This is a genomic window from Vibrio sp. R11-SG3-ISO9, from assembly GCF_059834255.1.
Genome location: NZ_JCBDGU010000052.1, coordinates 1 through 115,343, shown reverse-complemented (window position 1 = coordinate 115,343; position 115,343 = coordinate 1). Strand labels below are relative to the sequence as shown.

The window sequence follows — 115,343 nt, the reverse complement described above, 5'->3', positions numbered from 1 at the left end:
GGCAGCAGAAGACGCAAACGGCGTAAGCATGCGAGATGCTTTGGTGTCTTTTGGTTGTAACCCAGACCTCATTAGTGAAGACGCTTATGAGAAAGACAATGTGCTTGGTTTTGTTGAACTGCACATTGAGCAAGGTCCGCAGTTAGAGCAAGCCAACCTGCCTGTAGGGGTAGTGACGGCAATGACTGGGATTGAGCGCCATACCTTGTCGATCATTGGCAAAGCGAGCCATGCGGGCACAGTACCGATGAACCTACGCCAAGATGCGTTGGTAGGTGCAGCTCAAGTGATCCACATGTTTGATCAGCTTTGTAAGCGAGAAGAAGACCTAGTCGGTGTTGTGGGCAAAATTGCTAACTATCCGAATGGCGTCAACGTTATCCCTCAACAAACAGACATTACCATTGAGCTTCGTTCACCAAATGACGCTTCTCGTGTTAAAGCGCGAGAAGAGATGTTGGCAGATATCGATAGCCTGATGAATCAATACAACTTGGCTTACCGTCATGAACAGACTTATGAGCAATCAGCTGTGACTTGTGCTGATTCATTATCGTCAGTTTTAAGCAACGCGGTAAGTTTGTCGGGTATCACACCGAAACACCTATACAGCGGTGCAGGCCATGACGGCTTGGCGGTGAGTAAGCTCACCGATATCGCAATGCTGTTTATGCGTTGTACTGATGGCATTAGCCACCACCCAGACGAAGCCATTCTTCAGCAAGATTTGGTTGCTGCAGTCGAAGTGTTAAACCACTTCTGTCTATTGATGAAAGCAGAGCAAGAATAAACGATTCGAGATTTTGGTAGCAGTCTTTAACGGTATCTGAACAAAGTTCTGGTTATTGCCTGCTACAAATACCACAGAGCGCAGCTCTCAGGCGCTCCCTATACTAAGGAGAGATTTGGTTATGGATATGACAGAGAAAATGGAAACAGCAGAGAAGAGGGCATGGTATAAAAACGTACCAGACCCGATGGTTCTTATCTTTTTTATACTGGTAGCCACTTACCTTCTTACTTTTATCGTGCCAGCTGGTGAGTTTGAGCGCGTTGTCGTTGATGGTAGAACAACGGTTGTTGCTGATTCATTCACTTATATTGAAGGTGTTCCATCGGTACATTTCTTCGATATCTTCGTCTCTATTCCTAAAGGATTGATTAGCGCAGCACCTTACTTGTTTATTGTGTTTATCGCGGGCGGTCTATTCCATATTTTGCAACGCACTGGCGCATTAGAAAATGCCATCGGTGTTGCCGTAAACAAAGCTGGAATTAAAAACCGTAACCTAATCATTACGATAGGCACGTTCATCTATGGTTTCTTTGGTGTAGCGGTTGGCTTTGAAAACAACATCGCCTTAGTGCCAGTTGCGGTCCTGATCTCTGCGGCGGTTGGATACTCGAGCTTAGTGGGCACGGTGATGGCCGTAGGTGGTATCGGCGTGGGTTTTGCTCTGTCACCGATTAACCCGTACACGGTTGGTGTTGCACAAGGTATCGCGGAGCTTCCAATCTTCTCTGGTGCTTGGTTACGTACCGTTATGGTGCTTTCTTCTTTGGCATTACTGTCTTACTACATTTGTTCTCGTGTGACTAAAATGGAGTTCAAAGAGCCTGAAACAGCTGGTGGCCTGAGCAAAGACATCTCTGAATACCAACTCAATAAGAAAGACAAAATGACCTTGGGCGTTTTTCTTATTGGCTTAGGTATCATGCTTTACGGTGTGTTCGCTAATGGTTGGTACATCAACGAGATCGCAGGTCTTTTCTTATTGATGGCGATTGCGATTGGTATCGTGAACGGCTTGGGTGCAAACGCTATTGTGAAACAGATGATGGAAGGTGCGTCGGGCGTTACCTCTGGTGCCTTGGTGATCGGTGTTGCTGCCTCTATTCAAGTGATCCTTAACCAAGCGTCAATTATCGATACCATCGTTAATGCACTGAGTTCACTGATTCAAGATATGCCAATCGCGTTAGCTGCTATTGTGGCGAGTGTGGTTCAAGGCATCATCAACTTATTCATTCCTGGTGGTTCTGGTCAGGCGATGGTGACCATGCCGATCATGATCCCGGTTGCTGACTTAGCAGGTATGAGTCGCCAGCTGATGGTTACTGCATTCCAAGTAGGTGATGGCCTAACAAACCTTATTGTACCAACCTCTGGCGGCACGCTAGCGATGCTTGCGCTGGGTCGAGTCTCTTACGAGCAGTGGTTGAAAGCGATTGTGCCATTTATGTTGGTGGTTTATACCCTATGTTGGGTGGCGCTGTTCATTGGACAAATGATTGGTTACTAGTTTTTTTGGTGTTGAACATCTATGACAATTTCACTTATTCACGTTAATCCCAATACTGGTTTATCGGCTTCTATCTCTGCGACAGGAGGTGTGTCAGTCGGAGGCTATGTGAACCATAGCTGGCGAGGTGTCGGGGCGTGTGCAACTCAAGGGTTATTTACTAACCCTTGGTATGCAGACAAAGCGCGTGAGTTATTTATTCTCGGTAAGACGGCTGCTCAGGTGGTCGAATCTTTAAAAGCGGGCGATGCCGAATATTCAAAACGCCAATGCATGGTGATGGATAAAAATGGCGACAGCGCTTTTATTCATGGTGATGACAACATCCCTTATGTCGGCTCGATTGCTTACCCTACGATTGCCGTTGCTGGAAACATGCTAGAAAGTGACAAGGTTTTACAGGCCTTTTCAGACAGCTTTATCGCTCAAACGACGCAGAATCCAAGCTCAATCTTAGAAGATGGAGCGCCTGTTTATATAGATGACTATGAAGCAGAGCTACCAGAAATATTGATCACAGCATTGGAAGCCGCGTTGCAAGCGGGAGGAGACAAGCGAGGAACCTTTTCCGCATCACTCCGAGTAGAAAGCCTGACTAAAGCGCCGATTGATATTCGTGTTGATTGGGCTGATGGGTGCTTAATTAGTGAATTGCGAAAAGTACTGGGGCGTGTCCGCGAGGCGGGTTTTCAAGATTTTCTAAACAATCTACCAAACCAGTAAGGATGAAGGTTTAATCGAAATAAAAGCCAAGTGAGTTTCAAATCACTTGGCTTTTTTGTTTTCAATCATTGGGCGACTAAGCGTTAGTGCTTCGAAAAGAAGATCTCAGGCTTGTAAGTAGGCCCTTGATTACCCTCTAGCTGAGTCAGTTCCAAACCTCGCTTGCCCACCAAAGATTCAACCATATGGCGGTTGAACGGGAAGTTGCTCATATCGTTGATAAACTCTTGGATATCGACCCATTTGGCTTCTGCGATTTCATCCGTGTCTTGAATCGCAATCTCTTGAGTCTGAGCAATAAGGTGGCAAACAAAGTAGAGGTTTGATTTGCCAAACTGATATGGGTGGCGCGTTGCCATACCCACAACTGAAACGAACTTGGCTTCGATGCCCGTCTCTTCAAATGTTTCTCGAACCACAGACTCTTCAATACCCTCGCCAAGCTCAATGTGGCCACCTGGTAGTTTGTAGCCCTTCATACCGTGCTCTTTGATCATCAGCACTTGGTTATGCTCATTGGTGATTAACGCACCAGCACCCAAAGTATGGGTTGGGATGAAAGGTACAAACTCAACGATTTCGGATTTGTGGATCAGCGTAATCTCATCTTCTAGACAGTTATGGAACACAAAGCCTAATTCAGTTGCGACTGGGATAAGATGCGACAGGGAAATAGGCAGACTAATCCAAATAATGCCTTTGTCATTTTGCTTTGAAAATTCAGTGATCTGGTTCAGTTCGGCATTGAATGTGTTCGCATCATGAGGGACGCTTGCTGGGTCGATGATGATGCCGTTAAATTTGTCGAGCGTAAATTCCACGGGTGATCCTCTATTGTTTTGATTTATTGAGAGTCTTTATAGAGGGAGCTTATAACAGATGTAGAGCTTATGACACCCGAAAAGCTGGTGACATGGAGATTGCTTTGGAAAGCGGTAGGTAAGAAACAAAAACTGCGCTTGGAAACCAGAGCGCAGTCTTAAAGCGGGAGTTACTTGAGTTCGTATCTAACGAAAGTAGTTCGCATCAACGCTGACATACCAGTGTTGAAACTTACCGTCAGATTTTTCAATCCACAAATCGTTGGTGTAGCTCTCTATTTTGCCGTTTACCGTTAACTTGAATGTGTTCTCGTCGAAGTCGCCAAGCTTAACAAATTGATCGGTTGTAATTAGGAACGGGTCCATGTCGTCGACGTCACTGATGTCTGAAACCACATAGTAGTGATAGGTAAATGGCTTGGTCGCGTCATTTGGGTTGCTGCGATAGGCGACCAACTTGAACGGTTCTGTCAGTGGAAGGTCGAGCGTTTGCTTATCAATGGTGGCTGGAATTGGAATAAATAGCCAAGCGGTAAACAGGCCACTGAGCAGCACCATTAAAAAGAAAAGGGTTTTAATTGCTTTCATAGCAACCTTCAAAAATAGGGTGGATATAAGTGGGCTATGGTAGCCCGCGGCGCTGAAGATGCAAGTCCTCAAGCAGCGTATCGACCCGTTGCTTAACCTAGCTCAAACGCGAGCGACTCAATCGCCTCTTCGATGGTAACAAAATGTATTTTGGTCAGGCACACTTGAACTTTGTGAAACTCATGGGCACGAATCAGCTGGGTTACATCTTCTAAAGAGTATATACCTTGTTGGCGTTCGAGAAGTTCAGTCGTGGTGTAGGTGAGGAGGGAATAAGCATGCCCTTTGGCATCGATAATGCAATCTTGTTCACCGACGATGAGATCATGACTTTCTGATTGCAGTTGTTCGAACGACGCGATGTAAAACAGTTCGTGATCGCCATCTAGTTTGATAAATGCAGGCCAATTAATCATAGAGCAAGTATTCTATTTGATATCGAAGAAATCATCCTAATCCAACATTGGCGATACAGCAAACCTTTGATAGTGGTTCACCGTGTATTTGAAAAGACTCCAAAGAGGGGCAGGCAGTAGCCCCTCACTGAAGTTTAAGGTTAAGCGACGTCTTTAACCTCTTCTTGCAATGGCTGTTGCTCTAGTTTTGGTAGAGGGTTGCGTGACCCTACCGCCTCTTCAATAGAATTAAATCCATCCGCTTCCAATAGCTTAACAAGACCACGGTTGATTTCATTGATGCTCTGAGGACCGTCAAAGATCATGGTCGTAATCATGTGCAGCAAGCTAGCGCCAGAGGTGATTTTCTCGTATGCATCTTTGGCGGTGAATACGCCACCCACACCGATAATCGTCAGTTCGCCTCGGGTTCGGCGGTAGACATGACGAATCACATTGGTAGAGATACGCTGAAGCGGTAAACCACTCATTGCGCCTTTGTGATAAGGCAATTCATCTTTAACGTACTCTTGGTTATGAGATGGTTTTGCAAGGTTAGTGAGAACGACACCATCAATCTTGTATTCAACACAAGTGTCAACAATCACATTGATCTCATCCAGCTCTAAATCTGCTGCAAGCTTGACGTAAACTGGTCGCCCTTCAACACGGTTTTCATTCACAGCTGCTAGCAGTGCCCCGAGTTTTTCAGGATCTACAAAAGGTTCGCCATCTTGAGTATTTGGGCAACTGATATTGATCGTGAAGTAGTCGCCGATATCTTTGAACGCACGCAGTGTTTTCACGTAATCATCGATAGAATCTTGCAGGTCAAACTCAGGTGTGATGTTTGACTTCGCCGCGTTAATACCGACACGTAGTGGTCCAAAGTCTGTGCCTCGCAGGCGTGAAGAGATCTTCTCTGCGCCTTGGTTATTAAGGCCGTACCATACTAAGATGGACTTAGATTTCACCATTCGGAACAGTCGTTTACCTGGGTTACCCGGACAAACTTCGCCTGTAAATGATCCCAGTTCAGCTAAACCAAAGCCGATAGATGGGTAGATGCTGGTTAATTCCCCGTCCTTGTCAAAGCCGGCAGATAAACCAACTGGGTTTCTATATTCAATGCCATCTACTGTCGTATTAAGACTTTTGTGGTCGTAATTGAAAAATAGAGATGTGAGGGATCGGGTCAGGGAATATTTGCCTAAAAATACACCGACACGCTTAAACATGTAGTGTGCATCCTCTGGATCCATTAGAAATATAATAGGGCGGGCAATGCGGTACACAACTTTGAGCAAAAGGTTACGTATTCCTACGAGGGTACTCATTTCTTCTCTCTCCTAGATATTGGTTATTATAAAAATGAGGGGCTATTTTTCGTGCCGTTATAAATCTTAATGGTAATCATTCTCATTATCATCTATATTCTACCCAATGTGTGATGAGAGGCGACAATGAGAAAGATATTTGACCAGTTAGTGCAGAGGAAGCCGGCGCAGAGTAAAGCACCTGAAAAGTCTGAGCCACGAGCGCATTGGCAGCGCAGTGGCCATATCTACTATTTGCTTGATACTTTGAAACTCAGTTATGAGAGTCATTGTGGGCGAGTCACTTATGAGAAAATCAGTGTAGACTCGTTGCATGATCTTTGTGATGAGCTTGTTCGAGGGCGTCAGATAGCGCCACGAGAGACGGCTCATGTTCCAGAGCTTTTTAGTCTTTCTGTATGCGGAGTTTGCTGGGAAGAACTGGGAACTCAAATACGCACTAAAGCGATTCCTGAGGCGGCTTGTCTACGTTTTGAAAACATTGAACACAGCGCATCTGAAGCTAAGTTTCAAATGGTTGATCGCATGACAGATGACGGCGTCACTCCACTCGCACATCAATTTGGCTTTGATAAAGCGATACGCCGCGTGAACAACATTTCAGTGGATGAATTCATCCAGTTTCTGAAAAAATGCAATACGCACATTCCAGGTCACTTAGTGAATAAACTGGCCATACGCAGTGAAAACTTCGATTCAGTTTTTACATTGACGGAATCACACCTTCTTGAGCAAGTCTTGGAACAAGGGCCATTGCTCAATGTTAAATAGATTTTGATTATATGCGCAGTTTTAACCCTCATGTCGATAACACTATCAACATGAGGGTGTAGCCTTATGTCTAAGCTTTAGCTTTTGAAAAACACAGTGCATACATGGCAGGAATCACCAGAAGGACGACCGGCAGTGAGAACAGCAAGCCGTAGCCTAGCGTGAGTGACATTGGCCCCATGAACACATCAGTGCCGCCCAGACCATAAGCTAGAGGTAACAACCCTGCGACAGTCGTCAATGATGTCATCACAATTGGGCGCAGACGGCTGGTGGCAGCTTGTACTACAGCATCGATAGCCGCCAGACCTTGGTCTCTTAGCTCGTTGATGCGATTAATCAAAACCAGTGAGTTATTGACCACAACTCCAGTCATTCCCAATACTCCAATCAATCCAAATAGCGACATTGGCTGCATGTGAACTACCAGTGCCATTAGCGAAGCCATGATCGCAAATGGAATCACCACCATGATCAGCAGTGGTTGCAGTAGTGAGTTGAACATCACTGCAAGCACACAATAGATTGCCAGCATAGCGGCTGGGAACACCACCATAAATCCACTCATGGTTTCGTTGGTGCTTTCAGCCTCACCACCTACATCGATGGTGACGCTCGCTGGGTACTGCCCTGCCAATTCAGCAAGCAGTTCTGAAGAGAGAGCGACTGGGCTGATATTCTCATCGGATAGCGCCGCCGATACCGTCACTTCACGCTCACCGTTATAGTGCTTGATTAATCGAGGTATCTGAATCTGCTCGACCTTGGCTAAGCGGCTTAGTGGGACTTGCTCACCGTCCGATGTGTAGATCTTGGTTGTCTTGAGTTTTTCGATATCTCGGAACTTTTCGTCAAGTACCACGCGGATATCCACCTCTTGATCACCAAGCCACGTCGATGTTACTCGGTTGCCGTCAAAGCCTACGCGTAGGGCATTAGACAGATCAGTCACAGTTAGATTGTATTTCGCCAACCAGTGGTATTGCGGTACGATGTTCAGCTGTGGATCTTTCAGTGATTCACTGTGGTTAATACTGGTAACACCTTGATAGTTCTTTAGCCAATCCATTACTAATTCAACGGTTTGATTACGTTCAGGTTCTGTCCCACCTAGCACTCGCACCTCGACAGGGTCGCCCGGAGGTGGACCGCCCGCGTCGATTGAGAACTTGATAAACATCTCTTCGGAGAGGGCGCTCAGCTGCTCATTTAATGACGCAATGATCTGCTCGGCAGAGCGATCGCGTTGGTCAAAATTGGTCAGATTAATCACACCACTTGATACTGGAGAAGAGTAGGTAATTTCATAGCTGACCAATTCGCTTTCTGGTAGAGCTTCGATCGCTTGCTCAATTTTCTGGTGCGCCTGACGAACTTTATCAAGCGGTGTTCCAGCCTGAACTTCGGTATACACCTCAATGTATTTGCCTGCTTCGGTTGGGAAGATATCGACTTTCAATGTCGAGACTAAAACACCGGACAGCGCGCAGGTTGTGAATGCCGCGAGAATGACCGTTTTTTTGTATTTGAGAGCCATATTGAGCATGGCTTGATATTGATTGGTCACCCACTCTAAGCGGTCTTTCTCTTGTACTTTTGTGTTGCTGGCTTTCGCGGTCGCAAGGTGTGCAGGCAGGGTTAAGGTACATTCAATGAAAGAGAACACCAACGCCGCGATCACTGTCATCGGAATTACCGCGACGGCCTTACCCATGGTGCCGGGAATGAACAGCATAGGAATAAACACCAGTGCGGTGGTGACTAAGCTCGCCATCAAGGGCTTGATGACCTTAATCGTGCCCGAAACAGCGGCTTCAATACCCTGTTTACCCGCTTCTTTTTCTTGGAAGATGCTTTCAGCAATGATCACCGAGTCATCAACAATAATACCGATAACAAGCAGCAGCGCCGCTAAGGTAATACTGTCTAAATTAAGCCCCATGATCGGCAGCACGATCATCACACCCAGTACGCAGAACGGAATTGAAACTGACACCCAGAACGCCATACGACGTTGCAGAATTAAGCTCAGAATCAAAAGCACTAAGACTAAGCCGATGGCACCATTGGTTGCGACAATCGAAAATTTCTCGTCCATGTCTTTGCCAAGGTCGAGACCCGTTTGGAAGATAAAATCACCGCCGATGCGTTCACGCTCTTTATCCAGTACAGCCTCAATGTTAGCGATGGTTGAGATGACATCGGCACTGCCACTGTTGGTCACCGAGAAAATGATCGCTGGTTTACCGTTCATTACAGGATCTTCGGTTGGGCGTGCAAAGGTATCAAACACGGTCGCGACATCGGATACTCGAATCACTTGTCCTGAATCGAGCGCTTTGATGACGATGTTTTCCACGTCGCCCGTTGACTCAACCTTAGTCATGGTGACGATCTTCTGCTCTTGGCTCCAAGACTCAACAAAGCCGCCTGATTGCGATAGGTTGTGTTGCTCAATTGCGTTGCTGACTTGGTCAAAACTCAGTTGGTAGCGACGCGCTTTCTCTGGATCAACCTCGACCCAAAACTCGCGGTCATTGAAGCCTGACATTGTAATCGAGCCGACACCACTTAGGTTGTTGATCTTCTTTTCCAGTTGATACGCATAGTGCTGGAGTGAAGCCTCATCAAGATTGCTCTCAGATAGGCTAACACCAAAATGATACACATCTAGCGAAGAGGTTTTTTGCTGAGTCACAACAGGTGGCGCATCGATGTCTTTTGGCAGATTGCCTACGCGGTCAACGGCTTGTTGGATATCACGCAAAATGACAGTCGCGTCTTCACCGGGTTGGTACTCGACCTCGATGTAAGAGCGCCCTTCAGACGATTCCGATATGAAATAGGCGATACCATCAACAGAGCGTAGCTCTTTCTCTATTGGATTGGTGATGTTGAGCTCGACATCTTGCGCGGTCGCACCAGGATAGAAGGTCTCTATCTCGGCGGTATCCATAGCGACATCAGGATACTCTTGCAGGTTAAGCTGAGTGAGCGATACCGCCCCCGTAAATAGCACCATCACGGTGATGATGCGCGCTAAGAACTGGCGATTAGCAAAATATGCTAAGAAGTTCATGGTTACATGCCTTTGCTTAAACTAGGGTTAATGAAAGCGGTGTTCTGTTCGCTCAAAGAGAGGTCGGTCGATGCATACACAGACATGCCTGGCTTGAAGCTGTGAGCTTGGTTATCCACTTCAACAAACACTGGATAGGTGAGATTGTTCATCTCGACACCGATACGCTTCACTTGGGCTTCAGTCTTTTGCTGTGGGTTGGTTTCTGACCATACGAGAATGGTTTGGCCTACTGAAAAGTCTTTTAGGTCGTATTCGCTGGCCATGAAAGATAGGGTAACCGTGTCGATATTGACCACTTCATACAATAACTCACCTTCATTGACCCAAGCGCCTGACTGTGTCGCTTTGTTGGAGATATAGCCTGACAGCTGGGCGTTTATTTGGGTGCTTTCGAGATCGATTTTTGACTGTTGGTAATCTATTTCAGCAACAGAAACCGAAGCACTGGCACTGAGGAACTCGGCGCGTGCCGTGTCCAGTTCACCGACAGATAGACTGTTCTTCTTGAGCAGTTTTTGGTATCGCTGGTAAGTGGCTTCACGCAGAGCGAGGTCAGCTTTGGCAAGGGCAAGGTTGGCTTTTGCTTTGTTGACAAAGTTTTGAAAGTCATCGGCTTTTATGTGTGCCAGTTGCTGATTTTGGCTGACGGTATCGCCGACCTCTAGGTCTGACATTTCAACCACACCGGGTACTTCTGCAACCACACTTTGCTTGTTTAATCCCTGAACATGGCCAATCAATTCTGTTGCTTGGGCTGTCGCTGCACTCATCAATACAAGTAGCGTCATTAATTCAGTTTTCATGCTTTTACTCCACATTTCGTTAACACCATTGTGAAACGAGAACTGTCAAATTTAAGTCGAAAAGATGGCCAGTTTGGTGGTAAAGAAAGCAATAAATTGTAGAGAACTATGTTGAGTTATTTTATTGAGGAATATGGACAAATAGACATAATTTCGACTTTTTTTGGATTAAGCTTTAGCTTTGAATAGGAGTAAACAGATGCTAAAGCGAAGCCGTATCCTCGTCGTAGAGGACAATATAGAACTGCAAGGTATTATTGCTGATTTTCTTGAAGTGAAGGATGCGGTGGCTGATTTTGCTTCTGATGGAGATCAGGGCTTTGAGCTGGCTCTGAATCATGACTTCGATGCCATTATTCTGGATGTGATGCTGCCGAAACTCGATGGTATGCAGGTCGCTACCAAGCTTCGCCAAAATGGTGTGAGTACACCCATCCTGATGCTAACAGCCCTAAATGGACAACAAGATCTACTGAGCAGCTTTGATTCTGGTGCGGATGATTTTGTGAGTAAGCCTTTTCAGTTTCCTGAGCTAGAAGCGAGGCTTTGTGCCTTGATTAAACGCAATAGAGGCTTAGTCGCGCAAAAGACCTTGAGTTTTGCTGGCGTGACGATTGATGAGAAAGCTCATACTGCATCGCGACAAGGGCAGCTACTCTCCCTAACTCCAATTATGTTTCAGATCCTACGAGAGTTGGTTAAAGCCCAAGGTGATGTGGTAACGCGTGAGGCCCTAATCCATCTGCTTTGGGGAGATGATATCCCTGATAAAGATGTGCTGCGTAGCCACATTTACCTTCTGCGTAATGCGTTAGATAAACCGTTTGAAACTCCAATACTCAAGACAATCCCAAAGCATGGCTTTCAACTTGTTCTAACCAAATCTTAAGATATTGAGCGAACGGTGTAATGAAGATTAGAACCAAACTTGGAAACTCAATTGAAGATGTAAGAATCCGCGCGATGCGGACCTTTGCGCTGATCGCTTTTGTCTCTTCTTTTGCTGTGTTTTTAGTGTTCTCGCTCCGATTAGTGTGGCAGGAAGAGGCGCAAATTGAACGTCATCTGAGGTCATTTAAAGGTGTGGCAGAGCAGTTTTATGCAGTTTCACCCACCACTACATTAAAACTGTCGGAGTATGTGACGGTATATTATGGTGAAGAGGGGCTCACTGATCAGTTAAAGCAGCTCATGCCTATGCAGCTCGATACGGTCGATAGGCTTCATTTTGAGGTTCGTCCTTCCCAAGATGAGGCGATAGTGCCGGGCGTAATCGCCTATTATTTTGCTTTTCAGCATCAAGGTGACACGATTCCAACTTACATTGCGATCAGTTCATTCGAAATGGATCTTTGGGATGATAACTGGGGCGTCCTGATGGTGATCGCGACGTTACTGATGCTGTTTCTGATTATCGTACTGCGCATTACTCTAAAGCGCGTGTTTGATAGATTAGCCATGCCGATCACTAATCTCAGTCAACAGCTATTGAGTCATGACCAAGGATTCTCCGTATCAAAGAATTCGGTCGATGAATTGCAGCAGCTCACCGAGCACCTTAATAGCTACTCTGAAATGAAAGACCGCTTAGCTAAGCAGGAGCTGATGTTTGCCAAGTATGCCAGTCATGAGCTTAAAACGCCCATCGCGATCGTACTAGGTGCAGCAGAACTGCAGGCGATGAAGCCTAATGACAGCGAATTTCAAGCCAAACAGCGTGAACGCATATTAAGTGCTGCCAATGGTATGAGTGCAACCGTTGAGGTGCTGTTGAATATTGTGAAGCAGGAAAATGCCTCAATGGATTCGACACTGACTCCAGTCACTCAAGCGAATATCGACTTGTCAAAGTATCAAGCAATGTTGCCAGAAACAGTAGCATTGAACCTTGATGTTGCATCGAATACTCAGCTCAACATGCCTTTGCCAATTATCAATATGGTGCTCAAGAACTACATTGAAAATGCGATTCGATTTACTCAGCAGGGCAGTATTGATGTGACGATCAGTTCGAATGAAATTTCTGTGTCGGATACAGGCATAGGCTTGCAGAACAACGCCAAAGTTGAGCATGGATTAGGGCTTGTGATCGTCAGCCGAATTGGTGAAAGTTACGGCTGGACGTCAAGCATAGCCAATAATCGGGACATGTCTGAAGCGGCTCAATCAACTGGTTGCAAAGCCACTTTTACAAAGAAAATCAAACAGCCTGAATAAAAAATGCCAGTCGGGATATGACTGGCATTTAGATAGTTTACAGCGCTGGTTTGGAAGCTTGCGTGCAAGAGTTCTTAGAACAAGAAGCTGATGTTTAAGCCGAAACCGCCACTGTCTACAGTGTAGTCAACGCCTTTAACGGTATAGTCAATGTGAGTATAGCGAGCCCCTAATGCTAGACGGTTGTCAGCGCCGACATTAAATTGGTATTCATACTGTGCAATGAAGCCAAGGCTATCATCAAACTCAATAGTGTGATTACACGAGTTGCTAATATCGCACTTGTATTCCACGCCAGTATGGTAAGTAAGACCTAGGCCTAGGTTGTGATTATCGATGTTGTACAATCCAAGAAGCTCGAACGGGACACGCTCAAATGTCACTTCACCGTTTGAACCATCGACAGATGTACCTTTGTAGCCAACCGTTGCACGAACACGCCATGATTCAGCAACAGGTACGTCGACACCACCATAAATAAGGAGGCCTTCGTTAGACTCAATTTTGTCTGAGTCGCCATTTGTAAACTGCACGGTACTCATTGTCTCGCCGCCGAAGTCATAGCCTGCACCAATGACAAAGTCGAAAGGTGCTGCGTGAGCTTGAGATGCCAAAGCCATTAAAATTAAGCCAGAAGAAACACGACGTGTGTGTTTGAAGGTATTAGCCATTCCGTTACCACTTGATTTATAAGTATATAATTATGATTTCAATCGTTATAAAACTATTCTGAATTCGAATAGGTGGCGGACGGTATCATTTCAGATTTAATTTATAAAATACAAATGTGTAGATAGATTTTATAATGCAACATGACGCACAAAATAAACATAAACTGGTCAGATATTTGTATCAAAATCTATATTTATTGATATCTAACTCATTAATAAATAAGGTTATTGTTGGTTTTTAGCTAATTCGGTTTAGACGCTTCAGTTAGCGTCATCTAAGAGAGTTGGAGACAGGCGGGAACACTCAGGTACAAAAAAGCCCAAACCTCTATGAACGAGACTTGGGCGATAGAATGTTTGGCTACTGTTTCAGATAAGCGGCATGGAACTCAATATGCTCATCAATGAAGCTTGAGATGAAGTAGTAGCTGTGGTCGTAACCAGGCTGCATACGCAGATCTAAATCCGAGTTTGTTACTTTCGCTGCTTCAATTAGTTGCTCTGGTTTTAGCTGCTCAACCAAGAAATTATCGGCTTCGCCTTGATCAACCAACATTGGCAAAACTGTGCCCTTGGTTTTTAGAAGCTCAGACGCATCGTATTGTCGCCACTCTTCAATATCTAAACCTAAGTACTGGCTAAATGCCTTTTGTCCCCAAGGGCATTGCATTGGGTTGCTAATCGGGCTAAATGCAGAGATAGAGCGGTAGTTTTCTTGGTTTTTAATGCCAATGGTTAAGGCTCCATGACCGCCCATGCTGTGACCCGAGATAGACTTAACGGTCGTCACAGGGAAGAAAGACTCGATAAGCGCTGGAAGCTCAGTCACCACATAATCGTACATGTGGTAGTGTGCGTCCCACGGTGCATTAGTTGCATTCAGGTAAAAACCCGCACCTTGACCCATGTCGTACGCTTCGTCATCAGCAACTCCTTCGCCACGAGGGCTAGTATCAGGAGCTACTATCGCAATTCCTTGTTCTGCTGCCGCTTTAAATGCGCCCGCTTTCTGCATGAAATTTTCGTCAGTACAAGTTAGGCCTGATAGCCAGTATAGAACGGGCACTGGGTTCTCTTTGCTTGCGTTTGGCGGTAGGAAAATAGCGAAACGCATATTGCAGTTTAGCGTTGCAGAGAAATGTGTGTATTGCTTGTGCCAACCACCGGCAACCTTGGCTTGGCTAATATTTTCGATAGTCATTAAATTGTGCTCCGTTCGGTTGTTGGTCTGGAGAATCATTAAGATAAAGCTAAAATTTTGCTCTTTGTTAAAGGACGTCTTGATTCGCGAATTAAGCTCATAAATCGACTCTTAACAAAGGTAATTCACCACTTCCCGGGCGAAAAGTGGTGAAGGCAATGTGTTGGCTCTCAAGCGAGAGCCAAGCTAGGTATTATCTATCCATGTGTAGAACAGTACGGATAGACTCACCTTTGTGCATTAGGTCGAATGCGTCGTTTACTTCGTCAAGGCTCATTGTGTGAGTGATGAATTCTTGAAGACCAAACTCACCCGCCATGTAACGGTTTACGATTTCTGGAAGCTCAGAGCGGCCTTTAACGCCACCGAAAGCAGAACCACGCCATACACGACCTGTTACTAGTTGGAATGGACGAGTAGAGATCTCTTGGCCAGCACCAGCAACACCGATGATTACCGATTCGCCCCAACCTTTGTGACAACACTCAAGAGCTTGACGCATCACGTTTACGTTACCGATACACTCGAAAGAGTACTCAACACCACCGTCTGTCATTTCAACGATAACGTCTTGAATTGGCTTGTCAAAGTTCATTGGGTTGATGCAGTCAGTCGCGCCAAGCTGTTTTGCTAGCTCGAATTTGCTCTCGTTGATATCAACACCGATGATGCGATTAGCACCAGCCATGCGAGCACCAATGATTGCAGAAAGACCGATACCACCTAGGCCGAATACAGCAACGTTGTCGCCTTTTTCAACTTTCGCAGTGTTCAGTACCGCACCCATACCTGTTGTTACACCACAACCTAGAAGACAAACTTCTTCAAGTGGCGCTTCTTTGTTTACTTTCGCTAGTGAGATTTCAGGAAGAACCGTGTACTCAGAGAAAGTAGAACAACCCATGTAGTGGTAGATAGTCTCACCGTTGATAGAGAAACGGCTTGTACCATCTGGCATTAGACCTTTACCTTGAGTTTCACGAACTGCTTGGCAAAGGTTGGTTTTACCAGACTTACAGAACTTACACTCGCCACATTCTGCTGTATAAAGTGGGATAACGTGGTCGCCAACTTCAACGCTTGTTACGCCTTCGCCAACCATTTCAACGATACCGCCACCTTCGTGACCAAGGATAGAAGGGAAGATACCTTCTGGATCGTCACCTGATAGTGTGAATGCGTCAGTGTGACAAACACCAGTAGCAACGATACGAACAAGAACTTCGCCTGCCTTTGGCAGTTCAACATCAACAGTTTCGCGCTTTAGAGGCTCACCTGCTTTCCAAGCGACCATAGCTTTAGATTGAATATGAGTTTGACCCGGTTTGATTTCGATAGTCATTGGATGCTTCCTATTTATGTCATTACAGCGGACTTTTTGATTCTCAATATGCTCAACGTATTAAGCGTAGTTGAGCATGTTTGTTTCCGCTCTCTCGTTTTGTTGAGCCTAGTATAGGTGTGGCCCCTTGTTTTGATAATCCCACTAAATTGAAAATGATTATTACAAATAAGTAATAATCATGGTTTTGAACAGAACCATCTTGTGGAAAATTAACATCTTACGGAAAGGGACTTCTGAGTCTCTTTGAGGCGAAACAGTTGTCGTCACCTATTGTCATGGCTGAATAGATAGAAGGATAGAGCCGAAGCTGGTGGTAGCTATCTATGCGCAAATGGTTAAGTGAAAAAATGAGGGAAAATAGATTATTTAAGGATTAGTAGGCTCTATGCCGTTTTTACTTGATGTAAGGACTTAAGATTTTTTAAGGGACACCATAATAATTGCTTACTGAAAATCACATGAATCGGAAATAAAACTACAATATTCTGAGCGCCGTATTTTATGTTGTAGGTTTAATCATGCTGTTATCTCTTCCTCCCGCCATTATGCTTTCACTTGCGATTGTCCTTGAAGTCATCGCTACCTCGCTTCTTCCGAAAACCAATCAATTCACCTCAATTCCTACTTCAATCGCAGTTCTGGTTGGTTACGGCTGTGCTTTCTACCTTCTATCACTCACGGTACAAACCATGTCACTTGGTGTCGCCTACGCCATTTGGTGTGGCGCCGGCATCGTACTCGTCGCAGCTCTGTCTTGGCTGGTCTACGGGCAAAAGCTAGATATCTTCGCAGTCATCGGTATCGCCTTAATCCTGGCTGGCGTAGTGATCATCAACCTGTTTTCTAGCTCGGTGAGTCATTAGTTCGTTTTGATGCTTTGATTGACGATTGCATGTCTTTGGTACCGCAGTATTAAATCTATCTAGTCAAAAACCGACACAAATGAGTTCACACTCTGCTGAATGTTTTCTGCGAACAATTTAGCTAACTCAGACATCGGTTTGTGTGCTGGCGTAAGAATAGCATGATCGAATGTCACGACAGGGGAGAAAGGGCGAAAGACAACTTTCCCTTGATCACCTTTATAGAGTTTGTAACTAGCGGCACTTATTGGATCACAGATACAAGCACATAATTGTTGTTCAACAAACTCAAAACCAGAAATGTAGTTTTGCAGCTCGAACCTAGGGCGATAGGCGGCATTATGCTCTTCAAACAAAGCGCGTAAGTGCTCACTTGCAGCGTGACGGGTAAAAAGAGTCGCGAGTGGGAAGTCGTCTAGGTCGTTCGGGGTAATTGTCTCTTTCTTGGCAAGAGGATGATCAACGTGCAAGGCACAGACGCCTTGTAAGTGAATCGGTTCTACATGGAATGAGTCTCTATCTTTGGGTAACTCTGAGTAGCCGATATCGTATTGTTGGGAAGCAATCCAATCTTGAACCATGGTTGAGCTACGCATCATCATGGATACCTCAACCTCAGGCCTGTCTTTTACAAACTCCGCAATAACGTGAGGCATAAAGAATAATGCGGCGGCTGGCATGCAGGCGATCCTCAATTTGCCTCGCGTTAGGTTTTTCACTTCTGCCATTAACTGAGTCGCGCGTGAAAGCCGCTCTAGAATCGCATCGCTCTCTTCAAGTAAAAAATATGCCTCTGGATTTGGCACTAGTCGACCTTTATGTCGTTCGAATAATGCAAAGCCAAGTTCTTTCTCTAATCCGACCAGCATTGCGCTGATCGCCGGCTGTGTTCGGCACAACGTTTTAGCCGCTAAGGTCACGGATCCAGAGCGCATCACGGTGCGAAAGGTTTCTAGCTGTTTTATAGAAAGGTTATTCATACGAGCCTATAAGAAAAAGTTATCAGATTAGAGAAATTTTAAATTTGTTTTTATTGCTTGTCATCATTAAATTAACGAGGTGTTTACAAATAAAACAATAAGGAAATAACAACGTGGAGCAAAAGTTTAGATATCTACTCACTTTCCTGATTGCATCTGTGGCATTGATGCAGTTTGTTCAGGTAGTGACACGATATGTCTTTGAAGTCCCAATTATGGGGCTTGAAGAGTCGATGGTTATTCCGACCTTATGGCTCTACATGCTTGGTGCGGTGAATGCGTCTAGGGAAGATACGCAAATCCGTGCAAATGTACTGGAAATATTTATCAAGACAGAGCGAGGTCATCAAATATTAGCCCTTATCAGTGAAACGATCAGCTTGGTGATTTCGAGTTGGTTGACCTACTGGGCTTGGGACTACGTCAAGTATGCGTGGAGGGTTTGGAAAGAGAGCCCAACGCTTTATATCCCAACTTTTTATCACGAGTGCTCGGTCTTTATCGGCTTACTCCTGATTACCCTCTTTATCGCAATGCATGTGGTCAAGTTGATTCGTCAACTGATGTCCCCTTCCTATCAAGTAAATAAGGTCTAATTATGGTTGAAGTAGCTCTGTTGGCAGTAGCCGTTTTGGTCATACTGCTGACCTTTGGTGTCCCGTTACCGTTCTGTTTTGGTGGCGCGTTAATGGTGATGGTTTTTATCGGTGATATGTCGATGAAAGGCAATATGATGTGGGGAGCGGGTCAGCTGATGAACCCTGTTCTGCTAGCTATTCCGCTATTTGTTCTGGCAGGAACTATCATGAGCAGGAGCGGCATTGCCGCCAGTTTACTCGGATTTGTGAACGTGTTCGTAGGTCATATTCGTGGCGGTCTAGGGATTGTTGCATCCTTTAGTTGTGCAATCATTGGTGCCATTTCTGGTAGTGGGTTAACCGGTGTCGCGGCTATTGGTCCTTTGTTAATCCCTGAGATGGAAAAGCGCGGGTATCCAAGAGCGTATGCGACCGCACTGATTGCAAACTCGTCCATTTTGGGACTGTTGATTCCGCCAAGCGTAACCATGATTGTCTACGGTTGGGTAACGGATACCTCTATTCTAGCCTGTTTCCTAGCAACGCTTGGCCCTGGTTTATTAGTGACCTTCAACTTCGCATTAATCAATATGTACAAAGCGCGCAAGTTTCCATTGATATTGGATGATAAGCCGTCGATGTCAGAGTTGATTAAGCAAACCTCTAGCAAGACATTTAATGCCGTACCTGCTTTATTAATGCCGGTAATCATCTTAGGTGGAATCTATGGTGGCGTGATGACGCCGACTGAGGCCGCAGCTGTAGCCGTTATCTATGCTGTTCCAGTGGGTTTTCTTATCTACAAAGGTTTGAGCTGGAAAACACTGCTTATCTCGGGGAAAGAATCAGCAACGGCGGTCGGGTCAATCATGTTCATGATTCTGTTCAGCTTGATTCTTAGCCAGATGTTCGTGGTTGAGGATATTCCTCAGCAACTGGTCGAAGCGATTTTCGGGATCACCGAAAACAAAGTCCTGCTGCTTATTTTTATCAACATTTTGTTGTTCTTGGTAGGAATGGTGGTCAATGACCTGACTGCAATCATTCTTATCGCTCCGCTATTACTACCTCTGATGACCGCTATTGGCATCAGCCCGATTCAGTTTGCAGCAATCATGGGTGTGAATACAGCAATGGGTGGTGTTACTCCACCTTACGCGTCGATTCTATACCTAGGTGCACGTATCGGTAACGTTAAATTCTCCGAAGTAGTTGGCCCTGCAATGTCGCTGATACTACTTGGTTATCTACCTGTAGTGATTCTTACCTCTTTCTGGTCAGAACTATCACTCTTCCTCCCTACTGTGTTTGGTTACTAAAAGGAAATTACCAATGACAAAAACAAGTAAGTTTGCTCCTACTAAAGCACTGAAAAAATACACGTTGCTTGCTTCTCTTATCGCAGCTGCAGCGACGGTTATCCCTGCACAAGCGACGACGCTGAAAATCAGCCATGTTCGCCCACAAGGTACTGTCGTTGATAACGATATCAAACAACTCAGCGATGAACTGAAAGCGGCAACGGATGGTGATCTTAAGCTTCGAGTTTATGCAGCAAACGCTTTAGGTGACTACACCTTAGTTCAGGAACGTATCTCTGTTGGTGCGATTGACATGGCACTACAGCCTGCATCGACTTCAACGGATCGTAAAATGCAGATTGGCTTGCTACCTTTCCTTGCCAACAACTGGGAAGAAGCACAAAACATCTACGGTAGCGGAGCACCAGTCAGAACCGCAATGGAAGAGTTATTTGCTAAACAAGACATCACGCTACTTGCCGCTTACCCAGTTTATTTTGGTGGTATTTCACTGAATCGTAATGCGGTTGAAGCGGGTAACCCTGATGTGAGCAAAGGCATCAAGCTTCGCGTTCCGCCAATCAAGAGCTTCCAGCTACTTGCTGACAATGTAGGTTACATCGGCTCGCCACTACCGTTTTCAGAAGCCTTTACTGCAGTACAAACTGGGGTGGTAGATGGAGTGATTGGCTCTGGAGCTGAAGGTTATTATGCCTCGTTCCGTGATGTAACTAAAACGTACATTCCGCTCAATACTCACTTTGAGATCTGGTATCTGATGATTAACTCAGAGCGTTTGGATGACCTAGATGAAAACGAGAAAAACGCCTTGGTGTCGGCGGCGGCTGAGTTTGAATCTCGACGCTGGGGAGCGGCACAAATAGACCAGAAAGCTAACGAGCAAAAACTAGTTGATGCCGGCGCGACAATCGTCGAAATGACTCCGGTACAGCTGAAATTGACGGCGGATAAGGTTCGTACAACCGTATGGCCTCAAATCATTAATGATATTGGTTCTGACTGGAGCCAACCAATTCTAGACAAAGCGCTTAATTAAACTAAGCGCACCTCCAAGTAGGGGCGTTGTTGTGCCCCTTATTACAAAAGTCTGAAGAGAACGATATGAAACCGGATTACATAATTGTCGGTGGAGGCGTCGTGGGCTGCGCAGTGGCTTACGGACTGCTCAAAGCTGGCCACAAGGTAACAGTACTCGATGGTGGAGATAAGGCTCATCGTGCATCACGAGGGAATTTTGGCTTGGTGTGGCTATCGAGTAAAGGTTTAGGTGCCCCTCATTATGCCGCGTGGACACGTCGCTCAGTGGGGCTATGGCGCAAGCTGGCTGATGAGCTTGAAGAGACGACGGGTGAAGAACTCAATCTTGTTCAAAACGGGGGGTACGACTTTCATTTTTGCCAGCAAGAGATGGCTGAGAAAGCCAAGCAATATGAGGTGCTTCGACAACAACTGGGTACGGATCATCCCTACGAAGTCTGGGATAGAGATCGTCTTATTGCTGAAGAACCAGACATTGGTGAAGAAGTTGTTGGTGCTATTTATGGCCCGGAAGATGGGCATGTGAATCCGTTAAATCTGCTTCGTGCTTACACTAAAGCAATCAATGAGTTAGGCGCAAATGTTGTCACTGGCGTTACTGTGTCAGAGATAAGCAAAAACGATTCACAGCGATTCGACGTCGTACTGCAAGATGGAACGCGTTACAACAGCGCTAAAGTGGTTTTGTCGGCAGGTTTAGGATCGGCGGAACTGGGTCCTAAGCTTGGCTTTGTTGCACCAATTAGCGCACAAAAAGGTCAAGTTCTTATTACCGAAAAGCTACCTCCAAGATTGAAGCGTGCTTCAGGAATCATCAGACAGGTTAATGAAGGCGGTATTCAGATTGGAGACTCTAAGGAGAACGCTGGTTTTGATGATAGCGATACCTTAGACGTGACGGCGGCGATAGCTGAACGCGCGATTGCGGTTTATCCGTTTTTAGCCCAGACAAAGTTGGTTCGTAGCTGGGGAGCAATTCGCATTATATCTCCCGATGGCTTACCGATATATCAACAGTCGAAAACCAATTCAGGCGCTTATCTCATTAGTTGTCATAGTGGTATTACATTAGCCGCAGCGCACAGTTTTTTGCTCCCAGCTTGGCTAGAAGAAGCAGCGGATGCACCAACTTTGGAGTTATTCAGTGAAGACAGGTTCTAAGTTTCAACGAATGGTTGCGACAGAAAGGTCGCAACAGACGGTGGAGTTTTTTTGGGAAGGCAAGCCATACACAGCCCATGTTGGTGACACCATTGCGGCTGCATTGTTGGCTGCAGGTGTTGACCATACTCGAGAGTCTCCACAGTCGGGAGCCCCCCGCGCCCCGTTTTGCATGATGGGTAGTTGCTTTGAGTGTCGTGTTCAAGTCAATGGTGAGCACAATGTTCAAGCATGTATGAATGTAATAGAAGATGGCATGACGATTTGCCGTCAGACAAATTAGTGGTGAGTTCATGCAAGACGAAATAAAAAAACAAGTCGATGTATGTGTCATTGGTGCTGGCCCAGCGGGAATGAGTGCTGCAGTGAGATGCGCAGAAGCAGGTGCCAGTGTGGTTGTGATTGATGAACAGCCGATCCCGGGAGGTCAGATATATCGAGCGCAGAAAGAACAAGGGCATCCTAACGGCTCTATCTTTGGGCCCGACTATCAACATGGTGCAAGCATAATCAAGGCGTTTAATCGAGCGCCGCTGACCCATATTACCAGGGCGACACTGTGGCGAATCGACAGTGAAAACTGCGTCTACTGGAGTCAAAATGGTGTAGCCAATAAAACCGTAGCGAAACAAATCATCATTGCGACTGGGGCAACGGAACGGCCATTTCCCTTCGTCGGTTGGACTTTACCGGGAGCGATGACCGCGGGTGCGTGTCAGATTATGATGAAAACCTCGGGCTTAGTTCCAACCAATGCTGTGCTTGTCGGTACTGGGCCACTCATCTATTTGCTCGCGGCACAGATGGTCGATGCGGGCTCGCCTCCTAAAGCGATTGTGGATACCCAACAACCTAGCAGTTACGTCGAAGCGATTCGCTATGCGGGCGGAGCTTTAAAAGGTCGCAAGGTACTTTTCAAAGGCCTTAAGCTATTGGCTAAAATCCGTCGTGCTGGAGTCAAACGCTATACCGGTGCCACCGACATAGCCGCTTATGGAGATCAAGCTGTCGAGCGACTCACTTTCACCGCTCAAGGACAGCCACACGCCTTAAATACCGACACTTTGCTCTCTCATATTGGCGTTGTTCCTAATGTTCAGCTCACGAGAGCAATGGGCTTAGAGCACGAATGGGATCCGCTACAGATCTGTTGGCGACCAAGGGTTGATCAATACCACCAAAGCTCTCGCCAAGGTGTTTTTGTTGCTGGAGATGGCAGCGGCATTGGTGGAGCAATGGCTGCGCAATACCAAGGTCAGCTTGCTGCAGTTAGTGCTTTAATGTCGCTTGAAAGTGATGGAGAAATGTCACTGACTGAAGAACGAGACAAGCTTAGAGCATTGATTCATAAAGAGATTGGAGTGCGACCGTTTTTGGACGCACTGTACACACCACCTAAGCAGGCACTAACACCAAGCGATCAGACTATTGTTTGTCGTTGTGAGGAAGTCACAGCAGGACAAATTCGTCGTCAGGTAGAGAGAGGTGCGCACGGGATCAATCAAATCAAAACCTACACGCGTTGCGGTATGGGGCCTTGTCAGGGACGCTATTGCGGTACCACGGTGGCTCATATTATCCAAGAGGAAGCAGGGATTCCTATGGAGAAGGTGGGCTATTACCGCCTGAGAAATCCGATTAAACCACTCAAACTGGGTGAGTTGGCTAGTTTGACCCCAATCGGCGAATCATTCATGTACAAATATAGAAATAAAGGAACACAAAATGACTCACATCCAGCGTAATCACACCAATCAAAGAATGAGCAAAATCGTTGTCCATAATGATACTGTCTATCTTTGTGGTCAGGTCGGTGTGAAAGGCACCAGCGTTGCTGAACAAACCGCAGAGGCGTTATCCCGAGTTGAAAGCCTGCTAATTGAAGCGGGTAGTGATAAAGAGCATGTGTTACAAACCACGGTTTGGTTGGCAGACATGCAGGACTTTGCGGAAATGAACCATGTTTGGGACGAGTGGTTTAAACCTGGTTGTGCTCCTGCGAGAGCGTGTGGTGAAGCCAAGTTGGCAAGCCCTGAACTAAAAGTAGAGCTATTAGTTACAGCTGCCGTAAAACAGACTAACTAAAGATACCTAAGTAATAGTACATCGCTCTAAAGGATTGTCTCTTAGGGCGATGTTTTGTCCTTTAACATTCATATAGAATCCATCTTTAACACCGCCACAAACGCATCCAAATACGCTTCTTTAGCGAAGTCTGCTGAAACAGTTGGTAGCTCTACGGTAATACACGGTAGGTTTCTCTCTTCGCACCATGTGCCGAATGACCCCGGGGTTTCATAATCGACATCTTCGACGACTGGTAGGTTGAACTGCTTTCCTAACCAAGAGGCGAGTGGTTTGTAGCCCAGAGTTTAAAGAGCGCTACCAAGAACAGCTCGACGCTCGCGACTTCGCTTTTACCGAAAACCAATCAGTTCACCTCAATACCTACTTCAATTGCAGTGCTAGTTGGTTACGGTTGCGCTTTCTATCTTCTATCACTCACAGTACAAACCATGTCACTTGGCGTCGCATACGCCATTTGGTGTGGCGCAGGCATCGTGCTCGTCGCAGCCTTATCTTGGCTGGTTTATGGACAAAAGCTCGATATCTACACAGCTTACCAAGTTTGAATGTAGTTTGCGCATGGAAAGTGGCGTGTTTTTATGTGAGGGTAGAGTACGTATTTTGATATATTTTCTATAATTTTTAGCGTCTTATGATAAGTTAATCAAAAGTCAGTCAGACAGAAAAACAAGCCTGCCTGTGATTAAGAATTCTAAATGGCAGAACTTATGTCAAATATATCGATAGTTATGGCTCTGTATGTAGAGAAATTAATAAGCGAAGAAAAAGTGATAGCTTGGGCTGACAAACAAATTCTTGCGAATGCCGAACCATTTGAGCCATTGTGTCAGCTATCAGTTGAAGGCCCTAAATCATGCTTACGCTTACCTGAAAGTGAATTTCCGCGATACAACGAATTTACATTTATGGAAAAATTTGCACTTCGTACCCACGATTTAGATATTGAAAATGGTGACGAACTAACAGATTTTTTAATATGGCTAGCTTCTGCAAGTTTAGGTTACGACATTCAAGACCCTGAAGTTCACCTTGGCTACCTGATTGATCATTACTGGTTTGAATGTGGTGACAAAGAATATGCATTGAGTTTTGCTCGCCAAGAACTACCTCCATTGATTGTAAAACACAAGAGTGTTGCGAAGGGGATCTGGAAGCAAGCGGTTTAACATAGTTTCAAGATGACGCGTTACACTTGGCGGTTTTGGCATGGAATTCGATGTGCTTGGTTGGTTCGCCGTGGTGCACCTTGTGCAAAGGCGTTAGCTGTTTAGGTATTTAAGGATATTATGAGTTTTAAAAAGCGATTTTTAGAAGCTTTACCAGAGGTTCCTGCTGGGATAGATATAGGCTTAGGTGAGTTTGTTACTTATGATAAATCGACCCTTGCAGTATTAGAGCGTGAGAGTTCCGACTTTCTTCATGAAGTTGGCATGCCCGTTTGTGCTTCCCCATTCTTAAATTTCAACTCTTACTCGTCCTACGAAATATCTGAACTATATGAATTAGGGGTATTAACCGAATCATATTACCCAATTGGTTCAAACGGTTCTGGTGATATTCTAGCTATAGATATAAAAAGTAACGAAATAGTCTATTTTAATCATGATTGTAATAATGAGAGAGTATTCATTAATTCTTCGCTAGATAAGTTATCAGAAAGCCTATGTATATTTCAGCTGTGCCTTACAAACTCAAGTATGAACCAATGTAGTGAGCTCATTCGGAAAGTGGATCCTAGTGCGATTCAAGTCAATACAATGTGGTTTGATGAAATTCAGTCTGAAATGGAAAGCAGCTAACAAATTGTTCATTAGTGATTCGGCATGCGCGGCACTTTTACTATGCGTCAGGAGGAAGGGTTGGGTAATCAGTTTATGGATTTAGCGAATGAGTATCCGGAAACAGGTAGCAAACTAGGAATTGCGCTTTCTACCTTAGGTCAGATACCTATTAATGGTATGAGAGTCGCGCCTGAAAATGGTACCAATGGTTAGTATATATGGTGCGGTGAAAAGCTGTCTTCAAACGCAGACTTCTTTGACCCGATACATGTTGAGCATATAGTTAAACACTTACCGCAACTGCAAGCTTATCTTGGTTTACCTCCTGGCTATCGTTTCCGAATAGATAACAATGGTTACGAAGATATCTGGTATGACAGCAGCTTGTTGGAAGAAAACGTATCACAACCATTTAAGGTTTCAATATACTAGTTCTAACTATATCGAGGGCGTTAGACCTTAAATTCTAACGCGCTTCTGTTTAATAATGAGCGCACTAACTTCCCTTAAGTCCCAACACCGCCACAAACGCATCCAAATACTCTTCTATAGCGAAGTCTGCCGAAACGGGCGGCAGTTCCACCGTTATACACGGTAGGTTTCTTTCTTCGCACCATGTACCAAATGAACCTGGGGTTTCGTAATTGACATCTTCGACGACTGGTAGGTTGAACTGCTTTCCTAACCAAGAGGCGAGTTGTGATTGGGCTGGGTCGTCAATGAGTGCGAGTGGTTCGTGGAAAGAGATCACGAACTTTGGCTTACGCTCTTCGATAAGGTTTATCAGCGATTGTACTTCTGGTTCAAGTTGGTCTGGCTGCCCGGTGCTCACTTTTACATCTCTAACTGGAGTGTTTGAACTCCAGCGATATACAGTACCATCTTTTTTCCAGTTTTTAGTTGGGAAGGCGCGGTTTAAGTCTACTTGATTGGCGTTAGCGCGAGTGCCCAATTGATTGCCGTCTGGGTTCATCGACAAGATCACGTCGTGCCTTAGGTTAGCGGCTGGCAAGCTTCTTAACGCGCACGACAAGCCTGCGATAGACGCGGTTTCATCGCCGTGGGTGCCCGCTAAAATGAGCCCGCGAGCGTCGCTTTTGATTTGGGCAGGGAAATAGAGCAAAGGAGCCCCTAATACAGAACTTCCATACGTCAGCGGCTTTATTGAAAACGCAGCTCTTTCCGTTCTTGGAATTAAACTCACCTTAATCTCCCGATTGATCAAGTACTATCAAGTATTAACTATTAGATAAATACAACTGTCAAAACTCGTCAACTGTCGCATGGTTAGTTTTATTACTCTGCTTCAAAGATAGGCTAGGAGAGCAAAAACATATGGATTTTAAAAAACAGTCAACGGCTTTACTCATCTCATCTTTATTGACCCCTTTTATCTCAGTAACAGCCGCCGCAGATACTCTGCCTGCAGGAACCACTCTGGCTAAGGAACAACATTTAGTCCGTGCTAATGATGCCGAAGCAGCGACGCTCGACCCTGCCAAAGCTGAAGGCTTGCCGGAAATGCATATCTTACGAGACTTGTTTGAAGGTTTAGTGATTCAAGACCGCGATGGTAATATTACTCCGGGCGTTGCTGAGTCTTGGGAAACCGAGGACAACAAAACCTTTGTGTTCCATCTGCGTAAAGATGCCAAGTGGTCGAACGGCGATCCAGTCACGGCAGACGATTTTGTATATGCACTAAGACGTGCTGTCGATCCTAAGACGGCATCACCGAACGTGTGGTATCTGAAGCTCACCAAAATCAACAATATTGCTGATGTAGCAGAAGGCAAAAAGCCGTTAGATGCATTGGGTGTGACCGCTATTGATAAGCACACGCTTCGCTTCGAACTTGATAGTAAAGTCCCTTACTTTGTGGCGATGACAGGCCACACTTCGATGATGCCTGTTCACAAGGCCAATCTAGAAAGCAGTGATAAACCCTGGAGCGATCCGAAGCAGTTTGTGGGTAATGGTGCTTTCCTTCTGGATGAATGGGTGGTCAATGAGCGTGTGGAATTGAAGAAGAACCCAAATTACTGGGATAGTGATGATACGCACCTAAATCAGTTGACTTACATTCCGTTTGAAAACCAGAATGCATCGATTAATCGCTATGCGGTGGGTGAGGTCGACATCACTTCCGATGTACCAACGCATATGGCGCAAAAGCTACAGAAAGAGTATCAGGAAGCTTATACCGCAGTCCCTCTGTTGTGTACTTATTACTATGCGTTTAACACCACCCGTGCGCCGTTTGATGACGTGCGAGTCCGTCAAGCTGTCTCCTATTCGATCATGCGTGATGTTGTCACAAATGGTGTCACACAAGTGGGCAACTTGCCTGCCTATACCTTTGCTCACGAATACACTGCAGGCTTCGATGCCACTCAGCCGGAATACAGCCAGTGGACGCAAGATCAGCGTGATGAAAAAGCGCAACAGCTGCTGAAAGAAGCGGGGTATGATGCGTCTAACCCATTGGATTTCAAGTTACTCTACAACACCAGTGAGTCTAACAAGTCGATTGCGGTGGCGATTGCATCAATGTTGAAAAATAACTTGGGTGCCAAGGTTGAGTTAGAAAACCAAGAGTGGAAATCTTACTTGGTGTCTCGGAGGCAGGGTGACTTTGATGTGATGCGTGCTTCTTGGTGTGGTGACTATAACGAAGCCTCTACGTTCCTTAGCCTGCTGCGTTCTGGTTCATCGGGTAACTTTGCGCGTTACAGCAGTGAAGCTTATGACCAAGCGATGGAGAGTGCGCTATCGGCAACTACTGAACAAGAGCGTCAAACTTTTTATGACCAAGCAGAACAGGCGCTAGCGGTCGATATGCCAATTGCTCCAATCTACTACTACATGCAAGCACGCTTGGTTCGCCCAACCGTAGGTGGCTTTGCCAAGAATAATGTAGAAGGGCGCATTTACTCCAAAGATCTCTACATTAAGCAGTAAGTTCGTGCTCGTTTAAATAACACACAAACGCATTATTATTAGAAAAGGGACGGTGATCATAAATCTTTGATCAACGTCCCTTCGTCATTATTCTGTAACGCTAACCGCAAAAAACTGAAACCTGATTGAAGTAATTTTCACTTTTATTTCAATTAGGTGAAGCCATGTTACCCCCTCTACGCGCCCTCGTGGCATTCGAAGCGGTTGCCCGCCTTGGCTCAATAGGAGCGGCGGCGCGCGAGCTGTGTGTTACCCAAGCAGCGGTAAGCCAACAGCTCAAAAGCCTAGAGACCTTTTTCGATACGACACTGTTTGAACGCAGCTCAAAGGGCGTGCGTTTAACCTCTGCTGCGCAGCAGTATCAACCGATTGTTTCGGGCTCACTTGCTCACCTCAAGCTACAAACGCAAATCCTATTTGGTGAGAAAGAGACCGACGTATTGAGCCTGCGCGTCAATCACACCTTCTGCCATAACTGGCTATTGCCACGGCTCGCCTCTTTTTATCAAAAATATCCCTTTATTCGCTTGGATATTCAGCTGGTGGACTGGCCATCGACCACGCCTTGTCAAAATGTAGATATCGAACTGACCAACGGCAAAGTCGAGAGCGAAGACACCCATTTTGAACGACTTTTTCAAGAGCATTGGCAACTGGTTTGCAGCCCAGATTTTAAAGAGCGCTACCAAGAACAGCTCGATGCTCTTGACTTTGCTTCATTGCCAACAGTGCAAGTGAAAGGCTACCGCGAGAACTGGTTGCAATGGCTGAGCCATAACCAGTTTGAGATGTCACTGCCGCAAGTTCAGCTAGAAATTAGTAACTCACTACACGCGCTAGAGGCGGTTAAGCAGGGCGTTGGTGTGCTGCTGGTGAGGTCGTTGGCGGTTACTGAACTGCTTAAGAAAGGGGAGGTAGTGCTCGCCAGTGACGCCTTTATGCCTGCTGAATCTGCCCACTACCTGATTACTAAACATAGTCGAAGTGCCAAGGTGAATTTCTTCTGTGATTGGCTCTATCACCAAATTGAAAGTGCAGAGCCTGAGTAAAGGTTTTCTTATGAGTGGCCATAAAAAAAATGAGGGGCGCTCTTACTAACCTGTCACATAAAACGCTTAGCTTAAGCACATACAAACAAGGATGAGGTCACCATGAGTGCTTTCTCACAACACATGACAAATCGACTAAAAGTGCTGCTGTTTACTGCGCCACTATTAGTTCCACTGTTTACTTTTTGGTTAGTGCCGTTTGGCTACTCCATTTATATCAGCTTCACCGATTGGGATTACATTTCGCCAGATTACGACTTTGTCGGGCTTGAAAATTACCAATACATGGTCGAAGACTTTGAGTTTCTGCAAGCGGCGATGAACACCTTCTGGTTTTCACTCGGTGTTGTGGTTCCGACCATTCTGCTTGGCCTTCTGTTCGCGATGTTGCTGCACAAAAACTTCAAAGGCAGTCAGTTTTACCGCGCGGTGATTTTCTCCCCTTGGATCACGCCAACGGTCGCGGTGTCGATTGTTTGGTCTTGGGTATTTGAGACTAAATCAGGCCTAGCAAACCACCTGTTACAGTCGATGGGCTTTAACGCGATCCCTTGGCTAGAGAGCGGAAATACTGCGCTAGTTGCGGTGATTATTGTAACGGTGTGGCAGGCAATCGGCTGGACGATGCTGTTCTACATTAGCGCGCTCAACAAGATCCCTGAGTCACTCTATGAAGCGTCTTTGATTGATGGTTGTAGCAGCCTGACGCGCTTTTTAAAAATTACCTTACCGCTTATCTCGCCAACCACGTTCTTCTTAGTGGTGGTCAATATTATTACCGCGATGCAGGCGTTCGATCAGTTCCAAATCTTGACTCAAGGCGGACCGGGCGGCGAAACACGCACCTTGCTTTACCTCTTCTATCAACAAGCGTTTGAGCGCTATGAGATGGGGCCAGCTGCTGCGACTTCTTTGGTGATTTTCCTCATCACAGGCCTGCTCGCACTGCTTAATACCTATATGGGCAAACGCTGGGTGTATTACTAAACCGGATTTGAAAAGGACAACATCATGACCACGCAAACATTAGATGCGAATTCGGTGATTCGCACAACCAGACCACTAAAAGGCAACAGTGCCAGAGCGCAGCGTTCTTCAGTGGCAATCAAAACTGAGAAACAACAATCGAGCACAGCGTTTGCAACTCGAGTTAATGCGCAGTCTCTGGCTGCATTGAGTAAGCACCTGTTCTTGATGGTGTGCGGCACCATCATGGTATTCCCATTCTTGTGGATGCTATCAGGCTCGCTGAAAAGCAATGATGAGATCTTCGCGAACCCATTAGATCTTATACCTTCGCAGTTCCGTTGGGAGACATTCATTGAGACGTTCCAGAGTGCCCCTTTTGGTTTGTACATCTTCAATAGCTTCAGTGTGGCTCTGTTCACCACGCTATTGGTCATCATCAATTCGGCGATGTTTGCTTACGCACTGACTCAATTGAAGTTTCGCTCTAAAACCTTGCTCTATTTTGTGGTGATGGGGTGTTACATGCTGCCGGGTGCTGTGACATACATTCCTTCTTACATCACCTTAGCCAAGCTAGGACTTTTGGATTCTCACATGGGTTTGATTGCTTCTAATGCAGCTTCGGTATTTGGAGTGTTCTACCTGCGCCAAGTGTTTATCAAGGTTCACCCATCCTTGGTTGAAGCGGCGCGTATTGATGGCGCAGGCGAGCTAAAAATTCTTTGGGCGATAGTGCTACCCCAGTGCCGAGCGGCAGTGGCAACACTATTCCTTATCACCTTTATCACTAACTACAACAGCTACATGTGGCCGAGTCTGGTTATCACCACTCAGGAATTGAACCTGATTGCGACTGGTATTCGTCACTACTTTATCGCTGAAGGCAACTACGGTTTGAACTGGTCGCAGATCATGGCGGCGAGCACCATTGCTGTAATGCCTTTGTTGATTCTATTCGTCATCTGTCAAAAGACGATTCTTTCAGGTATCGCCGATAACGGCGTAAAAGAGTAAACGGAAATGAAACTAAAAACTCTCGCACTAGTGTGTGCTGGCGCAGCAAGCGCTTCTATGTTCTCTAGCAGTGTTCTTGCAGCAACAGAGGTTAACTTCTGGTATTCCGGTGGTACTAAGCCTCAACAAATGATGACTAAGCTTATTGAAGAGTTCAATGCGAGCCAAGATGAGTACGTTGTTAAGCCAGCTCTACAAGGTAACTACACGGAAACCTACCAAAAGCTGCAAGCAGGTTTGGCGTCTCGAACGGCTCCTGAACTGGTTCTTCTTGATTCAGGTCGTGCAGAAGCGATGCACGGGCGTGGTCTGAGCCGTGACCTAACGCCATTTATGGATGAAGAGTTTAACTTCTCTGATTTCATCGGTGCGTTCAAAGATCAAGTGACAGCAGACGATGGCACCGTGATTGGTTTGCCAGCTTACGGCACCACTCAGGTGTTCTACTACAACAAGCAAGTGCTGGCTGAGCATGGCTTTACTGAGCAAGACCTAGCGACTTGGCAAGGTGTAGCAAAAGTGGCTGAGAAAGTGACGCAGCGTGATGACAAAGGCAACACCACTTTCTATGGCTGGGAGCCGATGTGGGGTCAGGACAACATGATCGATGCGGCATTCTCTAATGGCGCCAAGATCATCAGTGATGACGGTAAGAAAGTGCTGATCGACTCTCCAGAGTGGGTTGAGGTATGGGACAGCTTCCGTCAATGGATTCACGATGATCAGATCATGCGTATTCACTACGGCGGTCAAGGCTGGGAATACTGGTACAAGACTATCGATGACGTGATGAAAGACAATGCGCTTGGCTACACTGGCTCTTCTGGTGACCAAGGTGACTTGGACTTCACTAAGCTAGCAGCGACCACTCAACCGGGCTGGGGCAGCCACCCATCAGCGCCACAAGCGGGTGCGCTGGTTTACGTGATGCCAAAAGGCACAGACGACAAAGCAGCGAAGGGTGCATTTGAGTTTGTTGAGTTCTACACCAATGCCAAGAACACAGCAGCTTGGTCAATGTTCACAGGCTACATCCCAGTACGTAACAGCGTATCTGAGGTGCCAGAGTATCAAGCATTCACTCAAGACAACCCACAAGCTCTGATTCCTTTGAAGCAGGCGAACACGGCAACTAAAGACTTCCTTGACCCAACCAACGGCAAAATCATGGATGCTCTGAAAGTAGCGGCGGATCAAATCCAAATTCAGAACGTGCCAGCAGAAAAAGCGCTAAAACAGGCGGCGAAAAAGGCGCAACGTGCTTTGGATAGAGCGAATCGCTCATAACTTCGGGATCAAGACATCCCGTATCTAAAACAGTAGCCCATCAATGTGGTGGGCTATCATCTCATCGCTCTTTGTGATGTTTAATGTAGAGCAACTTGGTGAAAGCAATGAACCAATTTCAAGGTGAACTCTCTTTTGGCAGAGTGCGAATTCCCTTTCATGTCCCTGCGGACGTTGATGCAGTTAAGATTACCGGAACGACGGTAACCAAAGGCTTCTTGTACGCAGCCGCTTACGATGCCAGTCAAAACTTTCGTGGCAAGGTACTGTTTGAAAAAGACTACAAGTCTCTGGTGATTCAACGACAGGCATCAGGTTTAGGCGCGATTGACGGCCCACTAGAGTCCGGTGAGTGGTTTGTCGAGCTGTACAATCTTGAAGGTGAGTTTCGTCGTGAGCGAGCGATGCAATATCAGGTCGATATCGCCTTTCCTGAATCATCGAACGGTGAAGAACTGGATCTTCAATCGGTGGTGACTTCGTCACACCAGATCGAGTTTGATTACAGCCAGATGCTGAGTGCAGAGTCGCGTTGGTATCGTGGTGATCTTCATGCCCACACTCAGCTTTCTGATGGGCATAACACGCTAAGTGCCGCGAAAGAGATTGTTGAGTCGCAAGGCTTAGATTTTTTCTTTATTACCGAACACAACATATGCCAGCCGAAACTGCCACTTTCAAAGCAGTGCCTGTTTCTGCCTGCATTAGAAGTCACAACCGATCTTGGGCATTTCAATGTTCATGGTCCAAGCCATTCTTTGGATCTAACAAAGGTTGAACATACGAGTCGAGCCACTATGGAAGCGGGGCTACAACTTGCTAAAAGTGGACACAGTTCCCTTGGCATTAATCACCCGATGATGAAGCCGTGGCATTGGCATTACGATCAAGTAGATCTTAGCCAAGTTTCGACCTTCGAAGTGTGCTGCGACCCAACTTGGTCAACGTCGCCGAAAGCGACCGAAGATGCCTTAATGGTACTTAATGAGATGTGGAACTGCGGCCAGCGTATTACCGCGATTGGTGGCAGCGATTCACACCTAGAACCTCACGAGCGCAACCCAAAAGCGACCGAACCTTCCATTTACGGCGACCCTTCAACTTTCGTGTATAGCCACGGCTTGAGTGGAGAAGGGATTTTGGCAGGTCTGCGCAATGGACAAGTGTACCTAGAGCGCCGTTGCGGTCTGAAATTCGATATAAATCTCGGCGATCTGCTGCCTGGTGAAGACAGCAAAGGCCAAGCGCTGACCTATCGATTATCTGTTCGCGACATGGAACATGACTATTATGCAGAGTGCGTGGTCGATGGAAAAGTGATTGAAATCATTGACCTAACAGAAGAGAAGCAAAGCCTTTCTGTTGAAGCGGGCTACCATTGGTGTCGCATTGATATTCGACGCGGCTTATCTTCTCAATACGACTCAGCATCGCCAAATAAAGGCGAGTTTGAGGGCTGCATTAATGCTGTCTTTGATGGCACCCAACCACAATTTAACCAACCTCTTGTCGACACTTGGGGTGAACTTATGGAGCGAGTAAATAGTGATGAAGTTTAAAGCACTATTGTTTGATAAAGACGGCACCCTATTGGAATTCCACAAGATGTGGCTCAACGTTTCTCGTGGTGCAAGTGAGCAAGTAAAAGCCTTCAGTGATAACCATCAAGGTAATCAAACTGTCACGGTTACTGAGTTACTCTTGGCTATCGGAGTTGAGGGCGATGTGGTTGATAACTATGGACTATTGGCTTCTAACCCAGTTGAAGATACCGCGATTGCATGGTTCAAAATGCTAGAACCTTCGGTATCTCTGTCTGAGTTCACCCAAATCACTAAAGCGGCTTTCAACACTCAAGTGGAAGAGAATCCAGAGTGGGTTGAAGCACTGCCGGGTGTAACGGAAAAGCTGACATCGCTTAAGCAGCAAGGCATGTATTTGGGCGTGGCAACGGCTGACACCAAAGACTCTACAGTTTATACGTTAGAGCAGTCGGGACTGAGCGAACTGTTTGATTACGTTGGTTATTCTGATGGCGATATTGAGCCTAAGCCAGCGCCTGCATTGTTGAATGCGTTCTGCGAGCAGTGTGGTATCGAGCCGCATGAAGTGATCATGTTTGGTGACACGGTATCGGACATGGAATTTGGTCGAAATGCTGGTGCTAAGAACGTGGGTGTACTCACTGGCACGGCAAATCACGCCGAACTAGAGCCAATGGCTGACTTGGTGATTCATTCGGTTGCCAACTTCGATCCTCAAGAATTTAACGAATTGATTTAAGGACTGGTTATGGCTGAAGTAACCTTGAGAGGCGTTGAGAAAACCTACCCAAACGGCTTTAAAGCGGTACATGGTGTCGACCTCAATATTCAAGAAGGCGAGTTTATGGTGTTTGTTGGGCCGTCTGGCTGCGCCAAGTCCACCACACTGCGCATGATCGCTGGGTTGGAAGATATCTCAGAGGGTGATGTTTACATCGGGGATAAGCGCGTTAACGATCTTCCTCCTAAAGATCGTGGTATCTCGATGGTATTCCAAAACTACGCGCTTTACCCGCACATGTCTGTCTACGACAACATGGCCTTTGGATTAAAGCAGCAAAAACTGCCAAAGCACGAGATCGACGAGCGTATTTCAGAGGCGGCGAAAACGTTGGATATCGAGCATCTATTGAATAACAAACCGGGTGAGATGTCGGGTGGTCAGCGTCAACGTGTGGCACTCGGCCGTGCCATGGTGCGCAAACCAGACGTGTTTTTGTTCGACGAGCCGCTCTCTAATCTGGACGCTAAGCTGCGAGTTTCGACGCGAGTGAGTATTGCTCAGCTGCACGATAACCTAAAGCAAGAAGGGCAAAACGCGACCATGATCTACGTGACGCACGATCAGGTTGAAGCGATGACTTTGGGCGATCGCATCTGCGTTCTGAATCAAGGTGAGATCATGCAGGTTGATACGCCAATGAATCTTTATCATCACCCTGCAAACAAGTTTGTAGCGGGTTTCATTGGCTCGCCAGCGATGAACATCATTAAAGCTCGTATTGATGAGATTGATGGCGTGATGAATGTATTGTCGGAGAGCGGGGTTCGTTGGGAACTACCTCAAGATAAACAAGCCATTGCTCGTGCTAAGCAAGGTGAGTGGGTTTGGTTTGGCGTTCGTCCTGAACACATCAGCTTTGCGAATCACGATGCGCCGCTGTCTGAGGTGAATACCCAAAACCATCGTCTAGGTGTGGTGGAGTCTATGGGTAACGAGCTGTATCTCTACTTCCAACTCGGTCACGATAAAATGGTGGCAAGGGTGCCTTTTGATGCTGACCGCACAGCGGAAAGCGGACAAGAGACATTGCTTCATTTCAATACCTCACAGTGTCACCTGTTTGATTTAGAGACAGAAGAAGCACTGACTGAATAAGTCGATGTGTCCGAAGAGTCAAAATAAAGAAATCCCCGCTCAGATGAGTGGGGATTTTTCTTAGGAGGAGTATCAACAGGAGCTCGGGACTGTGCTCGAGGCTTTTTTGTTGGAGATAGCTAAACACTCTTGAGGGTTAGAACCATTTAATGGCTCGGAATCGTAATCCTTTTTTCTAGCCAACGAACTGCTTGTGATACGACCAAAATAAGAACAAGGTACTCCAAAACCAGAAACGTATAGATCTCTAAAGGTAAATATTCGTTCACCACCAGCTCATTTGCTCGCCTTGTTAAATCACTCAAACCAATCACACTCACTAGCGAACTCATCTTGAGGATATAAACAAACTGATTGCCCAAGGGCGGCAGTATCTGACGGAATGCCTGCGGTAGGATAACCAATCGCATTTTTTGCCAATAGGTCAATCCCAAGGATTCGGCCGCTTCATGTTGGCCACGATTAATCGCTTGAATCCCCCCACGGAACACTTCGGCCATAAAGGCGCTCTCGGCAACGGTCAATGCGATTACCCCTGCCCAGAAGTGGTTCAAAGAGACATCGAGTAATGTCGGCATTCCGTAATATACCCACAATAGCAATACCAATACAGGGATAGAACGCATCACCTCTACGTAAAGTCGATTAATCCCCCTGAGTATTGGAGAACTAGAAAGCGCTGGAAAGGCGACCAATAGACCCAGAGCCATAGCAAAAAACATACTCAACAACGAAACCTGAATAGTCTCGCTAAAACCAGCTACCAAAAACTGAATGTTAGTTCGCCCCTGCTCCGTTGACGGGTCGAGTACATACCATCCCCATTGGTAGTCTGAACATCCTGTCAGAAACAGCAGAGAAACTAGCGATAAGTGACGATAGTTCACATTTACTCCCAAAAACTCCATTTGTTATTGCTATGTTAACAACCAAATCTGTTTAATGGTTAATAATTAAGAAGAATATCTCATCACTTAGAAATCAGCATTCTTTGAAGGAATAAAAAATGAAGAAAAGCTTAATTGCATTAGGAATGTGCTTACTTGCTTTTACACAAATTGCACATGCACAAAGTCGTTTGCAGGAGATACTCGATGCCGGAGTTCTTCGCGTCGGTACAACGGGGGATTGGAACCCAATGACAATGAAGGATCCTGCAACCAACAGTTACCGCGGTTTTGATATCGACGTCACGACTGAGTTGGCTAAAGATCTAGGCGTAAAAGTGGAATACGTCGCAACAGACTGGAAAACCTTGGTGAATGGCATCACAGCCAACAAATACGACGTGACTGGCAGCGCATCGCTCAACATGTCTCGAGCAAAAGTCGCTGGGTACAGCCAACCCTATTTCTATCTGGCTTTTGTCCCTGTTGTGCAAAAGAAAGACCTAGGGAAGTTCTCCGACTGGAGTGACTTTGACAAAGCAGAAATCAAAGTTGCCGCCACACTCGGCACAGTACAAGAAAAAATGGTAAAGGACTTCTTCCCATCGGCACAACACATCGTGATTGAAGCGCCGGCACGGGATTTCCAAGAGCTTTTAGCTCGCCGCGCCGATGTCTCCGTGACTTCAAACGTAGAGGCTGCAACCTTAGTCGAGAAGTTTAAACAACTCGCGATAGTTCCGGTGAAAGAGCCACGTAAACCAACTCCAATTGCGATGCTACTACCACAAGATGATCAGGTTTGGATTAACTACATTAACCACTGGGTTGAATTGAAAAAGACGCAAGGTTTCTTCAAGCAAACCGCTGAGAAGTGGGGACTGAAGAGCATGTAACGAGCTCATAGAGAAGAGAAAAATAGAGCCCTTAGGGGGAAAGGGCTCTTGAGTTAGGAGCTTGCTTTAATTTGAGTTACGCGACCACTAACGTCGATGCTTTTTTCATTGCCTCTTTGGTTGAGCACTCAATCACGTTCGCATTGGCAAAGCGGTGAGCGTCTTTCACTTGAATATCGTGAGCCAAGATAACCAGTTTCGCGTTTGCGACATCTAGGTCGGTGATGCGGTTCTGAATACCGTTTTGACCTTGTGTTTCTACCTTGATTTTCAGACCTGCTGCCGCACCAGCCTTCTCTAGTGCTTTCGCAGCCATGAAGGTGTGTGCAACACCTGAAGGGCAACAAGTTACAGCTACGATGTCGTATTCGCCTTCGCCTGCTACTGGAGCGGCTTGAGCTTGTACTGGTGCTGCTTCAACTGTCTCTTCTTCGGTTTCAACTGCGACTGGTTTCCAGAAGCCAACGATAACCGCTGTGGTTAGTGAGCCAAGTGCAATGCCAACTACGTACATTGGGATGTTGCTTGAAACTGGCGCTGTGATTAGGCCGCCCCAAGGTGCGTGAAGTAGGATGTCTGTCATGAAGCCGAACACACAGCCAACGATACCACCTGCAACGATTGAAGGAGGAACGCGCATTGGGTCGTTTGCAGCGAATGGGATTGCACCTTCAGAGATACCGATAGAGCCCATGATTGCCGCCGCTTTACCTGCTTCTTGTTCTTGTTTAGAGAACTTGTTTTTGAATAGGAACGTTGCCAGTGCCATACCTAGAGGTGGTGTACAAATCGCGATGCCTACGCCGCCCATCAACCATGGTTGTGTATCTACTTGAGTTTGAGCAAATAGGGTTGCCACTTTGTTGATAGGACCGCCCATGTCGAACGCTGTCATACCACCAAGAATTGTGCCCAGAACCATCTTAGATGCACCCGCCATTGACGCTAGGAACTCGTTCATTGAAGCCATGAACAGTTTGATTGGCTCACCGATGCCCCACATTACAATACCTGCAGAGATTAGCGTACCAACAAGCGGGTAGATGAAGTATGCACCTAATGCTGTCATGTTGGTAGAAAGTGGGATCTTCTTAAGTTGAAGCACTACGCCACCGGCAATAAAGCCGGCCACGATACAACCAAGGAAGCCGCCGCCCATGTCCGCCATGATGCCAGAAGAGATCATCGCTGGTGCCAGTGCTGGTTTGTCTGCAATTGAGTAACCAATAAAGCCGCCAAGAATGATTGGGAAAAGAACAAGGCCTTTGATACCGATGTTAGAGATGTCTGCCAGCAAACCGTCTGCTGGAACAGCACCTTTACCTGATGCCATGACGGCTAACGCCAACAAAACACCACCGGCTACAATGAAAGGTAGCATGTGAGATGTACCAAAAAGCAGGTGGCCTTTCATGGTACTAAGGAGTTTTTTATAGTCGCTATTTTTATTATTAGAATTACTACTAGTATTCGTAGTTTGGTTTGCTAGGGTACTCATAATTGTCTACGCCTTATGAATTAATTAAAATATTAAGGATTTGATGTTCATCTTTTGCGTTATGGATATCTTGAATAAATTCATCGCTGAATTTTCCAAATAGTTCTTGTAGTACATAAATATGATGGTCAGCACCGTTATCTGGTGAAGCAATCATAAAAAATACGGTTGGGTTAATACCGTCTTCATCGCCATAATCAATGCCTTCGCGCTTAACACCGACCGCAATTGCTGGCTCAGTTACTGCCTTGCTTTTTGAGTGTGGGTAAGCGATGCCGTCCATTGAGGTGATGCTTTGAGATTCACGAATTTCAATGTCTGCCAAAAAGGCTTCTTTACTGCTGATTCGGTTATTCTCAAATAACATGCCTGCTAATTCTTCAAACAGTTCTCTTTTATTATTCGCTTGAAGGTTGTTATTAATTAAGTTGACGTTAGTTAGTTGTGTGATCATTTATTAACTCATTCACTATTGAAGTTCTTGAATTAAAATTAATGGATTAACCTGATTCGCGAAATAGCAAATAAAAGCCCTTCACTGCACATTTGTACCAAGCAAAATTAAGTGTGATTTGCATCATTCATCCAGTGTGAGATGGGGCATATTTGATGACGTATTTTTTATGTTTTTGACACGTAGACTGGCCTCTTCAGAAACAAAAAATGCCCCGCAAAAGCAGGGCATGAAGAGTGTGTTGTGAGTTGTTAGAAAGCTAGCTGTAAGCGCGCGCTACTCGGCCAACGCAGTCCAGTTTGTAACTCTCAGCATAAGCAGGAATGAACACCGATTGGCCTTTCTCTATCACGCAGGTTTCGCCGCATTGGTGAGTGAGCACCATGGACTCGTCGAGTGGCAATAGGATCTCGGCACCTTCGGTCGTGATCTGTCGTTGCTGTGAGTTTTGCACGATAGAGAACTTAAAGTCTTCGACTGGAATTTCGTATTCCATCACGTCACCTTGCTCAATCGGGCTCAGCAGTAATCTATCCGCAGGTTTCTCATTAAATCGAGTACAAGAAACCAGTTCATTTACGTCCATGTACTTAGGTGTCAGCCCTGCACGCAACACATTATCGGAGTTCGCCATGATCTCTAGACCTGTGCCCTTGATGTAAGCGTGAGGTGTTTCGGCATCAAGGTACATGGCTTGCCCTGGTTTTAGGGTAATCACATTTAGTAGCAGTGGAGCGAATAAGCCGACATCACCAGGGTATTGAGCTTCAAGCTCTGAAATCAATTGGAATACACGTTTATCTGATAGCTTAGCCTTCATCAGCAGCATGGTTAACGCCATGCCTTTTTGCTCGCCTTCCAGAGACAACAAGCTTGCAAAGAAGCAGGCTAATCCATTGGGAGTTTGGTCGCCCGCGAGATCGTTAACCATCGAATGCAACTCTGGAATATCGAGATAATGAAAGTGCTCAAGGATCTCGCTTATCGATCTAAAGCCATTCATCGCTGTGTAGTCGGTTAGGGCATACACCAATTCTGGCTTGTGGTTAGGATCCTTGTAGTTACGGTTGCCCGCTGTCATCGGAATGCCTTGCTGCTCTTCTAGTGCATATCCAGATTCCGCTTGTTGCTTGTTTGGATGAACTTGAACAGAGAGTGCTTTCTCCGCTGCCAACACTTTGAAAAGATATGGCAATTCACCAAATCGATTCGCCACTTTCTCGCTCAAAAACAGGTTTAGGTTCTTAGAGATCAAGCTCGATAATGTGGTTTGCTGCCCGTTGTCGTTCACCATTGAGCAGCCATTTGGGTGAGCCCCCATCCAGATCTCGGCTTGTGGCTCACCAGACTGGTTATCAATACCAAACAGTTGGTTGAATGAAGAAGGGCTACCCCATGCGTAGTTCTGAATCACGTTGGTCATAGGATAGAAAAAGCGTTGTACGAACGAATCGTTCGCTAAAGAAAAATCAGACATCGAAATCACCATGAAAGGAAACATGGCTTGAGATCTACTCGGCCTAATGAAATGCGAGAGTAGAGTGGGCTCAAGCCATTGGAGTTGAAATGGCTTAAGCCGCTGCTGTTGTTAGCTTGGCTTTGCGTAAATTTTTAAGCGCGATACAAGTAACCGCAGTTACGCCCGCACCAGACGCCATGCACACAAGTGCTAGTAGTGGGTAGTTCATTGCGCCAAGTAGAGCAACCACAGGACCACCGTGAGCAACGCTGTTGGTGATACCAAACGAGAACGCCATAACCGCAGCTGTCATTGAGCCAAGTACGTTGGCAGGGATAACTGACATTGGGTCTTGAGCGGCGAAAGGAATCGCACCTTCAGAGATACCCACTAAGCCCATCGCGCCTGCAGCTTTGCCTGCTTCAATTTCAGAAGATTCGAACAGGTCAAACTTACGGCCGATTCTGGTTGCGATAGCCATACCAAGTGGAGCAACAGGGATTGCACACGCCATCGCACCCATGAATTGAGTTTGACCGCTGGCAATCATGCCAACCGAGAATAGGAACGCCACCTTGTTGAATGGGCCACCCATATCAAAGCCAGCCATGCCACCCAGTACGATGCCAAGTAGAACCACATTACCTGTGCTCATGCTGGTTAGCAGCGCAGTAAGCGCATCCATTAGCCCCGCGATAGGTGCGCCAATGACGAAGATGAACAGACCTGCGATGAATAACGAACCAGTGATCGGAGCGATCATAATAGGCACAAGCGGCTGAACAAATTTGTGGTAGTTAAACGAAGTAATCCACTTAACGAAGTAGCCGACCAATAGACCGGCGATGATTGCGCCAATGAAACCTGTGCCCGCTTCAGCACCGTAGAAAGAACCGTTGTTCGCAATCCAGCCGCCAATTAAGCCAGGAGCTAGAGCTGGGCGGTCAGCGATCGCGTAAGCGATGTAGCCAGCCAGGATCGGGATCATTAGGGTGAAGGCCACCACACCCACTTCTAGGATTTGGTTCCACATGCTGCCTGCAGGGATCGCCATGCCAGATTCACTTGGCTCACCACCAATCGCTAGCGCTAGGGCAATCAAAAGGCCGCCCGTCACAACGAATGGGATCATGTGAGATACGCCATTCATCAAGTAACGATAAAGGTCTGAACGCGCTTGCGAGGCTTTCTCGGCAACAGATTGGTTCGTCGGTGTTTGTTCTGCTTGGTAGTTTGGTGCGTGTAGCGCTTCTTGGATCAAGCCCTGCGCGTTTTTGATTGGCGCTTTTACATTGGTGCAGATAACACGTTTGCCAGCAAAACGAGCCATGTCGACCTGTTTATCACAAGCCACGACAATCGCGTCGGCACGTTCTATCTCTTCTTGAGTTGGGCTGTTCTTAACACCGATAGAACCGTTAGTTTCAACCTTAACATCATAGCCAAGTGCTGCTGCGCCGTTCTCTAGTGCTTCCGCTGCCAAGTAAGTGTGTGCCACGCCTGCTGGGCAACCTGTCACACCAATGATGAAGCCTTGGGTTTCTGTCATTTCTTCGGTTGGAACTGGCTCTGGTTTAGTCAGCAGTAATTCCAATGCCGTTTGTTCGGAGTCGGCATTCATGAAGTTCTCAATGAAACCTTCTTCAATCAATTTTGAAGAAAGCTCTGCCAGTACTTCAATGTGGTGATTGTCGCCACCATCGGGAGAGGCAATCATAAAGAACAGTTTTGAAGGCTGGCCATCATCGGCTCCGTAGTCGATGCCTTGCTTGTGCACGCCGATAACAACCGCAGGTTTGATTACCGCGCTACTCTTCGCGTGTGGTAGGGCAATGCCTTCTTCAAAACCAGTGTTGCCTTGTTCTTCTCGAGCTTTAATGTCGGCAAGGAACTGTGCTTTGTCTGAAATTCGACCTTGTGTGTAAAGCACGTCGATCAGCTCTTTAAATACGTCTTCTTTGGAATTGGCGCTAAGCGAAAGCTTAATCAAATCTTGATTGATCAATGTCGTGATCATAATGAACCCCTACTCTGTTTTTATTTTGTTAGGGATATTCTGAAATTGATTACTTGCCTTCTGTAGTGAAGAAAAAACGCATTTACTGGATGATTGTTGCCTTCTGGGTGGAGTGTGATTTTGATCGTTCAGTAGGGTAGTTTAGGGGGTGTGTTGACAGCTTTTATGAGGCGTTAAGGCTTTTATTGATAAGGGTTCAGGATGATTGTCATATTGTGATTCTGGTGTTCAAAATCTGGAATTAGACTGGATATTTATTTCCATTACTGGATTTTTGTAACCTAGATCTCAAGTTGTGATTTTGCTCAATAGCACTATGTTTCACTAAGGAGTATATCTATTCCTGTAGCGTTATTGCTGCCTATAAGAGTTCGAAACAATGATATTTCATGACCTAATCTCGTCTGTTCTGAATGAACGAGAGCCATTTCATAACATCTGGTTTGCGGGAGATTTTCACACGCCTTCTGCATTCAGCTATCAGGTGAACTTTCCGCGCTTAGAGCTGGTGCTCGACGGGGAGTATATTAATGAAATGGAGAGTCATGATCGCAAGATCACTAACGTTGTCGCGAAAGCGGGGGATGCGATTTTCATCCCGCCTAACTGTTGGAACAAGCCGAACTGGGATACTGATTGCTCAGTGCTGAGTATGTTGTTTGGACGCCGTCAGCTGGGTTTAAGCTTGGTGAGTAAGCGCAAAGGCGAAGAGAGTTTCTACGATATTCAAAAGCACAGTATTCAGACTCGTTCTGGCTTTGCGATTGATAACATTTTGGAGGCGCTTAGTTCACTTGCGAGGGAAAGTAACAAGCAACCTATGGATGAGTTATTACTGCAAGCCCTGCTGCAATACAGTAAGACGATGTTAGATGCGCCTGTCGAGAAGTCTCACAGCCGAGTACAAGATGTGTATCAGGGCATTTGTATCTATATTCAAGAGAACTTCCACCGTCAGATCACCCGTGACAGCATCGCCTCGCGCTTTAGTATTTCCTCTAACCATTTGTCGCGAATGTTCCGCCAGCAAGGCCACATGACGTTGGCCGAGTACATCACGCGAGTGCGAGTCGACCGGGCCAAGTTCATGCTTAAGAAGTATAACTTTAAGCTCAATGAAGTCTCGGTACGTTGTGGTTTTAAAGATGTGAACTATTTCTGCCGAGTTTTTAAAAACCGTACAGGAAGAACGCCGAGTGAATATCGTAGCTCTATCTAATCTGGGGATTGAGTGCTTACAGTAAACGAGAAGTGAGGTACATCAGCAAGGCTTGCAGGTCGATGCTGCTTTTGGTTTTTTGCAAACGTTCGGTGATCTGATCATTGAGTAGGTTGCGTGTCAGATTGGTCGCTGCAATGATCTGCTCTCTCTGTGGTTTGGTCGGCATGACCAGTGCTATCGCGACGTACACTTGTCCAATCTTGGACGCCCAATCAATCTGATCTTCGCTAACAATCACAGCTATCGACATTCTCTCGCAGTGCTCAAACATTACATGAGGCAGTGCAATTCCCGGTGCTACACAGGTCGAAGAACGTTCTTCCCGTCGAATGAATGACAGAATCAGTTCATCCGGATTCTCAGGGTAGATAAGATGGGCTAGGCCTTTCAAACACTCGAACTTGGTGAGCTGAGTTTGCGCTTTGGCGTGGTGCCAATCCACCTCACATGGCGGACTTATCTGAGGGAAACGCTGCATCAAGTCAGTAGAGAACTCATGATTGACCTGTGACCCAACCAAGACATAATGCTCGGCAATCACATCTTTGAGAACAAAGCACGCCAACTCCGCATCAAGTCCGACTGCAGTAATCTGAACCAGATCGCCTTTAAGCAGCCCCACTTGTAGTAGAGCCACAGACTTAGAGAGATCCGCTGCACGACCCTGAGTGATGTTGATGATACGAATAGAGCTTTTGAACTTGCGAGCAAGGCGGCACAGAGGTTGGGCTGCGTGCGCACTGGCAGAGGCGTTGTCGACAAAAAACGTCAGTTGATATTCTGGGATCATGAACAGCTGCGACAGTATTTGATGAAGATCTTCTCTACGCTGAGCAACACGTCTTCCATCGCAATGCGCACGGTTTTATTGGCATCGAAGCGATTCGGTTGTTCTATTTCGATATCAGAGACGATCAGCACACGGTCTGCTTGGGCAATATCATGCGCGCTGAGTTGGTTTTCAACGCCCATTGCTCCTTGTGTCTCGACCTTGATCGAAACATTAAACTTAGGCGCTGTTTTAGTTAGTGCATCTGCAGCCATGTAAGTATGGGCAATGCCTGTAGGGCACGCAGTTACCGCTACAATTCTCATGATGGTTCTCTGTGTAGATGAAGAAAGCCCTTAAATATTAGAGGGAGTTGTTTGGAATTCAAAAGTCTCACTTCACACTCTGATTTCTTGGTTACAAAAATCCAGTTAATGCATGTTTAGTGCTATATGATTGGGTGGTTTTGACCGCTAACCTAACCTTATATATTCAGTAATATCGAGCCGCTATGGACATCACACATTTCATTGAATCTGATACGATCTGCTTGGATCTCAAGGCAACGACCAAACAGCAAGTGTTTGAAGAGCTGGTGGAGATGCTCGATAGCGCCGGTAAGCTTTCGAATAAACAACTTTTCCTTGAAGAACTGTGGGCGCGAGAATCAATAGGCAATACAGGGTTTGATGATGGTATCGCGATTCCTCATGCCAAGAGCAGCTCGGTATCTAAACCTGCGATTGCGATTGGTATCAGCCGTCAAGGGATCGATTACGGAGCAGAAACAGGGGAGTGTTCAGACGTCTTCTTTATGCTCGCCTCTCCAGATAACAACGACGAACATCATATTGAGGTTCTGGCACAAGTCTCGACCAAGTTTATCGAGGATGGCTTTGTTACAAAATTGAAGGCGGTAGAGTCAGCTGAAGATGTCATCATGCTGTTTTCAGATATCGATATGAATTCCTCTTCTTCAAATACTGCGAATCAATCTATCGACGAACAACTCCTTGTCAGCCGTCCTTACACTCAAGCTCTCAATCGCGTTAAAGAGCACTTGCTTTACGGCACTTCGCATATGATTCCGTTTGTGGTGGCGGGCGGGGTGTTGCTGTCGCTGTCAGTCATGCTGACTGGGCAAGCTGCGTTACCTCAATCTGGCTTCCTGGCCGATGTCGCGCAAATGGGTGTTGCAGGTTTGACTCTGTTTACCGTCGTGCTCGGCGGATACATCGCCTATTCGATGGCTGACAAACCAGGCTTGGCTCCAGGCATGATCGGATCCTGGGTGGCGGTAGAGCAATATCAAACCGGCTTTCTAGGCGCGATTATCGTAGGCTTTGTAGCGGGGTATATCGTTCAATTGCTAAAACGGATAAAGTTGCCTGAAAGCATGACCGCGCTGAGTGCTATCTTTATCTATCCGCTCGTCGGAACCTTTGTGACCTGCGGTGTTGTGATGTGGGGCATCGGTTCGCATATCGCCTCGTTTATGACGGAGATGAACCTGATGCTGACCGAAATGGCAGGGTCTGGAAAAGTTTTGCTGGGCGCAGTACTCGGCGGAATGACAGCCTTCGATATGGGGGGGCCGATCAATAAGGTCGCCACTCTGTTTGCCCAAACGCAAGTCAACACTCAGCCTTGGTTGATGGGTGGTGTTGGTATCGCAATTTGTACCCCGCCATTGGGCATGGCGTTGGCGACTTTCCTTTCGCCGAAAAAATTCAAACGTGATGAGCGTGAAGCAGGAAAAGCGGCAGGTATCATGGGCATGATTGGTATTAGCGAAGGGGCGATACCATTCGCTGCAGCAGACCCTGCTCGTGTGCTTCCGGCAGTTATTGCGGGGGGCATTGTGGGGAATGTGATTGGCTTTATGTTCCATGTGGTCAACCACGCGCCGTGGGGCGGTTGGATTGTTCTGCCAGTCGTTGATGGTAAAATTGCTTATATTGCGGGCACTTTAGCGGGTTCTCTTACAACTGCTCTGGTTGTGATCTTATTGAAGAAAACCGTCGATGAACACGAGCAAGGTTATAGTCATCAGGAGCTTGGTGGCTCTGTCACGGAAGAGGGAGTAGCCAATGTTCTGGCTGTTACTTCTTGCCCTTCTGGTGTTGCTCATACCTTCCTTGCTGCTAAGTCTTTAGAGAAAGCCGCTCAGCAACTAGGCGTTCGAATTAAGGTAGAGACACAAGGTGCAAATGGGATTGGCAACCGAATTACGCAAAAGGACATCGACCACGCGCGATTAGTGATTTTCGCTCATGATGTGGCGATTAAAGAAGTCGAAAGATTCCGAGGTAAGAAGATTGTCGATGTTGGCACCAAGGATGCGATGCTCAACGGACAAGGGCTGATTCTTCGTAAGGTGTGATTGACTGGCAGATTGGCTCTTTGGTATTAGAGCCAATCCCACCGACGTTATCAAATCACTCTATTTGAAAGGGTGGTACTTAAAGATATCTTCAACCATGGTATTGAGCAGATCTAAGTCATCGCAAGTTTTTGCGTAAGTACGCAAGCCTGCGATTTGTACCTGTACATGGCGAGCAAGCTGCTTGGCATCACGGCTCTGGTCTACTTCACCAAGTTGCTGCGCTTCAACAACCAGTTTGGCAAACTCACCTTCCATAACCACTAGGCACTTCTTCGCTTCATCCAGTAGCTCTTGGTGTTCGTTGGTCAGTTCAGCAACCGTTTTGGAAAGCATACACATCCCATTGGGTGCGCTCTGTTTTGACTCAACGACCGCGCGTCGAACAAAGCTCTCAAGTGCTTTTAGTGGCGAGCTGTTTTCTTCACGAGCACGCTTTAAGTTCGCTTTACCTAATTCGGTATAGCGAGCTAATGTCTCTTTAAACAGACCCTCTTTACTACCGAAGGTGGCGTAGATGCTGCCCGGTCGCATGTCGATCACGTCTTGCAGGTTACGCATTGACGTGGCGTGAAAGCCTTTTTCCCAATAGAGATTGGTGGCTTTGTCGATCACATCTTGTCTATCGAATTTCGCTGTATTTGCCATTGGGTAACCTTAAAGACTTTGAACACATGTTCAACATTTTAAGCATGGTCGGCGTGAGAGTAAAGGATCTCACGATCTGTAGCAGTGGCTATTAGCTATCAACCACTTCAACGGTTTTGTGTTCGGCTCCGTAATAGGTGCCTTCATCGATGGTGTACATCAAGGTTTCGCTGCACTCCGGGCATTCGAACTCTTCATTGGGTTCAATAGCTTCATCTTCAATCCAGTCCCAACCAACATGCTCTTCACAAGAAGGACACTTCATACATTTGCCTCATTAATAGTTCATCTATTTTGTCAGCGGCGCATTATACCCATTCGGATCTCCACCGCAATACGCACCAATATAATGCAACTTGTTGTTTATTTGGGCATGTGCGTATTGTGTTGTATGTCACTTATAGACTTATTAGGTAGTGTCGAGCCTCTAGAAACCAATTAAAGCCCTATATTTTATAAGCTTAGCTGTTATTTTGACCGGGTGATATCTCAGGATGGCACATTTATTGATTAATTTGATAATTAAATGATCTCGGTAAAGGTGTACCAAGTAAGAAGTGTGCCACAGTCGGGATATAGAGATTTGTCAGCTGCTAGGAAAGGTTTATGAAACTAACGGACATGTCGTTCAAGCAAAAAATATTTGCCCTACTTATTCTACCCATACTTGGGTTTCTGTGGCTCAGTGCTTCAGCTATATCGCAAAGCGTCAACACATCACAAGAGATGCAGACCCTTAATCAATTAACTCGCCTTTCTGTGGTGTACAGTGAACTGGTACACGAGCTTCAGAAAGAACGCGGTATGACGGCTGGTTTCTTGGGGGCTAAAGGCACCAAGTTTGGTAAAGAGCTTAGCGATCAACGCAATCTAACGAACCAAAAGCGTTCTGCTCGTAACGACTTTTGGCAATCACAAAATGTGGAATTGCCAGAGATTACACAACTTAATCAAACAATTTCTCAAGGCCTCAACCAAATAACAGACATTCGTCGTCAGGTTGATGCACAAACTATCCCTTTAGGGAAGGCGCTTGCTTATTACACCCAGCTTAACGCTAAGTTATTGAGTGTGTCTTCTTTGATTGCTGATTTAAGCAGTGATTCGGTGATCACTCGTGAGACCATCGCTTACTACAACTTCCTGCAAGGTAAAGAGAGAGCGGGTATCGAGCGTGCCGTTTTAAGCAATACCTTCTCTAAAGATGAGTTTGGTGATGGCATGTTGGTGAAGTTCATCTCACTGGTGACGCAGCAAGATACTTATTTCTCTAACTTTAGAGAGCTGAGCACACCACAAAATGTGGCGTTTTTTGAGCAGCAACTTAATGATAAAGCGGTTGATGAAGTAAAACGCTTAAGAGAAGTCGCTAAATCGACCATGAGTGGGTTTGATACAGACCCAGTGTACTGGTTTGCTCAATCAACAGGACGCATCGTTAAACTGAAACAGACAGAAAATCATCTTGCAGATTCATTGATTAACCTCACCGAACATAAAGCTCAGCAGGCGCAAACTCAGATGCTGTTTAGCATTGCGTTGTTCGCGGTTGTGTCCTTGGTTGCTCTGTTCGTGGGCATCAAAGTGGTGAGAGACCTAACAACACGAGTCAGTAATTTAACGTCGGTGATGGCTAGTGTTCGCGATAGCAATGATCTAACAGTGCGTGCTAAATACGAAGGGAGCAGCGAGCTTGGTCAAATTGCAGCGTCTTTGAATTCGACCTTAGAGAAGTTTAAAGACGTGATGGATCAGTTGTCTCACTCAAGCATGTCGTTGGCTTCTGCGGCAGAAGAGACGTCGCAGACTTGTGATTACAATTCTCATGCATTGGTCGAGCAACAAGATCAAATTGGCTTAATCGCAACGGCAACCGAAGAGCTATCAGCGACGGTTAACGAGGTGGCAGATAAGACTCAGCAAACGGCGGCTTCAGCGCAAACGGCTGACCAGCAATCTAAGGTTGGATTAGAAACGGTTCAAAATTCTTACCACTCAATCGAGCATCTGGCTAATGAGATTAATGGCTTAGCAGATAAGATCGCACACCTTAATGAGAGTAGCAGTAACATCAACAGTGTTATTGATGTGATTAAATCGGTCGCTGAGCAAACTAACCTATTGGCACTGAATGCAGCAATTGAGGCGGCTCGTGCTGGCGAGCAAGGTCGTGGTTTTGCGGTTGTTGCGGATGAAGTAAGAACATTGGCGCAGCGCACTCAAGAGTCGACGGCTGAGATCGAAGGCTTTGTAACAGCCCTGCAAACCGATGTTCAAAGTGCATTTGACGTCATTGATAACAGCCAAAAAATGTCGCAAAAAGCGGTAGAAGATTCTCGTGATGTTGAGCAAAGCCTGCAGAGTATCTCTGATTCTGTCGGTGAGATATTCAGCATGGCAGAGCAGATTGCAACGGCTACTGAAGAGCAAGCGGTTGTGACGCAAGATATCGCCAAGAATGTTATCTCTGTGGAACAGAAATCGACAGAATCAACCACAGGTGCCACTCAGATTGCTGTCACGGCTCGCGATCAGGCTGAGCTTGCGTCCTCACTGAAAACGTTGTCTAACGTGTTTAAGCGATAAAGATTGCTAGAAATATAGAGCAAAAAATAAAGAAAAGGCCCGTGATTCGTTAAGTCTCACGGGCCTTTTTCTATTTTGGATTAGGTTAGTCTTCGCTCACAAATACATACATGTCACCACGACAATGGTTGATGCTGTACTCGATCGGCACGCCCTGTTTGTCGTAAGCGGTCTGCTCGATGAGGAGTACTGGGACATTATTGTCGATCGCCAACTTTTCTAGCGACTCTTGAGTTGGCATTTGCGCCGATACGCGACTCTGAGTTTTAGTTGGAGAGATGTCTTGGCTACGGAAATAGTCGTATAGCGAAAGCTGAATCTCATCTGGGTTCTTAATCAAGTGAGCAGGGACGTAAGACTCTTCAATCGAGACGGCTTGCTCGTCAATGTAACGAACGCGCTTAAGTAAAAAGACCTGTTCATTCTCTTTAATGGAAAGCTTGCTCGCAATCTCTGACGAACACTCAATGACATCTTTCTTGATCCACAAAGTGTCTGGTTTTTTGCCTTTTAAAACAGCCTGCTGCGAGAAGCCCGTCGCTTCTTTACCTGAGTATTCAACGGTTTCACTGATCATTGTCCCTAAGCCGCGCGAACGAACTATCACGCCCTCTTTGTCCAATACATCGAGTGCTTTTCTTACCGTAATACGAGATACGCCCAATCTGTCGCTGAACTCACGTTCGGTCGGAATAAAGTCTCCACCTTTCAGAAGTTTTTGCTCAGTCGCTAGTTTGACTGATTCCGCAATCTTCAGGTAAAGCGGTGATTTATCTTTTTGCTCGATTCGGTTTTGAATGAGAGTTAGCAAAGGCTGGTAGGTGCTCATAAAGGTCTGTTTTCGCTTTTATATTTGATAGAAGTATACCTGATTTGCGAAGCGCAGAAAAAGAAATGAACAATCTAAGGTGAAACCTGGATTCACCCTAGATTGTGAGTGCGAGAGATATTCTCGTTGCCGATTACACTGTTGCATTCAGTGCCTTGGGTGTAAGGCTGTTAGCGGATATCGGCTTAACCTGAAAAGTGAGAACTACAGCGACAGAGACGAGCACCGCGCAAATGCCAAACGCTAAAGTGTAGCTGCCATACCAGTCAACAGAGATAGCCGCGAGCATTGGGCCGATAAAGCCGCCAATCCCCCATGCTGTGTAAAGCACGCCATAGTTTGCACCGAAGTTCTTTAAGCCATAGAGATCCGCCATGATCGATGGAAATACCGCTAACAAAGTGCCGTAACCGATGCCCGCTAAAGCAGCGCCGAACATCAGTGTCTGGCTTGAAACGAATTGGCTGAAAGCGAGCATATTGATGCTTTGCAGAGCCAAGGCAATTGCGAGCGTTTTGAGACCACCAATTCTGTCACTGAGTACACCAGAGACAAACCTGCCTGCAGAATTGAAGATGGAAAGGGTCACCACCAAATACGCTCCTTGCATGATGTTTGCTTGCTGCGCCGCAATAGAGGTGATGTGAGCGATGATCATTAACCCCGCTGCTGCTCCAAATGCATAGGTTAGCCATAGTAAGTAAAACTGCTTGGTAGCGAGCATTTCACGCCAAGCGAAATTGTTTTGACTAGTCGCTTGGTTCTTTTGAACCGTTTTTCCTTGTGCTTGATAGTCGGCTGGTGGATTGGTAATCGAGCAAGCCAACGGGAAGGCAATTATAATCAGCCCCATACCGAGATATCTAAGGCTGAGTTCCAAGCCATAAGTGTCTATCAAATAACTGGTGAGTGGTGCCAAATAGATCGCTGCCAATCCGAAAGCGGTGGCGAGCAGGCCATTGACCATCCCTTTCTGAGACGAGTGGAACCATTTCATCGCCGTTGGGTTTAGGCAGGCGTATGCGAAACCGATACCGCCGCCAGTGATTACACCAAAGCTTAAGTTAAGATTAATGGGTGTTAATGAAAGACTGGCCAATACCATGCCAAGGCCAGCCAATAAGATACCCGTCATTAACACTCGCTTGGGACCTATTTTGTCCTGAATACGTCCGGCGATGAGTAAGGCAATCGACAACGTAATGATGGTGATAGTGTAGGGCATTGAGGCTTGGGTGTTGTTCCAGCCTTGTTCAACCAACGCATTCTTGAACACGCTCCATGTATAGAGCACACCAATACAGAGATTGATCCCGCAGCTAGCGAGTAAGATCTTTTTTGCTTTATTGTTCATGTTAATGACCAGAAGGGTATAAAAAAGGCTCAGCGAAACTGAGCCTTGTGAGTTGGATTTAGGCTTAATACTGCTCGAGGTATTGGGTGATTTGATTGACGTTAGGGGCACAGTCACCACCAACATGGCTCACCACATATGAAGCGACCGCGTTGCCGAGTAGAATGGCATCGGCCAGTTCCCAACCAGAGGCTAGCCCTGCAAGTACACCACCTGCGTGAGTGTCACCTGCACCGATTGTGTCGACGACTGTCGCTCTAAATGGCGCTACGTTGCCATAACCTTCGGCTGTCGCGAATAGCGCACCATCACTATCGATACGTAAAATCAGTGGGCAGGCGTAGTTGCGGTACCACTCCTCTACAAAGGTATTAACCTCTTGCATACCGAGTATTTCGGCTTCTTGGCGATTTAATGACACAATCGGTTTGAGTGCGATGAGTCGTTTAAACAGTGTTGGAGGTACGTCGCCAAGACGCGGACCGAAATCGATGAATAGGTCGATAGTGCTTGGTAGCGTTTCAAGCCATGAGATGAGCTGTTCGCCACATGCTGAAGAGAGCTGATACCCAGAGAGATAGATAATGGCATCATCTTCAAGGGATAGCTGATTGAGTGTTTCAGCGCTCCAGTTATTCTCTACGCCACTTACCGACAAGAAGGTTCTTTCACCATCAGGTTCGACAAGAGCCAGACACCAACCATTGTCTCCAGAGCTGTCTTTTAGGCTACTGTGAATGCCCTTTTCAGCCATGGATGCTGTGATGATGTCTGCCCATTGACCCTGACCGATCGGCAGCGCATTGGTTGATTCAACATCGAGTTGTTTCAGCGCAATTGCGATGTTCAATGCACAGCCGCCAACATGGATGCCTTTTTCTGTGAGTTCTACGTCGGTTCCGCGCTCTGGTAGGGCGGGGGTTTCGGTTACGATGTCGACCACTGCCGCGCCAACCAAACACAGTTGACGCATATTTTTAAGTGTTGGAATAAGCGAAATAAGTGCGTTATGAGGCATACTCTTTCTCCTTAATTTCTCTTAGTCGCAAGAAGGTTGCAGCGTAGCCAGCAAAGTCGAGCTGGTTTTCGTCATCGAGTTGTTGTTTGAGTTCAGTGTCAATCGCTTGAATACCATTCAACGCACCACAGATCGCTGTTGCCATTGCTCCGATAGTATCGGTATCCCCACCTAGGTTGGCACATAAGATGGCACAGCGGTTAGGATCAGTTTGCGCCAGTTCAACCATGGCAATAGCTGCAGGAACGGACTCAATCGTGCTCACGCCAGCACCTACCAAGTTGTAAATCTTCTCCATACGCTCTTCAATACCACTATTCTCAGAAGACACCATAAGTGCGAGTTCAATTCGAGCGCCCATCGAAGCACTGAATGTGGTGACATTCTTAGTTTGAGCAGCGTTGGCAATGGCAGGCAACTGGTCTTTAATCGCATTCCAGCTATGGCCTTCAATTGCTTTCGATACCGCCCAAGCTATAGCAACTGCACCAGCAATCGCGACATCCGATTTGTGTGTTGGGCTTGAAGCTAATGCTACTTGATCAATGAAAGTGTCCAAGCTGGTGGTTGGGACTAAACAACCCATTGGTGATACACGCATGGCAGCACCATTGGTCACGCCATTGTTTTCTAGCTCTTCAATGGATGTGCCCTCTTTGATAGCGCGCATTGCAGCTTTTGAACTTGGACCAAAGATGTTCTTATTGAAAGCATCAAACCCTTCTGCCCAGCTTAGAACGTTACGGGCAATAATGTCTGGGTTGATCTCGCCATCACACTCAATGATCGCATCTGCTAGAGCAAGCGCCATAGAGGTGTCATCGGTAAATTGGCAAGCATCAAAATAACAAGCGGCGTTGTTTTCTGCTGGGCCCGGTAAGAAGCGGTCAATCCAACCGAAGTGTGCTTTCACTCGGCTGCGTGGCCATAGCTCAGAAGGCATTCCCATCGAGTCGCCCAGTGCCTGACCATAAAAAGTACCCAAAATTCTGTCTTGTTTTGAAATGTTCATCTTACTTTACCAAAAAATAGGTTATCTAAAAGCTACTCAGCCTCTAGCGATAATGAAGGCTAGGATAGAGGCTGAGCAGGTATAAAATTATGCTTGAGCTTTTTCCGCTTGGGTCTGCTCGGATGGGTTATTACCCGCTTGATTGTCTATCTCGATCTCTTTGATCTCGCCGTTTGGTTCACGGAAGAAGTACATGAAGATGACCAAGATGATGGCGATCATGATGGCACCGAAGCCCCACATACCTGCCCAGTCAAACGTGAGCCCATTTTGTGGTTCGTCGTAGGCAAACATTTTCTCCATCAGCACACCACCTAAGCGATAACCCAATAGACTACCGATACCTTGGCAACCCAAAGTGATAAGACCTTGTGCCGCGGTACGCATGTGAGCAGGTGCTTTTTTGTCTACGTAAATGTAAGCGGTCACGAAGTAGAAGTCATAGCTCACACCGTGTAGCAGAATGCCGGCGAATAGCAGTGAGTATAGGTACCACGTTTCTGCACTACCGTAGACGAAGAAGCCGTAACGGACTGCTGCAGTGAAGAGACCAAGAAGTAATACCTTCTTAATACCATAACGTTTAGTAAAGAAGGGTAGAGCCAGCATGAAGAAGATTTCAGAGAACTGACCTAAGGTCATCCAACCCGTTGCGTTGCTCATGCCGACTTCAGTTAGGTAGCCGTTTGCAAAGATGTAGTAGAACGCCAACGGCATGCTGAACATGAAAGAACAAACAAAGAAAGCTAAGAAGTTTTTGTCTTTCAACAACACGATAGCATCAAGGCCAAGCATCACTTTAAGGCTAAGCTTGCCAGTGCTCTTTGGTGGTGTATCAGGCAGCGTGAGTGCGAAGATACCAAGAGCCGCAGAAGCTAGCGCCGTCAGAATCAGTGGGATGTTGCTCGATGAGATATCGCCGTAGCCCAACCATCCAGGAAGGAAACCGATCGCAATACCAGAAGCAATCCAACCAATGGTGCCCATTACACGGATACGCGGGAAGTCTCGCTCTACATCTTCTACATTCGAAAAAGCGATACTGTTGGTAAGCGCTATCGTTGGCATGTAAGTCAGCGAGTACAGCAACAGAAGTGGGAAGAAGGTGGCGAACTCAGTTTGTTGCGCGGCCAAGTACATGAGTACTGCACCCGCAATCAACATAACAGAAAGTACTTTCTGCGCAGCGAAGAAGCGGTCAGTGATAGATCCAACAAGGATCGGTGACAGGATCGCAGCAATTGCCGTACAAGCATAAGACCATGCGATCTCCGTTGGGGTAAATCCATTGGTATTAAGTATTTGCCATAGGGGAACAAACCATGCGCCCCAGATAAACCATTCAATGAACATCATTGAAGAGAGTTTGATGTTTGTGATTTTCATTATTTTGTCCTTTGGTACTGTAGGGTACGCATTGATGGTATTTTAAATGATAATACCAATACAATACCAAGTGGGTTGTTTTGTGATCTGTTTATCGCAATCGTTGACGATCTTTTGTCTCTTTGATCTTAGGTTAAGTGGCGCTGGGTGGTCATTTATTCGCTAACTGGTCGTTTTTCAAAGGAAAGTTTGCCTAGCTCTGACAATTAGATTGCTTGAGGGCTTAGAGTCTCTCGCGTTTTTAGTTGTTGCATAAGCTATTGGCTCTGTTGGTCTCTTTTTACTTTTCATTTTATTTTCCTTCAGAAGCCGTTATTGCAACCTGTAATTGAACAATGTTTTATATTTTGGAGAAAGAATGAAGTACTTTGTGGTCCCCGCTGTGATGTTGTCAGGGTTCGCGGTGAGTGCAGCATTTGCGGTGAGTGATGACGTTGAACACTTTGTGAGTTTAGGTGTACTCGATGGTTACACCGCATTGAATGAGTCGGAGTTTACGCCTGCGGTCGGCTATCATGCCTTGATCGACGATAGGCATCGTTGGGGGTTAGGAGTGGCGCACAGTATGAAGTCAGACTACACGACTACGACTGGCTCTTATGATTATGTCTATAACTTCGACTCAAAATGGGCAATTTTCGGCGGCGTATCGACTGGTTATAGTTTCGCCAAAAGGGATGATGGCGTGTTGGCTGGAGGTCAATTTGGCTCAACTTTCGAACCGGTAGAGAACATGAAAATGGAACTTGGCTACCGAATTCACGACACATTGGACAACTGGAAAGACAGAGATATGTCGCGAATTGAAGGGATTTACTTCGGATTTAGCATGAAAGTGTAATTACTGGCGACAAACTGGGTCGCCAGAAGCAGGGGCCTTTAAGGAACGTCGATACAGGAAAAGTTTACCGTAGTGGTTTGCATCTGCTCTTCAATGCGGTTGCTGATTCGCATTACCTGTGTTTCTTTGCCCTGTGTCTGGCACAAGCTAGTCGCTGTGAGCATTGCATCACTCTGAGAGAGGGACGACTTTTCAACATTATAGGTTTTGCTGATGGCGATCTCATATTGAGTGAGGCTATTGCCATTACTGAAGGCTGTTGAAGAGGCGAAAAACCACCATGAAAGAGATGCGAGCCGGAACATAATAATCCTCTGTACGACGTTATTGACCGGCAAATTTTAATGGTGGCTTCACTCACTAGGGAGTAAGGCAGTTTAATGCTTATACATGGATAACGCTTAAACTGGCTTACGCATAGATCAACTTATGTTCGTTCTCTCAATCCAATTGTTTGGCAATCAATCTCGCCATTATCTCAACTCCTTCTCGCCACTCTTTGGTCTCTTCTAGGTTGGCAACACTGAATCGAACACAATGTTTGTATTGATCATTTGTACCGAAAACCGTTCCCGGCAGAATACCCAATTTGTGCTCTAAACAGTCTAAATAGAGCTCATAACTGTCGAACGAATCGGGCAAGGTTAACCAAATCAGAAACGCGCCTTCCGTGCGGGATAGGTGATAGCGCCCTTTGACTTGCGGGTATTGGTTTAGTGACTCCGTGAGCGCTGTATGAAACTGTTTATAGTTGGTTTGATAGAGGCGTTTCATCTTAGCGATATGACTACGATATCGACCTGAAGTTAAGAATTGCCCAACGGCAGACTGCATTAGATTCGAGCTGCCCATGTTGTCGCACAGAAGAAACTTTTCAATCTGTGGTTGATATTGTCCTGAGAGTAGCCAACCGATGCGTAATCTAGAATCGAGTGTTTTTGATAGTGAACTCACATAGATCACGCGACCATCTTTATCGAGCTCTTTTAGGCTTGGCAGCGGTGCATCGTAGGCTAAGCTACCAAACACATCATCTTCAATAATGGGCAGCTGCTTTGTGATTTCTAATAGCGCCTTTCTGTTGTTCAAAGGCATGCGAGAGCCGGTTGGATTAGCAAAGTTGGGCGTCACCAGTACCGTTTTTACCGGCCATTTCTCAATCGCGTCTTGTAGGGCGCTAATATCAATCCCGGAATGAACGCTAGTCGGGATCTCCAGTGCTTTAAGTCCCAATGACTCCAGCAGCAGTAAGTTACCAAAGTAACATGGTGACTCGACTGCCACGACATCGCCCGGTTCGGTTAGTGCTCTCAGTGCGAGGCTAATCGCTTGTTGAGCGCCATGCGTGATGGCAATCTCATTGGCGCTGGCAGGAACGCCAATGTCTTGGGTGATCTTAAGGATCTGTTTCACTAACTGGTCATCGCCGGGCGGCAACTGGTAGTAACCGGGTAACTGTGTTTGAAGGCGGCTATGTCGGCCTATTTCGGCATAAAGGCTGCGTATCGCTGGGTTATTGACATTAGGGTGTGCAGAGCCAGTGAGGAGTTTGAGCTTGCCATCTGGGCGTGACAGGACGGAGCGAGTGACTGATAACAGATCCACCTTCTGTGGGCGGCTGTTATTTTTGAGAGTAACGAGTTTGAGTTCCTGCACTCGATAACCAGATTTAGGTACAGAATAGATGAGTCCTGTCGCTTCCAGCTCTTGGTAGGCTCTAATGACCGTGTTTTTGCTCATGTTAAGTTGTGTGCTCAGCTGGCGAATGGAAGGGAGACGATCATGAACGTGTAAAATCCCATCCTCTATCTGATTCTTAATGTGTTGCTCTACTGCCAAGTACTTATTGATACCCACCTAATTCTCCCTATCCACAAAATCTGTAACCATCTAAAACATTCAAACTGTATCTTTAATCTGTATCTGTACCCAACTAAGGTAACAGTATTGTTGAATCGTTGACCAGAGTTTTGTCGTGTTGATTAAATTTATCCCCTTTGTTTTCGTTATTTTATGGTCGTCCGGCTTTGTCGGTGCGCGGTTTGGTTTGCAGTATGCGGAGCCTGCGACCTTGCTGTCTCTTCGTATGATCGCCAATGTCCTGTTGTTCGTGCTTTTGCTTGCACTGCTCAAACGCAATATGCCTCGTGGCAGCGCGTTCTTTCACAGTTGCGTGGTTGGCATACTGATTCATGGCTTCTATCTTGGTGGGACTTATCTAGCGATTGATATGGGCATGCCTGCTGGATTAAGCGCGCTTCTGGTTGGCCTGCAGCCAATACTAACTGCCATCATGATTGTGACGTTTACTGTTGAACGCTTTAATTGGGCTCAATGGTTGGGTTTGGTGCTCGGTTTCTCTGGCATTAGCTTGGTGCTGATGGGCAACATCGAGTGGCAGTCGGATGCTCATAAAACAGAAGCGGTGTTGTTGTGTGTTCTCGCCTTGGTGGGCATTACGTTCGGTACGCTTTATCAGAAACGTTTCTGCCAAGGTGTGGATATGGTAGGCAGTGCGATGGTGCAGTATTTTGCATCAACCATTTTGTTTGTGCCTTATGCGATGAGTTTTGAGACGATGCAGGTCAACTGGACCGTGGAATTTTCATTAACCATGGTTTGGCTAGTCGTTGTGTTGTCTTGTGTGGCGATTCTGCTGCTGCTCTACATGGTGGAACACGGTGCAGCATCGAGTGTTGCTTCTGTGTTTTACCTTGTTCCTCCAACAACAGCTATTCAAGCTTGGTTGATGTTCGGTGAGTCTTTTGACTTTTACGGTGCTTTAGGCTTTGCGCTGGCTGCGATTTCGGTTTATTTAGTGGTTAAAAAGCCAAACTTATCATTGGGGTTGAAAAGAAAGGTTCAAGTGAGACTGTAGACAAAGCGACCAAAGAAGAGTGGATAGTATGCATCAACAAACAGAGCCCGTCGTGGGCTCTTTTAGTTTCTAAGGTAGGACCCAGGGGTAAACCTCTAAGAGGTTAGCGTTACGCTTTTCTCATTAAGCAAGCGTAAGCTGTCGTGAATGGCGCTTCTTGGTACTGCTTTAGGCCAGTCTCTTTGAACTTCATCATCAGTGGGTTGTGCTTTAGGCTCTCTTTGATTGCCGCTGGTGCTACAACTTCCACATCTAGGCCATCAATCAGCTGAATAGCCGCTTCTAGTTTGAAGCCGTGGCCACCACCTGCAAATTTGCCTTTGGTTTGACGTTGGCGAATTACAACCTTCTCAACTTGGTAATCTTCCATCAGTTTTGCGAAAGAGAACTGGAAGTCCTTCATTTTTTGCGTGTCATTTGCGTCGCTGATTGCGACTTTAGAAACGCGGCAATCAGGGATGTTGAACACACCATCTGAAAGAGAAAGTAGACAAATGATCGCATCATTACCTTTGATTTCAACGCCACAAATTTTCATGTTTTTACCTATCGATTTAACAGCCGTACATTATGGGTTGAATTGCCTCATATCGCCAGTGAATTGCGGGAATTAGGTGTTGTTATTTGGTTTGCGTGTTTACATCTGGATGAGTTGTAAGCGAACGAATTTGCGACAACGTTTGCTATGAGACCAACTTCACAAATTCGTGGCGCGAATTAATCCGTATACGATATATTATATGAATACCATTAAATATCGTACGGTTTAAGAGGACCAATGAGCATCAATAACCTTTCCATCCGCAGTAAGATCGCAATTCCGCTGCTGGTGATCGTCGCCGTTTTTTCTGCAGTCACCATTCTAAATGTGATTAAGTCGAACCAACAGGCCGCGATCAATCACGAACTTAACAATGTCGTGCAACCTGTATTAGAGAATCTAGAAGACGGCTATCGCGATATCTACCAAGTTATCTCTGCGGCACAAGGGCTTTTGTTAGCGAAAGATCAGGCGTCGATCGATTACCAGACGTTTGAGTTCAAAGACAATGCTTATAAAGCCGTTCCACGCTTTGAGAGTGTACAGAAGCTGTATGATGCAGGCGTTCTCGATCGCTCGTCTCGAAATGAGTTGACCAAGTTGGTCTCTTCAATGAGCCGTTGGGTTGATCTTCATGAGCCTATGTTTGCGGATCCAGCAAATGCCCACGCTTATAATCGCGAATTTACGCCTGTGCTTGATGCCGAGTTTGAAACTATCCGTAACCAGCTTTGGTCTGTTCGCTCGTTAATCGAGAAAAAACAAGCAGAGCTTCGCCAGCAAGCGAATGATTCGATTGAATCCAGCAAGATTGTTATCGAAGTGGGTATGGGGGTCGCGATTCTGGCCGCATGTTTTGCACTCTGGTTATCAAACCGTTTTATCGTTAAACCGATTCAAGATGTTGAGAAAGCGATGAGCGAAATCGCGTCTGGTGATGGTGACTTGTCTCAGCGTATGAAGGTTGAAGGCAGTGATGAAATTGCGCGCCTGAGTGCTGCATTCAATGAATTTGTTGGCAAAATCCATGTAACGGTTGAGCAAGTTATCTTTGCTTCAAACGCTGTTCGTTCAGAGATGGAAAACATTAAATCTTTGACTCAGAGCGTAGCGGAGTTCTCGGCTAACCAGCAGCAAGAGAGTGAAGTGGTTGCAGCGGCGGTACATGAAATGCAAGCAACCAGTGCCGCGGTAAGTGGTAACGCTCTGGACGCTGCAACCGCAAGTAATACTGCGACGCGCGAAGTTGAGTCAACGAACAGCACTCTAGCGTTAACTGTCGGTTCGATTGAACGCTTGGCTAGTGACATTGAGAATGCAAGTGGCGTGGTACATAACCTTGATACGGATGTGAAAAGCATCGCTTCAATTCTGGGTGTTATCAAAGGTATTGCCGAGCAAACCAACCTATTGGCTCTTAATGCAGCGATTGAAGCGGCGCGTGCAGGCGAGCAAGGGCGTGGTTTTGCTGTGGTTGCAGACGAAGTTCGTGCACTAGCAAGCAAAACGCAAGACAGTACAGGCGAGATTGAATCCATGATTGAACGCCTTGAACAAGGTGCGAAGCAAGCTGTTAGCGTGATGAATGAGAGCAAAGAGAGTGGTGAGAAAACCATTACTCAAGCAGAAACTGCAGCGGCCTCCTTAGCTGAGATCAGTAACTCAATCGGGATGATGAACGAGATGAACACGCAGATTGCAACGGCAGCTTCTCAGCAATCTCATGTGTCTGAAGAGGTGAATCAAAACGTTCAACGCATTGCTGAAAGTACTGCTCAGATGGTTGAGATGGCAAGCAGTGCAGAGAATGCATGTATGGCTCTGGCAGAGCAGTGTGAATCACTCGACCGACTAGTATCTCAGTTTGAAGTGTAGTTGTTGAAGAGACTTAACTGATAACAGATTAAGCGGCCTGTTATGAAGGTCTAAACTAAAAAAGCCCGCACTTACTTTTCAGTAAATGCGGGCTTTTCTATTTCGCCTCAACAAACTTAGCTACTGCGACCATCTTTATAGGTGTAGCGATAATCGACAGTGATAGCCGCTTGATAATGCACATCACCACTTATAGTGTCGATGCGTGAATCAAGATGACTTAAATGGGTTAATTCAATAGACTTAGCAGTAGATAACATCAATAACAGGTAATCGTATGGCGAATTGGGAAGGGGTAAGTGAGTTTGTAGCAGTGGCTGAGCGAGAAAGTTTTACCGGTGCTGCTAATAAGCTGTCGACCTCTGTTGCACAAATAAGCCGTCGTGTCGCGAGCTTGGAAGAGCGACTAGCCGTTAAATTACTCAATCGAACGACACGTAAAGTGTCTCTCACCGAAGCGGGTCAGCTTTACTATCAACAATGTAAACAGTTGGTGGAAGGGCTGGAGTTAGCAGAGCTTGCAGTAACTCAGATGCAATCGACCCCAAAGGGCCTTTTGAAAGTCACAGCACCTGTCACTTATGGTGAACGTCAGCTTGCGCCTTTGCTGCATCAGTTTTTGACTCAGTACCCTCAAGTAGAGCTTGAGTTGATGCTAACCAATCAAAAGTTAGATCTCATTGATTCTGGGGTCGACGTTGCTATTCGTTTAGGGCGACTGGAAGATTCTAGCCTGGTTGCCAAACGCCTATCTCAGAGGCAGCTCTATGTCTGTGCAAGCCCTGAGTACATTGAGCATTATGGCGAACCACATACTTTGTCAGAGCTTGCTAATCATCAGTGTTTGGTTGGTGGCTTTGAGCATTGGCGATTTAAAGAAAATGACCAGCCACGATCGGTACGTGTTAATGGCCGAATTAAATGTAACAGCGGTTTAGCACTTCTCGATGCCGCAAAGCAGAGCATTGGTTTAGTGCAGTTACCTGAATACTATGTGAGCGATGATCTAGAGTCGGGAGAGTTGGTGGAAGTGCTGTCGGATTTCCGAGATGACAAAGAGGGGATCTGGGCGCTCTATCCTCAAAACCGTAACCTCTCTTCTAAAGTTCGCCTGCTGGTGGACTTTCTCGCTGAGAATCTAGATTGATGAAAACTCGCCAAGTCACGGAACAAGACTCGAGATTAATTCGAGACGTGTTTCGTGGTCTTGAAGAGCACTATGGTTGGTTTGACTGGTGGCCGACCAGCGATCCTTATCAGATCATGATGGGGGCGATTCTGGTTCAAAATACGAATTGGAAGAATGCCGAAAAGGCGCTCGATAACTTAGGTAAAACGATTACGCCACAGCAGGTTGCCGCAATGGAACTTGATACGCTGGCACAAGCCATTCGTTCCAGTGGTTACTACAACCAAAAGGCTCTAAAACTTAAGGCAATGACGCAGTGGTTTGCTGATTATGGTTACGATATACAAACTGTGCGAGCTCAAGAAACGAACGTTTTGAGACAGCAACTGCTTGCGGTGAAAGGCATTGGTGGAGAAACGGCAGACGCGATTTTGGTTTATGCCATTAAAAAGGCATCATTCGTGATTGATGCGTACGCGAGAAGAATCTTTGAGCGAAACGGTTTGGATGTTCCTAAGTCTTATGAGAGGTTTCATGATTTGATGGAAGCTGTGATTCCACCTGATACTAAGACCTACGGCTATTACCATGGCTTACTGGTCGAGCATGGTCAGCAGTTTTGCCACCCCAAGCCCAAATGTGAAAAATGCCCCTTAGCTATTCGTTGCAAAGGAGCACTTTTATCTCATTAATACAGAAGTAGCGATAATGAAAAGTGTCGAACTATCGCTTTGTTACGCTGTTTCTTTCGATGTCCAATTAAGGTTCAATCTCGCCAATTGAGTATAAAACCAGCTCATCAGGATTGGTGCCTTCCCCAAGAGTGTGGATATCCTCGCCATCCTCTTTTAGCTGTTGAATGCACTTCATCGCTTTGGTCTGTTCAACACCGATAATGGTCATCATCTCTGAAGCAGAAACACCATATTTTGTTGCGATGAGTAGCTCTTTAACCTTCTTCTTATCTGAATTGAACATCGATAGTCCCCTTATTTCATCAAGCCCTTACTCAACTGAGCAAGGGCATTGATTTAAATAGTAGACTAAACAGTGAATCGATCGACTAAGTGGTACAACTCGTTTGCACGATCATTCAGGTTCTGACTGCCAGCACGGTTTTCATTGGCTAGTGTTGCCGATTGAGAGCTTGAGTCAGAGATAACCACCACGCGTTGTGAAATTTCTTGGCCAACAATGTTCTGCTCTTCGGTCGCAGTGGCGATGAGAGAGTTCATGTCCATGATGGTATCAATCGACTCCTGAATTCGCGCCAGCGCCTCAGCAGCAGCGTTAGCTTCTTCTACCGTTTGAGCACTGCGGTTTTGGCTAGAATCCATCGCTTTAACTGCGGCATCCGAGGCTGCTTTCAATTGTTCGATCATGGTGTGGATTTCACCGGTACTCTCTTGAGTGCGGCTTGCAAGCTTACGTACTTCATCAGCAACCACGGCAAAGCCGCGACCTTGTTCCCCTGCACGCGCCGCTTCGATAGCCGCGTTCAATGCCAGTAGGTTAGTTTGTTCGGCAATGTCTTGGATAACCGCGAGGGAAGACGAGATGTTTTGCACATCACCTTCAAGCTGAGATACGACAGTGTTCGCTTCGGATACCTCAGAAGCCAAGCCAGCCACAGATTCAGCCGCCGCGTTTACAATCTCTTGTGCTTCACGTGCGTTGTTCTCTGCTTGCTTCGCGGAATTCGCCGCTTGGCTCGCGTTGCTGGAAATCTCTTGAGCCGTGGTGGTCATTTCTGTCATCGCGGTAGCGACTTGCTCTGTCTCTTCACGTTGACCGTTTGCCAGTTCATCTACTTGAGCAGCACGAGCTGACATACTATTTGTTTCGTTTACCACTTGCTGGCCAACATCACTCACGCTGCGAATAATGGTTTGAAGGCTTGCAACAAAGGCATTGAAGTTGTCACTTAGGCGAGCAAATTCAGGGGCACGGAATGGCTCCATACGAGCAGTCAAATCGGCCTCACCACTTGCAAACGAGCTGATAGAGCGATCCAGCTGTTCGATTGGCTTCATAATAGTTCGGTTAATACCTACAGCGAAGACAGCAACGATCGCGGCGATCAGGCCACAGAACAAGCTGATCGCTGTGATCGTGCTCTGTAGTGCTTGGTTAGAACTCGCTTCCATTTCAGCGATGACGGCATCAATGTCATCGGTGTAGAAACCCGTGCCGAGCATTAAGTCCCACTGAGGAATAAAGACGGAGTAGCTCAGCTTTGGTAGCGCTTCGGTCTCGCCTAATTTAGGGAAGTAGTAAGTGGTAAATTGTCCGCTCTTCGAGTTTCGGATCAGGTCTTGAATCAGGTAGTTGCCTTTTTTATCCTGCAGATTGAAGTAGTTTTTCCCAATACCATCGGTGCTTTGACCAACCACAACACGCACACCTTTAGAGTCGTAACCAAAGATGTAACCTGACTCGCCATACTCGAGCTGACGTAGAGTCGGTAGGGCCTCTTCTAGGGTCGCACCTCTTTGCAAGAAGGGGGCGATCGATGATTCAGCCATTTGCAGATAAGACTTCAACTCTTTCTGCTTCATTTCCATCATATTGGTGCGAGTAGAGTTGACCTGCTCAGCGGTGAGTTCGGTTGTCTTTAGATAGCTTACATAAATCATCCCCAGTGTCATAAAGAGTAAAGGGATAAAAGACAAAATATAGAGGCGGTTTTTGATGGTTAGACTCATAAAGACTTCCTACTGCAGAGATATTGTTTTTTATTAGGTCACAAGACCGATTGAACAGATGAGCTTTGCGACACACTGCTCAAAAAATGGTACATATCGTTTTACAGTATTTGTCTGTTTAAAAAATGTAAATGCGCCATTGGTCTAAACGTTACGTTTGCATAGTTTTGTTCTATAAATTTGACAGCGGTTAACTTTTTGCTGAATGTGTGAGCAACATGTCACAAGAAATTGCGGGAAGAAGGGAAAAAATGAAGAACTATTGGTAGAGCTATTTGTGAATAGATAAGCATATTTACGTGCATATGCTCATAGCATGAGAGTTGATATAGATGCTGTGTGGACTGTTTATTTGAGTGAATTAAATGACCTTTTTCACTGTAGTTAAAATGCTAGATAAAAATAATAAGAGCCAATAACGGTTATTGACTCTTAATTAAGCCAGCTGACGTTGTCGTCTAATTATAGTAAGCCAGTTTTAGTTTCAGTGCTTTGTTCGCTATATGTGTAATCTGAAACTTTGCCTTTCTTATCCAGAGTGATGTAAAGCACCTGAGTTTCTGAATCAACACCAGAGAACAGGAACCCAACAAATGGGATGAAAGATGCTGGATTGCTAGATGCACTTGAATAGGTATAAGTCAGCTGTTTAGAGCCATCTGAAGAGAAACCTGTCGATGTTGGTTCGCCTAGCATGTCGATTAGTTGCTGTTCAGTCGTTTGGCCTTTCTCAACCTTGCTGATGGTCTCGTCGTCCATCTTAGTACCTTGTGAAGCACACGCTGTTAACATAACAGCTAGTAAAAGTGCAGAAGCTTTTTTAAACATAAATACCTCTCTGTGAATGTTTCGGGTACTTTCTTAAAAAATATAAAGTGCTTCAAGATACGAGAAATACAGAATAATCCATAAAATAAATTGAATATATTACTTGTAGTGTTGTATTGCCTTTTCATTTTATTTGTGAGCTTTTGTATTTATAACTTGGATGATCAATAGTTGAGCATTTCTCGTTTAATAAGTGTTCTTTATTAATCCGTTTGTTATTTATTGCATGGGTATAGAAAATGATTATTGCAATTGAATAGTTAAGGTAAATAATTGGATTCGTGTAATTAAATTTAATCAGTAAACTGTTTGTTGTTTATTTGACCATTTACCATCAATGCGACAAGGCTAAGAATGGCTTTTGATAGAGGTTGCGCTTTGCTAGAATGCGGCGCTCTGTGACAATCCAGTCACGCCGTTATTGATTTAAGTGAGTACATTCATGAAGAAAAGCCAGGTGACGATTGGTTTAACGAATCCTAAAAGCCCAACCAATGTTGGCGCTGTGATGCGAGCTGCAGGCTGTTATCAAGTGGATGAAGTTAAATACACTGGTCAACGTTATGAAAAAGCAGCCAAATTTCATACTGATACCAAGAGTGCAACTCGCAATATTCCACTGATCGGGGTTGATTCATTTCTCGATGACCTTGACCCAGAGACAAAGATTGTGTGTGTTGAACTAGCAGAAGGCGCGACGCCGCTACCAAGGTTCCAACACCCAGAGAACGCTATCTACATCTTTGGTCCAGAAGACGGTTCGATTTCTCAAGACGTTGCAGATCGCGCTGATCATGTTGTGTATGTACCGACGGTTGGTTGTATGAACTTAGCGGCAACTGTGAATGTACTTCTTTACGATAGATTGGCTAAGTCTGATGATATGGACGAAAGCAACGAACTTATTAAAAAGAGCCGTGATAACCGCAATCACCTTCTAGTGAAAGAAAAATAGCAACAACTCGAGCTGTTGTTGATTCATGTGTTATCTAAGTGATTTCTTAGCGGGTATGATGTGGTCACACTCTTCTCCGATGAAAGGCTAGATAACACATGGAAGATGAAAAACTTCTTACGGCTTTAAAAAACCAACCTGTCCTTGACCTCTATTCGCTCTATCAATCCCTCGAGCACAGAGGGACCTTATACTCATTGCTTGAAAAACTCGCTTCACTCAAAGACCAACACGCACTCGATACTCAGTTAAGCCCTTTGAAACCGCATATTGAAAAGGTTTTGGCGCAGTTTGACGACCAAACACCGGATGCTGTGCTCTTGGAAGCAGTGATCAGACAATCTGAAATTCAACAGCGAGGACACAGCATGAGCCGCTATGTACTGACGTCGGATAACCACCGTCATTTTGCACCCCAAGCGGATTTGGTGGTATTTGGAGACTCGATTACTGAGTGGGCACCTTGGGCTGATATCTTCCGAGACATATCTATGGTGAATCGAGGTTTAGCCGGAGATACAACCGCTGGCATGCTAAGACGAATAGACACGACCTTGAACGTGAATCCCAAGCTGATCTGCTTTATGGCGGGTATCAACGACCTTGCTCAAGGCTACTCTGTCAAGCAAGCTTTCACAAACTATGTCGAGATCGTAGACACATGGCTCAAGCAAGGGATTAAGGTCGTTGTTCAATCAACGCTTTTTGTTGGTGAAAGCCTTCAAGGTTTGAATACTCAAGTTGAAGAACTGAACAGCCTGCTAAAAAGCTATTGTCATGAGAATGGGGTTCAGTTCTTAGATGTGAATGAAGTTTTGGCGCCCAATGGTGTGCTATTGGATGATTTCAGCTGCGATGACCTGCACCTGAATGCCAAAGCTTATCAACAATGGTCGAGCCTACTTGTACCGGTTGTGCATCAATCATTATCCAGCGATTAAACAGAAAACCTTAAATAGTTAGCACATAAAAAATCGGCTAACTCATTATGGCGGGGAACCATATTTGAGTTAGCCGATTCGTTTAATCAGCATTGCTAGCCGGCGATTAGCCAGCTAAATAGGCGCTAATACGTGTCGTTGATGCTGTTGTTGAGACTAGGGACACTTTGAAGCCATAACTTGCAGTGGCTTACCTGCATCATCAAACTTCAAGCTCCAAACATACTTCCCGCCGTCACGGATGGTAACAGCTGTATCTTTACCATAACCGCCTTTGGTTAGTGCCGTCTCTTGGCCTAGTTTGATATTCAGGCCATCAGCCGTGTACTGCGGAGACCAAGATTTAGACGCATATTGCATGCGGTAGCTGCCCGGTTTCTCGTTAGTCACAACTTGATAGGTATTGTCACCACGATAGGTAAAGGCTCGACCTTCTTTGTGTTTCCAGCCAGAGTCCGCGAAGTTGCCTACAACGTATAGCTTGCTGCTTACTGGGCCCGCTTCAGATACGACAGGGTTATCACACTGAGCCATAAAGCCTTGGCCAGAGACTGGCGCGCTCGCCATCGCCGCAGCGACAGGTCCTGCAGCACTTGGTTTATCTACGCTCAAGAATCGACCTTCAAATGGTGCTAGCTCAATTTGGTAGCTGTCACCGGATGCGGCGATTTTGTCTTGAGTGAGCAGGTCGCTCAGTCCAGCGTCAGAGCCAGATTGTTTCTTCGTGAGCTCTAGTGTGTATGGCTTGTCAGTGACGTTAATGGCATAGATGATCGCTTCGTTGCCGGCACCTTTGTGGTCGACGTAAACGGATTCGTTAGCAAGTAGGTGGGTTCGCTTACCTTGAGACAGTGCCGGGTGGTCCTGGCGAAGTGTCATCAGAGTTGTCACATACTGCTTGAGATCTTGCTCGCGAGCATTGAGGTCAGCTGTTACCCCTTCGACTTTACCGCTGGTGCGCGCCACGTGGTCGTCACACAGTCCTGGAATGGCACAATCTTCCCATACTTTGTCAGCAAACCCATCTAACTGATCACCAATCTCATCACCGTAGTAAGTGGTGATTGGGCCTGTGTAAGCGGCTTGGAATGAGAAAGCTGCTTTGTATCGTTGCCAGTATTCATCGTCCTCTGGTGAAGCTATATCGCCACGTTGCAGTAAGTCACCAAAGCGCACTAAGTCGTGGTTACCAATCATAAGGTTTGGTTTTGCGTGGTCTGGATAAAGTGAGTGTAATGACATGCCTTCTGCTAGCCACTCACCGCCTTTGCCACCAACACCGGCTTCGTTTACAGCAAGCGTCTCTGTTAAGCGGTAACGCACAGGGAAGTCAAACGCAGAGCAAAGTGCTGGAGAACTATTAGTACCATAGCCTGTTTCGATAATGCGGTTTTCTCCCGCCCAAATCTCAGCAACCATGTAACCCAGTGGATTAACGGTTTCACCCTCTGAGTTTACGTATTCAACTTCTGCAGAGGCGACATCGACACTCTCACGAATTTCTGCCCATGCGTCTTTTGGTACTTGATACGCTTGGTCAAGACGCCAGCCATCAATCTTAAGTTCTTTGATCCAGTAAGTCGCGACCTCTTTGTAGAACTCTAAACTCTCTGGGTAAGCGACAGGGTTGTTCTCGCCTTGTGGTAGTTTACCAGTAGGTGAAGGCGCAACATTACCTTTATGGTGACCGAATACGCCATCAAAGAATACGTATAAGCCGCGAGCGTGCGCCTCTTCTACTAGCTGTTTAGCTTGCTCTAACGTACCGAATCGTGGGTCGATACTGAAATAGTCAGTGGCAAAGTAGCCCGTTGCATCAAGTCTATCTGCCCAGTGATCTTGTCCTGCAACAGGCTCAGAATTGAAGATAGGTGTTAGCCAAATACCGTTCATACCCAGCGATTGAATGTAATCGAGTGAGTCGATGATGCCCTGAATATCGCCTTTATGGTGGCTAGTGCCGTAGCCGGTACCGTGCCCGATAGAGTCATCGCCATTCACAAAGCTTTCGACCATTACTTGGTATATGCGCAGGTCGTTGATTTCAGCGCTGTGTGTGGTTTGACATTGGTAGGCATTGAGGTCGACCTGCTCAGAGGTCTCGGTTGTAGACTGGCATCCAGCTAAGAGTGCGAAAGAAACCGCTAAAGCCGTCGTAGTTAGGGTGCGTTTCACGTTCAAGTCCTTATTATTGTGTTTTGCTTCATTATTGACCAAGTGAAACAGAGGCAAATCATCCATAAATCAAAGGGCTGAGGATGAGAAAAAGGGCTGAGAGATCTCAGTCACAATAAATTTACATTTCACCACGCGGAGTATGATTTGGTGCAAATTTATTCACCGATAAAAGGTATGCAGTTGAGTAAAAATAGTTTGTTGGAACGCTTTTCCAATAACCCTCGACCTAACACAATTTTGGTTCTGTCTACGAGGTCACTTTCTGTTATCGCAAAATACACAGTCTGTACTTTATAAAAGAATTGTTATGGTGTTTTATGTGAAATGTTAATGATTGTGGGCGATTTCATTGTTTCTCTAAAACAATACGCTTGGTTGGCGTGGCTTATTTAACATCCTAACTCTTTGAATCATTGACGCTTACTTTGAATTGTTCGATAAGAAAGAGTAAAGAATGTGAGTAGTGATTCTTCCCAGTTTGTAGACGATGAATATCGCTTTGAACCCACGTTGCGGGCGAAGTTTTCACGTCGAAGGTGGTTCAATTGGAAAGGCATTGAATTGCGTTTGGTGTTGGCTTTAGCGATGCTGTCGATGACAACGATCTTTCTTTCGGTCTTTTCTAGTTTCACTTTTGATATTCTCAATCAGCGCCTTGTTGAGCTGAAAGAGCAAGAGATCCCTGCGCTAGATAATGCGGCTCGCCTGAACGACAGAGTCAGAGAAGTCATCACAACCTCTTCCCAACTCAGTGGTGCTGAATCCAACCTAGAGCGCCAACAAGCGATGCTGCGAATTGAACAGGCCATTTCGGAGATGAAAGGCATCATGGTTCAATTTCCCGACTACCATTCTTACTTCAAGGATCTTATCTCACAAGTTCACAATAGCTTGAGCTTGCTCTATCAGAGTGAAATAGAGTCGCAGCAGCTCAACAAAGAGTTACGTAACCTGTTAGAAGGTTTCTACCCATTGCTTCAACAAGCCAGTGACGCACTCGATGAACTCCCTCAATCGAGCAAACAACAGATTGATTTCGCTCAGTTAAAGGCGCTGCTTTACTATCAATTGGGTTTGGTCGAGAAGCTCTACAACGATTCAAGTTTTAATGAGCTGGACTACACTGGATACCGCCTAGAGCAGGTCGGTGAAGAGTGGTGGAGCATTTGGGCGAGTGGTGATCTAAGGAGTGAATTTCCTGATCTGGATGAACAGTTGATGGTGATCTACAGCTTGGCGTCCAGCACGAGCACCCTGTACCAGTTAAAAAACAAGGCACTCGATCACCGCTATCAAGAGATGTACTTTCTACAAAATAGCCGAGAGCACCTTAACCAGCTCACGGTTCAAATTGAAAGCCACACCAGCAAGGTGAATGGCAATATCGATCAATCCATTCAACAAGCTCAACAGTCTCTGCTTTCAAATCAGCGACTGTCTCTGTTTCTCTCCCTGTTTAGCGTATTAGCCGCAGCGGCGATATCTTGGTTCTATGTGCGAAAGAGTGTTTTAGAGCGCCTCTTGCAACTAAAAGACAACATGTTCGCTATCTCTACTGGGCATCTAGATACCGAAGTCGCGATTCGCGGTCGCGATGAAGTGACGCAAATGGCTAAGTATTTAAGAGTGTTCCAAACCACCGCTAAGGTTGTGAAACAGACCAATCGTAAGCTCGAAGCTGAGGTTATCGAGCGCACTATTGCTGAAGAGAAATTGCGCGTGACCCAAGATGAGCTGATTCAAGCAGGTAAGCTTGCGGCTTTGGGGCAGTTGAGTGTCGGCATTACACATGAAATCAATCAACCTCTGACTGCAGTAAACAGCCATGTTCGCAGTGCACAGTTGTGGTTGGAAAAAGAACGTCCGGATAAGGCGGCGAACAACCTGCAGAAGATCGAGACATTACTAGAGAAAGTCGCAGCGATTACCCGTCACCTGAAAGCATTTTCGCGTAAGAGCGATGGCAAGCTAACCAGTGTTGTACTGAACGATGTGATTAGCGATGCGATTGACTTGTTTGAGACTCGCCAAAGTGGAGTCAACATTGAGTATTCACCACATCGGTCATTGTTGGTTCGAGCCAATAGTATCCGTTTAGAACAAGTCTTGGTGAATCTAATTAGCAATGCGTTAGATGCTATCGAGCACAAAGAACAACCTAAGTTAATCATTTCTACCTCTGAGCACTCAGAGACCATCGAAGTATCAGTCAAAGACAACGGTTTAGGTATTCCTCAAGAGGATCTCCCGCACTTGTTTGACCCATTTTATTCACGAAAAAGCTCTGGAAAAGGGCTCGGACTTGGTTTGTCCATTGCTTACAACATCATAAAAGACTTTGGTGGTTCGATTCATGTGGAATCTCAAGAACACCAAGGCACAACTTTCATCGTCACTCTACCAAAAGGCACACACTCATGACCCAAGACAACCACATTATTTTGATTGATGACGAACTGGACGTTGTCGAAGCGGTGAGTGAAATGCTTGAGCTCGAGGGATTCAACGTCACCAGTTACACCGACCCTAATTTGGCACTCAAGTCGTTGAAGGGAAGCAGCCAGTCTGTGGTGTTGAGTGATGTTCGAATGCCGAAAATCGATGGGTTGAGTTTGGTTAGCGCGATTCAACACCGAGCACCGAACGTACAAGTGTTATTGATGAGTGGTCACGGTGACATACCTATGGCGATTGAAGCGATGAAGCTGGGTGCGTTTGATTTCTTAGAAAAACCATTGGATACCGGTGAGTTGGTAGAGAAGCTCAATCTCGCACTAGCGCAATGTCAGAGCAGCAGCTCTCAAACCTCTGGTGAGAGTGAAGAGAGTGACCTACCAATCGAGTCTGTCGTTATCGGTCAATCAAAGGGCATGGAGAGTATTCGCAAACAGGTTCTCGCTTTAGCACACACAGGTGTGGATACCATAATTAATGGTGAAACGGGTACTGGTAAAGAGGTGATAGCAAGGGCGCTTCATCAATTTAGCCGACGAAAAGCCAAACCGTTTGTAGCGATTAACTGTGGCGGTATGACAGAGAGCATCATTGAGAGTGAACTGTTTGGCCACGAGGCAGGGTCGTTCACCAGTGCCAATAAAAAACGCATTGGCAAAATAGAGCAGGCGAGTGGTGGAACCCTATTCCTTGATGAAATCGAAAGTATGCCTATCGCGGTGCAAATCAAATTGCTGCGAGTGATTCAGGAGCGAACCATTGAACGTGTCGGCGGGAATGAATTGATCCCTGTTGATATTGTTGTGGTTGCGGCAAGCAAAGCCGATCTCGCTAGCCTGAGTGAGTTGGGTGAGTTTAGAGCCGATCTTTTCTATCGCTTGAATATCGCTAGTCTGAATCTGCCGGCTCTACGTCATCGTAAAGAGGACATTCAACTGCTGTTTCGACACTTTGTTGTTCAAGCTAGCCACAAATACAAGACTCGTCCATCGACAATTTACCCTGAGCAGATCCAGCAGTTGTGTCGACATGAGTGGCCGGGCAACGTGCGTGAGCTCCGTAATGTCGCAGACCGCTTTGTATTGGGTATTGTGGGGGATGGTTTTGATCTGCAATCGCCAAGCTGTGAATCGACCAGTGGTGAATTTGCATTTGAGAAACAGATGGAGCAGTACGAGCGTAACGTGTTAACAGAAGCTTTGATAGAGAGCGCTGGCAACATCAACGATGTGTCTAACAAGCTTAACTTACCGCGTAAAACCTTGTACCGAAAAATGAAAAAGCATCAGCTTGATAAAGAGAGTTTCAAAATATAGTCGTTCAAAACATAGTTCGTTCCAAACATAGTCAGGGTGAAAAGGATAAAACTGATAAGACAGTAATGACCCATTTAATTAATCAATAAATTAATATCCACTTCAAGTGTTTGTAATATAAGGTTTTTAACATTTGGCACAATGCCTGCACTAAACCATTGCGGCTTAAAGCCATTGCTGCGTATAAGCATTATGGTTTAAGCCGCAGGCAGGCTATCAGTCTCCTTATTGCATCCGTATCTTTTATTGATGAGCGGAAGCGTTAAGGTGGAGACTGAATGGCCAAATTAAGGAAAGTAAAAAATAATTGCTTGTTGCAAGGAGATACAAACATGAAGCAAATTCTGAAAGGTTCAATTGCTTTAATACTCGGCGTGAGTTCGATGACAGCATGGGCAGCACAAGAGTCTGCCAACCTTGGACCTCGTCCCCTCTTTTTAATTAACAATATGGACGAAGGACCGCTGAAAACTAAGCTATTGAGTTGTAGTGAAGGGCCTTTCCAACGCAGTGACTTCTCTATTGGTCACCGTGGTGCGCCAATGCAGTTCCCGGAGCATACTAAAGAGTCTTATCTCGCTGCGATTCAAATGGGTGCTGGCATCTTGGAATGTGATGTGACCTTTACCAAAGACAAAGAGCTTGTCTGCCGTCACTCACAAAACGATCTGCACACCACGACGGACGTGTTGGCTCATCCAGAGCTTGCGAAGAAATGTACGGTTCCATTTAAACCAGCTAACCCTGCAACGGGTGAAGACGCTCAGGTGGAGTGTCGCACTACAGACTTTACCTTGGCGGAGTTTAAGACGCTTAAAGGGAAAATGGACGGTGCGAACCCTAAAGCAACCACGGTTGAAGAGTACATGAATGGCACGCCTGGCTGGAGAACTGATCTTTATAGCCAAAGCGGTACCTTGATGACCCATGCTGAGAGTGCAGCGCTGTTCAAGCAACATGGCGTGAAGGTGACACCGGAGCTGAAATCAGCAGCGGTAGAGATGCCATTCAATGGCTTTAGCCAAGAGATGTATGCTCAAAAGCTGGTGGATGAAGTCAAGGCTGCTGGCTTTGATGCGTCTGAAGCCTACCTACAGTCATTCAACCTGGATGACGTTAAATACTGGATCAAAGAGAACCCTAAATTTGGTGAACAAGCGGTGTATCTAGACGATCGAGTGTATGAGCAAGCGGACTTTGTTGCTTCGATTGAGAACATGAAAGAGCTACAAAAAGCAGGTGTAAACATCATCGCACCGCCATTGTTTGCTCTGGTTGAGCTTGATAAAGATAACCAAATCGTTGCGTCTGACTACGCTAAACTGGCGAAGCAAGCTGACTTAGACATCATTGCTTGGACACTTGAGCGTTCAGGTCCACTGGCACAAGGTGGTGGTTGGTATTACCAAAGCGTCAAGCAAGGCATCAACAACGATGGCGATATGATGAAGATGCTAGACGTACTAGCGCAAGACGTTGAAGTGTTAGGTGTATTCAGTGACTGGCCTGCAACGACGACTTATTACGCTAACTGCATGGCACCAAAAGCCTAAGTGAGTTGGTGAGATGGGCGGTATGAAGTGAGCTGCCTGTCTCTATGATTGGACAATCTCAATCTATTTTTTAAGAGCCTTCGGGCTCTTTTTTTGGCTTGATAACTGTGGGACAAAAGTGACCCAAATTCATATTAATAGCTTGGACACAAATGACTCAAATCTAATTACCTAAAATGAGATTTGTTTTAAGTTGTTGAAAATAAATAAAATAATAGTTGGCACAAAGGGTGCAATAAGAGGTTCGACCCTCAACAAAAAGTAAAAGTAAGGTTTGAATATGAAAATCAGTGTTAAAGGACTGTTAATCGCTAGCTCCCTACTACTTCCTTCAATGGCTATGGCAAACGACTGCTCTAGCCGTGGTGTGTTAGACGATCGATACTGTGATGAAAACCAAGATTTAGTGGCAGACTCGCCTAAAAATCCAGATGAGTGGAATGACCCGAGTACGCTCGTGTTTACCTACACTCCTGTAGAAGACCCAGCCTTGTATAAAGATGCATTTGCGGATTTCCAAGCGCACCTAAGTAAGATCACAGGTAAGCGCGTGATTTACTACACTGTGCACTCAAACTCTGCACAAGTGGAAGCAATGCGCTCTGGTCGTCTGCACGTTGCAGGTTTCTCGACAGGTCCAACGGGCTACGCGGTTAACCTAGCGGGTTATGTACCAATCGCGGTGAAAGGTGATGAGTCAGGCTTCCAAGGTTACAACCTAATCACTATCGTGCGTAAAGATAGCGGCATCAAGACGATGGCTGATCTGAAAGGTAAAAAGGTTGCGCATACTTCTGCGTCATCAAACTCTGGCAACCTTGCACCACGTGCACTTTTCCCTGCAAAAGGCTTAGTACCAGACCAAGACTACAAGGTGCTTTACTCGGGTAAGCATGACCAATCTATTTTGGGTGTATACAACGGAGACTACGATGCAGCACCTGTCGCCTCTGATGTTTACGACCGCATGGTTGCAGCAGGACGTGTAGATGCGTCTGAGCTTAAAATTATCTACCGCAGTCCACGTTTCCCAACATCAGCATTTGGCTACGCTTACAACCTGAAACCAGAGCTTGTTGACAAGATCAACGAAGCCTTCTTTAGCTACCGCTTTACACCAGAAATGAGCGCAGCATTCAAAGGCGCTGACCGTTTCTCTCCTATCTCTTACAAAGAAGAGTGGGGCGTGATTCGTGACATTGCTCATGCAACGGGTACTGCTTACACCAAAGCGGGTCTGAAAAAGCTTGCGGAAAAAGATGCGGCGAAACGCGCGAAGAAAAAAGCAGCTGAGCTCGCGAAACAAGCAAACAGTCAGTAACTCCTCTCTAATACCCTTTTCACTTATTCACTGAATAAGTTGTTTTAAGTCGATGCCCTCACGGGTAGGGCATCGCTCATTTTAAATTTGCACAAGGAAACGCAGTATGGCCGTAGCTAGCTATGACGGAATTAAGATCAACGACCTGTATCACGAATACGTAGCAGGAAAGCCGATCCTTAAAGGAATTAATATTGATATCGATGAACCAGGGATCATCGCCATCATTGGCCCATCAGGTACGGGTAAAAGTACACTGCTTCGTTGCATCAACCGTCTAAATGATCCAAGTAAGGGTGAGATTATCTTTGATGGTTCTGACCTGACAAAACTGCAGGGACAAGCGCTGCGTAAACAGCGTCGTCACATTGGTATGGTTTTTCAAGAGTACAACCTAGTAGAGCGATTGACTGTTATTGAGAACGTGCTGAGTGGCCGCTTAGGCTACATGACGGCTTGGAATGCGTGGCGTCGTAACTACTCTTCACAGGATCTTGCAAAAGCCTTCGAACTACTAGAATTTGTTGGCCTTCAAGATTTCGCTAATCAGCGTGCAGACAGCTTATCTGGCGGTCAAAGACAGCGTGTGGGTATTGCTCGTGCTGTTATGCAAGACCCATACATCTTACTGGCTGATGAACCAACGTCATCTCTTGACCCTAAAACAGCGGTAGAAATCATGGAGTTGATGGAAACCTTCGCACAGCAGAAAAATATCCCGGTACTCGTTAACATTCACGATGTGAGCCTAGCGAAGCGTTATGCGAAACGCATCATAGGTATGTGTAACGGTAAGGTGCATTACGATGGCAGCCCTGAAGGTATCTCAGAAGATGACCTTAAGATCATCTACGGAGGTGAGTCATGGCTGGATTAACCACAAACTCATCGACATCGCAGACTCAATATCAGAATCCGTTTAAGGCATCGTGGACAAACCGTGCGATTGTGGTGGCGATCGTCGCTTACCTTTTCTATAGCTTTTCGACCTTGGGTTTGACCTTTGAGCGACTAATTATCGGTTTTGGCGAAAGTGAGCGTTTACTATCGCGCATGTTTCCGCCCGATTTTTCACGCACAAACTTACTGTTAAGTGGTTTGGCGGAGAGCTTGCAGATCGCGATTATTTCGAGCTTCTTCGGCATCGTTATCTCTCTGTTCTTGGGCTTATTAGCAGCAAGAAACATGATGCCATCGATTGTATCAACGCCAATTCGAGGCTTTATCGCGCTATGTCGCTCTTTCCACCCAGTAATCATTGCGATTCTATTCGTAAAAGCCGTGGGTTTCGGCGCATTGGCAGGGATCCTGACTCTCGTGTTCGCTTCAATTGGCTTCATTGCCAAGTTGTTTGCAGAAGCGATTGAAGAGATCTCTTTCAAACCAGTCGAAGCCATTAAAGCGACCGGTGCCAGTTTTGTCAGTGTGATTCTATACGCGGTAATGCCGCAAGTGTTCACTCGCTTTATTGGCTTTGCTAGCTACCAACTCGACTCGAACCTACGTAACTCGACCATGGTTGGTATCGTTGGTGCGGGTGGTCTGGGTGGCACACTGTTCTCGGCATTCCAGCGCTTCGATTACGATTTTGTAGCGGCTATTTTGATCACCATTATCGCTTTGATTCTTGTAGGTGAGTTTCTTTCCAACATCGTTAGGAGAATTTTCTGATGACAACAGCATCTATTGATAGAGAGTGGCAGCGATTTACTCCTAATGAACGCATCGCTCGATTCGCCATTTATCTGAGTTTGGTGAGCGCGATTGTGTGGTCTTGGCAAACAGTGGAAGTGATTCCTGAGTTTCTGTATGACGCGCCTGCGCAGTTCGCGGATATGTTTCAACGCATGCTACCGATGGATTATGGGTTTTATCCAACGACCATTCATGATGCGATGATCGAGACGCTGCACATCGCAACGCTCGGCACACTGTTTACTCTTATTTTTGCGATACCTTTAGCGCTGTTGAATGCGCCAAATATTACGCCAAACAAAAGCTTGAATTGGATTGCTCAGTTCTTTCTAGTGTCTTCACGCTCAGTGAACTCATTAGTTTGGGCCCTGCTATTCATCGCCCTGTTTGGCCCCGGTGTTCTTGCAGGCATTATGGCAATTGCCGTCCGCAGTGTAGGCTTTGTAGGGAAGCTGTTAGCGGAAGCCATTGCCGAAGTGAACATGGGGCCAATTGAAGCCTTACGTGCAACTGGCGCGTCTTGGATGAGTGTTCTACTAAAAGGTTATTGGCCACAAGTCATGCCCGCTTTCTACTCGATTGTTCTGTTCCGTTGGGATATTAACGTTCGTGAATCCGCCGTGCTTGGCTTAGTAGGTGCGGGTGGTATCGGTGTGGTACTGAATGATGCTCAAAACTTGTTTGAGTGGCAGAAGGTATCAATGGTACTGGTGAGTATTTTTGCGGTCGTGATCATCGCGGAAGCCGTTGTGATTCATATTCGTAACAAACTGATCTAATGACGTATCCCCTAACGTAAAACTGTGTGATTGAGAGCTTTTGTCTAGCATTATTAAGCTCAAACGACCCTAGGAGTCTCGGTCTTCCTAGGGTCGTTTTTTTAGATTCGTTCTCTGCGTTTTATCCGTTCTGCTAGCTTTGTTCGAGTGCGATAAGCTTTGGTCTAGTGAGATAAGCTTTAATGCAATCAGCTATCCTGATGACTGGGATTAGAATACGCAGTGCTTAGCAAAGTCTCCGGCTTCGTTTGCAGTCCAGTCGCCTTTTGGTTTCTCTTTCATATCGGTACACCAAGCTTCACTGCCGACCTCTGTACAGGCCATCAGTTGGCTTGCTAAGAAAAGTACCAGCGCGATCTTTTTCATAATAAACATCCTTTTATTGCATTGTTCCATAACGATAGTGGATTCCATACTACTTGCAATTTGTGATATCACCAACACTTTGTATGGTTTAAATCTTTGAGGCTATTTCCTTTCTCGATCAAAAAAGCCAGCGCATTGGCTGGCTCTTAATATTCTGTTTTCCTTATCTATTCACCTTATAAGATGAAAGAGTGCCAAGTTAAACTAGCTTCATCTCTTGAATGATGTCAGACGCGATTTCTGGCTTAGTGCTGGTCGGTTTAGCGTGAAGATCGGCTTTCAATTGCCCTTTTCTGTTACTCAGACCTGCTTCAAGTTTCTTGATTGCTGCGGTTACGGCAGGATACATAATATCGTCTGTCGCTTTGGCTGTTACACGCACACCTTCGTAATTTGTGAATACCTCAACTTGATGTTGGTTGTGCTCTTTAGTGATGATGATGTCGCAGCTGATCAGTGATGGAAAGTGGTTAGCAATCTTATCGAACTTGCCTTCGATGTCTTTGCGTGAGTCGTCGTTAATTGATACGTGATGTGTTTGAACGTTTACTTTCATAAATCATACCTTTCCAATGACTGTGTCATTTAAACGTAGCAAACATCCGTTAGATTAACCAACAGCGGAAATACACATGTGTGATTGAGTTCAGTGTTATCAAATAATCTGTTGTTTGACTCTTGAAACTCACCAAAACCGTGCGCATATTATGTCTCGTGATTTTGATACATGTTTAATTTTGCATCATGCCTGACGAATTACTCTAATTTGGTTCTCTGCCGCAGTAATTTATCCCTTCAAGCTAATTACTCTCAATATTAGTCACTTTTTATACAACTGCTTACTTTGCTCTTATTTCGAGCTCGAAAACCTTCAATCAATATCACAGCTCTTGATATTTCCCTCAGCAATCTGTTGACTCGTACTTTATGCGGTTTATCGTAGGCGCACTGTTCATTAAGGATCTTCTGACTATGTCTATGCCGTTAAAACTTGCTGCACTCGCAGCTTCTATGTCCGTGTCATTTAATCTGTTTGCTGCCCCAGTAGAATTTCAAGCAATTCCTGAAATCATGCAAAAGTTTGAGACTGCTGAGTTGTACGTGAAAAAATCAGTCACCCTTGGTCGCTTACCCGCGGAGTCTGAAATCGGCGCGGATTTCCCGACTTATGTGTCAGACGGTAAGGGAGGTTATAGCTTGGAAACCAATAATGTCATGACAGATGGTGTTGTGATTGCAAGTATGCCTAAGCCGATAGTAGACGATGTTTATAATCAATGGTTGGTGCCAAAAGAGACTTGGGTAAGCAGCTATGGTGAACTGCCAACTTCAACCACAGAATTTAAGCCGTTCAAGCGTATTAAAACCATCAAAGCGATTAAAATAGATGCCGAGATGCTAAAGCTAATGGGCAGTGAAGATGGCAAAACAGCGATCATCAAGGTGAGCTGGGATGATAAAGGCATGAAGGTGTATAAGGATGGTTTCCTAGCCGACTACGAATATGGGATCGCACCTCATGAAATGGCAGAGAATTATGAGTTGCTAAAGAGCGACGAATTGGTAGAGAGCGATGAATTAGCACCGAAATAACAGACATATCCTCTGCTTTTAAGCCTCGCTCTAGCGGGGCTTTTTTGTATCGAGATAAAAGTTAGACGTAAGTCACATTTTTAGTCCATTTTACCGCTCGTTATGCTATTATGCGCCGCTTGTCTTTGTAATTGATAAAATACGCATTACTTACGCGGTCAATTCCGCCTTTATGGGTAATGTCCTCACTCAGTTTAGCTATCAGGCTGAACGTCTGCATTCTGCTCGGACGCAAGAAAGTAGCTCAGACTGCTTCATTCATGTGCATTGAGAGCCCCATCTATCAAAGACCTTTATTAAACACCCCGCATTAGCGCTAACTTTGTTGGCGTGAAGGGTTTTGTATTTCCAAAAAATAATCCTTGCTGCTAGGCGTTGCTAGTAGCTGACAAGTAAGGAGCTTATATGACATCTACGGTATCTTCATCCGTACCTGTATCTGCTGATGAAAAAGAGGTGAACCACCCGTTTCTCTCTCTGGTCATCATGGTTATCGTTGCAGCGATTGCAACCTACTTTATCCCGGCAGGTGAATTTGAACGTGTAGTAATGAACGGTCGAACGGTCATCGACCCAGATAGCTATACACTACTTAGCAGTAACCCAACGACATTAGCCTCATTTTTCGAATCATTTTTTAAAGGCTTCAAGTCTGCCTCTGGCGTAATGGGCGTTGTAGTATTTGTGGGTGGTGCCTTCGGTATCATCAAGCATATGGGTTTACTCGATGCATCCGTTGTTGCGTTAACCAGTAAGTTGAAAAAGCAAGGTTTGTACGTGATCGCGCCAGTGATCATGACCGCGATCTTTTTCAACGTGACCTTCACAGGTATGCGTGAACTTGACGTTATCTTCATCTCATTGATGATCCCTATTTGTATCAAGCTTGGCTACGATGCGATTACGGCACTTGGCGTGGTTCTTTTGGCAAGCTGTGCGGGCTTTGCTGCAGCATTAGCGAACCCATTCTTTACCGGCATTGCACATACGATTGCAGAGCTGCCAATGTATTCAGGCATGTGGTACCGCTTTATTGTCGGTATGTTTATGCTCCTTACAGGTGCTTGGTATGTTTTGAACTACGCACGTAAGGTAAAGCATGACCCAACCAAAGGGCTACTGCATGGTACGGGTTACCACTACGAGTCTAACGTTGAAGCGAAAACCCTAACCACGCGTGAAAAGTTGGCGGGTGTGGCGTTCCTTGGCGTGTTTGCGTATATGATTTTCGGTACGCTGACGATGGGCTTTGGCTTTACTGAAATTGCGGGTGCTTTTGTCGCAATGGCTATTATTCCGGGTTTGGTTGCAGGCCTTTCGCCGAATAAGATCTGTGAATATTGGACACGCGGCGTGAGCGATGTTCTGGTTGCAGTGTTGATCATCTTCTTTGCTCGTTCGGTGTTGACGATCATGGAAGACGCTAAGATTGTCGATTCTATTATCTACTACCTAGCACAAATCATCTCGGGCAGCTCGAAGCTGGTGGCGGCCGCAGGTATCTACTTTTCACAAGCCGTGATCAACCTGTTCATCCCATCGGGAAGTGGTCAGGCTGTGATTACCATGCCAATCATTATCCCTCTAGCGGATATTGGTGAGGTAACACGCCAAGTGGCGGCGCTTGCCTCTCAACTGGGTGATGGTATATCGAATTACATCTACCCAACCAACGGCGGCTTGCTGGCGGTACTAGCGATTGCAAAAGTACCTTACTCGAAGTGGGTTCGCTTTTTCCTACCGCTGTTCCTATTTTGGTCGGTGGGTGCTTTGATTTCTGTGGTTATCGCTCAGATGATTGAATTGGGGCCGTTCTAATCGGGTTTGATTTGATAGACAAAAGGCAGCTTAATCGCTGCCTTTTTCGTGTTTGGAGTGCTCAGTTTACATTTTAAGATCTAGTCAAAACGATACGAGGAAGGCACTACAATCACACCCTCTTTTGAAATATGAAATCGCTCAGCATCGGCTTTGCTATCAACGCCAATTACGGTTCCGGCAGGCACTTTCACATGCTTGTCGATAATGCAGTTCTGAATGTGGCAGTTCTTGCCAATCTCTACATTCTCAAACAAGATGCTGTCGATAACAATCGCCGCATTCTCGACTTTTACTTTCGGGAAGAAGATGGAGTTCTGAGCAGACCCGCCTTCAATTACCACACCATTGGCAATCATTGAGTTGATAAAGATGCCTTGGTTGCCCTCGACAGAAGCTATGGTTCGAGCTGGGGGAAGCTGCGGTTCATAGGTTCGAATCGCCCAATCCGGTTGGTAAAGATCGATCGGGGAGACTGGCTTAAGTAAATCCATATTGGATTGGTAGTAGGAGTCAATTGTGCCGACATCTCTCCAGTATGCGTCTTGGGTGACTCGACCCTCTTCGCTACCAAATTTATAAGCATAAACACTCTGATTGTTCACGAGTTTCGGGATGATATCTTTACCAAAGTCGTGGCTCGAGTTTGGATCTTCAGCATCGTCTAATAGGGCGCGAGTCAGTACCTCTTTATCAAAGATGTAGATCCCCATCGAAGCCATACTTCTCGTCGGCCTACCCGGAACACAGGCTGGGTATCTTGGTTTTTCGGTGAAGTTTTGGATCTGATGAGACTCGTCAATCTCCATCACCCCAAATTCTTTCGCTTCATCAATCGACACTTCCATACACGCTACCGTTAGATCCGCTTCGGTCTGCTTGTGCTGCTTTAACATCGGCGCATAGTCCATGCGATAGATATGATCACCAGATAGAACCACGACGTGTTTCGCTTCACTGCGAGAGAGTAGATACAAGTTTTGATAGATGGCATCAGCCGTACCGCTGTACCAGCTGTCTCCAGTGCGCATTTGAGGGGGAACATTGGTGATGAACTCGCCAAGCTCTGGGTTGAGTACCGACCAGCCATCACGCAGGTGTTTCTGTAAAGAGTGGGATTTGTATTGAGTCAACACCAGTATTTGTCGCAAACCAGAATGTAAACAGTTTGCTAACGTGAAGTCGATGATTCGATATTTGCCACCAAACGGCACAGCGGGCTTGGCGCGGTTGTCTGTGAGTGGGGAAAGCCGAGAACCTACGCCGCCTGCGAGGACGATAGTTAGAGTGTCTTGCATGTCAGAACCTCAATGTATTTATGATTATGCCAAGACTACTGCAAGCATTGCGCCATATGTAAGTTGTTGAATTTTAGAGGTGAAAGCAGGTTGATAGGATTTTGTGCACCAATACGGAACAGGTGATGGTGGCAAGGTGTGTTTTTGCACCAATACAGTGCGTGAGTCTAGCGGGCATGATTGATTAACAAAATGACGCACGGAAAAGCTGCATTACAAAAGTGTCAATAAATTGGGTGAATAGAGTGATCGAGGTTAAATAAATTTATATAAATACTCATAACTTTTCACAAATTGATTTCCATCAATAATGTGGGGTTATTGTGTGATACCTTGCACGCAAAATAAGAAATGATTACTGACTCATCAATAAGTAAGCCCTACAAAAGGAAATAATAATGAAAAAAACAGTATGTGGTATTGCAGTTCTTTCAGCCCTTATGTCTGCTAACGTTCTTGCTCACAGCGAAGGCGATTTCATCGTTCGTGCAGGCGCTGCAATCGTATCTCCAAACGATAGCAGCGGTGACGTTCTAGGTAGCTCCGCTCTAGAGTTTTCAGTAGATTCAAACACGCAACTAGGTCTAACGCTTGGTTACATGTTTACTGACAACATCAGCTTCGAAGTACTAGCAGCGACTCCATTTTCTCACGGTATCTCTGTAAACGGTGTTGGTGAAGTAGCTGAAACTAAGCACCTTCCACCTACGTTCATGGTTCAATACTACTTCGGTGATTCTGAGAGCGACTTCCGTCCATACGTGGGTGCGGGTATCAACTACACAGTATTCTTCGACGAGTCTCTGACTAGTACGGGTAAAAACGCAGGTCTAACAGACGTATCTCTAGATGATTCTTGGGGCCTAGCAGCAAATGTGGGTATGGACTACATGATCAATGATGACTGGTTCCTAAACGCATCAGTTTGGTACGCAGACATTGGTACAACTGCAACATACAAAACTGCGACAGATACGTTCAAAACTGACGTAGATATCGACCCATGGGTATTCATGATCGGTGGTGGTTACAACTTCTAATTTGACGCGCTTTTAAGTCGTTCTAATTAGTCCATCGCCTTAACTTTAAGCGCTCAAGCACCAGCCAGCTTGGGCGTTTTTTTGTTTGGTCGCGACTGAATAAATATATAACTGATCTATCAATGTAACCTTTTGGTAACCTCGCTGTCTGCGTTCTGTCATACAAGCCCTCTAGCATTGCGATTCTCGCTCATGGAGGATATATGAAAAAGCACGTGTCAAAACTCACTGGAATTAATCTCAATACCACTCAACTCTTCACTTCTATCTCTGTTTCGCTTGCGCTGATGGGTTGTTCGCAATCAACACAAAACCAAGATGCTGCTTTCTCGGCACCCGTTGCTTTTGGTTATCAGTGTCAGACTTCGACGCCACCAACTTCGACCTCGGGTGAAGTGACAGGGCTTCGTCTAATCGGAACGTCAGTTGCCAATGCACCTTTTGACACGTCTGCGGCTGAAATCGTGAGCTACGATGCGTGTACCGATAAGCTGTACGTTGTAAATGCACAAGCGAAAAAGGTTGATGTACTTGCTTTAGATGACAGTGGTAAACCGACCAACGAGGGTTCGATTGATCTACAATCAGCTGCTCAGGCTTCTGATATCAATATCGGCGCAGCAAACAGTGTCTCTACACACAACGGTTTAGTTGCGGTTGCTATCGAAAACGCAGACAAGCAGGAAAATGGCTTAGTCGCACTTTATCGCTCAGATACATTGGAACTTATCACTACGTACGGTACGGGCGCTTTGCCGGATATGGTGAGCTTTTCAAAAGATGGTCGCTACATAGCAACCGCTAACGAAGGCGAGCCGAACGCGGATTACACCATCGACCCTGAGGGCAGCGTGACGCTTATCGATCTGCTTAACGGCCCAAAAGATGCAGTGGTTACGCAGATTGATTTCAAAGCGTTCAACCAAGGACAAGCGCGCCATGGCGAACTGAGTGACAAGGTCCGTATCTCTGCCCCGAACGCTACCGTAGCTCAAGACCTTGAGCCGGAATATCTGACTTTTTCTGACAATGGCAAGCTTTATGTTGCGCTACAGGAGAACAACGCACTAGCTGCGATCGACGTTGAATCTGCAAGCGTTGATGCCATTTTCGGACTGGGCGGTAAGTCATGGGCTGAATTTGAGCTTGATGCGTCTAATAAAGACAAGAAACTCGGTCACTTCAAGAGCTATGAGATGCTAGAAGGTTTGTACATGCCTGACAGCATTGCGAGTTATAGCGTGAATGGTGAAACTTACATCCTGACCGCCAATGAAGGGGACGGTCGAGAATACGGCATCGATACGACACAAAAAATGTGTGATGAGATTGGCTACAAATGGGATGGGGATGACTACCAAGGCACTGCCGAGTATGCAACTGAAGAAGACTTCTGTATCGCTTATGTGGATGAAGTTCGTGGTAAAAAGCTAGATGTTGCTGATGATCACCCGTTGGCCGATGCACTTAAAGATAACAAGCAACTGGCTCGTCTAAAAGTGATCAAACCACAACAAACATTACAAGCTGATCAAAAAGTTCAAGCGTTTGGTTCTCGTTCATTCTCTATCTGGAATGAAGCTGGTGAGTTGGTATTTGATAGCGGTGACGATTTTGCGAAAATTGTTTATCAACAGCAACCAGAAAATTTCAATAGCACCAATGACAACAGCATGAGTGGCGATGATCGCAGTGATGATAAAGGTGTCGAACCTGAAGCCATTGAAGTGGCTAACATCAATGGTAAGCACTATGCCTTTATCGGCCTGGAGCGTCATGGCGGCATTATGGTTTACGACGTTACCGACCCGAAAGAGAGTCGCTTCATTAGTTACCTTAATAATCGCGATTTCTCACAACCTGTATGTACCGAGGTTGATGAAGATGGTGATTGTGACAACGACACTTACAGCTCAAAGGCGGGGGATTTAGGTCCTGAGTCCATCAAGTATTTCAGTCGCTCTGGTCAACACTTCATTGCAGTTGGTAACGAAGTGAGTGGTACAACATCGGTATTTCAAATCGAGTTTTAATCTCAAATTGTTATATTTGTTGAAAATAGAAGGGTGAGCTTAGGCTTGCCCTTTTTTATTGATAAGTGATCGATTTAACACTTGCTTCACATTTGCACTGTAATTTATTGCACAATATTCGGTCGCAGAGTAATGTTTTAAACGGTTCAAAAAACGATCAGTAAATAAAATCTGTAGCTAGGTTTAGATCTAATTACGGTTTAATAATCAAGGAGATGATTGTGCTTAAACGTAATTTATTAGTGGCTTTATTCGCGATTTTGCCTGCAATGGCAAGTGCCGAAAACTACTCAATCGGTACTGGTGGTCAAAGTGGTATCTACTATCCATTCGGTGGCGCGCTGGCTAAGGTTTGGTCTGAAAACGTGCCAGATGTGAATGCCAAAGCAGAAGTCACCGCGGCTTCGGTTGAGAACACGATTAAGGTAGTTCGTGGCGATATGATCGCAGGTATCGCTATGGGTAACGTTGTTCTAGACGCATACAACGGCGAAGGTAAGTTCCCGAAAAAAATGCCAGTGAAAACACTGTTTGCTCTATATCCAAACCTAGTGCATACCATCACTCTTAAAGATTCGGGTATCGACTCTCTATCACAACTAAAAGGTAAGCGTGTTTCTCTAGGTGCGCCTGCAAGTGGCACGGCGGTAACGTCGGCAGCACTACTTGAGTCAATGGGTATTGACGTTAAAAAAGACATCGATGCGGTTTACCTAAACTACTCAGAAACTACTAACGCACTGGCAAATGGTCAAATTGACGTTGGCTTTATCGTTGGTGGCCAAGGCGTAGGTGCGGTGACTCAGATTGCTCTGACTCATGATATTAAAGTGCTGTCTATCTCGGACGAAGAGAGCGCAAACTTCATGAAGCAGTACCCAGCTTACAGCGCTTATGACATCCCAGCAGGTGTTTACAATAAGGTTGACCCTGTATCAACGCTTAGCGTGTGGAATGTGTTGGTGGTTAACGCGAACATGAGCGATGACATGGCGTACAACCTAACTAAGGCTGCATTTGAGAACATTGGTGATATTCGCAAGGTCGTAAAAATGGCTGAAATGACAACACCAGAGAATGCATCTCGACTACAAGGCGTACCACTACATGCTGGTGCTCAAAAGTACCTAGATTCTGTTAGCAAGTAATTAAACTACTTCAGGGTAAGTGATCTCTCACTTACCCTTTTTTATCAATTCGTTCTTATCCAGCAGGCATTAATATGGATATTACCCCTGATAATCAACACTCTTCTTCACAACCGCTTCCGTATGAAAAACTGGTGAATGTTATGGGCTACCTGACACTGGTTGTTGCGGTGGCATTGTCTGTTTTTCAAATTTGGCAGGGTGTTAGCTCAACCATTTCCGCGACCTATTTCAGACCTATCCACTTATGTTGGGTGTTGGTATTGATCTTTCTTCATTATCCATTGATCGCCAATCGTGAGAACAAATTCTTTGTGGTCGGTAAGCTGATCGATGTGATCTTGTGTGGCGTGGTGGTCTTTGCAGGATACCGCTTGTGGATCTTTGATTACAACGATATTAACCATCTATTCTACGGCCTTCAGTTTGCCGACATGTTTGCAGGTTGTACTTTGCTAGCATTGTTGTTGGAAGGTTGCCGACGCACCGTAGGTTGGGTGATGGTGTTCATTGCTGCTCTGTTTCTAGCATACAGTGCATTGGGCGACATGCTGCCAAGTGGTTTTGCGATTAAGGCATACAGCTTACAAGAGCTGATCCAGTTCCAGATTTATTCTGCGAATGGCGTATTTGGCTCGGCACTCGGTATTGCTGCAACAACGGTATTCATCTTCGTGTTGTTTGGTGCGTTTCTTGAAGTCACAGGCGCGGGCAAGTTCTTTATCGATCTCGCATTCTCGATTGCAGGTAAATACCGTGGTGGTCCAGCTAAAGCGGCAGTATTGGCCTCGGCGGGCTTAGGTTCTATTTCAGGTTCGGCAATTGCAAACACGGTGACGACTGGCTCTATCACCATTCCGATGATGAAGAAGCTTGGCTATAAACCAGAGCAAGCTGCGGGTATTGAAGCTGCAGCCTCAACGGGTGGGCAGATCATGCCACCTATTATGGGCGCAGGTGCGTTCGTGATGGCGCAGTTTACTGGTGTGCCTTATAGCGAAATCATGATTGCCTCTATTGCACCGGCGATTCTCTACTTCTTCTGTACTCTGCTCTATGTTCACCTGATGGCGTGCAAACTGAATCTGCAAGCTGTGAGCAAAACTGAAGCGGTAATTGCAGTGATGAAAGATGGTGCGCACCACCTGATTCCCCTCATTCTTATTACAGTGCTGCTAATGATGGCGTATTCACCACTGCTGGTGGGTGTTGCGGGTTGTAGTGCGATTCTAATGACGGCAGCACTTCGTAAGCACAGTCGCATTGGACTAAAGAAGTTCATCGAAGGTATGAAGAATGGTGCGTTAATGGCGTTACCAATTTCTGCTGCTTGTGGTGCCGCTGGCATCATTGTTGGTGTAGTAGGGCAGACAGGTATTGGCTTGCAGTTCACTCAGTTTGTGATGGATTTTTCTGGCGGTTACATGCTTATCGCACTGGGCTTAATCAGTTTGGTAGCCTTGGTGCTCGGAATGGGTCTCCCAGTTACGGCGGCATACATCGTACTTGCAGTTATGGCGGTACCAATGCTGACAGACTTTGGTTTGCCTCTGTTAACGGCTCACCTCATCGTATTCTGGTTGTCACAGACTTCTAACGTAACACCACCGATCGCACTTGCTGCCTTCGCTGGTGCAGGTGTTGCTAATGCTAATCCAATGAAGTCATCGGTAGAGGCATTTAAGCTTGCTGGTGGCCTGTTCATCATCCCAATCATGATGGCATACACCAGCATCGTTAATCCGAACGATGGTATGCCAGCGTTGCTATTCTCTATCGTTCAAACGCTGACGATCATTGTCGCCATCGCTATCGCGATTGAGGGTTACCTGATTCGCTCATTGAACATGGTAGAACGTTTGGTAGCATTGCTCGCCATTCCACTGTTGCTCCTCAATCCATTCGGCTTAGGTCCTCTGGGTATCGTCATTATCATCGGACTAATAGTGATTCAATGGCGCAGTCGCGAGGTCGCTCAGCAAGCCTAATCTGTATTAACGCTATATAAATATGAGAAAGGGATCTGAATATTCAGATCCCTTTTTTTTACGGAATCGCACAAAAACCATCGTCTTGCTTTACCCCAGTTAACCCTATGATATAGAGAAAACTGCTTCTACATTAACCGTGACTATTTTCAGGCTACAAATGTACCCCGAAGCAAAGCTATAAATTGACGTCACACGATCATTAGTTATAAATCTATCAACTCATTCTCAAGTTGTTGCTAGATAATGTCTCATCCAATAGAGTGAATGTTAAATATTTGTTGATTAAATGTTGTTCAAAATTAATGTGGTCAGACCATAAGTGGTTAAGTGTTCATCGGTTTCTGGTGTTAGTTCTCACCATCTCCCTGAGTCTATTGATCGCTATAACCACTTTGGAAGCTCAATCTTAAATGACTAGGGACAGCAACTAATGACAGCTTATCGTACGCCTTTAGAGCAATTTAATATCAACGTAGATCAACATCCTGACAAGGTATGGCTTCATCAACCAGTAGACCGAGAGTGGCATACTTATACGTGGCTTGAGGCCGAGATTACAGCACGGAAAGTCGCAAAAGGTTTGCGTGATAGTGGGTTAGTCGAGGGGGACAAAGTCTCGATCATCGCTAAAAATTCGGCAGAGTGGTACATATGTGACCTAGCAATAATGATGGCTGGTTTGGTTAGTGTTCCGATTTATCCAACCGCAAGTGCAGACAATATAAAGTACGTGTTGGAGCATAGTGGCGCTAAAGCTATGTTTATTGGCAAGTTAGATGATGCCAAAGAGTTGAATAAAGCCTTACCTGAATCACTAGTTACCATAGCTATGCCTAGTGCTAAAGTTGATTGCAAACTTGACTGGCATGCTTGGCTGTCGATGTTGACGCCACTTGAAAAGATTAACACACCTAGTCTTAACGATACTTTTTCGATCATCTATACCTCTGGAAGCACTGGTTTGGCAAAGGGAGTTGAACTTAGTTATTTAAACGTTGCGTCGTCAGCAACATCTGGCAGTGAGATATTTTTTCAACCAGGGGAAACTCGCGTTATGTCTTATCTGCCATTAGCTCATATCACTGAGCGTTGTGTGGTTGAACTTCCATCGATTTATAATCCAGCTGAAGTGTTTTTTACTGAGTCAATTGATACCTTCATTGAAGATGTTAAATATGCTCGTCCGACTGCTTTCCTCTCCGTACCAAGGCTATGGACCAAGTTCCAGTCAAAGATCTTAGCGAAGATGCCTAATAACCGTTTACAGCTACTACTTAAAATCCCGTTTATTGGCCAAATTGTTGCGCGTAAAATACGGGAAAACCTAGGTCTTCAAGACACGGTTTTATTTGGTTCTGGTAGTGCACCTATTTCCTCGGAAGTACTTCTTTGGTTCCATAAGATCGGTATTAGTATCGGTGAAGGTTGGGGGATGACAGAAACGTCAGGCCTATCGTGCAGCAATGTCCCTTTTGATTTCGAACACCTTGGAACAATTGGAACGCCTCAACCGTGTGTCGAAATGAAATTGTCTGAAGAAGGTGAAGTTCTGATCAAAGGGGATGCTGTCTTCTCGGGTTATTACGCAAATGAAGAAGCCACCAAAGCCGCTTTCGAAGAGGGGTGGTTTAAGACGGGTGATAAAGCAGAGCTTAATGCTGATGGCTCGTGGCGAATTATTGGACGAGTAAAGGAACAGTTTAAGACGAGTAAAGGAAAGTACGTTTCACCTGTTCCCATTGAAAGCAGCTTAGGTAGGAATCCAGATATTGAGCAAGTATGCGTCATGGGGATTGGTCGAAAACAGCCGATTGCATTAATTGTTTTAGGTGAAGGCACACCTAGTACCGCAGCCCATGTTCGAAAAGAACTGAAAGCTACCTTAAGGAAAGTAAACAGAGAATTAGAAGCCCATGAAAGACTCGATCACCTGATTGTTGTGGAACAGCCATGGAGTATTGAGAATGGTTTGCTAACACCTACGTTGAAGCTTAAAAGGGACCAAATTGAACAACGTTATGAGCATCTACTCAACTTGAACCTGCCTTACGAAGTGATCTTAGAGAGTAAAATCACAAAGGAAAGTGAACACTCAACAACATCCTATACCAAGAAAGTTGCAGCAAGCGCATAGCTAGTATCTTAATTGAATGCGTTAAGTTTATAGGTATACGGTATTCGAACCGTATTTGAGTGTAATATTGCAGATAAAGATCCACATAGAAGAACACAAAAGGGACCTGTAATCTATTTCTAGTTACAGGTCCCTTCTTTATTCAACGTCAATTATGACGTGATGTTTGTTGTCGCGTGAAGCTTATGGCTCTTGCTTAGTTGGTGCTAGAGCGATTTCACGGATACATACGTTTTGTGGTTGTTGGTAAGCGAATGATACTGCGCGAGCAATGTCGTCAGCTGCTAGTACGCCACCCATTTGCTCCTTCCACTCACCGTAACCATCTTTGATCTCTTGAGATGTTGTGTGAGAAAGAAGCTCAGTTTCCACCGCACCTGGTGCAATTGTTGTTACACGAACGTTTGCTGCAGCTACTTCTTCACGTACGTTTTCAGAGATAGCGTGTACAGCGAACTTAGTACCACAGTAAGCTGCGTGGTTAGGGAATGTTTTCTTACCCGCAATTGAGCTGATGTTGATGATTGTGCCGCTGTTACGCTCTTTCATTGGCGCAAGAACAGCTTGCATGCCGTTTAGAAGGCCAAGCACGTTCACATCGAACATACGTTTCCATTCAGATGCGTCTTGCGTATCAATTTGGCCTAGAAGCATTGCGCCAGCGTTGTTGATCAGTGCGTCAACCGGGCCAAACTTCTCTTCACCTTGTGCAATCGCAGCTTCGAATGATGCTTGGTCAGTTACGTCTACTTTTACTGCTAGAGAGTTTGGTAGGTTTAGTGCTTCAAGACGGTCAATACGACGAGCCAAAAGCAGCAGAGGGTGACCTTCATCGCTTAGACGACGAGCGATTGCTTCACCAATACCTGAACTAGCACCTGTGATTACGATTAGTTTTTTCATGTTTATTTCCTCTGTACCTTTATGTCGTCGTGTGACGACGTATTGTCTAAGTGCATTTGAAACAAGGCGTTATTGACGTGTTTCGTTGCGATGAGGGTATATTAAGGAAAACTGCATTGTTGATATATAGCGCTTTACTTGAAACACTGTTGTCATACTGCAACAATAAAAGCATCTTTGTTCTGACTGAATCGCGACTATGCTCAATCAAATTAACCTGTCTGATATTCGTTCATTTGTTCTCATTGCACGCTTAGGCAATTTCACTAAAGCGGCAGAAGAGTTAGATGTCTCTCGTTCCCATGTCTCTCGCCAAGTAAGCAGCCTAGAAAAGCAGATGGGCGTGACCTTATTCATTCGTACTACTCGAACGCTGCGCCTAACTAATGCGGGTGAAGAGCTTTATCAACGCTGCGAGCAAGCCTTAGATAATATAGACCAAGCCTTGATTGCTGCTGTTGATGATGTTGAAGAAGTGCGTGGTGATATCAAAGTGAACTGCGTTGGTGGGTATCTTGGCGAAGTGATCATTGCCGACCTTGTGAATGAATTCATGCAGCTTTATCCAGATATCAGTATCAGTCTAGATTTCAGTAGCCACCGTGTGGATCTGATTGAAGAGGCCTTTGACATCGCGTTTCGTATGGGGAGTTTGGAGGATGCAGGCTTTATCGCTCGTAAGCTTCTCGATATCGAAATGGGTACTCTTGCCAGTCCTGCTTACTTTGAACGCAAAGGCAAACCGGTTCACCCAAAAGAGCTCACGCAGCATGATTGTTTAACGGGGTCGGTTCGTAGATGGAGCTTTCAAGCTTTGGAAGACAGTAAGAAAACCGTCGATGTTCATGTGAATGGGCGTTTGCAGTGCAAGAATGGTCGAGTATTAGTTCAAGGTGCGATGGCGGGTAACGGTATTATTCGTGTGCCTACTATTTACTGTTTGGAAGAGCTGAACAACCAGCAGCTAGTTCAAGTGTTTGATGAGTGGGTTGTACCGAGCGTGGACTTTTCTGCAATCTATCATCGTGACCGCTACCAGCCGAGCCGAATCCGCACCTTTATAGACTTTGTTAAGAATCGTTTTGAAGAGATGTCGGTGAGCTAGGGATCATACTGTCTTTTTTGTGACTGCTGGTGGATGGTTAGAGTGCGCCAGCAGCATTGAGAACAGAGCTACATTTCATCTATTTCATTTTGTAGCTGTTCTAATTGCTCCAGAATAACCAAGAATTTCTCGCCAAAAGGTGTGACTTGATATTCTACGCGCGGAGGTAGCTCATTGAACATCTGCTTCTCAAGAATGCCAAACTCTACATTTCGCTTCAAACACTCGTTGAGTACTTTAGTCGATAAGCCTTCGACAGAACGCACCATTTCACCCGGTCTGTTGATGCCATTCGCTAGCAATTGATAAACCGTGAGTGACCATTTGCAGCCATAAATGGTTTCTACCATACGCGCCGAGCGTTCTGGAGCCGATTTTCTAGAAAAAAAGTTTTCCTGATTTTTCATAAAGATGTACCAAAAAGTACCTACCTAACCGATTTGTACTTACTATTCATAGTGTTAGTTCAAAGCCTAAGATTACCACGTTCACATGACTTAGGAGATAACAAAATGAACTTCACTAAAAAAGGTATTGCTGTCGTTATTGGTGGAACAAGTGGGATGGGCTTTGAAACAGCAAAGCAGCTTGCGGCTCAAAATATCCACGTGTTGGTGGTCGGAAACAACGCGACCAAGTTAGATAACGCGGTATCAGAGCTTCAAGCTATCGGGCATGCTTCAGGCTGGCAAGCTAACCTCTATGACGATGAAAGCACAGCTCGCCTTATCGAGCATTTAGCTTCGATAGAAGAAGGTATTGGTTATTTAGTCAATGCTGCGGGTTACTTTAACCCTAAGGCATTTGTTGACCATCAAGCGTCAGATTACGACCAATACATGCAACTCAACAAAGCTACTTTCTTTATTACCCAAGCGGTCACGAAGAAGATGATTCAGTCGGGTGGCGGCAATATTGTGAACGTTGGATCTATGTGGGCGAAACAAGCGATTAAAGCCACGCCATCTTCCGCTTACTCAATGGCGAAAGCGGGTTTACATTCGTTAACACAGCACATGGCGATGGAGCTTGCTGAGCATAATATTCGAGTTAATGCGGTATCACCTGCTGTGGTTAAAACGCCTATCTACGAATCATTTATTAACCCAGAAGAGGTGGATGAGGCGCTTGAAGGCTTCAATGAGTTCCACCCAATCGGTCGAGTAGGTTTACCACAGGACATCGCTAACAGCATTTCATTCTTGTTGTCTGACAGTGCTGATTGGGTAACTGGTGCAATTTGGGATGTCGATGGCGGCGTGATTGCAGGGCGTAACTGATAGGCCGAATTTTTAGAGGTGGCGGTATACCGAACCAAATCGGAAATAGTTACCTCTTTAATTATTCGCGTACAATGAAAGCAGTTAAACAAATCGCGACAAAACAATAATAACGATAGCAAGAGTAAGGTCACCATCATGTTAAACATGGATTTTTCGAAAAGGTTAGTGATTGAAACTGACCCTATGGAATGGGTAGCAAGCCCTGCCAAAGGCGTGTGGCGAAAGCCATTAGAGCGCGAGGCTAAAGAGTCGGGTCACACGACCAGCGTGGTTAAGTACGATCCTGAATCCTCTTTTTCTGAACACCCTCATCCTAATGGTGAAGAGATCTTTGTGTTAGAGGGCGTATTCTCTGATGAAACTGGAGACTTCCCCGCAGGCACCTATATTCGTAACCCTCCTGGTAGTGCTCACTCTCCATCAAGCAAGAGTGGCTGTACGATTTTGGTCAAATTGAATCAGTTCGATGATAGAGATTTGGCTCAGGTGAGAGTCGATACCAACCAAACTGAGTGGCTACCGGGTATCGGTGGCCTGCAAGTAATGCCGCTGCACGAGTTTGAGCATGAGCATGTCGCTTTGGTTAAGTGGCCTGTTGGTGAACGCTTTCAGCCGCACCGTCATTTTGGCGGTGAAGAGATCTTCGTGCTATCTGGGACTTTTCAAGATGAGCATGGCGTGTATCCAAAACACACTTGGATGCGCAGCCCACACATGAGTGGGCACTTTCCATTTGTAGAAGAAGAGACAGTGATTTTGGTTAAAACTGGCCATCTTCCTCTGTAAGTATTTTTCTATAAAGGCTCTTTGCTAGAGCAGATACAAAGATTCCCGCTTGATACTGTTAGATGAGTAACAAGCGGGAGTTAGGCAAGGTTAGGCTTTGAGTATTTACAACTAATAGGCTTTAGTAAGCGACACCGATTCTTTTATTGATGTGTTCGCCACCTTCAAGAACATCAAGCATCGCAATAGCGTAATCTGATACTGAAATCTTGCTGTTGCCTTCTGAATCCGTTAACAGTTGATCACCACCAATGCGATATTGAGACGTTGTTTCACCTGGGAAAATCTCCGCAGCTGGGCTCACAAAAGTCCACTGTACATCGCTGTTTGATTCTTTGAATACTTCCAGCGCTTCACCTTGAGCGAGAGCTTCCGCTTTGTACTCTTCAGGGAAGTCCGGCACCGTAACTAAAGTAACGTTTGGTGCAACTTCCAACGAGCCTGCGCCGCCGACCCACATTAAACGACGACCGCTCGGCAACTCTGATAGTAGTTTTTCTGCACTCTGTTTTACCAACTCATGGTTGCCAAGTGCACGCCCGCCAATTGAGGCAATCACCACATCGACATCAGACGTCACATCGTTGATCTTCGCTTGTGGATCTTGCAGATCGAAAGTACGCGCTTCGATGCCTTGCTGTTCCACTTTGCTTGTATCTCTCGCAATCGCGACAACTTCATGACCACGTGATGCGGCTTCTTGAGCTATGTGGCTACCAATCCAACCAGTTGCGCCTAATACTGCAATTTTCATAATGATTCTCCGTTAATTAATTCTGTGTTTCGACAACCATTGCAGTCTAATAGCTTGCTTAGGTGTGATAAATATCGCCAATTGATGTAGATTGTATCTACATAAGTTACTAATTAGCTCAGGTTCAGTGAAATGAGGCACGAGGGAGTACACATTGGATAGATTAAATGCGATGCGCAGTTTTGTTGAAGTAGCAAACTGTTCGAGTTTTACTCAAGCCGCTGATCACTTGGGTATGAGTCGGCTTCAGGTTTCGAGGCATGTTCAAGAGATTGAAAACTGGTTGAAACAAAGACTATTACACCGAACGACTCGCAAAGTCAGTTTAACCACAGCGGGTGAGGCGGCGTTGATTCGATGTGAGCGCATCCTGCATGAAGCTGCTGAGTTGGAAGTCAGTGCGCTTAATATGACAGATCAATTGTCGGGCGTTATTCGGATATCGGCTCCGATTGCATTGACACAACATCTACTGCTGGATGTGGTCGAAGCCTTCACAGAACTTCACCCGCAGGTGACCATAGAGCTGTTTGCTTCAGATCGCTTTACACAGTTGGTGGATGAGCGAATTGATATCGCACTTCGTTATACTGACTCCCCAGACGAGAGCCTCATCGCGCGTAAGTTGATGAAGATTGATTCGGTGATATGTGCCGCGCCTAGTTATCTTGAGCTGAACGCACCAATTGAAACCATATCAGATCTTAAAGATCACAACTGCTTTCGTCACTTAGACGTGTCAAAGTGGCAGTTTGTAAAAGACAACCAGCAGCATTCGGTTGATGTATCAGGCACGATCACAGCTAACGATGTTGGGGTCTTGGTTCAAGCCACTTGTCGCGGTAAAGGGATCGCAAGGTTACCATGTGACATCGCCAACCCAATCATTGAACGGGGTCAATTGGTTCCGATTTTGACTGAGTATGTGGTACCAACAAGTACCTTGTGGGCGGTGTACCTTTCGCGAAGCTACCAGTTGCCAGTTGTGCGTCAGTTCATTGATTTTGTGGCCGACACTTGGTCGCAGGACATTGTTCGACCAAGTTAGTTTGCCGTCATGCTCGTTAAGCTGCTCGGTACATTTCTTACTCTACAAAAACAAAAATCCGATACCAAAAGTGATATCGGATACGAACTCAATGTGGGGAGTTCTATAGGACGACGACTTTGAATGTGCTGCCTTTACACGGAACCGTGTACACCTTGATGGTCGTCTGTCAGCCTCAATGAAATCTCTGGAAGAGGTAGATAAAGCGTCTCAGTCATTCGAGACAGTATCTGGTCATACACTTGCGCGATAATGGTGGATATGTCGCTGGTTAACTCATACATAGCAGTAGCTGTAATTACACGTTGCTCACTGTCATGTATATCAGCAAGTGTCTGTAAAGCACGTGCTCCCGTTGGAGAGCCTAAGCTCAAAGGACAGATCAGCGCCAAGCGGTTTAAGTGTCTATGAATTTGATCGGCGTAGAACTTAGCACGTAGAAACTCATCTTGTTTATCCATATCAGGAATACACATTCTTAGCTTAGTGAGTGTCTCCATGGCATCCAAAACCTGTAGCCACTCCATGTGGTAATCATCAACCAGTTCAGTCTGCTCCGATTCCGTCAACCAAGTGATCATCAACTCGTCCATTAACAACATATTGTGACGAATGGTTTTTCCATGAATGAACTGGTTTCGTACCAAGCTTCGAGTTTGCCAATCGTTATGCATCGCCTTAATTTTGAGCTGATAAATACGGTACATCGGGCGCCCATCAAATGGACTTTTTTGGATGAGCCTGTTTGATGCGGTGATCATGGATTGATACAGAGTGTTTACTCGTTGTACCGATTCAGTCGATAGCTTACAGGTCAGCGCATAATGAGTCGCCGCGCGGTGTTTTCTCGAAAGCTGCAACAGTTCTCGAAGCAAGACTAAGGTTTCGAATTTTTGATCGTTTGATTTTTGGCGTTTCTGTGAGTAGTGAAACAGAGCATAAACTGAAGCCAAAACCACGATAGTTGAAATAAGCATAAACATAACGCACTCCTTGTATGTGAATACCTCCTTAGTGGTATGCGCTAAGCGTGCCAAAATAGAAAATTATTAATATTCAATAGCTTAAGTTTTGGTGCGTATGCGGGGTTGTCTAACTTGGTGCAATTTAGCCCTAAAATAGGGAGAGTTTGATGAGATATATTTGGATATCAATGAAATAGGTGGTCGTTATAAACGAAAAAGCCCCACTCACAGAGCAGGGCTTGAATTGAACTTTAACGTGTTGTTTCGTTTATGCCAGTTTTAGGTCGAACTGGTTACGGTAAGCAACCATGTCTTCGATAGTCAATACAGGCATGTTGTGCAGTTTGCCAAAAGCAACGATCTCTGGCGTTTTCGCCATTGTGCCGTCTGGGTTAGTCACTTCACATAGTACGCCTGCAGAAGGCAGACCAGCCATTTGCATCAGGTCAACGGTACCTTCAGTGTGACCACGACGAGCCAAGACACCACCTTTACGAGCGCGCAGTGGGAATACGTGACCTGGGCGCGCTAAGTCACTTGGTTTTGCACTTGGGTTAGCGGCAGTTTTGATCGTGGTTACGCGGTCAGCTGCAGAAACGCCAGTAGTTACACCCACTTTCGCTTCGATAGTCACTGTGAAAGCGGTTTGGTTAGCGCTGTTGTTATCAACAACCATTGGCGGTAGGTCAAGTTGGTTTGCTTGTTCGTCAGTTAGGCACAAGCAAACAATGCCGCTACATTCGCGGATCATCAGCGCCATCTGCTCATTAGTTAGGTGTTCTACTGAGTAGATGATGTCGCCTTCGTTTTCACGATCTTCATCGTCTAATAGAAGAACGCCACGACCTTCGCGTAGTGCTTGTAGTGCGTTTTCAACACGCTCAATTGGTTCGCCAAATTCGGCCAAAATTGAAGACTGATTCATGGTTTAACTCCTAAAATATCACCAGAATCAGGGCTTGTATGAGGGATGACAGCCAAACGACAGCGCGATCTATCACTAAGACAGATCGTCGTTCGCATGGTTTTATCCAAAACGAAATGCACCAACTCAATAGTATGAGTGGTGTGTTTCCATTCTCTCTCATCCGGACTATAACCGTCGGCTCTGGCATCTCACCAGATCTGCTGACCTCGACGAATCGAGCGCTCGCGGGCTTATCTATAGTTTTGCTACGTATATAGTGTTACTAAGGACATACCGCCGGTGGGGAATTTCGCCCCGCCCTGAGAATAAAAAATAAATTTGATTGGCTTTTGAGCTTGGTTTCAAAAGCACAGGAATGGTAATCCTTTCATGGGCATATGAAAAGGATAGCCCGCAAACTTTATGCAATTAGCGAACAGTTTGCTGATTAATTACCCGTTTTCGCGACATAAGTGTGTTCTACTGCAAAATTGATCACAGAGTAAATCACGGGATAAATAAGTAACAACGGCTATGTTTGCGGGGAAAAGAGACAATGGTTAAAAGCGTGTAGTTAATTGCATTCGGTGTGAATGTGGATGAGTGGAAAAATATGCGCAAGACATTGAATTTAGGTCATTTATAGAAATATCATTGCTAACTAAGCTTTCTGACAAAAATTTGATATTGAGGGTGATAAGGTGAGCTAGCATTCAACTTTTTCAACGCTAGCCTACTTCTATGAAACTCATCTTCTCCAATAAATCCAAGGGCTTATTACTTCTCGCTCTGAGCCTATATTGTCTATTGCCATTCTTTTTATTTGGTTCTGATTTTAACTTCTCGAATAAGGTAGATGAGTTTGTCGGCGCGCTGATCACTTATGTTACGTATTCTGCAGGTAGTCAGGGATTCCTTATTACTTTGCTAGTGCTCGGTATTATGCTCTTGAGACTGCGTTTACCCGCCTCTAAGTTGGTCAGTGTTGGAGTTCAACTGGTGATTCTGCTTGGCTTGAGCTTTGCCGCCAAGACTTACCTTAAACACGTGACCGAGAGTCCAAGGCCCTATGCTGTGTATTTAGCGGAGCAACAGGTCGTTGATTTACCAGAAGCATTTTATGAGTTGCCACTGCTCGCTAAGAATGACGCGATCGTGCAGATGTCGAGCGTGGTCAGTGATTGGCGAACGATTCATTGGCTCGGCGAAACAGACTATTCATTTCCTTCTGGGCATATGATCTTTGTTGGTATTTGCGTGGCGTTTTTTGGTGGTTTATTTTGGCAGGCGCGCAAGTTTATGTGGGTAGGTGCGTTGTTAATTTGGGCTGGAGGCGTGGCATATAGTCGAGTTTGGTTGGGTATGCATAGGCCAATTGATTTAGCAGCCTCGATTGCTTTTGCAGGTTTACTATATGGCTTAGTACCCGTGATATCAGCGAACAAGATAGAGCCCTATCTTCCATGTTGGTTTAAGTCATTTAGGGCATTTGGCTAGCTGAAAGCGGTGAAAGTTCAGTGATGAAGTCAGCTGTGATTCATCACTGATTCAATCCCAGTTCAGCCTGCTTTTTCTTCGTTAACCCAAGAGAAACGATCTTATGAGATTGAACGAGGTAGTATTTAAGCTCTTCGACGTCGAGCTGAGTATCGGTACATTGAATCCACTTCATCCCGCGAGAGGCGAAGTAGGGGGCAGGTCGATAACCGGGGGCGTCTTTTAAGAAGTCATAATTTTGATTAGAGGCTTTAAAAATACAAGCAGGCTGATCATCTGGACCCCATCCACCAATCGCAAACACCTTTCCACCCACTTTCCAAACATGAGAATTGTTCCACTGCATCACATACGTGGTCGCGGGTAACGCTTTGCAGAATTCATTAAATTGTTCGTAATCCATTAAGTCATCCTTTCCTAAGATCTTCTTTCATTATTGTCATCGACGCTTTGCCATTCGACAGGTTAACCTGCTAATCCTTGCCATATTGCTGTGACTCCACTAATTGAGCAGAGCAAAAGTGCTCCGATTCGAATTTGTTCTTTAGGCAGAGTTTGTGTAGTCATCAACGCCAGTTTATAGCCTAACCAAGCTGCTGGGAGCAGTGGTAAGGTAATAACCAAATGATGCAACGTAAAAAAGCCAATTGGGATCTGAACAACCAGCGAGATAATTGAGCTGAATACGAAGAAGGCAGACAGATTACCGCGTAGTTGATTGGCATCTTGGTGTTGCAGCAATAGCGCCATTGGCGGACCACCAATGCCTGAACTGGTACCAAAGAAGCCAGAGAAGAATCCTGCAATGCCCATTTTCGCTGGTGTCGGCTCTAATCTGAATGGAAGTAGGCTCACGATGACGGCAAACACAACCAGCAGGCCTAGCCATAAAGATAAGACACTGGTTGATACCATCACCAACAGTGCACCGCCAGCAAGTGAGCCCGGAATTCGACCAAGCAGCGCCACCTTGAGACCACCAATTGAAATATTGCTGCGGTGCTTCATGGCATTGAAGATAGAGATAAACAAACCGACTAAACAGATTGGGGCAGGGACATAATCTGGTGAAACAAGAAATAGTAACGGAGCCGCGACAATAGCTAAGCCAAAACCGATAGCGGTTTGAACGAAAGAGCCAACAAAAATGAGTGCCATTGCGATAATGACTGTCTGATCGAACAGTTCCATGTGCTATCAATCTGCAAATTGGATAAGAAGATAAATACTATAAATTAAAATAGCGTTGCCTGTCCCATATGTCGGCAAAATTTCTGTTAAAAGAGTAGTTTGTCGAGACGAATAGAAAAACGGCCACTCACTAAGAGCAGCCGTTTACTTTCATTAAGCCATTGCCATCTTAAGACGTTCAATTGGCTTATCATTAATTGGTAAATGGATAAGCGCAGCAGCAAAAGCCAGCACGACCGTAGACCACCAAATTGGTTCGTATGAGCCGTAATAATCGTAAATTCGACCGCCAACCCAAGCGCCCAAGAAGCTGCCGACTTGGTGAGTGAAAAATACCAAACCATACAGAGTCGATAGGTAACGCGCACCGAAGATCTGTCTTACTAGACCTGAGGTAAGTGGCACTGTACCCAACCAACAAAAACCAATCGCAGCACCAAAAATCGCTGCTGTAGATTCTGTTACTGGCAGAGTCACAAATGCGCCAATAACTACAGTTCGCACTAGATAAAGAGCCGACATTACATGACGCTTGCTGAATTTATCGCCCATTACGCCCCAAAAGTATGAGCCGAAGATGTTAAAGATACCGACATACGCAAGAGCCATAGCTGCACTACTAGCGGGTAGATCTTTGTCCGCCAAGTAACTTGGTAAGTGAGTTGCAATAAACATCACGTGGAAACCACAAACAAAGAAGCCTGCGTGGATAAGCCAGTATCCTTTGTGCGCAAAGGCTTCGGACAATGCTTGTTTCAGTGTCTGTGAATATTCTGCATTAGCAGTTTGTGTTTTTGCTGCGTTTTTCGACTTAGGAGCTCGCATGAACGGAGCAAACGAAATCATTAAGCAGCATAGTAATGCGAATACTTGCATTGCCGATTGCCAATCAAACTCGTTAAGCATGTACTGCGCACCGGGAATCACTGCGAACATACCAAATGAACCTGCAGCGGTTGTTAAACCAAAGGCTTTTGCAGCGTGTTCCGCAGGGACGACTTTTGCGACAGCACCAAGAACAATCACATAGCTTGTAGCACTCAAACCTAAACCGATCAGCGCGCCGAGAGAGATATATAGCATGCTCGATTCGGTAGAGATGGAAGTAAGAAGTAGACCTACGCCATAAGCACATGCGCCTGCGATGATAATGCGTCGAGCGCCCCATTTGTCGGCAGCCATACCAACAAACGGCTGAAAAACACCAAACAACAGGTTTTGCAGTGCGATCGCAAAGCTAAAGAACTCACGACCAGTGTTGAAGTGCTCGGAAATAGGCATCATGAAAATGCCGAACGATTGTCTGATCCCTAGACTGATGATTAATGTGCCGATCCCAAGCCATACCAGTAAGGGAAAGCGGAAAATACTCATTCTAATACTCTTAAATTAATGATGATGTGCAGACATGTCATGTTCACCCATGTCGTGGTGGTGTTCGTGCCCAGAATGCTCATGCGCAGACTGCTGGTGACACCCACTACTTACAGCGTGCTGAGCCAAAAGATCGAGCAATGGTTGGCTATGATGAACCACCACTAAACTGATGACCAAAAACAGAGTCATTCTGGCGAGCTGGGCAAAAAGAGATTGTGAAAACATAAGGGTTTTACATGCGCTCAATGTTGTAAGAAGGCGCGCATCTTAAAGAGAGTCTGCACATGAGACAAATGACGATTTGTGATTCAATCTATGCGTTTTGTGCATAGATAAGAGAGCATCAAACTTGCTTAGTGAAATCGAACCCTTAAGCCTGCCAGCTTGTTATATAGAGTGATATATAACGCATTGTAATCAATGGCTATTTATTGGGTTGTAAACAAAACAGTACGATTTGAGTTACATTGATCACACTCCATAAACTCGACATATTCCTTAAAAATCGTGACCCTAGTGCCGAAATCGCTTCAGGATGAGCGAGAAAAGTTTCGGAATTTAAGGGAGAGTCATCCAAATGGACAAAGATCATAACCTCAGAGAGAACCTGCTTGCATTAACCCTAGGTAGTGCATTGGTGTCGCTCGGTGTTATCTTTTTCAATCAAGTAGGGTTGCTGACTGGCGGTACTGCAGGGTTAGCTATCTTCATTACCAAGATCACAGAGCTTAGCTTTGGTCAGGTTTTCTTCGCGCTTAACTTACCTTTTTATATTTTATCTGTTACCCGTATGGGCTGGCGCTTTACGATCAATACCTTTATTGCTGTATCTATCGTTTCGTTCGCAGTTGATCATCTGTATCACGTTATTCAGATTGCAGAGATCAACAAGGTGTACGCAGCAATGCTTGGCGGCGGACTCATCGGTACAGGTATGCTGGTGATCTTTAGACATAAGATGAGCCTAGGTGGCTTCAACATCTTGGCTCTATACCTTCAAGAGCGTTTTGGTATTCGCGCAGGTAAGGTACAAATGGGCTTGGACTGTACTATTGTTATCCTGTCATTGTTTATCGTCGACATTTCACTGATTCTTCTGTCGGTATTAGGCGCGGTGGTGACCAATCTGATTTTGGCTATGAATCATAAGCCAGGTCGCTACCAACCAGTGGCGCCACAGCCTGCAAGCAGCAATTAAACTGAATGCCGTAAACAAGAAAAAGCCAGCGAGATTGCTGGCTTTTTCGTTTTCTACGTCTTGTTCCTAGGGGTATCTATACGTTGAATTAGAATTGTGGTTAACACTTGCCACAATTGCTGTCTGGTTTTAGGTCACAATCAATAACACTGCCGTGCTTGTCTAAAGATAGGTGACAGCACTCTTCAAATAACTTCTTGAGTTCTTCTCGGCTTCTCTGCACCTGCGACTTAATGGTCGAATAGCTCGTGTTTTGGCTTAGAGCGAGCTCTTTCTGACTTTGTCCCTCAATATCGACCGCAAGCAGAAGTGATGCGTTTTTCTCCGGAAGTGCTTGAATAAAGGGTTCAATGCACTGCGCTAGTTGCTGTTTAAATTCAGAGTTCTGATCAAGCTCTGCGAACCATAATTCCTCCGCATCTATGTTGCTGTCACGTTGATCGCGAGCACGCTTGCGATAGAAATCAATGATGGTGCGATTTGCTAACTGAAACAGCCAAGCCTTGATACTGTCGGACTCTTTTACTGTCTCCAGATTCTGATACGTTTTCAGCAAGATCTCTTGCAGTAGATCATCCACATCATCTGGCTGATTGACTTTTGAATGCAAGAAAGCCTTCAGTGCCTGTTGATACTCAGCCCAAACTTGTTCGAGACTCAGGCTCGCGACACTAGCACTGGTCATTGGCGCAACACTCATCTTTTAAGAAGTCGATAACACCATCAAGGCATTCATACTCTGCGACACAGAAAAGTGTGCGTCCCTCACGCCTTTGGCTGATTAGTCCAGCGGATGCAAGGCTAGAGATATGGTGAGAAAGAGTGGATCCTGGGATACCGAGCTCCTCTTGTAAGCCACCAACAGCGATACCGTGATAACCCGCTTTTACAACAGTCTTGTAGATAGATAAGCGAATAGGGTGGCCTAGCTCTTTTAATGCTTTAGCTACAGTTTCTAAGTTCATGATGGCTCCTCAAAATTTAATTCGATAATAGTCGAAATGAATGCTCATTTCAAACCACATCATGCAGTGTTCACTAAGTCATTGATCTTCAGCCTTTAATAAAAATATTTCGATATTTATCGAAATAATGCTTGATCAATCATTTTATATTTCTATAATTCGAGAATATTCGAAATGACATGGATTGAAGAAATATGAAATCTTCACTCTGTAAGTGCTCAACTTGGAGTTAATTATGAACAACGAAATACTCACAATGGCGAAAGAAGCCTTAGACATGTTCGCTTTCTTAGCAACCGAACTGATCATCCTTTTCTTAGCGATTAGCTACATTGTTGGTGTATTGCAGGAATTTCTGACACCAGAAAAGATTCAGTCGATCCTAAGCTCACGCAAAGGAAAAGGTTATGTTGTCGCGGCACTGCTTGGTGCAATCACACCATTCTGTTCTTGCTCAACCATTCCTTTCCTTAAAGGTTTGCTTAGAGCGCGAGCGGGTTTTGGCCCAATGATGGTGTTCTTGTTTGGCAGCCCACTGCTTAACCCTGTGATCATTGGCCTGTTTGTAGTGACCTTTGGTTGGAAAGTGGCGATGTTCTACTTTGCGATCGCAATGACAGTATCTGTTGTCGCGGGTTACGTTCTTGAGAAGCTTGGCTTTGAACGTTACGTGAAACCAGAAGCGTACGAATCAGCTGGCGCGTCAAGCTGTGGAACTACTTGCGGAGATTCAGCACCAAAAGTTGAGAAAAAAGAGTCGTCTTGCGGAACATCTTCATGCGGTGAACCGGCACCAGTAATGGCAAAAGAGACATCATGCTGTGGCACCAAAGAAGAACCAAAAGTAGAAGTATCATGCTGCTCTGCAGATGGTACGGCAACTGCGAAAGTTGTAGAGAAGAAAGAACCAAGCCGTTGGATGCGAATCTGGCTATCGACTTGGAAAGACTTTAAACAAGTGTTCCCTTATCTAATGATGGGTATCGCGATTGGTTCATTCATCTATGGCTTTATTCCAACGGACTTGATTGCTGAATACGCAGGTGAAGGCAAGTGGTACGCGATTCCTATCGCAGCGGTTATTGGTATTCCACTATACATTCGTGCAGAGGCCGTAATTCCTTTGAGTGCAGCTCTCGTGCAGAAAGGTATGGCGCTTGGTTCAGTAATGGCATTGATTATTGGTAGTGCGGGTGCAAGTTTGACCGAAGTGATTCTACTGAAATCTATCTTCAAGAATCAGATGATTGCAGCGTTCCTATTCGTGATTCTAAGCATGGCGATTGGTGCTGGTTACCTATACACATTTATGTTTGGTTAACAAGTTAGCCTAAATAGAAAGATAACCGTAGATAGATAAAAATCTATGTCGAAAGAGCTCACCGAGGTGGGCTCTTTTTTTATGGTCAAGAGAGGCTATTTTTAGTCAAAATATGCTTGTTCTATGTGTTCAACCAATTGAGATGGATTACTTTCGTCAAGCTGTATTGAACGGGAAATGACTTTACTCACTTCAATGTTGTTTCGAATCAAATCGGTGTTCTGTTTAGCGATTCGAACTCCCTCCTAAAGCTACACTTTTTATAGCAGTACATTTTGTGCTGAGTCAGTTAGCGGTTTAGAGATAGGAGGGAATATGTTCGCAATACACAGGGAGTATGAGTTAAAGAACCAGCAAGATTGTCATGCACACATTCAGGTAAATCCAACAGGCAATCTAGAATTTGAAATTTTGGAATCTCATGAGCACCACAATACCGACTTCAATCATCTATCATTTGAATTTGAGGAAGGTAACATCAAAGTGCTAGGGCAAGATCAAGGTGGTAAGCATTGTGATTGGCAGCTGCTATTAGCAGAGAAAGATGCAAAAGAGTTGAATCATCTCGTTGTACTCGCGACAGAGCAGTATGAGACGCTAATGCGAGATTTGTTTTGAAAGCTGGTATTGATGAGTTATCAATATGCTTAAAGTCAAAGCCCGGTGAAATACCGGGCTTTGTTATATGAAGGTCTTGTAACGAGGTTAGAAACCGCGAATATCCAATTCGTTATTAATCAACACAACACATTGGGAAGCAAACAACATGTTAGGGCCTAGACTGATTTTCTCAGTCCCTAGGCGTTTTAAGCTGTTGTAACTCTTCTTTGGCATTGGGATGTGGTCAGTCAATAAGAAGCAAGGATTGTCTGCAATCTCGGCATCGCGGATAAATTCGCCTTTCTTATCCATCATATAAAGCTGGTGGTCTTCGGACAGTTCTTTTACTAGCTTCTCGAAACTGATAGTTCGAACGGTAATCCCCGGCTCAACTTGACGAGTCTCCTCTTTACCCATGCCTTGAGACGCATCAACAGCACGAACAACGGCGGCTAAGAGTGCGCTCTCGTGGAAACCACCAATATTGGTGATGGCGTTTGAATCTACGGTAATAGTACGAGAAAAGTCTTTGGTACTTTCCAACACAAGATGAACGGTAACATCTTTACGATGAGATTGAGCAACGAAGATGGTGTTCATCAACGTGTGTGCCAATATCTCTGTATGAGCTTCTTGACCAACGCCTTCCAAAATCAATTTGCTTTCAGTTGGTGCTGCACGAGCACGCAATACGAATGAACGCATGAAATGTACCTTTCTAGTTATACGGAGCGAATCGAGTTCTCTAAGTCAGTATCAATGATTAACTAACTTGTCGCGGTATGTAACTCCTTTCTCTAAGCTAAGTCAATTAACCAAAGCAGTTTTAAGTACCTTTATTGTTTTTATACGTAGTAAATAGATGGTTAACACATTTAAACATCTAACCGGTTGAGAACCTGTTAGGAGAAATAGAGAATGGCCATCATCTGATATCAAGGAGTTATCAATGGAACTGCAGAAAATCAATAAAGAAGAATATAGGAAGAAGATGAACGTACTGCTAATCGGATTAGTAGCGTCTCTTGCGATTAGTGCGATTGGGTTCGGTGCACTTTTGATTGAGCTGTTTGGTGTTAAGGAGAGCATTGCTGGCGAATCGACAGGCAACTTTCACTTAAACTTGTTTGGGGTCGTTCTGGCGATTGCGTTAAATGCCTTTATCGCATCGAAGATCAAAACCCATCCTTACCTTAATGAGGCTGTGTACGTTTGGAACTTAAAACAGATACACAACCAGATATATAGAAAGCTGAAGAAGATTAAAGCCGCGGCAGATGAGGGTAATCGAAACGCACTTACCGTTCTTTACTTCTACTATACGACGCAAAAGCAAGTCTATGAGCTCGATAACAACACACTTACAATGAATTCGGTTGATTCTTCGATAGATCATATAAAGAAAGAAGCAGAAAAGTGGAGCTTTGAACTGAGTCTGTCTGATTTTAGCAAAGAATTAGTGGCCGAATTTTAGTTGTAGAGTGCGTTTTCGGTGGATGTATAGCCAAAATTAATGGCTTTTGAATTAAAAATAATCATGTAAGCACTTTTTTCGATTTTTTATTAAAAAAGGGGTTGCCAAGTTTTAGATGATCTCTATAATGCCGCCTCACTGACACGGCAGACGCCACAAGGCTTCAGCGGTGATCAGTAAGACGAAAATTCGAAAGAAATTAATTTTCAAAAAAGTGTTTGACACTGAAGATTAAATCGCTAGAATGCACGTCCGCTTTGAGAGGTTTCTTTGTAAAAAGAAAGTTTCAATAAGCAAAAGCTCTTTAACAATTTAAACCTATCAATCTGTGTGGGCACTCGTTGATGAATATCACTAAGTTTGTTTTCGCTTTTATAAGCAAAGGCAAACAGATTCTTCGGAATCAAAATGATTTCAATGAACTGAGTGACCAATTCGAATTGGTACAGCCTTGAGCTGTTTGATTTCACTTTTTAAAGTGAAAACCAATAAGAGCACAGTCAATTCACTATCGTTAGATAGAATCAGTATTCATTGAGTCACAAAATCTTAAATTGAAGAGTTTGATCATGGCTCAGATTGAACGCTGGCGGCAGGCCTAACACATGCAAGTCGAGCGGAAACGAGTTATCTGAACCTTCGGGGAACGATAACGGCGTCGAGCGGCGGACGGGTGAGTAATGCCTAGGAAATTGCCTTGATGTGGGGGATAACCATTGGAAACGATGGCTAATACCGCATAACGCCTACGGGCCAAAGAGGGGGACCTTCGGGCCTCTCGCGTCAAGATATGCCTAGGTGGGATTAGCTAGTTGGTGAGGTAATGGCTCACCAAGGCGACGATCCCTAGCTGGTCTGAGAGGATGATCAGCCACACTGGAACTGAGACACGGTCCAGACTCCTACGGGAGGCAGCAGTGGGGAATATTGCACAATGGGCGCAAGCCTGATGCAGCCATGCCGCGTGTATGAAGAAGGCCTTCGGGTTGTAAAGTACTTTCAGCAGTGAGGAAGGGGGTGTCGTTAATAGCGGCATCTCTTGACGTTAGCTGCAGAAGAAGCACCGGCTAACTCCGTGCCAGCAGCCGCGGTAATACGGAGGGTGCGAGCGTTAATCGGAATTACTGGGCGTAAAGCGCATGCAGGTGGTTTGTTAAGTCAGATGTGAAAGCCCGGGGCTCAACCTCGGAACTGCATTTGAAACTGGCAAACTAGAGTACTGTAGAGGGGGGTAGAATTTCAGGTGTAGCGGTGAAATGCGTAGAGATCTGAAGGAATACCAGTGGCGAAGGCGGCCCCCTGGACAGATACTGACACTCAGATGCGAAAGCGTGGGGAGCAAACAGGATTAGATACCCTGGTAGTCCACGCCGTAAACGATGTCTACTTGGAGGTTGTGGCCTTGAGCCGTGGCTTTCGGAGCTAACGCGTTAAGTAGACCGCCTGGGGAGTACGGTCGCAAGATTAAAACTCAAATGAATTGACGGGGGCCCGCACAAGCGGTGGAGCATGTGGTTTAATTCGATGCAACGCGAAGAACCTTACCTACTCTTGACATCCAGAGAACTTAGCAGAGATGCTTTGGTGCCTTCGGGAACTCTGAGACAGGTGCTGCATGGCTGTCGTCAGCTCGTGTTGTGAAATGTTGGGTTAAGTCCCGCAACGAGCGCAACCCTTATCCTTGTTTGCCAGCGAGTAATGTCGGGAACTCCAGGGAGACTGCCGGTGATAAACCGGAGGAAGGTGGGGACGACGTCAAGTCATCATGGCCCTTACGAGTAGGGCTACACACGTGCTACAATGGCGCATACAGAGGGCAGCCAACTCGCGAGAGTGAGCGAATCCCAAAAAGTGCGTCGTAGTCCGGATTGGAGTCTGCAACTCGACTCCATGAAGTCGGAATCGCTAGTAATCGTAGATCAGAATGCTACGGTGAATACGTTCCCGGGCCTTGTACACACCGCCCGTCACACCATGGGAGTGGGCTGCAAAAGAAGTGGGTAGTTTAACCTTCGGGAGGACGCTCACCACTTTGTGGTTCATGACTGGGGTGAAGTCGTAACAAGGTAGCCCTAGGGGAACCTGGGGCTGGATCACCTCCTTATACGAAGATATTCACGATAAGTGTCCACACAGATTGATACGGTTTAGAAAGTAAAGAGATGAAGATATCCCAATATCTTCAACCAATTTGCTTCTGCTTTTTAAAGCGGAAACAAACTTAGTGTCCCGTTCGTCTAGAGGCCTAGGACACCGCCCTTTCACGGCGGTAACAGGGGTTCGACTCCCCTACGGGATACCATTGGGTCGTTAGCTCAGTTGGTAGAGCAGTTGACTTTTAATCAATTGGTCGCAGGTTCGAATCCTGCACGACCCACCATTTCTTCTTTTAGAAAGCTAATATGTTTTCAAAAAAGAAACTCAAGATGGGGCTATAGCTCAGCTGGGAGAGCGCCTGCCTTGCACGCAGGAGGTCAGCAGTTCGATCCTGCTTAGCTCCACCATTCTTGAGGAATTCTTCTCCACGAGGAATTAAAACTAATGTGGGCGATTAGCTCAGTTGGGAGAGCACCTGCCTTACAAGCAGGGGGTCACTGGTTCGAGCCCGGTATCGCCCACCATCTTTAAGTGCATTAGAGATAGTGCTTTTAAAAATGGTTTTCATTAGCTAGTCATTAGCGAAAGAAACTTGCTCTTTAACAATTTGGAAAGCTGACTGATTACTTAATTGGTTTTCACTTTAAAAAGTGAAATCAAACAGCTCAAGGCTGTGATTAAGTTAATCAAATTAAAAGTTCTCAATGTTTATCTTTAGATAAACACAACACAAACACATTCAAGTGTCTTGTATTCGATTCAAATTTAATTTGAATCACCATTGAGTCCGGCAAACACGTAATGAGAACTAACCCTTCTTATTACAACCAAAAACCTTGGTGATTTATCATCAACTCGAAACTTCTTCGGGTTGTATGGTTAAGTGACTAAGCGTACACGGTGGATGCCTTGGCAGTCAGAGGCGATGAAGGACGTATTAACTTGCGATAAGCCCAGATTAGGTAGTAAAAACCTTTTGAGTCTGGGATTTCCGAATGGGGAAACCCACTTACATAAGTAAGTATCTTGTTGTGAATACATAGCAACAAGAGGCAAACCGGGGGAACTGAAACATCTAAGTACCCCGAGGAAGAGAAATCAACCGAGATTCCGAAAGTAGCGGCGAGCGAAATTGGATTAGCCCTTAAGCTTTTAATGATGCAGGTGAAGGCTCTGGAAAGTGCCGCAATAAAGGGTGATAGCCCCGTAACCGACACATCATAATCAGTGAAATCGAGTAGGGCGGGACACGTGATATCCTGTCTGAATATGG

General features: G+C 45.6%; 106 protein-coding genes, 4 tRNA genes, 2 rRNA genes, 5 pseudogenes and 1 riboswitch (1 of these 118 running past the window's edge). Of the genes and pseudogenes, 68 read left to right on the top strand and 49 right to left on the bottom strand.

Annotation, left to right across the window (positions count from 1 at the left end; translation table 11 throughout):
• From AC6R05_RS19680 to AC6R05_RS19670, 3 genes are all read left to right on the top strand, one after another.
• Positions 1-790 carry the 3' portion of a M20 family metallo-hydrolase gene (locus tag AC6R05_RS19680; RefSeq protein WP_500648391.1) on the top strand. The gene continues 464 nt to the left of window position 1, outside the view, so the window shows 790 of its 1,254 coding nt (coding positions 465-1,254); its start codon lies off the left edge, out of view; it ends in the stop codon at positions 788-790.
• Positions 791-911: 121 nt separating this feature from the next.
• Complete coding sequence (locus AC6R05_RS19675; protein ID WP_408683490.1) at positions 912-2,303, top strand: YfcC family protein; 1,392 nt, start codon at positions 912-914, stop codon at positions 2,301-2,303.
• Between the two features lie 21 nt (positions 2,304-2,324).
• Positions 2,325-3,026 (top strand): DUF1028 domain-containing protein, encoded by a 702-nt coding sequence (locus tag AC6R05_RS19670; protein WP_500648390.1) that lies wholly within the window; start codon positions 2,325-2,327, stop codon positions 3,024-3,026.
• Between the two features lie 83 nt (positions 3,027-3,109).
• Here AC6R05_RS19670 and AC6R05_RS19665 read toward each other — a convergent pair whose 3' ends face one another.
• From AC6R05_RS19665 to AC6R05_RS19650, 4 genes are all read right to left on the bottom strand, one after another.
• A complete protein-coding gene (locus AC6R05_RS19665) occupies positions 3,110-3,847 on the bottom strand; it encodes an NUDIX hydrolase (protein WP_500648389.1) in 738 nt (245 codons plus the stop codon).
• Between the two features lie 186 nt (positions 3,848-4,033).
• On the bottom strand, positions 4,034-4,435 hold the full coding sequence (locus AC6R05_RS19660) for a hypothetical protein (RefSeq protein ID WP_500648388.1): 402 nt from the start codon (positions 4,433-4,435) through the stop codon (positions 4,034-4,036).
• Positions 4,436-4,527: 92 nt separating this feature from the next.
• On the bottom strand, positions 4,528-4,851 hold the full coding sequence (locus tag AC6R05_RS19655) for a DUF4144 family protein (RefSeq protein WP_500648387.1): 324 nt from the start codon (positions 4,849-4,851) through the stop codon (positions 4,528-4,530).
• A gap of 140 nt (positions 4,852-4,991) precedes the next feature.
• Complete coding sequence (locus AC6R05_RS19650) at positions 4,992-6,167, bottom strand: quinone-dependent dihydroorotate dehydrogenase (RefSeq protein ID WP_500648386.1); 1,176 nt, start codon at positions 6,165-6,167, stop codon at positions 4,992-4,994.
• 126 nt (positions 6,168-6,293) lie between these two features.
• Here AC6R05_RS19650 and AC6R05_RS19645 point away from each other — a divergent pair, with 126 nt between their 5' ends.
• Positions 6,294-6,938 (top strand): hypothetical protein, encoded by a 645-nt coding sequence (locus AC6R05_RS19645; protein ID WP_500648385.1) that lies wholly within the window; start codon positions 6,294-6,296, stop codon positions 6,936-6,938.
• Positions 6,939-7,008: 70 nt separating this feature from the next.
• Here AC6R05_RS19645 and AC6R05_RS19640 read toward each other — a convergent pair whose 3' ends face one another.
• Entirely contained in the window at positions 7,009-10,017 is a 3,009-nt protein-coding gene (locus tag AC6R05_RS19640) for an efflux RND transporter permease subunit (RefSeq protein ID WP_500648384.1), read from the bottom strand.
• Positions 10,018-10,019: 2 nt separating this feature from the next.
• The gene (locus AC6R05_RS19635; RefSeq protein ID WP_500648383.1) at positions 10,020-10,823 is read right to left on the bottom strand and encodes an efflux RND transporter periplasmic adaptor subunit; all 804 of its coding nucleotides are present in this window, start codon (positions 10,821-10,823) and stop codon (positions 10,020-10,022) included.
• Positions 10,824-11,022: 199 nt separating this feature from the next.
• Between AC6R05_RS19635 and AC6R05_RS19630 the strand changes: the two genes are divergently transcribed.
• On the top strand, positions 11,023-11,712 hold the full coding sequence (locus AC6R05_RS19630) for a response regulator transcription factor (protein ID WP_500648382.1): 690 nt from the start codon (positions 11,023-11,025) through the stop codon (positions 11,710-11,712).
• Between the two features lie 74 nt (positions 11,713-11,786).
• Complete coding sequence (locus AC6R05_RS19625; RefSeq protein WP_500648458.1) at positions 11,787-13,040, top strand: sensor histidine kinase; 1,254 nt, start codon at positions 11,787-11,789, stop codon at positions 13,038-13,040.
• A gap of 74 nt (positions 13,041-13,114) precedes the next feature.
• Here the strand turns inward: AC6R05_RS19625 and AC6R05_RS19620 are convergent, their stop codons facing one another.
• The 3 genes from AC6R05_RS19620 to AC6R05_RS19610 form a co-directional block, all read right to left on the bottom strand.
• Positions 13,115-13,711, bottom strand: a complete 597-nt coding sequence (locus tag AC6R05_RS19620) for an outer membrane beta-barrel protein (RefSeq protein WP_500648381.1) — start codon at positions 13,709-13,711, stop codon at positions 13,115-13,117.
• Positions 13,712-14,072: 361 nt separating this feature from the next.
• On the bottom strand, positions 14,073-14,912 hold the full coding sequence (gene fghA, locus AC6R05_RS19615; protein WP_500648380.1) for an S-formylglutathione hydrolase: 840 nt from the start codon (positions 14,910-14,912) through the stop codon (positions 14,073-14,075).
• A 193-nt stretch (positions 14,913-15,105) separates the two neighbouring features.
• Positions 15,106-16,254 carry an S-(hydroxymethyl)glutathione dehydrogenase/class III alcohol dehydrogenase gene (locus AC6R05_RS19610; protein ID WP_032553487.1) on the bottom strand — a complete coding sequence of 383 codons (1,149 nt, stop codon included), beginning with the start codon at positions 16,252-16,254 and terminating at the stop codon, positions 15,106-15,108.
• Between the two features lie 521 nt (positions 16,255-16,775).
• Here AC6R05_RS19610 and AC6R05_RS19605 point away from each other — a divergent pair.
• Positions 16,776-17,120 (top strand): DMT family transporter, encoded by a 345-nt coding sequence (locus AC6R05_RS19605; protein WP_500648379.1) that lies wholly within the window; start codon positions 16,776-16,778, stop codon positions 17,118-17,120.
• Between the two features lie 59 nt (positions 17,121-17,179).
• Here AC6R05_RS19605 and AC6R05_RS19600 read toward each other — a convergent pair whose 3' ends face one another.
• Positions 17,180-18,100, bottom strand: a complete 921-nt coding sequence (locus tag AC6R05_RS19600; protein ID WP_285465242.1) for a LysR substrate-binding domain-containing protein — start codon at positions 18,098-18,100, stop codon at positions 17,180-17,182.
• Between the two features lie 113 nt (positions 18,101-18,213).
• Between AC6R05_RS19600 and AC6R05_RS19595 the strand changes: the two genes are divergently transcribed.
• From AC6R05_RS19595 to AC6R05_RS19565, 7 genes are all read left to right on the top strand, one after another.
• Positions 18,214-18,696 (top strand): TRAP transporter small permease, encoded by a 483-nt coding sequence (locus AC6R05_RS19595; RefSeq protein ID WP_008079941.1) that lies wholly within the window; start codon positions 18,214-18,216, stop codon positions 18,694-18,696.
• A 2-nt stretch (positions 18,697-18,698) separates the two neighbouring features.
• A complete protein-coding gene (locus AC6R05_RS19590; protein WP_032553484.1) occupies positions 18,699-19,997 on the top strand; it encodes a TRAP transporter large permease in 1,299 nt (432 codons plus the stop codon).
• Positions 19,998-20,010: 13 nt separating this feature from the next.
• A complete protein-coding gene (gene dctP / locus AC6R05_RS19585; RefSeq protein ID WP_032553483.1) occupies positions 20,011-21,036 on the top strand; it encodes a TRAP transporter substrate-binding protein DctP in 1,026 nt (341 codons plus the stop codon).
• A gap of 65 nt (positions 21,037-21,101) precedes the next feature.
• Positions 21,102-22,199 (top strand): NAD(P)/FAD-dependent oxidoreductase, encoded by a 1,098-nt coding sequence (locus AC6R05_RS19580; protein ID WP_500648378.1) that lies wholly within the window; start codon positions 21,102-21,104, stop codon positions 22,197-22,199.
• Positions 22,183-22,482, top strand: coding sequence for a (2Fe-2S)-binding protein (locus AC6R05_RS19575; RefSeq protein ID WP_032553481.1), 300 nt, complete (start codon positions 22,183-22,185; stop codon positions 22,480-22,482). Before AC6R05_RS19580 ends, AC6R05_RS19575 begins: the two co-directional genes overlap by 17 nt.
• A gap of 10 nt (positions 22,483-22,492) precedes the next feature.
• Positions 22,493-23,944, top strand: coding sequence for an FAD-dependent oxidoreductase (locus tag AC6R05_RS19570; protein ID WP_500648377.1), 1,452 nt, complete (start codon positions 22,493-22,495; stop codon positions 23,942-23,944).
• Entirely contained in the window at positions 23,925-24,284 is a 360-nt protein-coding gene (locus tag AC6R05_RS19565; RefSeq protein ID WP_500648376.1) for a RidA family protein, read from the top strand. The genes AC6R05_RS19570 and AC6R05_RS19565 overlap by 20 nt, the downstream gene beginning before the upstream one ends.
• Positions 24,285-24,352: 68 nt before the next feature.
• On the opposite strand, the pseudogene AC6R05_RS19560 reads toward AC6R05_RS19565, so the two are convergent.
• Positions 24,353-24,553 (bottom strand): annotated as a pseudogene (locus AC6R05_RS19560) (murein tripeptide amidase MpaA); the annotation flags it as partial.
• 48 nt (positions 24,554-24,601) lie between these two features.
• Here AC6R05_RS19560 and AC6R05_RS19555 point away from each other — a divergent pair.
• The 5 genes and pseudogenes from AC6R05_RS19555 to AC6R05_RS19535 all read left to right on the top strand — a co-directional run.
• Positions 24,602-24,814 (top strand): annotated as a pseudogene (locus AC6R05_RS19555) (DMT family transporter); the annotation flags it as partial.
• Positions 24,815-24,982: 168 nt separating this feature from the next.
• Positions 24,983-25,453, top strand: a complete 471-nt coding sequence (locus AC6R05_RS19550; RefSeq protein WP_239839222.1) for a eukaryotic translation initiation factor 4 gamma — start codon at positions 24,983-24,985, stop codon at positions 25,451-25,453.
• Positions 25,454-25,573: 120 nt separating this feature from the next.
• Entirely contained in the window at positions 25,574-26,086 is a 513-nt protein-coding gene (locus tag AC6R05_RS19545) for an SMI1/KNR4 family protein (RefSeq protein ID WP_239839221.1), read from the top strand.
• Positions 26,087-26,128: 42 nt separating this feature from the next.
• A complete protein-coding gene (locus tag AC6R05_RS19540; RefSeq protein ID WP_500648375.1) occupies positions 26,129-26,281 on the top strand; it encodes a hypothetical protein in 153 nt (50 codons plus the stop codon).
• Positions 26,282-26,284: 3 nt separating this feature from the next.
• Entirely contained in the window at positions 26,285-26,500 is a 216-nt protein-coding gene (locus AC6R05_RS19535; protein ID WP_500648457.1) for an immunity protein Imm33 domain-containing protein, read from the top strand.
• A gap of 64 nt (positions 26,501-26,564) precedes the next feature.
• Here AC6R05_RS19535 and mpaA read toward each other — a convergent pair whose 3' ends face one another.
• On the bottom strand, positions 26,565-27,272 hold the full coding sequence (mpaA, locus tag AC6R05_RS19530; RefSeq protein ID WP_500648374.1) for a murein tripeptide amidase MpaA: 708 nt from the start codon (positions 27,270-27,272) through the stop codon (positions 26,565-26,567).
• Between the two features lie 131 nt (positions 27,273-27,403).
• On the opposite strand from mpaA, the gene AC6R05_RS19525 reads away from it, so the two are divergent.
• From AC6R05_RS19525 to AC6R05_RS19490, 8 genes are all read left to right on the top strand, one after another.
• A complete protein-coding gene (locus AC6R05_RS19525) occupies positions 27,404-29,029 on the top strand; it encodes an ABC transporter substrate-binding protein (RefSeq protein ID WP_500648373.1) in 1,626 nt (541 codons plus the stop codon).
• 164 nt (positions 29,030-29,193) lie between these two features.
• Entirely contained in the window at positions 29,194-30,078 is an 885-nt protein-coding gene (locus AC6R05_RS19520; RefSeq protein ID WP_500648372.1) for a LysR substrate-binding domain-containing protein, read from the top strand.
• 102 nt (positions 30,079-30,180) lie between these two features.
• The gene (locus AC6R05_RS19515) at positions 30,181-31,065 is read left to right on the top strand and encodes a carbohydrate ABC transporter permease (protein ID WP_285407127.1); all 885 of its coding nucleotides are present in this window, start codon (positions 30,181-30,183) and stop codon (positions 31,063-31,065) included.
• Between the two features lie 24 nt (positions 31,066-31,089).
• Positions 31,090-32,061: a carbohydrate ABC transporter permease gene (locus AC6R05_RS19510; RefSeq protein ID WP_500648371.1), complete on the top strand. Its 972-nt coding sequence runs from the start codon at positions 31,090-31,092 to the stop codon at positions 32,059-32,061.
• 6 nt (positions 32,062-32,067) lie between these two features.
• Complete coding sequence (locus AC6R05_RS19505; RefSeq protein WP_434763434.1) at positions 32,068-33,348, top strand: extracellular solute-binding protein; 1,281 nt, start codon at positions 32,068-32,070, stop codon at positions 33,346-33,348.
• 107 nt (positions 33,349-33,455) lie between these two features.
• Positions 33,456-34,907 carry a CehA/McbA family metallohydrolase gene (locus AC6R05_RS19500; protein ID WP_500648370.1) on the top strand — a complete coding sequence of 484 codons (1,452 nt, stop codon included), beginning with the start codon at positions 33,456-33,458 and terminating at the stop codon, positions 34,905-34,907.
• A complete protein-coding gene (locus AC6R05_RS19495; protein ID WP_500648369.1) occupies positions 34,897-35,631 on the top strand; it encodes an HAD family hydrolase in 735 nt (244 codons plus the stop codon). Before AC6R05_RS19500 ends, AC6R05_RS19495 begins: the two co-directional genes overlap by 11 nt.
• Before the next feature lie 9 nt (positions 35,632-35,640).
• On the top strand, positions 35,641-36,771 hold the full coding sequence (locus tag AC6R05_RS19490; protein ID WP_500648368.1) for an ABC transporter ATP-binding protein: 1,131 nt from the start codon (positions 35,641-35,643) through the stop codon (positions 36,769-36,771).
• 146 nt (positions 36,772-36,917) lie between these two features.
• Here AC6R05_RS19490 and AC6R05_RS19485 read toward each other — a convergent pair whose 3' ends face one another.
• Positions 36,918-37,658 (bottom strand): amino acid ABC transporter permease, encoded by a 741-nt coding sequence (locus tag AC6R05_RS19485; protein ID WP_500648367.1) that lies wholly within the window; start codon positions 37,656-37,658, stop codon positions 36,918-36,920.
• Positions 37,659-37,777: 119 nt separating this feature from the next.
• On the opposite strand from AC6R05_RS19485, the gene AC6R05_RS19480 reads away from it, so the two are divergent.
• On the top strand, positions 37,778-38,554 hold the full coding sequence (locus tag AC6R05_RS19480) for a transporter substrate-binding domain-containing protein (RefSeq protein ID WP_123305867.1): 777 nt from the start codon (positions 37,778-37,780) through the stop codon (positions 38,552-38,554).
• A gap of 76 nt (positions 38,555-38,630) precedes the next feature.
• Here the strand turns inward: AC6R05_RS19480 and AC6R05_RS19475 are convergent, their stop codons facing one another.
• The 4 genes from AC6R05_RS19475 to AC6R05_RS19460 all read right to left on the bottom strand — a co-directional run bounded on the left by AC6R05_RS19475 (position 38,631) and on the right by AC6R05_RS19460 (position 43,982).
• Positions 38,631-40,052 carry a PTS fructose transporter subunit IIBC gene (locus tag AC6R05_RS19475; RefSeq protein ID WP_500648366.1) on the bottom strand — a complete coding sequence of 474 codons (1,422 nt, stop codon included), beginning with the start codon at positions 40,050-40,052 and terminating at the stop codon, positions 38,631-38,633.
• 13 nt (positions 40,053-40,065) lie between these two features.
• Positions 40,066-40,506, bottom strand: a complete 441-nt coding sequence (locus AC6R05_RS19470; RefSeq protein WP_500648365.1) for a PTS sugar transporter subunit IIA — start codon at positions 40,504-40,506, stop codon at positions 40,066-40,068.
• A gap of 259 nt (positions 40,507-40,765) precedes the next feature.
• Positions 40,766-41,983 (bottom strand): mannose-6-phosphate isomerase, class I, encoded by a 1,218-nt coding sequence (gene manA / locus AC6R05_RS19465; protein WP_500648364.1) that lies wholly within the window; start codon positions 41,981-41,983, stop codon positions 40,766-40,768.
• A 94-nt stretch (positions 41,984-42,077) separates the two neighbouring features.
• Positions 42,078-43,982, bottom strand: a complete 1,905-nt coding sequence (locus AC6R05_RS19460) for a PTS fructose transporter subunit IIABC (protein ID WP_500648363.1) — start codon at positions 43,980-43,982, stop codon at positions 42,078-42,080.
• Between the two features lie 379 nt (positions 43,983-44,361).
• On the opposite strand from AC6R05_RS19460, the gene AC6R05_RS19455 reads away from it, so the two are divergent.
• Positions 44,362-45,201: a helix-turn-helix transcriptional regulator gene (locus AC6R05_RS19455; RefSeq protein WP_032553464.1), complete on the top strand. Its 840-nt coding sequence runs from the start codon at positions 44,362-44,364 to the stop codon at positions 45,199-45,201.
• Positions 45,202-45,217: 16 nt separating this feature from the next.
• Here the strand turns inward: AC6R05_RS19455 and AC6R05_RS19450 are convergent, their stop codons facing one another.
• Positions 45,218-45,991 carry a PTS sugar transporter subunit IIA gene (locus AC6R05_RS19450; RefSeq protein ID WP_239840416.1) on the bottom strand — a complete coding sequence of 258 codons (774 nt, stop codon included), beginning with the start codon at positions 45,989-45,991 and terminating at the stop codon, positions 45,218-45,220.
• Positions 45,991-46,299, bottom strand: a complete 309-nt coding sequence (locus AC6R05_RS19445) for a PTS fructose transporter subunit IIB (RefSeq protein WP_500648362.1) — start codon at positions 46,297-46,299, stop codon at positions 45,991-45,993. Before AC6R05_RS19445 ends, AC6R05_RS19450 begins: the two co-directional genes overlap by 1 nt.
• A gap of 185 nt (positions 46,300-46,484) precedes the next feature.
• Between AC6R05_RS19445 and AC6R05_RS19440 the strand changes: the two are divergent.
• A pseudogene (locus AC6R05_RS19440) lies at positions 46,485-46,905 on the top strand (PTS sugar transporter subunit IIA); the annotation flags it as partial.
• Positions 46,906-47,003: 98 nt separating this feature from the next.
• A pseudogene (locus tag AC6R05_RS19435) lies at positions 47,004-48,356 on the top strand (PTS fructose transporter subunit IIBC); the annotation flags it as partial.
• Positions 48,357-48,416: 60 nt separating this feature from the next.
• Here AC6R05_RS19435 and AC6R05_RS19430 read toward each other — a convergent pair.
• Both AC6R05_RS19430 and AC6R05_RS19425 read right to left on the bottom strand, forming a co-directional pair.
• Positions 48,417-49,004 (bottom strand): TetR/AcrR family transcriptional regulator, encoded by a 588-nt coding sequence (locus AC6R05_RS19430; protein ID WP_500648361.1) that lies wholly within the window; start codon positions 49,002-49,004, stop codon positions 48,417-48,419.
• A 91-nt stretch (positions 49,005-49,095) separates the two neighbouring features.
• Positions 49,096-49,269: a hypothetical protein gene (locus AC6R05_RS19425; protein WP_172974289.1), complete on the bottom strand. Its 174-nt coding sequence runs from the start codon at positions 49,267-49,269 to the stop codon at positions 49,096-49,098.
• Positions 49,270-49,610: 341 nt separating this feature from the next.
• On the opposite strand from AC6R05_RS19425, the gene AC6R05_RS19420 reads away from it, so the two are divergent.
• Positions 49,611-51,590, top strand: coding sequence for a methyl-accepting chemotaxis protein (locus AC6R05_RS19420; RefSeq protein WP_500648360.1), 1,980 nt, complete (start codon positions 49,611-49,613; stop codon positions 51,588-51,590).
• Between the two features lie 85 nt (positions 51,591-51,675).
• Here AC6R05_RS19420 and AC6R05_RS19415 read toward each other — a convergent pair whose 3' ends face one another.
• The 5 genes from AC6R05_RS19415 to AC6R05_RS19395 all read right to left on the bottom strand — a co-directional run bounded on the left by AC6R05_RS19415 (position 51,676) and on the right by AC6R05_RS19395 (position 57,189).
• Positions 51,676-52,419 (bottom strand): GntR family transcriptional regulator, encoded by a 744-nt coding sequence (locus tag AC6R05_RS19415; RefSeq protein WP_032553459.1) that lies wholly within the window; start codon positions 52,417-52,419, stop codon positions 51,676-51,678.
• Between the two features lie 133 nt (positions 52,420-52,552).
• On the bottom strand, positions 52,553-53,773 hold the full coding sequence (locus AC6R05_RS19410) for an L-lactate MFS transporter (RefSeq protein ID WP_500648359.1): 1,221 nt from the start codon (positions 53,771-53,773) through the stop codon (positions 52,553-52,555).
• 64 nt (positions 53,774-53,837) lie between these two features.
• A complete protein-coding gene (locus tag AC6R05_RS19405; RefSeq protein WP_500648358.1) occupies positions 53,838-54,791 on the bottom strand; it encodes a PfkB family carbohydrate kinase in 954 nt (317 codons plus the stop codon).
• Positions 54,781-55,803 (bottom strand): ADP-ribosylglycohydrolase family protein, encoded by a 1,023-nt coding sequence (locus AC6R05_RS19400; protein WP_500648357.1) that lies wholly within the window; start codon positions 55,801-55,803, stop codon positions 54,781-54,783. Before AC6R05_RS19400 ends, AC6R05_RS19405 begins: the two co-directional genes overlap by 11 nt.
• 87 nt (positions 55,804-55,890) lie before the next feature.
• Positions 55,891-57,189, bottom strand: a complete 1,299-nt coding sequence (locus tag AC6R05_RS19395; RefSeq protein ID WP_331441442.1) for a nucleoside permease — start codon at positions 57,187-57,189, stop codon at positions 55,891-55,893.
• 358 nt (positions 57,190-57,547) lie between these two features.
• Here AC6R05_RS19395 and AC6R05_RS19390 point away from each other — a divergent pair, with 358 nt between their 5' ends.
• Positions 57,548-58,030, top strand: coding sequence for a hypothetical protein (locus tag AC6R05_RS19390; protein ID WP_500648356.1), 483 nt, complete (start codon positions 57,548-57,550; stop codon positions 58,028-58,030).
• A gap of 38 nt (positions 58,031-58,068) precedes the next feature.
• Here the strand turns inward: AC6R05_RS19390 and AC6R05_RS19385 are convergent, their stop codons facing one another.
• Positions 58,069-58,335, bottom strand: coding sequence for a hypothetical protein (locus AC6R05_RS19385; protein WP_500648355.1), 267 nt, complete (start codon positions 58,333-58,335; stop codon positions 58,069-58,071).
• Between the two features lie 136 nt (positions 58,336-58,471).
• Positions 58,472-59,887, bottom strand: a complete 1,416-nt coding sequence (locus AC6R05_RS19380) for an aminotransferase-like domain-containing protein (protein WP_500648354.1) — start codon at positions 59,885-59,887, stop codon at positions 58,472-58,474.
• 118 nt (positions 59,888-60,005) lie between these two features.
• Here AC6R05_RS19380 and AC6R05_RS19375 point away from each other — a divergent pair, with 118 nt between their 5' ends.
• Positions 60,006-60,908 (top strand): DMT family transporter, encoded by a 903-nt coding sequence (locus AC6R05_RS19375; protein WP_500648353.1) that lies wholly within the window; start codon positions 60,006-60,008, stop codon positions 60,906-60,908.
• A 109-nt stretch (positions 60,909-61,017) separates the two neighbouring features.
• Here the strand turns inward: AC6R05_RS19375 and AC6R05_RS19370 are convergent, their stop codons facing one another.
• The gene (locus tag AC6R05_RS19370) at positions 61,018-61,446 is read right to left on the bottom strand and encodes a DUF3010 family protein (RefSeq protein ID WP_032553447.1); all 429 of its coding nucleotides are present in this window, start codon (positions 61,444-61,446) and stop codon (positions 61,018-61,020) included.
• Positions 61,447-61,686: 240 nt separating this feature from the next.
• Here AC6R05_RS19370 and AC6R05_RS19365 point away from each other — a divergent pair, with 240 nt between their 5' ends.
• Positions 61,687-63,324, top strand: coding sequence for a methyl-accepting chemotaxis protein (locus AC6R05_RS19365; RefSeq protein WP_500648352.1), 1,638 nt, complete (start codon positions 61,687-61,689; stop codon positions 63,322-63,324).
• Positions 63,325-63,440: 116 nt separating this feature from the next.
• Here AC6R05_RS19365 and AC6R05_RS19360 read toward each other — a convergent pair.
• Positions 63,441-63,530: pseudogene (locus tag AC6R05_RS19360) on the bottom strand (DUF3316 domain-containing protein); the annotation flags it as partial.
• Positions 63,531-63,601: 71 nt separating this feature from the next.
• On the opposite strand from AC6R05_RS19360, the gene AC6R05_RS19355 reads away from it, so the two are divergent.
• Both AC6R05_RS19355 and AC6R05_RS19350 read left to right on the top strand, forming a co-directional pair.
• Positions 63,602-64,471 (top strand): LysR family transcriptional regulator, encoded by an 870-nt coding sequence (locus AC6R05_RS19355; RefSeq protein WP_500648351.1) that lies wholly within the window; start codon positions 63,602-63,604, stop codon positions 64,469-64,471.
• Positions 64,471-65,145, top strand: coding sequence for an endonuclease III domain-containing protein (locus AC6R05_RS19350; RefSeq protein ID WP_500648350.1), 675 nt, complete (start codon positions 64,471-64,473; stop codon positions 65,143-65,145). Before AC6R05_RS19355 ends, AC6R05_RS19350 begins: the two co-directional genes overlap by 1 nt.
• A gap of 67 nt (positions 65,146-65,212) precedes the next feature.
• Here AC6R05_RS19350 and AC6R05_RS19345 read toward each other — a convergent pair whose 3' ends face one another.
• The 3 genes from AC6R05_RS19345 to bamE form a co-directional block, all read right to left on the bottom strand.
• Positions 65,213-65,431: a hypothetical protein gene (locus AC6R05_RS19345; RefSeq protein ID WP_285465170.1), complete on the bottom strand. Its 219-nt coding sequence runs from the start codon at positions 65,429-65,431 to the stop codon at positions 65,213-65,215.
• Between the two features lie 65 nt (positions 65,432-65,496).
• Entirely contained in the window at positions 65,497-67,158 is a 1,662-nt protein-coding gene (locus AC6R05_RS19340; RefSeq protein WP_032553442.1) for a methyl-accepting chemotaxis protein, read from the bottom strand.
• Positions 67,159-67,620: 462 nt separating this feature from the next.
• Complete coding sequence (gene bamE / locus AC6R05_RS19335; protein WP_500648349.1) at positions 67,621-67,986, bottom strand: outer membrane protein assembly factor BamE domain-containing protein; 366 nt, start codon at positions 67,984-67,986, stop codon at positions 67,621-67,623.
• Positions 67,987-68,428: 442 nt separating this feature from the next.
• Between bamE and AC6R05_RS19330 the strand changes: the two genes are divergently transcribed.
• Positions 68,429-68,941 (top strand): RNA methyltransferase, encoded by a 513-nt coding sequence (locus AC6R05_RS19330; RefSeq protein WP_285407172.1) that lies wholly within the window; start codon positions 68,429-68,431, stop codon positions 68,939-68,941.
• Positions 68,942-69,039: 98 nt separating this feature from the next.
• Positions 69,040-69,882: an SGNH/GDSL hydrolase family protein gene (locus AC6R05_RS19325; RefSeq protein WP_500648348.1), complete on the top strand. Its 843-nt coding sequence runs from the start codon at positions 69,040-69,042 to the stop codon at positions 69,880-69,882.
• A gap of 156 nt (positions 69,883-70,038) precedes the next feature.
• On the opposite strand, the gene AC6R05_RS19320 is transcribed toward AC6R05_RS19325, so the two are convergent.
• Positions 70,039-72,099 carry an alpha-amylase family glycosyl hydrolase gene (locus AC6R05_RS19320; RefSeq protein WP_500648456.1) on the bottom strand — a complete coding sequence of 687 codons (2,061 nt, stop codon included), beginning with the start codon at positions 72,097-72,099 and terminating at the stop codon, positions 70,039-70,041.
• 471 nt (positions 72,100-72,570) lie between these two features.
• Here AC6R05_RS19320 and AC6R05_RS19315 point away from each other — a divergent pair, with 471 nt between their 5' ends.
• The 7 genes from AC6R05_RS19315 (at position 72,571) to phnE (AC6R05_RS19285) (ending at position 81,178) form a co-directional block, all read left to right on the top strand.
• Positions 72,571-74,481: a sensor histidine kinase gene (locus AC6R05_RS19315; protein WP_500648455.1), complete on the top strand. Its 1,911-nt coding sequence runs from the start codon at positions 72,571-72,573 to the stop codon at positions 74,479-74,481.
• Positions 74,478-75,830, top strand: a complete 1,353-nt coding sequence (locus AC6R05_RS19310; protein ID WP_500648347.1) for a sigma-54-dependent transcriptional regulator — start codon at positions 74,478-74,480, stop codon at positions 75,828-75,830. Before AC6R05_RS19315 ends, AC6R05_RS19310 begins: the two co-directional genes overlap by 4 nt.
• Positions 75,831-76,162: 332 nt before the next feature.
• Positions 76,163-77,383, top strand: coding sequence for a glycerophosphodiester phosphodiesterase family protein (locus AC6R05_RS19305; RefSeq protein ID WP_285407177.1), 1,221 nt, complete (start codon positions 76,163-76,165; stop codon positions 77,381-77,383).
• Positions 77,384-77,663: 280 nt separating this feature from the next.
• Positions 77,664-78,704: a phosphate/phosphite/phosphonate ABC transporter substrate-binding protein gene (gene phnD, locus AC6R05_RS19300; protein WP_032553435.1), complete on the top strand. Its 1,041-nt coding sequence runs from the start codon at positions 77,664-77,666 to the stop codon at positions 78,702-78,704.
• A gap of 106 nt (positions 78,705-78,810) precedes the next feature.
• On the top strand, positions 78,811-79,581 hold the full coding sequence (gene phnC / locus AC6R05_RS19295; RefSeq protein WP_152470206.1) for a phosphonate ABC transporter ATP-binding protein: 771 nt from the start codon (positions 78,811-78,813) through the stop codon (positions 79,579-79,581).
• On the top strand, positions 79,569-80,375 hold the full coding sequence (gene phnE, locus AC6R05_RS19290; RefSeq protein ID WP_500648346.1) for a phosphonate ABC transporter, permease protein PhnE: 807 nt from the start codon (positions 79,569-79,571) through the stop codon (positions 80,373-80,375). The genes phnC and phnE (AC6R05_RS19290) overlap by 13 nt, the downstream gene beginning before the upstream one ends.
• Entirely contained in the window at positions 80,375-81,178 is an 804-nt protein-coding gene (phnE, locus tag AC6R05_RS19285) for a phosphonate ABC transporter, permease protein PhnE (RefSeq protein ID WP_032553432.1), read from the top strand. The genes phnE (AC6R05_RS19290) and phnE (AC6R05_RS19285) overlap by 1 nt, the downstream gene beginning before the upstream one ends.
• Positions 81,179-81,388: 210 nt before the next feature.
• Here the strand turns inward: phnE (AC6R05_RS19285) and AC6R05_RS19280 are convergent, their stop codons facing one another.
• Positions 81,389-81,544, bottom strand: a complete 156-nt coding sequence (locus AC6R05_RS19280; RefSeq protein ID WP_150868545.1) for a DUF3012 domain-containing protein — start codon at positions 81,542-81,544, stop codon at positions 81,389-81,391.
• A gap of 199 nt (positions 81,545-81,743) precedes the next feature.
• The gene (gene hpf, locus AC6R05_RS19275; RefSeq protein WP_152470208.1) at positions 81,744-82,100 is read right to left on the bottom strand and encodes a ribosome hibernation-promoting factor, HPF/YfiA family; all 357 of its coding nucleotides are present in this window, start codon (positions 82,098-82,100) and stop codon (positions 81,744-81,746) included.
• 416 nt (positions 82,101-82,516) lie between these two features.
• On the opposite strand from hpf, the gene AC6R05_RS19270 reads away from it, so the two are divergent.
• Together AC6R05_RS19270 and AC6R05_RS19265 are read left to right on the top strand one after the other, a co-directional pair.
• On the top strand, positions 82,517-83,137 hold the full coding sequence (locus AC6R05_RS19270; RefSeq protein WP_500648345.1) for a hypothetical protein: 621 nt from the start codon (positions 82,517-82,519) through the stop codon (positions 83,135-83,137).
• 405 nt (positions 83,138-83,542) lie between these two features.
• Positions 83,543-84,955: a YfcC family protein gene (locus AC6R05_RS19265; protein WP_500648344.1), complete on the top strand. Its 1,413-nt coding sequence runs from the start codon at positions 83,543-83,545 to the stop codon at positions 84,953-84,955.
• A gap of 80 nt (positions 84,956-85,035) precedes the next feature.
• Here AC6R05_RS19265 and glgC read toward each other — a convergent pair whose 3' ends face one another.
• Positions 85,036-86,253 carry a glucose-1-phosphate adenylyltransferase gene (gene glgC, locus AC6R05_RS19260; RefSeq protein WP_032553429.1) on the bottom strand — a complete coding sequence of 406 codons (1,218 nt, stop codon included), beginning with the start codon at positions 86,251-86,253 and terminating at the stop codon, positions 85,036-85,038.
• Positions 86,254-86,651: 398 nt separating this feature from the next.
• Here glgC and ompW point away from each other — a divergent pair, with 398 nt between their 5' ends.
• The 5 genes from ompW (at position 86,652) to AC6R05_RS19235 (ending at position 94,599) form a co-directional block, all read left to right on the top strand.
• Entirely contained in the window at positions 86,652-87,293 is a 642-nt protein-coding gene (ompW, locus tag AC6R05_RS19255) for an outer membrane protein OmpW (RefSeq protein ID WP_150868549.1), read from the top strand.
• A gap of 203 nt (positions 87,294-87,496) precedes the next feature.
• Positions 87,497-89,326, top strand: coding sequence for a choice-of-anchor I family protein (locus tag AC6R05_RS19250; RefSeq protein ID WP_500648343.1), 1,830 nt, complete (start codon positions 87,497-87,499; stop codon positions 89,324-89,326).
• 215 nt (positions 89,327-89,541) lie between these two features.
• Positions 89,542-90,474, top strand: a complete 933-nt coding sequence (locus AC6R05_RS19245; protein WP_032553426.1) for a TAXI family TRAP transporter solute-binding subunit — start codon at positions 89,542-89,544, stop codon at positions 90,472-90,474.
• 74 nt (positions 90,475-90,548) lie between these two features.
• Positions 90,549-92,462 (top strand): TRAP transporter permease, encoded by a 1,914-nt coding sequence (locus AC6R05_RS19240; RefSeq protein ID WP_032553425.1) that lies wholly within the window; start codon positions 90,549-90,551, stop codon positions 92,460-92,462.
• Positions 92,463-92,895: 433 nt separating this feature from the next.
• On the top strand, positions 92,896-94,599 hold the full coding sequence (locus AC6R05_RS19235) for an AMP-binding protein (RefSeq protein WP_500648342.1): 1,704 nt from the start codon (positions 92,896-92,898) through the stop codon (positions 94,597-94,599).
• A 183-nt stretch (positions 94,600-94,782) separates the two neighbouring features.
• On the opposite strand, the gene AC6R05_RS19230 is transcribed toward AC6R05_RS19235, so the two are convergent.
• On the bottom strand, positions 94,783-95,502 hold the full coding sequence (locus tag AC6R05_RS19230) for an SDR family oxidoreductase (RefSeq protein WP_032553424.1): 720 nt from the start codon (positions 95,500-95,502) through the stop codon (positions 94,783-94,785).
• 199 nt (positions 95,503-95,701) lie between these two features.
• Between AC6R05_RS19230 and AC6R05_RS19225 the strand changes: the two genes are divergently transcribed.
• Complete coding sequence (locus AC6R05_RS19225) at positions 95,702-96,607, top strand: LysR family transcriptional regulator (protein WP_500648341.1); 906 nt, start codon at positions 95,702-95,704, stop codon at positions 96,605-96,607.
• Between the two features lie 68 nt (positions 96,608-96,675).
• Here the strand turns inward: AC6R05_RS19225 and AC6R05_RS19220 are convergent, their stop codons facing one another.
• Positions 96,676-97,014 carry a winged helix-turn-helix transcriptional regulator gene (locus AC6R05_RS19220; RefSeq protein ID WP_500648340.1) on the bottom strand — a complete coding sequence of 113 codons (339 nt, stop codon included), beginning with the start codon at positions 97,012-97,014 and terminating at the stop codon, positions 96,676-96,678.
• 105 nt (positions 97,015-97,119) lie between these two features.
• Between AC6R05_RS19220 and AC6R05_RS19215 the strand changes: the two genes are divergently transcribed.
• Complete coding sequence (locus AC6R05_RS19215) at positions 97,120-97,887, top strand: SDR family NAD(P)-dependent oxidoreductase (protein WP_285465141.1); 768 nt, start codon at positions 97,120-97,122, stop codon at positions 97,885-97,887.
• Between the two features lie 138 nt (positions 97,888-98,025).
• Complete coding sequence (locus AC6R05_RS19210; RefSeq protein WP_500648339.1) at positions 98,026-98,676, top strand: cupin domain-containing protein; 651 nt, start codon at positions 98,026-98,028, stop codon at positions 98,674-98,676.
• A 121-nt stretch (positions 98,677-98,797) separates the two neighbouring features.
• Here the strand turns inward: AC6R05_RS19210 and AC6R05_RS19205 are convergent, their stop codons facing one another.
• The gene (locus AC6R05_RS19205) at positions 98,798-99,430 is read right to left on the bottom strand and encodes an NAD(P)-dependent oxidoreductase (protein ID WP_500648338.1); all 633 of its coding nucleotides are present in this window, start codon (positions 99,428-99,430) and stop codon (positions 98,798-98,800) included.
• A 154-nt stretch (positions 99,431-99,584) separates the two neighbouring features.
• On the opposite strand from AC6R05_RS19205, the gene AC6R05_RS19200 reads away from it, so the two are divergent.
• Positions 99,585-100,478 carry a LysR family transcriptional regulator gene (locus AC6R05_RS19200; protein ID WP_500648337.1) on the top strand — a complete coding sequence of 298 codons (894 nt, stop codon included), beginning with the start codon at positions 99,585-99,587 and terminating at the stop codon, positions 100,476-100,478.
• A gap of 134 nt (positions 100,479-100,612) precedes the next feature.
• Here the strand turns inward: AC6R05_RS19200 and AC6R05_RS19195 are convergent, their stop codons facing one another.
• Together AC6R05_RS19195 and ribB are read right to left on the bottom strand one after the other, a co-directional pair.
• Positions 100,613-101,461 (bottom strand): hypothetical protein, encoded by an 849-nt coding sequence (locus AC6R05_RS19195; protein ID WP_500648336.1) that lies wholly within the window; start codon positions 101,459-101,461, stop codon positions 100,613-100,615.
• Between the two features lie 250 nt (positions 101,462-101,711).
• Positions 101,712-102,368, bottom strand: a complete 657-nt coding sequence (ribB, locus tag AC6R05_RS19190) for a 3,4-dihydroxy-2-butanone-4-phosphate synthase (protein WP_150868561.1) — start codon at positions 102,366-102,368, stop codon at positions 101,712-101,714.
• 147 nt (positions 102,369-102,515) lie between these two features.
• Positions 102,516-102,682: riboswitch (FMN riboswitch) on the bottom strand.
• 409 nt (positions 102,683-103,091) lie between these two features.
• Here ribB and AC6R05_RS19185 point away from each other — a divergent pair.
• Entirely contained in the window at positions 103,092-103,847 is a 756-nt protein-coding gene (locus AC6R05_RS19185) for a phosphatase PAP2 family protein (RefSeq protein WP_500648335.1), read from the top strand.
• Positions 103,848-103,890: 43 nt separating this feature from the next.
• Here AC6R05_RS19185 and AC6R05_RS19180 read toward each other — a convergent pair whose 3' ends face one another.
• The 4 genes from AC6R05_RS19180 to AC6R05_RS19165 all read right to left on the bottom strand — a co-directional run bounded on the left by AC6R05_RS19180 (position 103,891) and on the right by AC6R05_RS19165 (position 106,640).
• Positions 103,891-104,250, bottom strand: coding sequence for an MmcQ/YjbR family DNA-binding protein (locus tag AC6R05_RS19180; protein WP_500648334.1), 360 nt, complete (start codon positions 104,248-104,250; stop codon positions 103,891-103,893).
• Positions 104,251-104,312: 62 nt separating this feature from the next.
• Positions 104,313-105,038: a sulfite exporter TauE/SafE family protein gene (locus tag AC6R05_RS19175; RefSeq protein WP_152470224.1), complete on the bottom strand. Its 726-nt coding sequence runs from the start codon at positions 105,036-105,038 to the stop codon at positions 104,313-104,315.
• 153 nt (positions 105,039-105,191) lie between these two features.
• On the bottom strand, positions 105,192-106,412 hold the full coding sequence (locus AC6R05_RS19170; protein WP_500648333.1) for an MFS transporter: 1,221 nt from the start codon (positions 106,410-106,412) through the stop codon (positions 105,192-105,194).
• 15 nt (positions 106,413-106,427) lie between these two features.
• Positions 106,428-106,640, bottom strand: a complete 213-nt coding sequence (locus tag AC6R05_RS19165; protein WP_500648332.1) for a hypothetical protein — start codon at positions 106,638-106,640, stop codon at positions 106,428-106,430.
• Positions 106,641-106,992: 352 nt separating this feature from the next.
• Between AC6R05_RS19165 and AC6R05_RS19160 the strand changes: the two genes are divergently transcribed.
• Positions 106,993-107,613 (top strand): YitT family protein, encoded by a 621-nt coding sequence (locus AC6R05_RS19160; protein ID WP_500648331.1) that lies wholly within the window; start codon positions 106,993-106,995, stop codon positions 107,611-107,613.
• Between the two features lie 100 nt (positions 107,614-107,713).
• Here AC6R05_RS19160 and sigZ read toward each other — a convergent pair whose 3' ends face one another.
• Together sigZ and AC6R05_RS19150 are read right to left on the bottom strand one after the other, a co-directional pair.
• Positions 107,714-108,298 carry an RNA polymerase sigma factor SigZ gene (sigZ, locus tag AC6R05_RS19155; RefSeq protein WP_500648330.1) on the bottom strand — a complete coding sequence of 195 codons (585 nt, stop codon included), beginning with the start codon at positions 108,296-108,298 and terminating at the stop codon, positions 107,714-107,716.
• Positions 108,285-108,578: an ArsR/SmtB family transcription factor gene (locus tag AC6R05_RS19150; protein ID WP_032553409.1), complete on the bottom strand. Its 294-nt coding sequence runs from the start codon at positions 108,576-108,578 to the stop codon at positions 108,285-108,287. Before AC6R05_RS19150 ends, sigZ begins: the two co-directional genes overlap by 14 nt.
• A gap of 235 nt (positions 108,579-108,813) precedes the next feature.
• Here AC6R05_RS19150 and AC6R05_RS19145 point away from each other — a divergent pair, with 235 nt between their 5' ends.
• A complete protein-coding gene (locus AC6R05_RS19145) occupies positions 108,814-109,899 on the top strand; it encodes a permease (RefSeq protein WP_500648329.1) in 1,086 nt (361 codons plus the stop codon).
• A gap of 315 nt (positions 109,900-110,214) precedes the next feature.
• Positions 110,215-110,517 carry a hypothetical protein gene (locus tag AC6R05_RS19140; RefSeq protein WP_152470228.1) on the top strand — a complete coding sequence of 101 codons (303 nt, stop codon included), beginning with the start codon at positions 110,215-110,217 and terminating at the stop codon, positions 110,515-110,517.
• Between the two features lie 87 nt (positions 110,518-110,604).
• Here AC6R05_RS19140 and trmY read toward each other — a convergent pair whose 3' ends face one another.
• Complete coding sequence (gene trmY, locus AC6R05_RS19135; protein WP_500648328.1) at positions 110,605-111,204, bottom strand: tRNA (pseudouridine(54)-N(1))-methyltransferase TrmY; 600 nt, start codon at positions 111,202-111,204, stop codon at positions 110,605-110,607.
• Positions 111,205-111,448: 244 nt separating this feature from the next.
• Here trmY and AC6R05_RS19130 point away from each other — a divergent pair, with 244 nt between their 5' ends.
• From AC6R05_RS19130 to AC6R05_RS19100, 7 genes are all read left to right on the top strand, one after another.
• On the top strand, positions 111,449-111,973 hold the full coding sequence (locus AC6R05_RS19130) for a DUF3087 domain-containing protein (protein ID WP_408692630.1): 525 nt from the start codon (positions 111,449-111,451) through the stop codon (positions 111,971-111,973).
• 551 nt (positions 111,974-112,524) lie between these two features.
• Positions 112,525-114,077, top strand: a 16S ribosomal RNA gene (locus tag AC6R05_RS19125).
• Between the two features lie 122 nt (positions 114,078-114,199).
• Positions 114,200-114,275, top strand: a tRNA-Glu gene (locus tag AC6R05_RS19120).
• 2 nt (positions 114,276-114,277) lie between these two features.
• A tRNA-Lys gene (locus AC6R05_RS19115) sits at positions 114,278-114,353 on the top strand.
• A 48-nt stretch (positions 114,354-114,401) separates the two neighbouring features.
• Positions 114,402-114,477: transfer RNA gene (locus AC6R05_RS19110), tRNA-Ala, on the top strand.
• A 41-nt stretch (positions 114,478-114,518) separates the two neighbouring features.
• Positions 114,519-114,594 (top strand) — tRNA-Val (locus AC6R05_RS19105).
• Positions 114,595-114,947: 353 nt separating this feature from the next.
• Positions 114,948-115,343 (top strand): 23S ribosomal RNA (locus tag AC6R05_RS19100); the annotation flags it as partial.

Bases quoted from the DNA above. Each gene is read 5' to 3' on its own strand.
- AC6R05_RS19490 (WP_500648368.1), top strand. From the start codon at position 35,641: ATGGCTGAAGTAACCTTGAGAGGCGTTGAGAAAACCTACCCAAACGGC.
- AC6R05_RS19150 (WP_032553409.1), bottom strand. From the start codon at position 108,578: ATGAACTTAGAAACTGTAGCTAAAGCATTAAAAGAGCTAGGCCACCCT.
- manA (WP_500648364.1), bottom strand. From the start codon at position 41,983: ATGTCTGATTTTTCTTTAGCGAACGATTCGTTCGTACAACGCTTTTTC.
- hpf (WP_152470208.1), bottom strand. From the start codon at position 82,100: ATGAAAGTAAACGTTCAAACACATCACGTATCAATTAACGACGACTCA.
- AC6R05_RS19655 (WP_500648387.1), bottom strand. From the start codon at position 4,851: ATGATTAATTGGCCTGCATTTATCAAACTAGATGGCGATCACGAACTG.
- AC6R05_RS19540 (WP_500648375.1), top strand. From the start codon at position 26,129: ATGCGTCAGGAGGAAGGGTTGGGTAATCAGTTTATGGATTTAGCGAAT.
- AC6R05_RS19570 (WP_500648377.1), top strand. From the start codon at position 22,493: ATGCAAGACGAAATAAAAAAACAAGTCGATGTATGTGTCATTGGTGCT.
- AC6R05_RS19650 (WP_500648386.1), bottom strand. From the start codon at position 6,167: ATGAGTACCCTCGTAGGAATACGTAACCTTTTGCTCAAAGTTGTGTAC.
- AC6R05_RS19495 (WP_500648369.1), top strand. From the start codon at position 34,897: ATGAAGTTTAAAGCACTATTGTTTGATAAAGACGGCACCCTATTGGAA.
- AC6R05_RS19230 (WP_032553424.1), bottom strand. From the start codon at position 95,502: ATGAAAAAACTAATCGTAATCACAGGTGCTAGTTCAGGTATTGGTGAA.
- AC6R05_RS19415 (WP_032553459.1), bottom strand. From the start codon at position 52,419: ATGAGCACCTACCAGCCTTTGCTAACTCTCATTCAAAACCGAATCGAG.
- AC6R05_RS19215 (WP_285465141.1), top strand. From the start codon at position 97,120: ATGAACTTCACTAAAAAAGGTATTGCTGTCGTTATTGGTGGAACAAGT.
- AC6R05_RS19305 (WP_285407177.1), top strand. From the start codon at position 76,163: ATGAAGCAAATTCTGAAAGGTTCAATTGCTTTAATACTCGGCGTGAGT.
- AC6R05_RS19225 (WP_500648341.1), top strand. From the start codon at position 95,702: ATGCTCAATCAAATTAACCTGTCTGATATTCGTTCATTTGTTCTCATT.
- AC6R05_RS19455 (WP_032553464.1), top strand. From the start codon at position 44,362: ATGATATTTCATGACCTAATCTCGTCTGTTCTGAATGAACGAGAGCCA.
- AC6R05_RS19445 (WP_500648362.1), bottom strand. From the start codon at position 46,299: ATGAGAATTGTAGCGGTAACTGCGTGCCCTACAGGCATTGCCCATACT.
- AC6R05_RS19185 (WP_500648335.1), top strand. From the start codon at position 103,092: ATGAAACTCATCTTCTCCAATAAATCCAAGGGCTTATTACTTCTCGCT.
- AC6R05_RS19640 (WP_500648384.1), bottom strand. From the start codon at position 10,017: ATGAACTTCTTAGCATATTTTGCTAATCGCCAGTTCTTAGCGCGCATC.
- AC6R05_RS19630 (WP_500648382.1), top strand. From the start codon at position 11,023: ATGCTAAAGCGAAGCCGTATCCTCGTCGTAGAGGACAATATAGAACTG.
- AC6R05_RS19460 (WP_500648363.1), bottom strand. From the start codon at position 43,982: ATGATCACGACATTGATCAATCAAGATTTGATTAAGCTTTCGCTTAGC.
- AC6R05_RS19515 (WP_285407127.1), top strand. From the start codon at position 30,181: ATGAGTGCTTTCTCACAACACATGACAAATCGACTAAAAGTGCTGCTG.
- sigZ (WP_500648330.1), bottom strand. From the start codon at position 108,298: ATGACCAGTGCTAGTGTCGCGAGCCTGAGTCTCGAACAAGTTTGGGCT.
- AC6R05_RS19220 (WP_500648340.1), bottom strand. From the start codon at position 97,014: ATGAAAAATCAGGAAAACTTTTTTTCTAGAAAATCGGCTCCAGAACGC.
- phnC (WP_152470206.1), top strand. From the start codon at position 78,811: ATGGCCGTAGCTAGCTATGACGGAATTAAGATCAACGACCTGTATCAC.
- AC6R05_RS19565 (WP_500648376.1), top strand. From the start codon at position 23,925: ATGACTCACATCCAGCGTAATCACACCAATCAAAGAATGAGCAAAATC.
- AC6R05_RS19400 (WP_500648357.1), bottom strand. From the start codon at position 55,803: ATGAACATTTCAAAACAAGACAGAATTTTGGGTACTTTTTATGGTCAG.
- bamE (WP_500648349.1), bottom strand. From the start codon at position 67,986: ATGTTTAAAAAAGCTTCTGCACTTTTACTAGCTGTTATGTTAACAGCG.
- AC6R05_RS19675 (WP_408683490.1), top strand. From the start codon at position 912: ATGGATATGACAGAGAAAATGGAAACAGCAGAGAAGAGGGCATGGTAT.
- AC6R05_RS19625 (WP_500648458.1), top strand. From the start codon at position 11,787: ATGCGGACCTTTGCGCTGATCGCTTTTGTCTCTTCTTTTGCTGTGTTT.
- AC6R05_RS19395 (WP_331441442.1), bottom strand. From the start codon at position 57,189: ATGAAAATCACAAACATCAAACTCTCTTCAATGATGTTCATTGAATGG.
- AC6R05_RS19385 (WP_500648355.1), bottom strand. From the start codon at position 58,335: ATGTTCCGGCTCGCATCTCTTTCATGGTGGTTTTTCGCCTCTTCAACA.
- AC6R05_RS19505 (WP_434763434.1), top strand. From the start codon at position 32,068: ATGAAACTAAAAACTCTCGCACTAGTGTGTGCTGGCGCAGCAAGCGCT.
- AC6R05_RS19330 (WP_285407172.1), top strand. From the start codon at position 68,429: ATGAAGAAAAGCCAGGTGACGATTGGTTTAACGAATCCTAAAAGCCCA.
- trmY (WP_500648328.1), bottom strand. From the start codon at position 111,204: ATGCGTTCATTCGTATTGCGTGCTCGTGCAGCACCAACTGAAAGCAAA.
- AC6R05_RS19345 (WP_285465170.1), bottom strand. From the start codon at position 65,431: ATGTTCAATTCAGATAAGAAGAAGGTTAAAGAGCTACTCATCGCAACA.
- AC6R05_RS19610 (WP_032553487.1), bottom strand. From the start codon at position 16,254: ATGACTATCGAAATCAAACCGGGTCAAACTCATATTCAATCTAAAGCT.
- AC6R05_RS19210 (WP_500648339.1), top strand. From the start codon at position 98,026: ATGTTAAACATGGATTTTTCGAAAAGGTTAGTGATTGAAACTGACCCT.
- AC6R05_RS19620 (WP_500648381.1), bottom strand. From the start codon at position 13,711: ATGGCTAATACCTTCAAACACACACGTCGTGTTTCTTCTGGCTTAATT.
- AC6R05_RS19470 (WP_500648365.1), bottom strand. From the start codon at position 40,506: ATGATCACACAACTAACTAACGTCAACTTAATTAATAACAACCTTCAA.
- AC6R05_RS19355 (WP_500648351.1), top strand. From the start codon at position 63,602: ATGGCGAATTGGGAAGGGGTAAGTGAGTTTGTAGCAGTGGCTGAGCGA.
- phnE (WP_500648346.1), top strand. From the start codon at position 79,569: ATGGCTGGATTAACCACAAACTCATCGACATCGCAGACTCAATATCAG.
- AC6R05_RS19525 (WP_500648373.1), top strand. From the start codon at position 27,404: ATGGATTTTAAAAAACAGTCAACGGCTTTACTCATCTCATCTTTATTG.
- AC6R05_RS19605 (WP_500648379.1), top strand. From the start codon at position 16,776: ATGCTGTTATCTCTTCCTCCCGCCATTATGCTTTCACTTGCGATTGTC.
- AC6R05_RS19325 (WP_500648348.1), top strand. From the start codon at position 69,040: ATGGAAGATGAAAAACTTCTTACGGCTTTAAAAAACCAACCTGTCCTT.
- AC6R05_RS19370 (WP_032553447.1), bottom strand. From the start codon at position 61,446: ATGAAAATTTGTGGCGTTGAAATCAAAGGTAATGATGCGATCATTTGT.
- AC6R05_RS19410 (WP_500648359.1), bottom strand. From the start codon at position 53,773: ATGAACAATAAAGCAAAAAAGATCTTACTCGCTAGCTGCGGGATCAAT.
- AC6R05_RS19510 (WP_500648371.1), top strand. From the start codon at position 31,090: ATGACCACGCAAACATTAGATGCGAATTCGGTGATTCGCACAACCAGA.
- AC6R05_RS19130 (WP_408692630.1), top strand. From the start codon at position 111,449: ATGGAACTGCAGAAAATCAATAAAGAAGAATATAGGAAGAAGATGAAC.
- AC6R05_RS19405 (WP_500648358.1), bottom strand. From the start codon at position 54,791: ATGCCTCATAACGCACTTATTTCGCTTATTCCAACACTTAAAAATATG.
- AC6R05_RS19600 (WP_285465242.1), bottom strand. From the start codon at position 18,100: ATGAATAACCTTTCTATAAAACAGCTAGAAACCTTTCGCACCGTGATG.
- phnE (WP_032553432.1), top strand. From the start codon at position 80,375: ATGACAACAGCATCTATTGATAGAGAGTGGCAGCGATTTACTCCTAAT.
- fghA (WP_500648380.1), bottom strand. From the start codon at position 14,912: ATGACTATCGAAAATATTAGCCAAGCCAAGGTTGCCGGTGGTTGGCAC.
- AC6R05_RS19635 (WP_500648383.1), bottom strand. From the start codon at position 10,823: ATGAAAACTGAATTAATGACGCTACTTGTATTGATGAGTGCAGCGACA.
- AC6R05_RS19365 (WP_500648352.1), top strand. From the start codon at position 61,687: ATGAGCATCAATAACCTTTCCATCCGCAGTAAGATCGCAATTCCGCTG.
- AC6R05_RS19170 (WP_500648333.1), bottom strand. From the start codon at position 106,412: ATGAGTATTTTCCGCTTTCCCTTACTGGTATGGCTTGGGATCGGCACA.
- glgC (WP_032553429.1), bottom strand. From the start codon at position 86,253: ATGCAAGACACTCTAACTATCGTCCTCGCAGGCGGCGTAGGTTCTCGG.
- AC6R05_RS19240 (WP_032553425.1), top strand. From the start codon at position 90,549: ATGGATATTACCCCTGATAATCAACACTCTTCTTCACAACCGCTTCCG.
- AC6R05_RS19180 (WP_500648334.1), bottom strand. From the start codon at position 104,250: ATGGATTACGAACAATTTAATGAATTCTGCAAAGCGTTACCCGCGACC.
- AC6R05_RS19165 (WP_500648332.1), bottom strand. From the start codon at position 106,640: ATGTTTTCACAATCTCTTTTTGCCCAGCTCGCCAGAATGACTCTGTTT.
- AC6R05_RS19520 (WP_500648372.1), top strand. From the start codon at position 29,194: ATGTTACCCCCTCTACGCGCCCTCGTGGCATTCGAAGCGGTTGCCCGC.
- AC6R05_RS19195 (WP_500648336.1), bottom strand. From the start codon at position 101,461: ATGTTTATGCTTATTTCAACTATCGTGGTTTTGGCTTCAGTTTATGCT.
- AC6R05_RS19145 (WP_500648329.1), top strand. From the start codon at position 108,814: ATGAACAACGAAATACTCACAATGGCGAAAGAAGCCTTAGACATGTTC.
- phnD (WP_032553435.1), top strand. From the start codon at position 77,664: ATGAAAATCAGTGTTAAAGGACTGTTAATCGCTAGCTCCCTACTACTT.
- AC6R05_RS19310 (WP_500648347.1), top strand. From the start codon at position 74,478: ATGACCCAAGACAACCACATTATTTTGATTGATGACGAACTGGACGTT.
- AC6R05_RS19420 (WP_500648360.1), top strand. From the start codon at position 49,611: ATGAAACTAACGGACATGTCGTTCAAGCAAAAAATATTTGCCCTACTT.
- ribB (WP_150868561.1), bottom strand. From the start codon at position 102,368: ATGAATCAGTCTTCAATTTTGGCCGAATTTGGCGAACCAATTGAGCGT.
- AC6R05_RS19670 (WP_500648390.1), top strand. From the start codon at position 2,325: ATGACAATTTCACTTATTCACGTTAATCCCAATACTGGTTTATCGGCT.
- AC6R05_RS19175 (WP_152470224.1), bottom strand. From the start codon at position 105,038: ATGGAACTGTTCGATCAGACAGTCATTATCGCAATGGCACTCATTTTT.
- AC6R05_RS19270 (WP_500648345.1), top strand. From the start codon at position 82,517: ATGTCTATGCCGTTAAAACTTGCTGCACTCGCAGCTTCTATGTCCGTG.
- AC6R05_RS19235 (WP_500648342.1), top strand. From the start codon at position 92,896: ATGACAGCTTATCGTACGCCTTTAGAGCAATTTAATATCAACGTAGAT.
- AC6R05_RS19550 (WP_239839222.1), top strand. From the start codon at position 24,983: ATGGCAGAACTTATGTCAAATATATCGATAGTTATGGCTCTGTATGTA.
- AC6R05_RS19350 (WP_500648350.1), top strand. From the start codon at position 64,471: ATGAAAACTCGCCAAGTCACGGAACAAGACTCGAGATTAATTCGAGAC.
- AC6R05_RS19425 (WP_172974289.1), bottom strand. From the start codon at position 49,269: ATGAAGTGTCCTTCTTGTGAAGAGCATGTTGGTTGGGACTGGATTGAA.
- AC6R05_RS19160 (WP_500648331.1), top strand. From the start codon at position 106,993: ATGGACAAAGATCATAACCTCAGAGAGAACCTGCTTGCATTAACCCTA.
- AC6R05_RS19475 (WP_500648366.1), bottom strand. From the start codon at position 40,052: ATGAGTACCCTAGCAAACCAAACTACGAATACTAGTAGTAATTCTAAT.
- AC6R05_RS19580 (WP_500648378.1), top strand. From the start codon at position 21,102: ATGAAACCGGATTACATAATTGTCGGTGGAGGCGTCGTGGGCTGCGCA.
- AC6R05_RS19500 (WP_500648370.1), top strand. From the start codon at position 33,456: ATGAACCAATTTCAAGGTGAACTCTCTTTTGGCAGAGTGCGAATTCCC.
- AC6R05_RS19245 (WP_032553426.1), top strand. From the start codon at position 89,542: ATGATTGTGCTTAAACGTAATTTATTAGTGGCTTTATTCGCGATTTTG.
- AC6R05_RS19340 (WP_032553442.1), bottom strand. From the start codon at position 67,158: ATGAGTCTAACCATCAAAAACCGCCTCTATATTTTGTCTTTTATCCCT.
- AC6R05_RS19280 (WP_150868545.1), bottom strand. From the start codon at position 81,544: ATGAAAAAGATCGCGCTGGTACTTTTCTTAGCAAGCCAACTGATGGCC.
- AC6R05_RS19265 (WP_500648344.1), top strand. From the start codon at position 83,543: ATGACATCTACGGTATCTTCATCCGTACCTGTATCTGCTGATGAAAAA.
- AC6R05_RS19250 (WP_500648343.1), top strand. From the start codon at position 87,497: ATGAAAAAGCACGTGTCAAAACTCACTGGAATTAATCTCAATACCACT.
- AC6R05_RS19480 (WP_123305867.1), top strand. From the start codon at position 37,778: ATGAAGAAAAGCTTAATTGCATTAGGAATGTGCTTACTTGCTTTTACA.
- AC6R05_RS19545 (WP_239839221.1), top strand. From the start codon at position 25,574: ATGAGTTTTAAAAAGCGATTTTTAGAAGCTTTACCAGAGGTTCCTGCT.
- AC6R05_RS19430 (WP_500648361.1), bottom strand. From the start codon at position 49,004: ATGGCAAATACAGCGAAATTCGATAGACAAGATGTGATCGACAAAGCC.
- dctP (WP_032553483.1), top strand. From the start codon at position 20,011: ATGACAAAAACAAGTAAGTTTGCTCCTACTAAAGCACTGAAAAAATAC.
- AC6R05_RS19590 (WP_032553484.1), top strand. From the start codon at position 18,699: ATGGTTGAAGTAGCTCTGTTGGCAGTAGCCGTTTTGGTCATACTGCTG.
- AC6R05_RS19205 (WP_500648338.1), bottom strand. From the start codon at position 99,430: ATGAAAATTGCAGTATTAGGCGCAACTGGTTGGATTGGTAGCCACATA.
- AC6R05_RS19660 (WP_500648388.1), bottom strand. From the start codon at position 4,435: ATGAAAGCAATTAAAACCCTTTTCTTTTTAATGGTGCTGCTCAGTGGC.
- AC6R05_RS19645 (WP_500648385.1), top strand. From the start codon at position 6,294: ATGAGAAAGATATTTGACCAGTTAGTGCAGAGGAAGCCGGCGCAGAGT.
- ompW (WP_150868549.1), top strand. From the start codon at position 86,652: ATGAAAAAAACAGTATGTGGTATTGCAGTTCTTTCAGCCCTTATGTCT.
- AC6R05_RS19140 (WP_152470228.1), top strand. From the start codon at position 110,215: ATGTTCGCAATACACAGGGAGTATGAGTTAAAGAACCAGCAAGATTGT.
- AC6R05_RS19390 (WP_500648356.1), top strand. From the start codon at position 57,548: ATGAAGTACTTTGTGGTCCCCGCTGTGATGTTGTCAGGGTTCGCGGTG.